This window comes from Serratia sp. CY76391 (assembly GCF_052166695.1).
Lineage (GTDB): Bacteria > Pseudomonadota > Gammaproteobacteria > Enterobacterales > Enterobacteriaceae > Serratia > Serratia nematodiphila.
This window is the reverse complement of sequence record NZ_JBJNOJ010000002.1, coordinates 57,117-139,238: the sequence shown is the minus strand read 5'-3', so window position 1 is coordinate 139,238 and position 82,122 is coordinate 57,117. Positions and strand designations below refer to the sequence as shown.

The 82,122-nt window shown below is 60.0% G+C and carries 75 protein-coding genes and 1 pseudogene (1 of these 76 cut by a window edge); 40 read left to right on the top strand and 36 right to left on the bottom strand.

From position 1 onward, the window contains the following. Nucleotides 1-219 (top strand): annotated as a pseudogene (locus ACJ8PN_RS07870) (pyrroloquinoline quinone biosynthesis protein PqqE); the annotation flags it as partial. A 2-nt stretch (nucleotides 220-221) separates the two neighbouring features. Next, nucleotides 222-2,534: a pyrroloquinoline quinone biosynthesis protein PqqF gene (gene pqqF, locus ACJ8PN_RS07865; RefSeq protein ID WP_442534788.1), complete on the top strand. Its 2,313-nt coding sequence runs from the start codon at nucleotides 222-224 to the stop codon at nucleotides 2,532-2,534. Nucleotides 2,535-2,690: 156 nt separating this feature from the next. On the opposite strand, the gene ACJ8PN_RS07860 is transcribed toward pqqF, so the two are convergent. Then, nucleotides 2,691-3,005: an AprI/Inh family metalloprotease inhibitor gene (locus tag ACJ8PN_RS07860; RefSeq protein WP_099982542.1), complete on the bottom strand. Its 315-nt coding sequence runs from the start codon at nucleotides 3,003-3,005 to the stop codon at nucleotides 2,691-2,693. Between the two features lie 98 nt (nucleotides 3,006-3,103). After that, a complete protein-coding gene (locus ACJ8PN_RS07855) occupies nucleotides 3,104-4,543 on the bottom strand; it encodes a serralysin family metalloprotease (RefSeq protein ID WP_021504590.1) in 1,440 nt (479 codons plus the stop codon). 948 nt (nucleotides 4,544-5,491) lie between these two features. Here ACJ8PN_RS07855 and ACJ8PN_RS07850 point away from each other — a divergent pair. The 7 genes from ACJ8PN_RS07850 to ACJ8PN_RS07820 all read left to right on the top strand — a co-directional run bounded on the left by ACJ8PN_RS07850 (nucleotide 5,492) and on the right by ACJ8PN_RS07820 (nucleotide 14,870). Next, nucleotides 5,492-7,597, top strand: coding sequence for a putative bifunctional diguanylate cyclase/phosphodiesterase (locus ACJ8PN_RS07850; protein WP_442534787.1), 2,106 nt, complete (start codon nucleotides 5,492-5,494; stop codon nucleotides 7,595-7,597). Between the two features lie 304 nt (nucleotides 7,598-7,901). After that, the gene (locus tag ACJ8PN_RS07845; RefSeq protein ID WP_442534786.1) at nucleotides 7,902-9,251 is read left to right on the top strand and encodes a glycosyl transferase family 2; all 1,350 of its coding nucleotides are present in this window, start codon (nucleotides 7,902-7,904) and stop codon (nucleotides 9,249-9,251) included. 76 nt (nucleotides 9,252-9,327) lie between these two features. Next, nucleotides 9,328-10,605 carry a glycosyltransferase family 2 protein gene (locus tag ACJ8PN_RS07840; RefSeq protein ID WP_442534785.1) on the top strand — a complete coding sequence of 426 codons (1,278 nt, stop codon included), beginning with the start codon at nucleotides 9,328-9,330 and terminating at the stop codon, nucleotides 10,603-10,605. Next, nucleotides 10,605-12,053, top strand: a complete 1,449-nt coding sequence (locus ACJ8PN_RS07835; protein ID WP_442534784.1) for a radical SAM protein — start codon at nucleotides 10,605-10,607, stop codon at nucleotides 12,051-12,053. Before ACJ8PN_RS07840 ends, ACJ8PN_RS07835 begins: the two co-directional genes overlap by 1 nt. Before the next feature lie 3 nt (nucleotides 12,054-12,056). Beyond that, complete coding sequence (locus ACJ8PN_RS07830) at nucleotides 12,057-12,866, top strand: hypothetical protein (protein ID WP_154870409.1); 810 nt, start codon at nucleotides 12,057-12,059, stop codon at nucleotides 12,864-12,866. Continuing rightward, the gene (locus ACJ8PN_RS07825; RefSeq protein WP_049188830.1) at nucleotides 12,863-14,035 is read left to right on the top strand and encodes an MFS transporter; all 1,173 of its coding nucleotides are present in this window, start codon (nucleotides 12,863-12,865) and stop codon (nucleotides 14,033-14,035) included. Before ACJ8PN_RS07830 ends, ACJ8PN_RS07825 begins: the two co-directional genes overlap by 4 nt. Before the next feature lie 22 nt (nucleotides 14,036-14,057). After that, nucleotides 14,058-14,870 carry a hypothetical protein gene (locus tag ACJ8PN_RS07820; RefSeq protein WP_171454005.1) on the top strand — a complete coding sequence of 271 codons (813 nt, stop codon included), beginning with the start codon at nucleotides 14,058-14,060 and terminating at the stop codon, nucleotides 14,868-14,870. Between the two features lie 30 nt (nucleotides 14,871-14,900). Here the strand turns inward: ACJ8PN_RS07820 and ACJ8PN_RS07815 are convergent, their stop codons facing one another. Then, nucleotides 14,901-16,094, bottom strand: a complete 1,194-nt coding sequence (locus ACJ8PN_RS07815) for an MFS transporter (RefSeq protein ID WP_411261888.1) — start codon at nucleotides 16,092-16,094, stop codon at nucleotides 14,901-14,903. Between the two features lie 149 nt (nucleotides 16,095-16,243). Here ACJ8PN_RS07815 and ACJ8PN_RS07810 point away from each other — a divergent pair, with 149 nt between their 5' ends. Further along, nucleotides 16,244-17,161, top strand: a complete 918-nt coding sequence (locus ACJ8PN_RS07810; protein WP_089191740.1) for an ABC transporter substrate-binding protein — start codon at nucleotides 16,244-16,246, stop codon at nucleotides 17,159-17,161. Nucleotides 17,162-17,214: 53 nt separating this feature from the next. On the opposite strand, the gene ACJ8PN_RS07805 is transcribed toward ACJ8PN_RS07810, so the two are convergent. Next, on the bottom strand, nucleotides 17,215-18,990 hold the full coding sequence (locus ACJ8PN_RS07805) for a sigma-54-dependent Fis family transcriptional regulator (RefSeq protein WP_442534783.1): 1,776 nt from the start codon (nucleotides 18,988-18,990) through the stop codon (nucleotides 17,215-17,217). Nucleotides 18,991-19,266: 276 nt separating this feature from the next. Between ACJ8PN_RS07805 and exaC the strand changes: the two genes are divergently transcribed. Continuing rightward, the gene (exaC, locus tag ACJ8PN_RS07800; protein ID WP_048323427.1) at nucleotides 19,267-20,787 is read left to right on the top strand and encodes an acetaldehyde dehydrogenase ExaC; all 1,521 of its coding nucleotides are present in this window, start codon (nucleotides 19,267-19,269) and stop codon (nucleotides 20,785-20,787) included. Nucleotides 20,788-20,842: 55 nt separating this feature from the next. Here the strand turns inward: exaC and adhP are convergent, their stop codons facing one another. The 3 genes from adhP to ACJ8PN_RS07785 all read right to left on the bottom strand — a co-directional run bounded on the left by adhP (nucleotide 20,843) and on the right by ACJ8PN_RS07785 (nucleotide 24,274). Further along, nucleotides 20,843-21,859 carry an alcohol dehydrogenase AdhP gene (gene adhP / locus ACJ8PN_RS07795; RefSeq protein WP_004928541.1) on the bottom strand — a complete coding sequence of 339 codons (1,017 nt, stop codon included), beginning with the start codon at nucleotides 21,857-21,859 and terminating at the stop codon, nucleotides 20,843-20,845. A 197-nt stretch (nucleotides 21,860-22,056) separates the two neighbouring features. After that, the gene (gene blh / locus ACJ8PN_RS07790; protein WP_442534782.1) at nucleotides 22,057-23,346 is read right to left on the bottom strand and encodes a bifunctional sulfur transferase/dioxygenase Blh; all 1,290 of its coding nucleotides are present in this window, start codon (nucleotides 23,344-23,346) and stop codon (nucleotides 22,057-22,059) included. Between the two features lie 16 nt (nucleotides 23,347-23,362). After that, nucleotides 23,363-24,274, bottom strand: a complete 912-nt coding sequence (locus tag ACJ8PN_RS07785) for a sulfite exporter TauE/SafE family protein (RefSeq protein WP_442534781.1) — start codon at nucleotides 24,272-24,274, stop codon at nucleotides 23,363-23,365. 65 nt (nucleotides 24,275-24,339) lie between these two features. Here ACJ8PN_RS07785 and ACJ8PN_RS07780 point away from each other — a divergent pair, with 65 nt between their 5' ends. Both ACJ8PN_RS07780 and ACJ8PN_RS07775 read left to right on the top strand, forming a co-directional pair. Beyond that, entirely contained in the window at nucleotides 24,340-25,578 is a 1,239-nt protein-coding gene (locus ACJ8PN_RS07780; RefSeq protein ID WP_171454001.1) for an NAD(P)/FAD-dependent oxidoreductase, read from the top strand. A 127-nt stretch (nucleotides 25,579-25,705) separates the two neighbouring features. Then, nucleotides 25,706-25,999, top strand: a complete 294-nt coding sequence (locus tag ACJ8PN_RS07775) for a SelT/SelW/SelH family protein (RefSeq protein WP_004928553.1) — start codon at nucleotides 25,706-25,708, stop codon at nucleotides 25,997-25,999. A gap of 6 nt (nucleotides 26,000-26,005) precedes the next feature. Here the strand turns inward: ACJ8PN_RS07775 and ACJ8PN_RS07770 are convergent, their stop codons facing one another. Then, a complete protein-coding gene (locus ACJ8PN_RS07770) occupies nucleotides 26,006-26,947 on the bottom strand; it encodes a LysR family transcriptional regulator (protein WP_015377850.1) in 942 nt (313 codons plus the stop codon). A 97-nt stretch (nucleotides 26,948-27,044) separates the two neighbouring features. Between ACJ8PN_RS07770 and ACJ8PN_RS07765 the strand changes: the two genes are divergently transcribed. The 7 genes from ACJ8PN_RS07765 to ACJ8PN_RS07735 all read left to right on the top strand — a co-directional run bounded on the left by ACJ8PN_RS07765 (nucleotide 27,045) and on the right by ACJ8PN_RS07735 (nucleotide 31,659). Then, entirely contained in the window at nucleotides 27,045-28,244 is a 1,200-nt protein-coding gene (locus ACJ8PN_RS07765) for an MFS transporter (protein ID WP_411261884.1), read from the top strand. Between the two features lie 94 nt (nucleotides 28,245-28,338). Continuing rightward, complete coding sequence (locus tag ACJ8PN_RS07760) at nucleotides 28,339-28,833, top strand: TIGR00645 family protein (RefSeq protein ID WP_004928561.1); 495 nt, start codon at nucleotides 28,339-28,341, stop codon at nucleotides 28,831-28,833. 188 nt (nucleotides 28,834-29,021) lie between these two features. Beyond that, nucleotides 29,022-29,477, top strand: a complete 456-nt coding sequence (gene fabZ, locus ACJ8PN_RS07755; protein ID WP_004928563.1) for a 3-hydroxyacyl-ACP dehydratase FabZ — start codon at nucleotides 29,022-29,024, stop codon at nucleotides 29,475-29,477. A gap of 30 nt (nucleotides 29,478-29,507) precedes the next feature. Further along, nucleotides 29,508-30,296, top strand: coding sequence for a spermidine synthase (locus ACJ8PN_RS07750; protein ID WP_004928565.1), 789 nt, complete (start codon nucleotides 29,508-29,510; stop codon nucleotides 30,294-30,296). An 80-nt stretch (nucleotides 30,297-30,376) separates the two neighbouring features. After that, on the top strand, nucleotides 30,377-30,571 hold the full coding sequence (locus tag ACJ8PN_RS07745; protein WP_004928567.1) for a ribbon-helix-helix protein, CopG family: 195 nt from the start codon (nucleotides 30,377-30,379) through the stop codon (nucleotides 30,569-30,571). 147 nt (nucleotides 30,572-30,718) lie between these two features. Continuing rightward, nucleotides 30,719-31,120, top strand: coding sequence for a VOC family protein (locus ACJ8PN_RS07740; protein ID WP_015377846.1), 402 nt, complete (start codon nucleotides 30,719-30,721; stop codon nucleotides 31,118-31,120). After that, on the top strand, nucleotides 31,120-31,659 hold the full coding sequence (locus tag ACJ8PN_RS07735) for a dihydrofolate reductase family protein (RefSeq protein WP_021504579.1): 540 nt from the start codon (nucleotides 31,120-31,122) through the stop codon (nucleotides 31,657-31,659). Before ACJ8PN_RS07740 ends, ACJ8PN_RS07735 begins: the two co-directional genes overlap by 1 nt. Here the strand turns inward: ACJ8PN_RS07735 and ACJ8PN_RS07730 are convergent. From ACJ8PN_RS07730 to ACJ8PN_RS07720, 3 genes are all read right to left on the bottom strand, one after another. Continuing rightward, nucleotides 31,644-33,038: an MFS transporter gene (locus tag ACJ8PN_RS07730; RefSeq protein ID WP_351110039.1), complete on the bottom strand. Its 1,395-nt coding sequence runs from the start codon at nucleotides 33,036-33,038 to the stop codon at nucleotides 31,644-31,646. The two genes, ACJ8PN_RS07735 and ACJ8PN_RS07730, sit on opposite strands and share 16 nt — an antisense overlap. Nucleotides 33,039-33,151: 113 nt before the next feature. Beyond that, on the bottom strand, nucleotides 33,152-34,219 hold the full coding sequence (locus ACJ8PN_RS07725) for an oxidoreductase (protein WP_351110041.1): 1,068 nt from the start codon (nucleotides 34,217-34,219) through the stop codon (nucleotides 33,152-33,154). A gap of 12 nt (nucleotides 34,220-34,231) precedes the next feature. Continuing rightward, nucleotides 34,232-34,981, bottom strand: a complete 750-nt coding sequence (locus ACJ8PN_RS07720) for a DeoR/GlpR family DNA-binding transcription regulator (protein ID WP_033645883.1) — start codon at nucleotides 34,979-34,981, stop codon at nucleotides 34,232-34,234. 150 nt (nucleotides 34,982-35,131) lie between these two features. On the opposite strand from ACJ8PN_RS07720, the gene ACJ8PN_RS07715 reads away from it, so the two are divergent. Beyond that, nucleotides 35,132-36,007: an alpha/beta hydrolase gene (locus ACJ8PN_RS07715; RefSeq protein WP_049188846.1), complete on the top strand. Its 876-nt coding sequence runs from the start codon at nucleotides 35,132-35,134 to the stop codon at nucleotides 36,005-36,007. On the opposite strand, the gene ACJ8PN_RS07710 is transcribed toward ACJ8PN_RS07715, so the two are convergent. Both ACJ8PN_RS07710 and ACJ8PN_RS07705 read right to left on the bottom strand, forming a co-directional pair. Then, a complete protein-coding gene (locus ACJ8PN_RS07710; RefSeq protein WP_351110046.1) occupies nucleotides 35,934-37,151 on the bottom strand; it encodes an MFS transporter in 1,218 nt (405 codons plus the stop codon). The two genes, ACJ8PN_RS07715 and ACJ8PN_RS07710, sit on opposite strands and share 74 nt — an antisense overlap. Beyond that, on the bottom strand, nucleotides 37,142-38,308 hold the full coding sequence (locus ACJ8PN_RS07705; protein WP_442534780.1) for a serine hydrolase domain-containing protein: 1,167 nt from the start codon (nucleotides 38,306-38,308) through the stop codon (nucleotides 37,142-37,144). The genes ACJ8PN_RS07710 and ACJ8PN_RS07705 overlap by 10 nt, the downstream gene beginning before the upstream one ends. Before the next feature lie 121 nt (nucleotides 38,309-38,429). On the opposite strand from ACJ8PN_RS07705, the gene ACJ8PN_RS07700 reads away from it, so the two are divergent. The 6 genes from ACJ8PN_RS07700 to ACJ8PN_RS07675 all read left to right on the top strand — a co-directional run bounded on the left by ACJ8PN_RS07700 (nucleotide 38,430) and on the right by ACJ8PN_RS07675 (nucleotide 44,796). Next, nucleotides 38,430-39,317, top strand: a complete 888-nt coding sequence (locus ACJ8PN_RS07700; RefSeq protein ID WP_021504572.1) for a LysR family transcriptional regulator — start codon at nucleotides 38,430-38,432, stop codon at nucleotides 39,315-39,317. 225 nt (nucleotides 39,318-39,542) lie between these two features. Continuing rightward, nucleotides 39,543-40,847, top strand: coding sequence for an MmgE/PrpD family protein (locus ACJ8PN_RS07695; RefSeq protein ID WP_171453994.1), 1,305 nt, complete (start codon nucleotides 39,543-39,545; stop codon nucleotides 40,845-40,847). Between the two features lie 19 nt (nucleotides 40,848-40,866). After that, nucleotides 40,867-42,204 (top strand): LLM class flavin-dependent oxidoreductase, encoded by a 1,338-nt coding sequence (locus ACJ8PN_RS07690; RefSeq protein ID WP_048795820.1) that lies wholly within the window; start codon nucleotides 40,867-40,869, stop codon nucleotides 42,202-42,204. A gap of 17 nt (nucleotides 42,205-42,221) precedes the next feature. Beyond that, nucleotides 42,222-43,136 carry an ABC transporter substrate-binding protein gene (locus ACJ8PN_RS07685; protein ID WP_033633086.1) on the top strand — a complete coding sequence of 305 codons (915 nt, stop codon included), beginning with the start codon at nucleotides 42,222-42,224 and terminating at the stop codon, nucleotides 43,134-43,136. After that, nucleotides 43,133-44,038: an amino acid ABC transporter permease gene (locus ACJ8PN_RS07680; protein WP_021504568.1), complete on the top strand. Its 906-nt coding sequence runs from the start codon at nucleotides 43,133-43,135 to the stop codon at nucleotides 44,036-44,038. Before ACJ8PN_RS07685 ends, ACJ8PN_RS07680 begins: the two co-directional genes overlap by 4 nt. Continuing rightward, complete coding sequence (locus tag ACJ8PN_RS07675; protein WP_171453993.1) at nucleotides 44,035-44,796, top strand: amino acid ABC transporter ATP-binding protein; 762 nt, start codon at nucleotides 44,035-44,037, stop codon at nucleotides 44,794-44,796. The genes ACJ8PN_RS07680 and ACJ8PN_RS07675 overlap by 4 nt, the downstream gene beginning before the upstream one ends. Before the next feature lie 39 nt (nucleotides 44,797-44,835). Here the strand turns inward: ACJ8PN_RS07675 and ACJ8PN_RS07670 are convergent, their stop codons facing one another. The 3 genes from ACJ8PN_RS07670 to ACJ8PN_RS07660 all read right to left on the bottom strand — a co-directional run bounded on the left by ACJ8PN_RS07670 (nucleotide 44,836) and on the right by ACJ8PN_RS07660 (nucleotide 46,164). Then, nucleotides 44,836-44,973, bottom strand: a complete 138-nt coding sequence (locus ACJ8PN_RS07670; protein ID WP_004940695.1) for an AcrZ family multidrug efflux pump-associated protein — start codon at nucleotides 44,971-44,973, stop codon at nucleotides 44,836-44,838. 193 nt (nucleotides 44,974-45,166) lie between these two features. Further along, nucleotides 45,167-45,637, bottom strand: a complete 471-nt coding sequence (locus tag ACJ8PN_RS07665) for an Rrf2 family transcriptional regulator (RefSeq protein ID WP_004940698.1) — start codon at nucleotides 45,635-45,637, stop codon at nucleotides 45,167-45,169. Between the two features lie 131 nt (nucleotides 45,638-45,768). Next, nucleotides 45,769-46,164, bottom strand: a complete 396-nt coding sequence (locus ACJ8PN_RS07660; RefSeq protein ID WP_442534779.1) for a DUF427 domain-containing protein — start codon at nucleotides 46,162-46,164, stop codon at nucleotides 45,769-45,771. A gap of 230 nt (nucleotides 46,165-46,394) precedes the next feature. Here ACJ8PN_RS07660 and osmB point away from each other — a divergent pair, with 230 nt between their 5' ends. After that, nucleotides 46,395-46,607, top strand: a complete 213-nt coding sequence (gene osmB / locus ACJ8PN_RS07655; protein WP_004940700.1) for an osmotically-inducible lipoprotein OsmB — start codon at nucleotides 46,395-46,397, stop codon at nucleotides 46,605-46,607. Nucleotides 46,608-46,760: 153 nt separating this feature from the next. Here osmB and ACJ8PN_RS07650 read toward each other — a convergent pair whose 3' ends face one another. Further along, a complete protein-coding gene (locus ACJ8PN_RS07650) occupies nucleotides 46,761-48,386 on the bottom strand; it encodes a methyl-accepting chemotaxis protein (protein ID WP_442534778.1) in 1,626 nt (541 codons plus the stop codon). Nucleotides 48,387-48,721: 335 nt separating this feature from the next. Between ACJ8PN_RS07650 and ACJ8PN_RS07645 the strand changes: the two genes are divergently transcribed. Both ACJ8PN_RS07645 and ACJ8PN_RS07640 read left to right on the top strand, forming a co-directional pair. After that, entirely contained in the window at nucleotides 48,722-49,960 is a 1,239-nt protein-coding gene (locus tag ACJ8PN_RS07645; RefSeq protein WP_351110055.1) for a hypothetical protein, read from the top strand. 46 nt (nucleotides 49,961-50,006) lie between these two features. After that, nucleotides 50,007-50,405 carry a hypothetical protein gene (locus ACJ8PN_RS07640; RefSeq protein ID WP_021504564.1) on the top strand — a complete coding sequence of 133 codons (399 nt, stop codon included), beginning with the start codon at nucleotides 50,007-50,009 and terminating at the stop codon, nucleotides 50,403-50,405. A gap of 6 nt (nucleotides 50,406-50,411) precedes the next feature. Here the strand turns inward: ACJ8PN_RS07640 and ACJ8PN_RS07635 are convergent, their stop codons facing one another. After that, nucleotides 50,412-52,130, bottom strand: a complete 1,719-nt coding sequence (locus ACJ8PN_RS07635; RefSeq protein WP_021504563.1) for a penicillin-binding transpeptidase domain-containing protein — start codon at nucleotides 52,128-52,130, stop codon at nucleotides 50,412-50,414. Between the two features lie 107 nt (nucleotides 52,131-52,237). Further along, entirely contained in the window at nucleotides 52,238-54,163 is a 1,926-nt protein-coding gene (mrdA, locus tag ACJ8PN_RS07630; RefSeq protein WP_171453989.1) for a penicillin-binding protein 2, read from the bottom strand. A 294-nt stretch (nucleotides 54,164-54,457) separates the two neighbouring features. On the opposite strand from mrdA, the gene ACJ8PN_RS07625 reads away from it, so the two are divergent. After that, the gene (locus ACJ8PN_RS07625; protein WP_004940713.1) at nucleotides 54,458-54,739 is read left to right on the top strand and encodes a YjcB family protein; all 282 of its coding nucleotides are present in this window, start codon (nucleotides 54,458-54,460) and stop codon (nucleotides 54,737-54,739) included. Nucleotides 54,740-54,776: 37 nt separating this feature from the next. On the opposite strand, the gene ACJ8PN_RS07620 is transcribed toward ACJ8PN_RS07625, so the two are convergent. Then, nucleotides 54,777-55,226 carry a MarR family winged helix-turn-helix transcriptional regulator gene (locus tag ACJ8PN_RS07620; protein WP_004940714.1) on the bottom strand — a complete coding sequence of 150 codons (450 nt, stop codon included), beginning with the start codon at nucleotides 55,224-55,226 and terminating at the stop codon, nucleotides 54,777-54,779. A gap of 250 nt (nucleotides 55,227-55,476) precedes the next feature. Here ACJ8PN_RS07620 and ACJ8PN_RS07615 point away from each other — a divergent pair, with 250 nt between their 5' ends. Beyond that, nucleotides 55,477-56,676 (top strand): multidrug efflux MFS transporter, encoded by a 1,200-nt coding sequence (locus ACJ8PN_RS07615; protein WP_171453987.1) that lies wholly within the window; start codon nucleotides 55,477-55,479, stop codon nucleotides 56,674-56,676. A 171-nt stretch (nucleotides 56,677-56,847) separates the two neighbouring features. Here the strand turns inward: ACJ8PN_RS07615 and ACJ8PN_RS07610 are convergent, their stop codons facing one another. From ACJ8PN_RS07610 to ACJ8PN_RS07595, 4 genes are all read right to left on the bottom strand, one after another. Beyond that, nucleotides 56,848-57,339, bottom strand: coding sequence for a nuclear transport factor 2 family protein (locus tag ACJ8PN_RS07610; protein ID WP_021504558.1), 492 nt, complete (start codon nucleotides 57,337-57,339; stop codon nucleotides 56,848-56,850). 9 nt (nucleotides 57,340-57,348) lie between these two features. Beyond that, nucleotides 57,349-57,801: a MoaF-related domain-containing protein gene (locus ACJ8PN_RS07605; RefSeq protein ID WP_015377823.1), complete on the bottom strand. Its 453-nt coding sequence runs from the start codon at nucleotides 57,799-57,801 to the stop codon at nucleotides 57,349-57,351. Between the two features lie 309 nt (nucleotides 57,802-58,110). After that, nucleotides 58,111-58,545 (bottom strand): glyoxalase/bleomycin resistance/dioxygenase family protein, encoded by a 435-nt coding sequence (locus ACJ8PN_RS07600; RefSeq protein WP_021504557.1) that lies wholly within the window; start codon nucleotides 58,543-58,545, stop codon nucleotides 58,111-58,113. Nucleotides 58,546-58,563: 18 nt separating this feature from the next. Next, nucleotides 58,564-59,433 carry a helix-turn-helix domain-containing protein gene (locus tag ACJ8PN_RS07595; protein ID WP_442534777.1) on the bottom strand — a complete coding sequence of 290 codons (870 nt, stop codon included), beginning with the start codon at nucleotides 59,431-59,433 and terminating at the stop codon, nucleotides 58,564-58,566. Nucleotides 59,434-59,611: 178 nt separating this feature from the next. On the opposite strand from ACJ8PN_RS07595, the gene ACJ8PN_RS07590 reads away from it, so the two are divergent. Further along, complete coding sequence (locus ACJ8PN_RS07590) at nucleotides 59,612-60,529, top strand: DMT family transporter (RefSeq protein ID WP_351110062.1); 918 nt, start codon at nucleotides 59,612-59,614, stop codon at nucleotides 60,527-60,529. A gap of 54 nt (nucleotides 60,530-60,583) precedes the next feature. After that, entirely contained in the window at nucleotides 60,584-61,480 is an 897-nt protein-coding gene (locus ACJ8PN_RS07585; protein ID WP_351110064.1) for a PhzF family phenazine biosynthesis protein, read from the top strand. 149 nt (nucleotides 61,481-61,629) lie between these two features. On the opposite strand, the gene ACJ8PN_RS07580 is transcribed toward ACJ8PN_RS07585, so the two are convergent. From ACJ8PN_RS07580 to ACJ8PN_RS07560, 5 genes are all read right to left on the bottom strand, one after another. Continuing rightward, the gene (locus ACJ8PN_RS07580; protein ID WP_085336926.1) at nucleotides 61,630-61,929 is read right to left on the bottom strand and encodes a hypothetical protein; all 300 of its coding nucleotides are present in this window, start codon (nucleotides 61,927-61,929) and stop codon (nucleotides 61,630-61,632) included. 110 nt (nucleotides 61,930-62,039) lie between these two features. After that, on the bottom strand, nucleotides 62,040-62,438 hold the full coding sequence (locus ACJ8PN_RS07575) for an Imm50 family immunity protein (protein WP_197781495.1): 399 nt from the start codon (nucleotides 62,436-62,438) through the stop codon (nucleotides 62,040-62,042). 67 nt (nucleotides 62,439-62,505) lie between these two features. Beyond that, nucleotides 62,506-63,195: a hypothetical protein gene (locus tag ACJ8PN_RS07570; RefSeq protein ID WP_351110067.1), complete on the bottom strand. Its 690-nt coding sequence runs from the start codon at nucleotides 63,193-63,195 to the stop codon at nucleotides 62,506-62,508. Continuing rightward, nucleotides 63,195-67,418: an RHS repeat-associated core domain-containing protein gene (locus ACJ8PN_RS07565; RefSeq protein WP_442534776.1), complete on the bottom strand. Its 4,224-nt coding sequence runs from the start codon at nucleotides 67,416-67,418 to the stop codon at nucleotides 63,195-63,197. The genes ACJ8PN_RS07570 and ACJ8PN_RS07565 overlap by 1 nt, the downstream gene beginning before the upstream one ends. A gap of 31 nt (nucleotides 67,419-67,449) precedes the next feature. After that, the gene (locus tag ACJ8PN_RS07560; protein WP_351110071.1) at nucleotides 67,450-67,881 is read right to left on the bottom strand and encodes a DUF1795 domain-containing protein; all 432 of its coding nucleotides are present in this window, start codon (nucleotides 67,879-67,881) and stop codon (nucleotides 67,450-67,452) included. Between the two features lie 234 nt (nucleotides 67,882-68,115). On the opposite strand from ACJ8PN_RS07560, the gene ACJ8PN_RS07555 reads away from it, so the two are divergent. Both ACJ8PN_RS07555 and ACJ8PN_RS07550 read left to right on the top strand, forming a co-directional pair. Next, nucleotides 68,116-69,120, top strand: coding sequence for an alpha/beta fold hydrolase (locus ACJ8PN_RS07555; protein ID WP_351110073.1), 1,005 nt, complete (start codon nucleotides 68,116-68,118; stop codon nucleotides 69,118-69,120). Nucleotides 69,121-69,189: 69 nt separating this feature from the next. Then, nucleotides 69,190-69,837 (top strand): dihydrofolate reductase family protein, encoded by a 648-nt coding sequence (locus ACJ8PN_RS07550; protein ID WP_351110075.1) that lies wholly within the window; start codon nucleotides 69,190-69,192, stop codon nucleotides 69,835-69,837. A gap of 42 nt (nucleotides 69,838-69,879) precedes the next feature. Here the strand turns inward: ACJ8PN_RS07550 and ACJ8PN_RS07545 are convergent, their stop codons facing one another. Continuing rightward, nucleotides 69,880-71,496, bottom strand: a complete 1,617-nt coding sequence (locus ACJ8PN_RS07545; protein WP_075685853.1) for a serralysin family metalloprotease — start codon at nucleotides 71,494-71,496, stop codon at nucleotides 69,880-69,882. Between the two features lie 411 nt (nucleotides 71,497-71,907). Between ACJ8PN_RS07545 and ACJ8PN_RS07540 the strand changes: the two genes are divergently transcribed. After that, complete coding sequence (locus ACJ8PN_RS07540) at nucleotides 71,908-72,261, top strand: protease inhibitor Inh/omp19 family protein (RefSeq protein ID WP_351110078.1); 354 nt, start codon at nucleotides 71,908-71,910, stop codon at nucleotides 72,259-72,261. Between the two features lie 4 nt (nucleotides 72,262-72,265). Here ACJ8PN_RS07540 and ACJ8PN_RS07535 read toward each other — a convergent pair whose 3' ends face one another. After that, nucleotides 72,266-72,787 carry a chromate transporter gene (locus ACJ8PN_RS07535; RefSeq protein ID WP_041922337.1) on the bottom strand — a complete coding sequence of 174 codons (522 nt, stop codon included), beginning with the start codon at nucleotides 72,785-72,787 and terminating at the stop codon, nucleotides 72,266-72,268. After that, nucleotides 72,784-73,350, bottom strand: coding sequence for a chromate transporter (locus tag ACJ8PN_RS07530; RefSeq protein ID WP_351110080.1), 567 nt, complete (start codon nucleotides 73,348-73,350; stop codon nucleotides 72,784-72,786). The genes ACJ8PN_RS07535 and ACJ8PN_RS07530 overlap by 4 nt, the downstream gene beginning before the upstream one ends. 103 nt (nucleotides 73,351-73,453) lie before the next feature. Between ACJ8PN_RS07530 and ACJ8PN_RS07525 the strand changes: the two genes are divergently transcribed. Next, complete coding sequence (locus ACJ8PN_RS07525) at nucleotides 73,454-74,365, top strand: LysR family transcriptional regulator (protein ID WP_351110082.1); 912 nt, start codon at nucleotides 73,454-73,456, stop codon at nucleotides 74,363-74,365. Nucleotides 74,366-74,657: 292 nt separating this feature from the next. Continuing rightward, on the top strand, nucleotides 74,658-75,827 hold the full coding sequence (locus ACJ8PN_RS07520) for a cupin domain-containing protein (RefSeq protein ID WP_442534775.1): 1,170 nt from the start codon (nucleotides 74,658-74,660) through the stop codon (nucleotides 75,825-75,827). A 37-nt stretch (nucleotides 75,828-75,864) separates the two neighbouring features. Here ACJ8PN_RS07520 and ACJ8PN_RS07515 read toward each other — a convergent pair whose 3' ends face one another. Genes ACJ8PN_RS07515 through ACJ8PN_RS07505 form a run of 3 tightly spaced genes read right to left on the bottom strand, consistent with a single transcriptional unit; the run spans nucleotide 75,865 to nucleotide 79,861 of the window. Then, the gene (locus tag ACJ8PN_RS07515; RefSeq protein ID WP_015377807.1) at nucleotides 75,865-77,169 is read right to left on the bottom strand and encodes a c-type cytochrome; all 1,305 of its coding nucleotides are present in this window, start codon (nucleotides 77,167-77,169) and stop codon (nucleotides 75,865-75,867) included. Between the two features lie 11 nt (nucleotides 77,170-77,180). Beyond that, nucleotides 77,181-77,639 carry a (2Fe-2S)-binding protein gene (locus tag ACJ8PN_RS07510; protein WP_004940763.1) on the bottom strand — a complete coding sequence of 153 codons (459 nt, stop codon included), beginning with the start codon at nucleotides 77,637-77,639 and terminating at the stop codon, nucleotides 77,181-77,183. Then, nucleotides 77,639-79,861 (bottom strand): xanthine dehydrogenase family protein molybdopterin-binding subunit, encoded by a 2,223-nt coding sequence (locus ACJ8PN_RS07505; RefSeq protein ID WP_351110086.1) that lies wholly within the window; start codon nucleotides 79,859-79,861, stop codon nucleotides 77,639-77,641. Before ACJ8PN_RS07505 ends, ACJ8PN_RS07510 begins: the two co-directional genes overlap by 1 nt. Nucleotides 79,862-80,222: 361 nt before the next feature. On the opposite strand from ACJ8PN_RS07505, the gene ACJ8PN_RS07500 reads away from it, so the two are divergent. Further along, a complete protein-coding gene (locus tag ACJ8PN_RS07500) occupies nucleotides 80,223-81,362 on the top strand; it encodes an acyltransferase family protein (protein ID WP_171453971.1) in 1,140 nt (379 codons plus the stop codon). A gap of 25 nt (nucleotides 81,363-81,387) precedes the next feature. Here the strand turns inward: ACJ8PN_RS07500 and ACJ8PN_RS07495 are convergent, their stop codons facing one another. After that, nucleotides 81,388-82,122, bottom strand: the 3' portion of a protein-coding gene (locus tag ACJ8PN_RS07495; protein WP_154870448.1) for a P1 family peptidase. Its footprint extends 330 nt past the window's final position; 735 of the gene's 1,065 nt are visible here — the last part of the coding sequence; its start codon lies off the right edge, out of view; the stop codon is at nucleotides 81,388-81,390.

The window sequence follows — 82,122 nt, the reverse complement described above, 5'->3', positions numbered from 1 at the left end:
TGCCGGTCCTGTTCGGAGAAAGAGCAAGACTACGGCGGCTGCCGCTGCCAGGCGTTCATGCTGACCGGCAACGCCGACAACGCCGACCCGGTGTGCGGCAAATCGCCGCATCACGGCACCATTCTGGCGGCGCGTGAAGCGGCGAATCACTCGCAGATCGGCATCGATCAGCTGCGCTTTCGCAATCAGACCAACTCCCGACTGATCTTCAAGGGCTGATGATGACACTCGCCGCTTCGTGGCAGCTCGATAACGGTTTGGCCGTCAGGGCGATAAGCACCCCGGCCGCTGAGGGTGCCGCCGCGCTGGTGTGCATCGAAGCGGGCAGCTTTCAGGCGCCTGCCGCCTGGCCCGGCCTGGCGCATCTGCTGGAGCATATGCTGTTTCGCGGCAGCGCGAACTTTAGCGCGCAAGATGGGCTGATGGGCTGGACGCAGGCGGTCGGCGGCCGGTTAAACGCCACCACCCAGGCTACGCAAACCGCGTTTTTCTTTGAGGTGGGCGCCGAACAGCTGGCGGAGGGGTTGGCCAGGCTGATCGATATGCTCGCCGCCCCGCAGCTGGCGGCTGGGGCAATCGCCCAGGAGATCGAGGTCATCGACGCCGAATACCGCCTGCTGCGCGCCGACGGTGAAACCCGCTGCGAAGCGGCGCAGCGGCAGATGTTCAGCGGATTTGACGCGTTGCATCGCTTTCATATCGGCAGCCGCGCCGCTTTCGGCAGCGATATTTCCGCATTGCAGCAGGCGTTGCGGCAGTTTCACCACCATTATTACCGCGCACCGAACATGACGCTGTGGCTGCAAGGCCCGCAATCGCTCGAGCAGCTGCATGCGCTGGCACAGCGCTACGGTGGCGGCTTGCCGTCGGGCAGCGCCACGCCGCCCGAGACATTGCCGCCGCTGGCCGCCGGACAAGATTACACGCTGTCTCTTCCCGGCGCGCCGCAGCTGCGGCTGGTGTTTGCCCTGCCACACTCCCGTTCACGCGGCTGGCTGCGACGGCTTGAGCGTTTATTGCTGGACGATGCCCCTGGCGGGCTGCTGGCACGGCTGCGCGCGCACGCGTGGGGCGACGCCGTTCGTCTGGATTATGCCCGCTGCGGCGAAAACAGCGCCCTGCTGAGTTTTATTTTCACCGTCAATCACGGCTCGGCGTCTGAGGCCGCCCATATCGAAAGCGCCTTGCTGGCATGGCTGCAGGCGCTGAACGCGCTGACACCGGGCCAGCTCGAGCATTTCGGGCAACTGGCGAACCGCGATTTTCACCGTTTGGCGCCGCTCGATCAGCTGCGGGCCAGGGCATTTGGGCTGCCGCCGACGGAACAGCATGACGACTGGACGCGGCAACTCGCTATGCTGATGGCAGCGCCGCGCCGCCGCCTGGCCGTGCTGCCCGAGGGGGGCGGTGAAACGCGCGAAATCCAAGGGCTACCGCTGCCCCTCGGCCCCTTCGTCGGCGCCGCGCTGACGCCTACAGCGGAGCCTTTCCGCTTTTTCTCCGCTTCGGCGGCGCTGCCGATACCGCCCTTGCCGGCCGGCCAGGCGCCGCTGCAGCATCTACGTTCCGGCGAGGCGCAGCCGGTGCTGTTGCTGCGCCCATCGTCGCATGGCGCACTCAGCGAAGAACAGGCCTGTGGTTTGCAGGCGGCATTGCGCCCCGGAGCGGCCGAGTTAGCGCATCGGGAGGGACATTTAAGCGTCGAACGCCACCAGGGTGTGTGGCTGCTGCAGCTGGCGGGCAGCCACGGGCTGATCTGCCACGGTCTGAACGTCGTGAACCGGGCTCTGGCGACGCAGCCGCCGGCCGTCATCAACGAGGCGGCGAGAAACCTGCGCCACGCGCAGTTAAAACAACAAAACGATATCGCCATTCGCCGCCTGTTAGCCCAATTGCCGGCGGCGTTGAACGTCTCTACGGCAACTGCGTCACACTGGCATGCCACCCTGGTCGGCGGCGATGGCGAGTTAAAACGGCGGCTGTCACATTTGCTGTATGACTTCCCCTACGCCATAACGGCTGAGCCGCAAACGCCGCCGCGTTTACCTCCTCCTGTCACGCTGACGGAAAGCGGCGCCGAACACGCCTTGCTGCAGTTTTACCCGCTGCAAAGCGATGAAGCCGAAGGCCGCTGGGCGCTGTGCGTGCTGGCCCGGCTTTACGCGCCGCGCTATTTTCAGCGGCTGCGCGTGGAACGCAACGTGGGCTACGTGGTGCAATGTGCCTTCCACCGCTGCACCCATGCCGAAGGCCTGCTGTTCGCGCTGCAATCCCCGACGTTCACCGCGGAACAGCTGCGGCAGTTAACCGACGAATTCTTGCAGCAGATGCATCATGAGCTGACGCACGTTAGCGTTGGTGAGCTGGAGCAAACGCAACAGGCGCTGCAACAAAACTTGCAACGCCTCAGCGCCGAGCCGTTGCAACGCGCGCGGGAGATTGCGTTGGAAAATCGCGCGGCCATTGCTGCCGCTGCGCCAATCACGCTGACACAACTGTTGCACTGGCAGCAGCGGCTGTTCGTTGCCGGCTGATATTGCGCCGGTGTCCACCCGACGCAATATAAACGCAGCAAGACAACGAATAACCAGGGAACGATATCTCAGAAAATCGTGAGCGGAGCGACGTGAAACGTGATGACCGCGTTCAGAAGCGCCGGCCGAGGCCGAGGGATAAGAAGGCGTTGTTGGCTAGTTATTTCTCTTCAAGATCTTCCCTGTCTCAGCCCAGATTTGACTACGGTAATGATCGTCTTCCTGAGAGAAGAAAAGTACGGTTAGCCCATCCTTGTCCAACAGCGCAATGCCATCGGGGGCGGGACGCCATGCGGCAGGCTCTTGCGGCAATACGTCGGGCGTGCAATCAGACAAGAATTTCAGGCTATAGCCGCCAGCCGATTCCACACTCTCCGTGTTGAGCTGCACAACACAAGATTTTGATTTATCACTGACCGTCCACTGCCCGGATAGCGTTTCGGCGGAAGGTAAAACCAGGCTGCTTGCCATAGAGACTCCTGAAAACAAGAATATTATTCCGACAAGAATAAATTTATACATAGGTGGCCCATGTGAAACGGTGGGCATCATCGCCCACCGTTGCCATTTTAAACGATAAAATCAACAGCGACGTCAGCCTGTCCAACGATGTGCACCAGGAAGTCTGGATTAGCACCGCCCTGGATGTTGAAGGCCAGTTCACTCAGATTGTTCTGGCTATCATAGGACAATAGCGCCTCACCGGCCTGCCCGCTGAAATGATCGACGAACTGAATGAAATCACTGCCTTTATCGCCTTGGTTGAAGAAGGACAGATCGATCTTGTCCTTGCCTGACTCAAAGTCCCAAATTGTATCAGGTGCCTGAACAGGCGAGTCATTAAGATCAGAGAAGACAAAAATATCATTACCGTCTCCTCCCCATAATTGATCCTGACCAGCCCCGCCGTAAATAACATCATTGCCGGCGCCGCCTTTGAGCGTATTGTCTGCGTGATTCCCAACGATGATGTCATTACCTGAGCCCCCTATCGCGTTTTCGATGGTGACACCGGCAGCGATGGAAACATTCCCTTTTAATCCCCCGACGTCGGAGAAAGCGCCTTCGTTCAAGTTGATGCGTTGATTTTGGCTATACCCCGAGAAATCAAGGGTATCATTACCACCTGCATCCCAGACAGACATCACCAGCTTGTCGTGGCTGCCCTTGAGTGTATAGAAGTCTCGGTCTGTATTTGAATTAAACCCGTAAACGGTGTCGCCGGTTCGGGTGGTCATGTTGGCACCGTAAAGATGTTGGATGGCCGCGATATCATCAACCAGCGGTGCAGCGGCATAGTAGTGGCCATGATCCGCATCGGTAATGGATTCATTCCAGTAACTCATTACGCTAAACTGCCGGGTATCTTCGGCGTAAACTGCCTTGGTATAATTTGGGCTTCCTTGCCCCGCATTATACGTTCCCGGATGATCTAACCCGAGAGTATGGCCAACTTCGTGGGTAATGGTTAAACGGCCGTAATTACCCAGCTCAGGATGCAAGTTTTCAGAATGGTTCTTTATATTATACCAACTTTGCCCATCAGAATTGTATCCTCTGTAGTCATTGCCATTATATGAGAATGGTTTCAAGGCATACGCTTGCCCTTTCCCCTCATAATTCCCAAAAGTAATATTGGAAGGTTGATCCGATGCCACTTCGACAAACTTTAGGTTGGCAACATCGGCCCAGGATTGCAAAGATAACTTCGCCTGTTCTTGTTGATGTTGCGTGAACGCACTTAGCCCCGTATCGCGTTCTGAGGAGCGGTGGCCCAGGTTCAGTTCGTTATATTCCCAATCCGGGAATGAATAGGTCACCGTCGCATCTTTGCCCGTGACGTGAACGCCATTCCAGGTTTTATCGCTGCGCGCTATCTGCAACCCCGCATCATTTATGTCATAGGACGGTTTATTATTGATCGTCAAACCATTTCCGCGCTCATGGTAGTGAATAAGATCGTTAACACTGTCCCAACCTGTTTTGTTTCCATTCATGGTATTACCCATAGCGTTCTCCACAAAGAAGCTAGTATTAATATGACATCCGAAATGTCTCTTGGGGTTAATCAAAGTCCTGAGAATAGCGGTAACCCGATACGCCCCATTCTTTTTGCCAATTCCTTTACACCCAGAGAGTAAATTTAATTTTAACTGCCCGAAGCCTCCTTACCCATGATTGAGAACGTATGCAACTCCGTGAGATCGCGATATATCCGCGAAAAATGCGTGGAAATAATAGACCGCCTTGATCCGCCCATGGCTTAATACTGAGATCTGCTGGTTGAGGCTAAGTGAAGATGCCGCCCAAGAGGCCTGATGACAGCGGCCGTTCGATACATTGTCTCGTTGCCAGAGACCACAGCAGACGTGGTCTCGTGTTATGAACGTTGCCTGTCATCCGAACCGCTACCTGGGGATCATTACGTGAATGCATTTGCGACACCATCCAGTTTTGCTAATGATTATCATTCGCGAGGCTATCTCACACGTCAGCAAAGTGTCAACAGATGAAACAAAACATTTCTTGATTTATATCATCACTTTTCTCGTCATCGCCCGGGAGCCGTGCTTTGGCGCCTGTTAAAACGTGCATGAAATGGTGAGCATCACCGCCATAAGCGAGGATTTCTTCAGTATTGGTGCATAGCGCAAGCAAAATGCCGAGCGCAACAACAGCATGGCAGCTAAACATTTCGCCACATTGAAACATCAATATTGATTACTTTTTCAGACAGTAAAACATCGTGGTCGGAGCACTTATTTTTCGATGCAATATAAGAGGGGCTTATAAATAACAGGAGTATTCCTAATGCGTTCTTGCGTAATCTATTTCATGCTACCAGGCTGGTTCTTAGCCGCGCCCGCTGGCTATTCCCATTTTCATTGGCAATGACTATATTGAAAGAGGCTCTGCTATAGAGCAAGAATATGGGTAATTTTCCGAGGAAATACCGCATGACCCTGTTGCCCAAGCAGAGTAATAACAAAAATCCGATTGATCTCTATAGCGAAATCGTAGACGACTTGCCGGGTCTGATTTGCTTCGGCAACCGCCTTGGCGGTTACTTCAATAAGCAGTGGCGCGACTATACCGGCGCTATCGCCGGTGAGCACGCCGCCACAGACTGGCTCGATGCACTGCATCCCGACGATCGCGATCGCCTGGCCGCGCAATGGCGCCAGGCGATCGTTGCCCTCTCCTCGTTCGCCGGCGAAGCCCGTCTGCGCGAGCGCAGCGGCGCCTACCGGTGGTTTATGCTGGCGTTTAACGCCCGCCAGGACGGCATGGCGCAGGAGCCTAGCTGGTACCTCACCGCCACCGACATCCATCCGCAAATGCTGCAACGCCAGCAAAACGTTCAGGCGCTCTCTATCCAGCAAGACATGCTGGACGCCAGCGTCGACTGCATCAAAGTGATCAATCACGACGGCACGCTGCGCCACATGAATCGCTCCGGCAGCCTGGCGCTCGGTCTTGATCCGGCGCAAAAAGAGTTTGGCATGCCCTGGCTGGGGCTGCTGTCCCCCGAGATCCGTCGCCGCGGCAGCAAGGCGCTGCGCAACGTCAGAGCCGGAAAAAATGCGCGCTTCACCGGATTGAGCGTGACGCCGCAGGGTAAAAAACAGCACTGGGACAACATTCTCACACCGGTCAGCGATGAACACGGCGCCGTGGCCGAGATCTTGTGCGTTTCGCGCGACGTGACGTCGCAACGCGTGATGGAACAACGTCTGTTGCTCGCCAGCGAATATGACGAATTGACCGGCCTGCCCAACCGGCGCTTATTCAAGAAAAAGCTGAAGCAAGAGATGAAGCGCGCCCTGCATGGCAACAAGTCGCTTGGGCTGATGCTGCTGGATCTTGACCACTTCAAGCTGGTGAACGACACGCTGGGCCACGCGGCGGGCGACCATCTGCTGCGGATCTTGGGTAAAAGGCTCAGCGCCTGCATGAATGCACATTCGTTCGTCTCCCGCCTCGGCGGCGACGAGTTCGCCGTGGTGATCAGCGATGTCGAAAACGAGCAGGATATTTTCCGCATCGCCAACAAGTTTCTGCTGCAGCTGGAGACGCCGATCACCCACGGCGGCAAGACCTTGCATTGCGGCATGAGCATCGGTGGCGCCATCTATCCCAAAGATGCCCGCGATGCGTCAGAGCTGATGAAATGCGCCGACACCGCGCTGTATGAACTGAAAGAAGGCGGCCGCGGCGGCGTCTACATGTTCGACAGCAAGATGATGGACAAAGCCCGCGCCCGCGCCAGCCAGCTCAACTACGCGCGCCAGATCGTGCGCGACAACTGCATCCGCCCCAGCTACCAACCGAAAGTCTGCCTGATCGACGGCAGCATCGTCGGTTTTGAAGCGCTGCTGCGCTGGCATTGCCCGCAAAACGGCGTACAGCTGCCGGCGACGGTAAGCGAGGCGTTTAACGACTACGAATTGGCAACCAAGATCAGCGAAGCCATGCAGCTGAAAGTCTTCGCCGATATCGCCCGCTGGCGCGCGGCCGGCGTGGCGGTACGGCCTATTTCGCTGAATGTGTCGCCGATCGAGTTTTTACGCGACAACTACGCCGAAACCTTCCTGCAACGTCTGCTGAAGTTCCGCATTCCCCATCACCTGATCGAACTGGAAGTGACCGAACACGCGTTCAACAAGCACGGTTCGAAATACGTACTGCGCGCGCTGCAAATGCTCAAAGAGATGGGTATCCGCATCGCGCTGGACGACTTTGGCACCGGCCACTCCTCATTCAGCCATATCATGGATTACCCGCTGGACTGCATTAAGCTGGACTGCGACTTTATTCAACGCATGAACACCGAACCGGCGATCCTGGCGATCGTGGAAAGCATCGGCATTCTCGGTCAAAAGCTGTCGATCGATATCATCGCCGAAGGCGTGGAAACCGAGCAGCAGCGCCAAACGCTGTGCGAAGCCGGTTTCCATATCGGCCAGGGTTTTCTGTTCAGCCCGGCGGTGGAGTCCCAGCAGGTGCCGACGCTGCTGCAGGCGATACTTCAGCCTGCCGAAGGCGGCATGGCGAATCGTTAAATCGGCATCGCATGCCTCACATTCGGGGGGCTTGATACCCCCTCTTTTCCTCTGCCTGTTTCACGCCTCCCGCACCGGAATATTTGTGAGAGCCCTCACAAAGCATAAACGTATCTTTACATTTTTGAACGGTTAAGCTTCCGTTCTGTCAGATTTGAGTGTATTCCAGAGCGTCAAAACGATTCTTTTTCCACTCAATTGGGAACGTTACCGGAGACTTGTTAAGAAATAGTTAATTTAAATCAATGCACTACAAATAATAGCAGGAGGTACTGCGATGCACGAAAGGCAAGAGAAGAATGCAATGTTCATTTCGTTCGATGCCGTCTCGGTCTCGGGGATCACGGTGGAAGCAATGAAGATTGCCAAACGACTGCAAGCCTGTGGATTTCGCTCTTATCTTGATCTGGGATACGACATCAAGATTGATAAGGGAAACTTTAATAAACCCTATCAGCATGAGCATGACATCTACCGCGATGTCTTTACGCTGGTCCGCCTGGACGACATCACGTCGATTCCAGATTACCACCCCGCCTTTCTCGACTACGCGCACGCGGCGTTGATCGGCCAGAAAACGCCCATTGACGAGCAAGAAAAAGCCGCTTTGTTGCATACCATCGCGTTGACGGCGCGGCAGCTGGCGGAGCGCCTCATAGCCCAATGGGAAGCGCTCGCAGTCAGCCATGTGGTGGTGGAAAACGGCACGCTGCCGGAAAACATCATCTATACCAAAGCGCTGTATCTGGCGATCGAAGATTATGGCCGACGTTATCGACTGACGCGTTTCGTCATCTGGCGCGATCATGACCTGATGTGGAACAGCGAGAAAAGGGTGCTCAAATACGGCCCGCCACCTTATTCTCACGCCATCAAACCTATCCCTTCAAAATACATTACCTATGTCACGCTCAATCACGATCTGAAGCAAAAGCTGGAGGCCTGGTGCAATCATGATGTCCATGTCGAGGTAAAGAAAAATACCTATGACTTCTCGGACAGTCACGAAAGAACGAATGTCAGAAAGCAGATGAATATTCGCGACAATGATCTTCTCATTGCCAGAACCACCCGCATCATCCCTCAGAAAAGATTGGATCGCGATATTATGCTGATCAGCCGGCTTAACGATTTATTTATCCGCGACCACAACACTCGACGCGCCTATTTGGCGATCGCCGGCAATGAATATGAAAATCCGTCATGTTATCTGCAACTCGCCAAATTGGCGCAGGAACTGAATGTTCTCCCCTATGTCAAATTCGTCGGTATGCTTCCCCATGTCGATATGCGCTCGGAAAACGACGCGTTTTGCATAGAGGACCTCTATCACTCTTGCGACCTGGTCTCTTTTCTCACCTCGTATGATTATGATAGCTATGGCAATCCTATCGGTGAAGCGATCAGTTGCCGCCGTTGCTATATCACCACTCGCTATGAATATTATCACGAAGTCTACGGCCGGCATGGATTTGAAGCGCCCGTCATGCCGATCTCCGAGTTACAGGATGGGCCGCCGAACGACGAATTCATCCAGGAAGTCTACCGGTTCATTAATAACAAGGAGAAGATGAAGCGCGTGGCGGAAAAGAATTACGCGCTGGGCAAGCGGATTTTATCCAACAACATCATGGAGTTCTTAAATATCAGCTAATCATCGAATGACGTGACATTTCATTTTCAGACAAGCCATTTCTAACTGTGGACTTTCATTAGCCTTTGGAGGATCTATGCGTGATACTGTTTTTGTGTCTGTCGTACTGCCCGTTTATAATGAAAGCGACCGTATTGAGGCGGTTTTACTTTCGTTGTTCAATCAGCACACCAAGAATGAATTAATCACCCACGACACTTACGAACTGATTGTCGTTGATAACAACTCCACCGATGATTCCGTCGCTAAAATAAACGCGTTTAGTGAAAGGCATCCGGCTATGGCCATTCATGTTATCGCCGAAACGGTGCAGGGAGTCTCCTCGGCCAGAAAACGCGGCATGGACTATGCGTCGCTGCGTTCTAAAGCCCGCGACAGCCGGCTGGGAAATAAACGCAAGCACTATATCGTTTCCGCCGATGCCGATTGCACCGTGGATGCATTTTGGCTTTACGAGCTGGTGAATACCATGATCGAGCAACAAGGCGACCTGGGCACCTGCAACTATTACTACCCTCCCGCAGAGTTTGAGCACCGCCCCAACCTGTTCCGCGAGATCCAAAAAACGCTGCGTCTGCGCGAATTTTCGTTCTCCCTGTTCGGCGGCTTCCCCGACGGCAAAGGGTTCGGGGTGGAGCGCAGCCTGTATGACGCGGTAGGCGGCATCGAAATCTTCTACCAGCTCAACCATGGCCGCTTTGTCGAACACCTGTCCGACGACTGGGACTTCGGCATTAAGGTCATCGCCTACGGCGGCAAGCCGGTTTACGCTCGCCATGCTTACGTTGAGATCAACAGCCGCCGGGTGGACACCATTCTCGATGAGGTGATCAACGGCATCGCCTACGGCAAGGACGGCATCATTATCATGAAGGACGTCCGGCCGGACGTTGAGCGGCAGAAAACCGCGCTGGCGGACGCCACACCGGCGGAGGCGAAACTGGCCTGGGACTACTCGGTCAAGGACTACACGCCAAAGAATATCTTACTGCCGGTGCTGCTCAATCCGTATCTGCTGTTGGAAAACAGCGAAGTGCGCGATTTCTTCTCCGGTTCGCTGGCCGACAGCCTCTACCGCCGCATTCACGAACTGAAACACGAGATGCGCATCATCGATTTCAAACCGATCCATGCCTACAAAACTCCCGCCTATCGGCTCTACCTCGAATTTCGCGATGCGCTGTTTGCCGCCATGCGGCGCGCCGTCGGTGACGATATCGGCTTCCCGCCCGCATTGCCGGCCTGCTTCGATACGGTCAAAGACGAGGATTTCACCCGCTTTGTTTATTACTTCTGTGAAGACCGCGAGTCCGGCGAAGCCCACAACTATTTCGGCAACGGAGGGGTATTCTGATGAACGACGAAGCCTTGCACTCATTGCTGGATATCGATGAAAGCTATCCCACGCCGCGGGTGAACGCGTTCCTGGCGCAACCGGAAAACCGGGCCTTTCTGGAGTATGTCCATAAGGATCCGTTCGGCTGTCACGTGTTCCCCGGCGATCTCGTCGATTACCCGCTGGCCGCGTTTTTTGCCGATATGGAGGCCGACATTCGCCAGGCGGGCAAAATCCACCTCTGGGCCTATATCCCGACCTGCCGCTATCGCTGCCATTTTTGTCAGTACCCCACGGTGATCCTCAATCCCAAGGCGCCCGCCTCTCAGGCGGTATTTCGCGATTTGGTCGATTTCAACATCAAGGAGGCGCAAATGTGGCTGGCGCGCGTGCCCAGCCTGGCCGAAGTGGAGATCGGCGAATTCAACGTCTTTGGCGGCACGCCGTCCTTGCTGCCGGAGCCGGAACTGCGCCGCATGATGGCCTTCTACTTCAGCCACTTTAACTTCGCCAACGCCACCCTGCGCTTCGAAGGGGAGCCCGGCACCCTGAACAAAGCCTATCTGGCGCTGCTGAAAGAGCTCGGCTTCAGCAAAATCAGTTTCGGCACCCAATCCTTCAATGACGACATCATCACCGCCTGCGGGCGCATGCACTCGGCCGAAGAGTGCGTGGAGACCATTCATCACGCGCGCGCGCTCGGCATTGATTGGGTCAGCGTGGATCTCATTTACGGCATGCTGGGCCAAAGCGTGGACGACGTGAAATACGACATGGAAAAAACCCTCGAACTGAATCTGTCGCACGTCGTCTGCACCAAGCTGCACATGGATGAGTTTATTAAAAATCGCACCGGCGTCTCGGGCGAGCGCGAAAGCCTGTGGCAGAAAAAGGGGCTGATCAGCATCAACAACCTGCGCTTCCCTGGGCTGGGCAAACAGTACCAAATGCGCGAGCTGGTCGAGAACTACCTGAATGGCGGCTATACCGAACACCCCACCATGTACTTTCACCGCAATGATCAACAGCCGGAAAAGTGGAAAGCGCTCATCACCGATCTCGACAAGCAGTATCCGGAAGTGGCGATCGGTTTGGGCGGCAGCTCCAAATCGACGCGATCCGAAGCCATCAACATCACCGGCTACAAGAAGTACAAGGAAGCGCTCAACCAAGACCGCCTGCCCATCGAGGAAAGCCGCGGCTTCTCCCCGATCCAGCGTGAAGTGAACGCCTTCAAAATGGCGCTCTCCACCTTGCTGCCGGTGGACGATCGGGTGTTTAAACGGCGCTTTGACGGCAACAGCCTGTTTGCCAACCCGGTCATCCGCCGCACGTTGAAAACCCTGGTGGATAAAGCGCTGGTCACCGTCGATGGCCCGTGCGTTACGCTCACGCCCATCGGCGTCACGCTGGTCGAAGCCATTATCAATACCCAATTTTCCGCCGCATTCGCCAATCAGGAGTGAAAGATGACGACGATAGTCTCCGATCCCAAACCGGTATTCAGCTTCTATTACATCGGCATCGATACCGAAGCCGGCGTCACGCCACAACAGTTTGAAACCTTCGTGCGCGAACAAGGTGTGCATATCCCCTGTTATCCCGGCTGGCGCTGGACGTTGCTGCGCGGCCTGCGCGGCGAACGCGTCGGGCAATACCTGATGCTGTACGAGATTGACAGCGCCGAGCAGCGCGATCGTTACGTCACCGCCTCCGGGCAGCGAACGGCGCACGCGCACGAATTCTGGCGGCGGCATGCCGCCGCGCAGGAAATCCTCGCCGAGTGGCGAAAACTGGGCACCTACAGCCTGCTACCGACGCTGTTCAGCGATTATCGCCTGCTGGCTGAGAACAGAAAAAGCGACGTGCCGCCCGGCCCGCGCTACCGGGAACGGCCGGGCGAACCGCCCGAGGCGCGCATTATCGGCATCCACAATCTGGCGCTGCGCGAAGGCGTGACCCCGGCGCAATTCGAACGCTTTATCGCCGAAAATCACCATCGCATTGAGGATTATCCGGGCTGGAAGTTTCACTTGCTGAAGGGAGAGCGCGGCAATCGGCTCGACCAGTACGCGGTGATGATGGAAATCGTCAGCCTGGCGGCGCTGGACGTGTTCTATCCGGAGCCCGATATCGCCACCGCCGAAGCGGCAACCTTCGCCAAAGCGCATCGCGACACCAAGCAAATGTATGAAGAGTGGAAGCAACTGGCGTCATTTTCCGGTTCACCGCAGATTTATACCGATTATCTGTCCGTCGCACAGAGCCGATCGTCATGATGCTGCCTTGGCTAACCGGCGAGGCCGCAGAGAATCATCGCCGGCAAATCGCCACCCGAGCGATCTTCTTCCTCGCCGGGTTGGGCATGGCCGCCTGGGCGCCGTTGATCCCTTTCGTGAAAGCGCGATTGGGCATCGATGACGGCGCGCTCGGTTTGCTGCTGTTTTGCCTCGCCGCCGGCTCCATGGCGATCATGCCCTTCGCCGGTTATCTGATCGCCAAACTGGGGTGCCGCGCCGTGTTGCTGGGCGCTGGCGCCTTGCTGTGCATCGACTTGCCGCTGTTGGCGTTACTCGATGAGCCGCTGTTGATGGGGGCGGCATTGGGGGTATTTGGCGCCGTCAACGGCATCATGGATGTGGCGATGAACTCACAGGCGATAATCGTCGAGCGGGAGAGCGGCCAGGCGAAAATGTCCGGTTTTCATGGCTTCTACAGCCTTGGCGGCATTGCCGGCGCCGGCGGCGTCAGTCTGTTGCTGCTGGCGGGCCTCGCCCCGGCCCAGGCCATCGGCCTGATCGCCCTCCTCATCGCGATCCTGCTGCTGATCGTCGCCGGCGATTTACTGGCGCACGGCGGCATCGGCGAGCGGCGACGGGGCGGCGCGCGGTGGGCGCTGGCCCACGGCAAGATCCTGTTTATCGCCCTGCTCTGTTTCTTCGTGTTCCTGACCGAGGGGGCGATGCTCGACTGGTCGGCATTATTCCTGCATGCCGAGCGCGGCGTGGCCAAATCGCAGGCGGGGATCGGGTTCACGCTGTACGCCGTCGCCGTGGCCTGCGGGCGGCTGTATGGCGACAGGCTGATCGGCGCCGTCGGGCGCTTCCGCACTCTGCTGCTCGGCAGCCTGTGCGCCGCGGCAGGCGTGCTGTTGACCGTCACCGTCCCTCTGGCATCGGCCGCCTTTGGCGGGTTGATGCTCGCCGGCCTGGGCATCGCCAACATCGTTCCCATTCTGTTCAACGCCGTCGGCAATCAAAAACAGGTGCCGCCCGGCCAGGCGTTTCCGGCCGTGACGCTGGTCGGCTATCTCGGCTTATTAACCGGCCCGGCGCTGATCGGTTTTATCGCCAATTACACCAGCCTGGCCCTGGCGTTCGGCTGCACGTTGCTGTGCCTGTTGCTGGTCAGCATCAGCGCCAAAGCCGTGACGAACACATCTCACTAACTTAACTTGCGAGGATCGTTTAATGCATGCATCAACCACGCCGGTTTTCTCCCTGCACTACGTGGGAATCAACCTGAAACGGGGCGTCGCCTCGGATCGTTTCGAAGCGTTCGTTCGCCATAAAGGCGTCGCCATCCCGGCCTATCCCGGCTGGCGATGGACGCTGCTGCGCGGCCTGCGCGGCGAGCGTGAAAATCAGTACCTGATGGTTTATCAGGCTAAAGACGCCGCCACCTACGCGCGCTATATCGACGGCAACGGCGAGCTGACCGACGAGGCGCACGCCTTTTGGCGGCAGCGTCCGGAGGCCGCCGCGCTGATTGAGGAGTGGAAAACCTTCGCGACCTTCGCCGAACTGCCGACCCTTTACACCTGTTACCGTCTGGTGGCCGAGAATAGCCACAGTTCATTGCCGCCCGGCCCCAATTACCGCAGCGAACCAGGGAAGGAAAGCATTCAGCGTGTCATCGGCATTCATAACCTGGCGCTTAAAGCGGGCGTCTCGCCCGAGCAGTTTGAACGGTTCATTACCGACAACATCCACCGCGTGGAAGACTACCCGGGCTGGAAGTTTCACCTGCTGAAGGGCCAGAGCGGCAACCGGCTGGACCAATACGCGGTGATGCTGATCATTGAAAGTCTGGCGTCGCTCAACGCGTTCCATCCGGAGCTCGATGTTTCAACCGAGCAAGCGATCAGGTTCGTGGCCGAGCATCAGGACACCGAACGCATGTACGACGAGTGGAAAACACTGGCGTCGTTCTCCGGCGCGCCGCAAATCTACACGGATTACCTGGCGATTGGCGGCAACGAGAATGACGCCCATCCGGCGTAAACCGCGCGGCGGCGTTGAACGCCGCCGCTTTCACGGCCGCCGTTCGCCGAACGGTGCCAGCTTCATGCCGACCAGCGTCACCACGCAGATGATCGCCCCGGCGTAAAAGGTGGAGGCGGAACCGAACAGCTCCCACAGGGTTCCGGCCCCGAGACTCGCCAGCAGCAATGCCACGCCACCGATCAGATTGAACATGCCGAACGCGGTGCCGCGCAGGTGCGCCGGCGCAGTGTGCGCCACCATCGCCGCCAACAGTCCCTGCGTCATGCCCATGTGCACGCCCCACAGCGCCACGCCAAACAGCACGCCCGCCCAATGATCGCTCAGCGCCAATACCAGGTCGGCGGCGATCAGCACCAGCAGCCCGGCTTTCAGCAATCCTTCATGGCTCATGCGGTCGGACAATTTACCGAACGGATAGGCCGAGCAGGCGTAGACCAGATTCATGGCGACCATCACCAGCGGGATCAGCGCCAGCGGCGTGCCGCCCTGCTGCGCCTTCAACACCAGGAACGCTTCACTGAAACGCGCCAACGTGAAGATCGCGCCGATGCTCACCACCCACCAATAGCTGCGCCCCAGCAGCCGCAGGTTGGCGCGGGTAATCGGGTTGGTGCGCTTGTGGGTTATCGCGGCGGCCGGCTCTTTCAGGCCGAAAAACAGCAGCGCAATCGCCAGCGCCGCCGGGATCGCCGCCACCCAGAAGATGGCACGAAAATCGTTGTGCCACAGCAGCATCAGGCCGACGGCCAGCAGCGGCCCTAAAAAGGCGCCGACGGTATCCAGTGACTGGCGCAGCCCGAAAGCCGCACCGCGGATCTCCGGCGGCGTCACGTCGGCCACCAGGGCATCGCGCGGCGCCCCACGGATGCCTTTGCCCACGCGATCCAGCAGGCGCGCGCTCATCACCATGCCGGACGACGACGCGATGGCGAAAAACGGTTTGCTGATGGCGCCCAGCCCGTAGCCCAGCAGCGCCAGCCCCTTGCGTTTGCCGAGGTAATCGCTGAGCACGCCGGAGAACACCTTGACGATCAACGCCGTCGCCTCCGCCAGCCCTTCGATCAACCCGATGACGATCACGCTGGCACCGAGCGTCGTCGCCATAAACAGCGGCAACAGGCTATGGATCATCTCCGAGGAAACGTCCATCAGCAGGCTCACGCCACCCAATACCCACACGCCGCGCGGTATGCGGCCCAACGTAGCGAAACGCGACGACATGGTGCATCCTCGATCGATTCAGCGCCGCCAGAGGCGCCTCATGATTTTTCCAAGATTGGTTAGTTGATTTTGTTCGTTCACAGATCTGCCGCCTTTAGAGATAGTGCAACGACCGTGTGACACCCATAATAATGAAGGTAATTAACATAATGATATATAGCAAAAAGATGATAGTGATTGCGGCGCTGCTGAGTTTTTCCGCCGCCGCCGCACCAGGCGTGGATCTCGTCGCCAACGAAACGCCGATCCACACGGTGAAAAGCGCCGAAGCCGTGGCCAAAATCCCCGCCGGCTTCCGGTTCGTGGAACCCGGCACGCTGACGGTCGCCATTTCTCTGCTGGGCAGCGGCCCGCCGTTCGGCCTGTACGCTCGCGACAATAAAACGGTGATTGGCAGCGAGGCGGACATTGCGCGCCTGGTGGCCGACGGTTTGGGGTTGAAACTCAGGCTGGTGCCCACCTCGTGGGAAGACTGGCCGCTGGGGGTAGCCTCCGGCAAATATGACGCCGCGGTTTACAACATCACCGTGACCAACGAACGCAAGACCAAATTCGATTTCGCCACCTATCGGCAGGATACGCTGGGTTTCTACGTCAAATCCGACAGTAAAATCACCCAGATCAAAACCGCGCCGGATATCGCCGGTAAAAAGATCATCGTCGACTCCGGCACCAATCAGGAAGCGGTGCTGCTGGCCTGGGACAAAGAGAACCGCGCCAAGGGGCTCGCGCCGCTGCAGCCGGTGTATGTCACCGACAAGGCCGCCTCCACGCTGGCTATTCAGTCCGGCCGCGCCGACGCCACCTTCGGGCCCAACGTTTCCGGCGCTTATCAGGCGCGGCTGACCGGCAAAACCCGGCTGGTGGGCATCGTGCCCGGCGGCTGGCCGAAGACCGCCAACATCGCCGTCACGCTGAAGAAAGGCAACGGCCTGGTGGACGCGGTGCAGGCTTCGCTCAACAGCGCCATCGCCAACGGCAGCTATCTGCAGGTGCTGGATCGCTGGGCGGAGAGCGACGAGAAGATTGCCCATTCCGAGATTAACCCGCCGGGGCTGGGGGATTGAGAGAGCAACAGGCCCCGCGCAGCGGGGCCTTATCGCCGCTCAATCGCGCCGCCTTATTCCGCCGCCGTTTTCTGCCTCCCCAGCTTGCGGTACAGCGTGCTGCGTGAAACGCCGAGCGCCTTCGCCGCCCGGCTGAGATTGCCGCCCGCCCTGTCGATCGCCGCCTGCAGCGCCCCCAGATCGGTATCGGCGTTCTCTTGCCGCGGCGCCAGCACCGCGATGGACTGAGGAAGATCGTCCAGGGTAAGCACCGCATGATCGTCCGCCAGCGCCAGCAGCACCTTGAGCGTGCTCAACAGTTGCCGCACGTTGCCGGGCCACGGATAGCGCGCCAGCATCGCCAGCGCCTCCGGCAACAGACGAATGTCGCGCCGCTCGCCGCCCAGCTCTCGCCACAGTTGCAAAATGAAGGCCTCCAGCTGCGCCCGCTCTCTGAGCGGCGGAATGCGCAGGCTGTATTCCTGTATGCGGTACAGCAAATCCTCGCGAAACGCCCCCGCTTCCACCTGCCGATGCAGATCGTGGTGCGTGGCGCAGACCAGCGCGAATTCGACCGGATAAGCGCTGCGGCTGCCGAGCGGGGTGACCGTTTTTTCCTGTAACACCCGCAGCAGGCGCGTTTGCACGCCCGCCGGCATGTCGCCGATTTCATCGAGAAACAGCACGCCGCCGTCCGCCTCGCGGATCTTGCCGATGTAGCCTTTCGGATTGGCGCCGGTAAACGCCCCCGGCGCATAGCCAAACAGTTCGGATTCGATCAGCGGCTCAGGCAGCGCCGCGCAGTTGATCGCCACGAAGTTGCCGTTGCGCCAGCGGCTCTCTTGAAACAGGCGGCGGCTGAAATGCTCTTTACCGCAGCCGGTTTCGCCGGTCACGCACAGCGAAAGGCCGGCGTTGAGAATGCGCAGCGCTTTCTGATGCTGCTCGTCGTGCCGTTCCGCCGGCGGCGCAGAACGCAGAGCGCTGACGCGGCGCTGCGGCGCCTCAAGCAACGAATAATAGTGCTGTTGATTGCCGGCCAGCGTCTGGCGCGGTGCCCCGGAAGGCTGTCGCAACAGGTCGGGAAACAGCTGGGTGAACTCAACGGAGCCGAATGAGGCCGACGAGAGCTGGAACTCCATCATCGCCAGTCGATTGGCGGCGATCAGCACTTCGTCGTGAAACACCAGCAGCAGCTCTTGCGCACTGCCCAGGCAGCGGGCATCGGCGTGCAGACGCAGCGTCCAGTGGCGGTCGGCGATCGCGCTTCTGACCCAGCGGTGTTCGATATGCCGCACCGCCTGCATGATCAGGCGCTGTGCATCGCGGTACGGGCGCTGCGCGGGTGCGGAGAGATCCAGTATGCCGGCAATGCGGCCATCCGGCCGATAGATCGGTGCGGCGGTGCAGTTCAATCCGGCATTTTGGTTGAGAAAATGCTGGTCGCCGCGCACTTCGCAGAACGCGCCCAGCGCCAGCGCGGTGCCGATGGCGTTGGTGCCCCGCTCCGCTTCTCCCCACTGGTTGCCCGGCGTCAGCGCAAAGCGCGACGCCTTATGCAGAAAGTCGGTATTGCCACGGGTTTCCAGCACCAGCCCGGCGGCGTCGGCGATCACCACAATGGCGGGCTGGCGCGTAATTTGCGCGCCCAGCTGCTCGATCAGCGGCTGTACCCGCTGCGGCACCCAATCGTTGCGGCTGCGCAGCTCTTCGAGCAATCCGGCTTTGATAAACGGGATATGTTGATCGGTGCGCGTCAAGCCATAACCCTGGCTGCGTTGCCAGGATTCCGCCAACGGCTGGGTCAGCAAGCTGGCGCCCTCTGCGGGCAAGCGGTCGTCAGACAACATGCGTTTCTCCCCCGTTCGCGAGTGTTGCAAATGTGTATCATAAATGTGTATCAGGCGTTGCGATACGGGACACAAAAAATCATCGGCGACGGCGGAGCCACCCGAAGCTCTCAGCCCTCTCAATGCTTAAGGTTTTAATAACTCGTTCTTTTTTTTACGGATGCTACCTCTGTCGCTAATCTGGCACGCGCCGTGCTTCTCTGTGCTGCGGCGACATGCCGCATTCACAGGCGCAGCCCAATAGCGCCGCTTTTCATCTGCAGAGAGGTGCTTAACATGAAATATGTCCACCCCGGTTTGCCTGGCTCGCTGGTTTCGTTCCGCAAACGCTATGGCAACTACATTGGCGGCAAATTCGTCGAACCGGTATCCGGCAACTACTTCACCAACACCTCGCCGGTGACCGGCCAGCCGATCGCCGAATTCCCGCGTTCCGACGCCAAAGACATCGAGCTGGCGCTTGACGCGGCGCATGCGGCGGCGGACGCCTGGGGTAAAACCAGCGTGCAGGAGCGTTCCAACGTGCTGCTGGCGATCGCCGATCGCATCGAATCGCGGCTGGAGATGCTGGCGCTGACCGAAACCTGGGACAACGGCAAACCGATCCGCGAAACCCTGAATGCCGATCTGCCGTTGGCGGTCGACCATTTCCGTTACTTTGCCGGTTGCCTGCGCGCGCAGGAAGGCACCGCGGCGGAGATCGACCAGAACACCGTGGCCTACCATATCTATGAACCGCTGGGCGTGGTCGGCCAGATCATTCCGTGGAACTTCCCGCTGCTGATGGCCGCCTGGAAACTGGCGCCGGCGCTGGCAGGCGGTAACTGCGTGGTGCTGAAACCGGCGGAACAAACGCCGCTCGGCATCAGCGTGCTGATGGAAGAGATCGGCGATCTGCTGCCGCCGGGCGTGCTCAACGTGGTACAAGGTTTCGGCGCCGAGGCCGGCGAAGCGCTGGCGCGCAGCAAACGCATCGAAAAAATCGCCTTCACCGGCTCCACGCCGGTCGGCCGCCACATCCTCGCCTGTGCGGCGGAGAACATCATCCCCAGCACCGTCGAGCTGGGCGGAAAATCGCCGAACATTTATTTTGAAGACATCATGCAGGCGGAACCGGAGTTTATCGACAAAGCGGTTGAGGGGCTGGTGCTGGGCTTCTTCAACCAGGGGGAGGTGTGCACCTGCCCTTCACGCGCGCTGATCCAGGAATCCATCTACCCGCAGTTTATGGAGAAAGTGCTGGCGCGTATCGCTACCATCCGCCAGGGCGATCCCTTCGACACCGAGACCATGATCGGCGCCCAGGCGTCAAAACAGCAGTACGACAAGATCCTGTCCTATATCGAGATCGCTAAAAACGAGGGGGGCAAAATCGTTGTGGGCGGCGAGCCCGCCCAGCGCGGCGACGAAGTGCAAAACGGTTTCTACCTGCAGCCGACGCTGATTACCGGCAACAACAGCATGCGTTTCTTCCGCGAGGAGATCTTCGGGCCGGTGATTGGCGTCACCACCTTCAAGGATGAGGCCGAAGCCCTGGCGCTGGCCAACGACACCGAGTTTGGGCTGGGCGCCGGGCTGTGGACCCGCGACATCAACCGCGCTTACCGCATGGGCCGCGCGATCAAGGCCGGCCGCGTGTGGACCAACTGCTACCACCTGTACCCGGCGCACGCCGCGTTCGGCGGCTACAAGAACTCCGGCATCGGACGCGAAACCCACAAGGCGGCGCTGTCGCACTATCAACAGGTGAAAAACCTGCTGGTCAGCTACGACGCCAAGCCGCTGGGCCTGTTCTGAATCCGGCGTAATGACAAGAAGGCCACCCGCAGGTGGCCTTCTTTTTTCGCGTGGCCTACTTCGCCATGCCGAGATCGATCACCATGCGACCGCGAATGGTGCCCGCCTTCATCTCGTCGAAGATGGCGTTGATATCCCCCAGCGGCCGCTTGGTCACTTTCGGCGTCACCTTGCCTTCGGCGGCGAACTGGAACGCCTCCTTCAGATCTTCGCGCGTGCCCACCAGCGAACCCACCACCTGAATGCCGTCCAGCACCAGGCGCGGAATGCTCAGATCCATGCTCTCCGGAGGCAGCCCCACGGCCACCACTTTACCGCCGGCGCGCACCGCATTCACCGCCGAGTTGAAGGCGGCTTTCGCCACCGCCGTCACCACCGCCGCGTGAGCGCCGCCGGTTTGCTGCTGAATGATCTCCTCCGCGTTTTGCGTTTTGGAGTTGATGGTCAGATCGGCGCCGATCTGTTTGGCGAACTCCAGCTGACCGTCGTTGACGTCGATGGCGATCACTTTGGCGTTAAACACGTTCTTGGCATACTGCAGCGCCAGGTTGCCCAGCCCGCCCAGGCCGTAGATGGCGATCCACTGCCCCGGTTTGATATCGGAAATCTTCACCGCCTTGTAGGTGGTGACGCCGGCGCAGGTGATGCTGCTGGCGGCGAAAGAATCGAGCCCATCCGGCACTTTCACCGCGTAGTCCGCCACCACGATGCACTCTTCCGCCATGCCGCCGTCAACGCTATAGCCGGCGTTTTTCACCGAGCGGCACAGGGTCTCGTTGCCGCTGACGCAGTATTCGCAATGGCCGCACCCCTGGTAAAACCAGGCGACGCTGGCGCGGTCACCCACTTTTAACGAGGTGACACCCTCACCGACGGCGGAGACCACGCCGATGCCCTCATGCCCCAACGTAATGCCCGGCACCTCACCGAAATCGCCATTTTTCACGTGCAAATCGGTGTGGCACACCCCGCAACACTCCATTTTCAACGCCGCTTCGCCGTGCTTCAGCGGGCGCAGCACTTTATCCTGAATGTCTACGGTATGGTTTTTCGTCACTACGGCAGCTTTCATGGTGTTTTCCTTAGCAGAGTGGGAAGTACAGTTGTTAATGTAGTGACTGTATTCGGTGAGGGCAAGTACCACCTGTTTTGTGTAAAAACAAATAATTAAATATGAATCAGTCTGCTTATTTCATAAAAAACCATTAACAGACGGCGCGATCGCCTTGAGGTTGGCAGCCGTGAACGATCGCGCCTCCACGGCTTGATTTATCCCTTGAAGCGATTAACTGGGATTTTGAGGTAGTGCCGCCCATCATCTTCGCAATCTGGCAGAACGCCGCCGCGAATATTGACCTGCAGCGCCATCAGCATCAATTCCGGATGCGGCAACGTGGCGTCTCGCTGCTTTCTTTGCGCGATAAATTGGGCCTTATCCATGTTGGCCACCCAGGGGTTGTTCTCGCGCTGCTCTCGCACGGTGCTTTCCCAGCGGGCCTCACGCCCCGCCGGGCGATAATCATGGCCGGTAAACAGGCGGGTATCCGCTGGCAGACTCAAGATCCGCTGCAACGAATCCCACAGGGCTTCCGCATTTCCGCCGGGGAAATCGGCCCTTGCGGTGCCGCTGTCCGGCATGAAAAACGTATCGTGAATAAACGCCGCATCGGCGATGTGATAAGTGACGGACGCCAGGGTGTGGCCAGGAGACAGCAAGACTTCAGCACGCAGGTTGCCGATAAAAAAGACGTCCCCATCCGCAAACAGCCCATCCCACAGGGTCTCCGCAGGAGGCAATTCTTTCAAATTATAGATGTCTTGCCACAGCCCCTGCACAGCGGTAATTTTTTCGCCTATGCCGGTGAGGGCGCCGGTTTTCTGCGCCAGCCAGGTGGCGGCAGAAAAATGGTCGGCATGCGGGTGCGTATCCAGCACCCAGGCCACTCCCCATCCTTGCTGCTGGATAAAGCTTAAAATGGTGCGGGCCTGCTGATGCGAGACCGTGCCCGATCGGCGATCAAAATCCAGCACCGGGTCGATGATGGCGCAGCGACCCGCTGCGGGATCGGCGACGACATACTGCAGGCTGCCGCTTTCCGGCTCATAAAACGCGTGCACTTGCGCGTGAGGCTGAACGGCCTGATGCCGGCGATACCAGCCCAGCGCCTTATCGGCATCGGCGCCATACTCTGCGCACTGGCTGCGGAATTGCGCTTCGTCTATCTGGCCTTCGCGCAGCGCATACAGCAGGGAAAGGCAGGCAGAACGCGCTCCGCTCCTGCAATGCGCCAGGGTCTTCTCACCCCGCCGCAACAGGTAATGGAAGGTATAAACGGTCTCCCAGGTCAGCGTGTCGAATGTGTAAGGCAGATAGACGTAGCCCATTCCACATTGCTCAGCCAACGCTTTTTCTTGTTGATGGTTAAGGTACTCGCCCGGCTCTTCATCTGGCCGATTATTGACGATAAACCGATAGCCTTGTTGATGCAGGATGGCGAAATCATTCGCTGCGGGCGCCCCCGAAAAGGAGAGCTGATGATGGTAAGTACGGATGTGCATATTTTTTCCTTTTGTCTTATAGGCTTTTAAAAAGCATATAAAGGGCCAGCACCAACAACATGCCGGCATAGAGCACACGGATAATGTCCTCGCGTTTTTTCAGGCGCTCGGTGAGCGCCACCCCCACGACGCCCCCCAGAACGCCGCCGACGATGAGCCAGCAGGTAATGACCAGCGACACCTTGCCGGACATGGCATAGCTTGCGCTTGTCGTTAATCCCATGGCGGAAACCACGACCAGTGAGGTCGCCACCGCTTCAACCAGCGAAAAGCGGAAGAACCAGAGCAGCGCCGGCACCACCAAAAATCCGCCGCCGATGCCCAAAAAACCGGCCACCGCGCCCAGCGCCAGCACGCTGGGCCACACGATGGCGGGGTGAAATGTCGGATGGGAGGACGGTAATCCGTTGCCTGCCCGATGATTTCTTTTCAGCGTCAATCCGGCGACAACCAGCATCAGCAGAGAGAAAGGCAGGGTTAAATGGTGCCCGTCCGTCATTTTTCCCACCTGAGAGCCCGCCAGCGTTCCCACCACCGCCACCAGCGAAACGGTAACGCCGGTCTGCCACCGGACGTTTCCTTTGGCGGCATGAACAAAAAGATTGATCAGCGCGCTAATGGCAACGGACATGGCACTGGTGCCTATAACCAAGTGCGTATCCGGGATTTTCACCATATACAGCAGCAAGGGCACGCAGACGATGGATCCTCCTCCCCCGGTCAGAGCCAGGAGAAATCCGACTATTCCCCCGGTTATCACCAATAGCGTCAGGGTATAAAAAGTAAAATGGAAAAAATCCAATGCATTAATTCCCTTTCGATATTTATGGCATTTATTAACGATCAGTTTGCGTTGATTGTCAAATAACTTATTACATTTAGCTATTACATATATCCAAATCGAATATGCAATTTTCAATATAACCATAAGTTCTATAAATTATCTTTAAATCTGAGCCGCAACCCCCTACTTTCTTATGAAAGGAGACCTGCATGAAACCAGAAAAAATAAACACCCTGAAGAAAGTTGTTGTTATTGGCGGTGGTTCATCTGGCATCGGCGTCATCGCAAGCATAAGGAAGCGAGTTAAAGATGCGGATATAACTGTCGTTGAACCCAATGACTGTCATTATTACCAGCCGGCATGGACCCTGGTGGGCGGCGGGCTCTTTGATATCAATAAAACGCAGCGCGCCATGCGTGATGTTATTCCATCTGGCGTCTCATGGCTCCAGGACAGCGTTGTCAGGGTTGATCCCAATGAAAAATATATCGAGACCCGTCAGGGGAAACGCGTAAGCTATGATTTCCTTATTGTTGCCTGCGGCCTTGTTTTACGTTGGGATAAAATAGAAGGCCTTGAAGAGACGTTAGGATTCAACGGCGTCACCTCTAATTATCGTTTTGATCTTGCAGAATACACCTGGCAACTGGTCCGGGAGATGCAAGGCGGCAAGGCGATATTTTCCCAACCCACGCTTCCCATAAAATGCGCCGGCGCGCCGCAAAAAGCCTTATATCTTTCATGCGACCATTGGCGGCGGCAAGGCGTTCTGAATAATATTAACGTCAATTTCTGCCTTGCGGGCACGGCGGTTTTCGGCATTCCGCAATTTGTCCCCCCGCTGAGTGGCTATTTGGAAAAATACCGTGCACAGGTCAACTTCAATCATAATTTAATCCGTATAGATGGCGAAAATCGGCAAGCGATATTTGCCGTGGAGAAAAATGAAGAAGAAAAACGCGAGTTAACCCTGCCCTTCGATATGCTTCACGTGGTGCCGCCTCAATCAGCCCCGGCGTTTATTTCGCAAAGCGGACTCGCGGATGGCGCCGGCTGGTGCGATGTGGATAAATTGACGCTGCAACATAAGCATTGGCCGGATATCTTTGCGGTAGGCGACTGTTGCTCAACGCCAAACGCCAAAACCCTGGCGGCAGCGCGAAAGCAGGTGGTAGTGGTGGCGGAAAACGTCGCGGCACGTATTCATGCCACGCCTCTCACAGCCCATTATGATGGTTATGGTTCCTGTCCATTGACGGTCGAGAAAGGCAAAGTTGTGCTGGCGGAGTTTGGCTATGACGGTAAATTGCTGCCCACGTTTCCACTGCTCGACGCAACCCAGCCCAGCCGTATGGCCTGGTGGCTGAAAGCCTGGTTTTTACCCCGGTTTTATTGGGCGGGCATGCTGCGCGGGGTTGAATGGTTTGCCGGAAGCAAGCGGCCGTGATGCACACTCGGCTCCCCTTGTCGCTCTGGCCGCAGCAGGCGCTTGACTATTCGGCGATACACAGCCACCATCGCTTGCGAGCCCGCAGGCTGATTGTAAGCCGTCACCACTAACCGGTCGATCAACAATGAAAAACGCACCCGCCGTTACGATTCACTACTGTTCACAATGCAACTGGCTGCTGCGCGCCGGCTGGATGGCGCAAGAGCTGCTGAACACCTTCGGCGACGATCTCGCCTCCGTCACCCTGATGCCGGGCACCGGCGGGGTCTACCAAATCAGCGTCGATGGCGTGATGATTTGGGATCGCAAGATTGACGGCGGCTTCCCCGATGCGGCGCAGTTAAAGCAGCGGCTGCGCGATCACAGCTTCCCCGATCGTTCTCTCGGCCACAGCGACGGTAAAAAAGCCAGACACTGAAGGCCGTCAGCGCCCCGTCGGCGGCTGCGCGCCGAGAATGCGCGGCATCGTTTCTTTCATCATTTCCATGAATTTGCGTAAACGCGCGGGATAATAGCTGGCGTAGGGATACAACAGGTAAATAGGCAGTGGCTCGGCTCGCCACAGGGGTAACAGCGTCTGCAGAGCGCCTTGCGCCAATTCTTCTTTCACCACCCAAGATGACACGATCGCGACGCCCAGCCCTTCCAGCGCCGCCTTGCGCGCCGCATAAAGGCTGTCGGTGCTCAACCTCGGCGCGATGTCGAAACGCCGCTGTTCACCGCTGGTCGCGTGGGTCAAGACAACCTCATTACGATAAAAACTGTTTACCGCCAGCCACGGCAATGAGGCCAAATCGTCGAGATCGACGATCGCCGGTCGTTCAGCCAACAGCGCCGGTGACGCGACCGTGCTGCGCGGCACCTCCGCCAGCAACACCGCCACGACCGACGGATCGGTCACCGCACCGACGTGAATGGCGCAATCCACGCCTTCGGGAATAAAGTCCGGAGAATGATCGTTCAGCGTCCACTCAACGTAAGTTTGCGGGTAGCGCCGCAAATACTCGCCCAACGGACCGATTAGCTGATCCTGGCCGAATGCGTGCGGTGCCCGCACGCGCAACACGCCGACCGGTTCGTCGCGCGCGCCGCCAAGCCCTTCTTCCAGGCTTTGCCATTGTTCGATCAGCCCCCGCGCCTGGCGGTAACAGCGCTCGCCGTCGTCGGTCAGTTTGAGGGCGTGGGTGGTCCGCTGGATCAGTTTGGCGCCCAGCAGCTGTTCCAATGCCTGCAGACGCCGGCTGATCGTCGGCTGCGAAGTGCCCAGTTGCTGCGCCGCCGCCGACAGGCTGCCGCTTTCGACGATGCGCACCAGCGTGTGCAGCAAAGTTATGCGGTCACCGTTAGGTAAGTTAATTTTATTCATACGTTGAGTGTATAACAGTTTTACCTGCGAGGGGGCTACAGCGGCATGAAGCAAGCGGTAAAAATGACCGCACATTCACCTTACAGGAATTTTTGCCATGAGCACCGCCACCACCCACGGCGCACCGTCCGCCAACGTCGTATTTCTGCTGGCCGCCGGCGCCGGCCTCAGCGTCGCGTCAATCTATTACAGCCAGCCCATGCTTGGCATGATGGGCGCCGATTTCCACGCCGGCGTCGCCGATGCCGGCATGGTGCCGACGCTGACCCAGTTAGGCTATGCACTGGGCATTTTACTGTTGGCGCCGCTCGGCGACCGGTACGATCGCCGGCGGATCATTCTGGTAAAAGGCGCGCTGCTGACGCTGACACTGTTACTCTGCGCTTTTGCTGCCTCGTTCCCGCTGTTGTTGCTCAGCAGCCTGGCGATAGGCCTGACCGCCACCGTCGCGCAGGACATTATCCCCGCCGCCGCCACGCTGGCGCCGGAGGCCAGCCGCGGCAAAACCGTCGGCGCAGTGATGACCGGGCTATTGGCCGGCATTTTGCTGTCGCGGGTGTTCAGCGGCGCGATCGCCGAGTACGCCGGCTGGCGCAGCGTCTACGCACTCGCGGCGCTGGGCGTTTTGTCGATCACGCTGGCGATCTGGCGCATGTTGCCGCGTCTTCGCCCTCATAACGCGCTGAGTTACCCCGCGCTGCTGCGCTCGCTGGGACATCTGTGGGCCGAGTATCCCGCTCTACGGCGCGCAACGCTGGCGCAAGGCTTTCTGTCATTGGGCTTCAGCGCTTTCTGGTCAACGCTGGCGTTGATGCTGGCGGAGCGCTACCAGATCGGCAGCGCGGCCGCCGGCGCGTTTGGCCTGGCGGGGGCGGCGGGTGCGCTGGCGGCGCCGTTGGCGGGCAGTCTGGCCGATCGGCACGGCCCTGACGTCGTGACCCGTATCGGCGCGGGACTGGTTCTGGCCTCCTTCGCCTTGATGTTTCTGCTGCCGCTGTTGCCGCTCCCGGCGCAACTGGCGCTGATTGCGCTGAGCGCCGTCGGATTCGACCTGGGCATCCAGGCTACGCTGATCGCGCACCAAACCATCGTTTACGGTCTCGAACCGGCAGCCCGCAGCCGATTGAACGCCCTCTTGTTCACCGGCGTGTTCATCGGTATGGCGACCGGCGCCGCCCTCGGCAGCCGCATTCTGGCAAGCGCGGGCTGGCCGGGCGTCGTGGCGCTGGCGACGGCGGCGGGGGCCGTGGCGCTGTGGATCCGCAGCGGGCGCAAAACGGCGCGCGTAGTGGCCTGATAGCGCCCTCTGCTGGCGCAAGCGGTTGATTTCACCCAGGCCTCTTGCGCTATACTGAGCGCCCTTTTTGCTACGCATTTAAAACAATTTTATGATGGAACGCTTGCTAGAAAACGCGATGTACGCCTCCCGCTGGCTGCTCGCGCCGGTTTATTTCGGCCTTTCGCTCACTCTGGTCGCCCTGTCGATCAAGTTTTTTCAGGAAATTCTCCACGTCCTGCCAAATATTTTTGCCGTTACCGAAGCCGATCTGGTGTTGACCTTGCTGTCGCTGATCGACATGGCGCTGGTCGGCGGCCTGTTGGTGATGGTGATGTTCTCCGGCTATGAAAACTTCGTCTCGCAATTGGATATCACCGAAGGGAAAGAGAAACTGAGCTGGCTGGGCAAAATGGACGCCACCTCGCTGAAAAACAAGGTCGCCGCATCTATCGTCGCCATCTCCTCCATTCACCTGCTGCGGGTGTTTATGGACGCCAAGAACGTGCCCGACAACAAGCTGATGTGGTATGTGATCATCCACCTCACCTTCGTGCTCTCCGCCTTCGTGATGGGTTATTTGGACAAGGTGACCCGCTCCAAGCACTAAACGCGCCACCACGCCCGATCGTCAGGATCGGGTGTCTTCCCCTCCTTCGCTGTTCCCCAACCGTCGCCGCCGTCATGTCTTTCATCTGGCACATCTGATGATAATTTTATTATAATGTCATTACACTCATTATGGACCGAACGCCGGCCACCGCACCGGATTCGCCGCAGACAGGATCACGCACTTCCATGCCATTAAACGGTCACCCCCTGCAATTCAACGATATTCAGGCGATTCTGCCTCATCGTTATCCCTGCCTGTTGGTCGATCGCGTACTGCCCGCCGGCACCTGCATTGCCGAAGGCCGGCTGAGCGCCATCAAGAACATCACCGCCAATGAGCCGACGTTCTGGAACGGCCATGCGCACTTCGCCGGTTTTCCCGGCGTGCTGTTGGTGGAAGCGCTGGCGCAAAGCACCGGGCTGCTGGCGCATTATTATCTCGGGGCGTTGAATGAAGGGGAACATTACTACTTCGCTTCCATTCAGCGGGCGCGGTTTTATCGCGCCGCCCGTCCCGGCGACCAGGTGTTGATGGAGGTCGCCTTTGTACGCCGGCGGGGCGCGATCGCCCGCTTCACCGGCCGCGCCAGCATCGATGGCCGGCGCATTTGCACCGCCGATTTCATGTGCGCCCGTAAATAGGCCGCTTGCCAAAGGAAACCTGCGAATACCATGTCTCTGGTTGACAGCTTACTCAGAACCCTCGATTTCTCCCCGCGCGGCCAGGTGATCGCTCGCGAAACCGACGCCTGGGGCGAAATCATCGTTTCCGATCACAAGGACTACCGCACGCTGCGGTTTGACGGCATCTGCGAGCAAAGCAAGATGAGCCTCAGCAACCCCGCGCAACCGATCCACAACTACATCAAAGCGATGCTGATGGCGGTGGCCTGGCAGCCGCCGACCTCGGCGTTGATCCTGGGATTAGGCGGCGGCAGCTTGCTGCGTGCGCTGCACGCGCTCGATCCGGCCATGCGTCTGGACGTGGTTGAACTGCGCGCCGCGGTGATCGCCGTCGCACGCCGCTATTTTACGCTGCCGGCCACCGACACCATCAGCCTGCGTACCGCCGACGCCATGGACTTTGTGCGCCCGCCCGCCGAGACGCGTTACGATCTGATTTTCTCCGATCTCTATTCGGCGTTCGCCATGGATCCGCAGCAAGGCACCCAGACATTCCTGGAAAACTGCGCCGCGCGGCTGAACGACGGGGGCTGGCTGGTGCTCAATTACCACGATCTGCCCGATGAAAACAGCCTGCTGTACCACAGCCTGCACCGGATATTCGGCACCGTATTATTTTGCGTCGCCCCCAGCGGCAACGTGATCATTTACGCCACGCCGGCGCAGGTGACGTTGCCGCTCAGCACGCTGCGCACGCTGGCCGCCGGCAGCGGCGAGCTGTTCAACTGCGAACTCGGCTACCTGTCACGCAAAATAGAACGGCTGCATTTCCGCTAAGAACGAGCGGCGACGCGGTCTGGCTGGCCGCTTCGTCCACATGGTATTATCATTCAGTCATCATTCTCTGGAGGATCCTGATGGAAAAGAAAACGGCGCGGCTAACGGTGCTGATTGACCCGGACAAGAAGAAAGCTCTGGAAGAGCTGTGCCTGCAGCAGGACGTCACCCCTTCTCAGGTGGTGCGTCAGCTGATCCGCGATTATCTGCACAAGCATCAGGTGGATTATCCCAGCCAGCCGACCCACGCCAATCCGCGCGTCGAGAGCAATTGAGGCGGCCCGCCCCATAAACCGTGAAGCGCGCTTTGCCCCCCTGCGAGCGTCCCTAATCCGAATCCTCCACGGCGGTCTGTCCATCCTGCGATATCGCTGCTACTGTTTTAGGCGTTCATTATTCTCTCTTGGGGAAGGAAACGCGCCATGTTCAGCCATATTACCGTCGGCGTCAGCGATCTGGATGCCGCCGCCGCGTTCTACGACGCCATTCTGTTGCCATTGGGCTTACAACGGCGGGAAGTGACGCCGGACGGCGGCCCCGCCGCCCGCTGCTGGGTGATGCCAGGCCAAACGCTGCCGCGTTTTTACGCCTACCAACCCTTCGACAGACAGCCCGCCAGCGCCGGCAACGGCAGCATGCTGGCCTTCCTCGCCGCCGACGAGCTGGCGGTTAAACGCGCCTACGCCGCCGGTCTGCTGGCGGGCGGCAGCAGTGAAGGCGAGCCCGGCGAGCGCGCGCACTACGGCAAAGGCTATTTCGGCGCTTACCTGCGCGATCCCGACGGCAACAAGGTGCATGTGGTTTATCGGGGAGATCTCGCCTGATGAAATGCTCGGTTTACATCGCCACCAGCGTAGACGGATTCATTGCCGGCCCGGATGGCGACATCGACTGGCTGCTGCGGCCCGAATATGCGGTTTCGCTGCTCAATGGGTTAAGTTTTGAAGCGTTTGTCGCCGACATCGACGCGCTGGTGATGGGCCGCCATACCTATGATAAAGTCCGCGCCTTTCCCGAGTGGCCCTATGGCGCACTGCCGGTGGTGGTGCTGTCGACGCAGCCGCCCGCGCCGCACGCAACAGGCCACGTTCGCTGGATGAATGGCGAACCGGCGGCCATCGTGGCGCAGTTGGCCGAGCAAGGCTGCCGTCACCTGTATATCGACGGCGGCCAGACCGTGCAGCGCTTCCTGCAGGCCGGCTTGATCGACGAACTGACGATTACGCGCGTGCCGCTGCTGCTGGGCGGCGGTATCCCCTTATTCGGCGCCGATGGCCAGGAGCAGCGCCTGCGCCTGCTTGCCGTCACTTCATCGGACAACGGTTTCGTGCAAGAACGCTACGCGGTTCAGCGCGCGCCGTAACGCAGCATCAGGCGGCCGCCGCCGAAGGCGATGAGCAACGCCGCCAATGCCAACAGCGCCGCCACGCCGTAGGTCACCCGCATGCCGTAAGCCGCGGCGGCCGCAGTGCCCGCGACCTGCTGCGAAGCCAGATAAAACAGCGCCCCCATCGCCGACGCGCCGGTGATCGCCCCCAGATTGCGCGACAGGTTCACCATGCCGGCGATCAGCCCGCGCCGTTCAGGAAACAGATCCTTCATCAGCATGGTGTTGTTGGCCACCTGAAACAGCGCATAGCCGGCGGTCAGCAGCGCGATGGGGGCGATATAGCCGAGCACGCCCCAACGGTTAAGCAGCGACAGCAGCGCCGCGCCGGCGGCCACCGCCGTCAGCCCAAGCAGGGCAATGCGCTGCGATCCAAAACGATCCACCAGATAGCCGGCCGGTATGCCGGTCAGGATCGCCACCGCCGGTCCCGCCGACATCACCAGTCCCACCTGCGCGGCGCTTAACTCCAGCGCGCGTGACAGATAGAACGGCCCGACCACCAGCATGGCGGTCATGACCGTCATCACCAGCGCGCTGGCCGCCAGCCCCGCCGTCAGGGCCGGATGGCGGAACATCGAGAGCGCAAACAGCGGCGATGCGGCGCCGCGCTCCACGCGAATAAACAGCGCCCCCGCCAACAGCGCCCCCAGCATCAACGCCAGATTGAGTGCGCCGAAGTCGCCGCGCCCGAGGGTCATCGCCAGCGAATAGCAGAGCAATGCGCCGCCCAGCAGCAACGTGCCGGCACGATCGAACGGTTCCGCGCGCGCTGCCGCGCGCGGCCCATTCGGCAAGTATCGCCAGGCGAGCCACAGCGCCAGCAGGCCCAGCGGCAGGTTGATCAGGAACATCGCCCGCCAGCCGAAACCGGCGATCAGCGCACCGCCCAACGACGGCCCCAGCGCGGTGCCCACGGCCGACATCGTGCCGAGCAGCCCCATCGCGCGGCCGATTTTTTCCGTCCCCAGCGCCTCGCCCGCCAGCGCCATGGCGATCGACATCATGACTGCGCCCCCCAGCCCCTGCGCCAGGCGCGCCGCCAGCAACAGCCACAGTTGCGGAGCCAGCGTGCAAATCAGCGAAGCGGCGGTAAACAGCGCGATGCCCGCCAGCAGCAGGCGGCGGCGATTGAGGCTGTCGCCCAAACGGCCGATGCCGATAATGCAAGTGGTGACGGCCAGCAAATAGCAGAGCAACACCCACTGCACTGCCTGGAACGAGGCATGGAACGCAGTGGCGAGCGCCGGCAGCCCGACGTTGGCAATGCTGATGCCAAGCGATGACAGCAGCATGCTCAGAGAAAGAGCGGCCAGTATGCCGCGGACGCCTTGCGGCGAAGGGTGGGATAACATGATGAACACTCCTGACATAGACTGCGGGTAAGCCTATGTCAGAGGTTAGGATGGCGGAAGACGCATGGCATGCACTGTATCCATGCGCCTGACGCCTTATCTGACGCGAGCCGTTACCAGGCGGCGATTTCCGCCTCGGTGAGCGGCAACGGCTGAGTCACACCGGTTTCCGCCGCCAGGGTGGCCGCTTCCAGCACCGCCATCACCGCCAACGCCTGCGCCGCGGTAACCGGGTTGGCGCCTGCGCCGCGCAACGCATCGCGCACCTGGAAGTAATACTGGCGCTGATCGCCATCCGGCGTCGGCAGCGTGCGCACCGGCTCCGTACCGATAAACAGGCTCATCGTGTCGTCGTCTTTACCCCACTCCGCCGAACCCGGCGTCACGCCGGCCAGCAGTTGGCTTTCCTGCCCGTCTGCGCGCGCTTTGACCACGCTGCCTTTCTCGCCGTGCACGGTAAAGCGTGAGACGCCGCCCGCCACCAGCATGCTGCCGTGCAGGATCACGCGGTGCGTCGGATAGTTCAGCACCACGTGGGCCCAGTCGTTAATCTGCGCGTTGGGGCGCAACGTGGCGATGTTGGCCTGCACGCTGCGCGGCAAACCGAACAGCTGCAGCGCCTGATCGACCATGTGCGGCCCCAGATCGAACCACAGCCCGCTGCCAGGGAGGTTTTGTTCACGCCAGCGCACCCGTACTTCAGGGCGATAGCGGTCGATATGGGACTCAAAGTGCGTCACCTTACCGATCAGCCCCTGCTCGATCACCTGTTTCACCCCCAGGAAATCGCTGTCCCAGCGACGGTTCTGGAACACCGACAGCAGGCGGCCGTGCTTCTCCGCCGCGGCAATCAGCGCGCGCGCCTGCGCCAAATCCAGCGTAAACGGCTTATCCACCACCACGTGCTTGCCCGCCTCCAGCGCGGCCAGCGCCAGCGGCGCATGGGTGTCGTTCGGCGATGCGATCACCACCAAATCCACCTCCGGCCGGCGGATGGCCTCCAGCGGATCGGCGATCACCTGCGCGTGCGGCAGATCGGCATGTACCTTGGCGGCATCGCGCGAAGCCACCACGCTCAGTTCCAACCCCGGCACCGCGTTAATCAGCGGCGCGTGAAACGCCTTGCCGACAAAGCCGTAGCCAATCAGGGCTACCTGCAACGGTCGAGCGGTATCGTTCATCAGTGTTCTCCTCTAGCGGTCGTCGGCGACGACACAAAGTTCAATCAATGATTGTTCGTCCAGGTTGTCCCACGGGCGATCGGTAAACAGGCGTTGGATCTGCGCCAGATCCGCAACGTGATGCGGCTCGCAGCGATCCAGTTTCATATGGTCGGCCACCAGCCAGCGCTCGCCGCTGTTAGCCAGCATGGCGCGTTTGACCTCTGCATCGGCCTCTTCGCCGGCGCTCAGTCCCAGCTGAGGATGCACCGCGCAGGCGCCCAGCAAGGCGATATCCGCACGGTAGCGCGCCAGCAACGCCAGCGTGGCGCTGCCGGCGAACAGCCGCTGGCGCGCATCCCACTGGCCGCCGAGCAAGATCAGATTGATCTCCGGCCTGTCGCTCAGGCACTGCGCGATATCCAGCGAAGCGGTGATCACCGTCGCCGGGCCACGCAACGCCTGCGCCACCGCCAACAGCGTACTGCCCGCATCCAGCATCAGGGTGCTGCCGGGCGGGATCTGCGCGGCCACCGCGCGGCCAAGCCGCTGCTTGACCTGCGGCAACAGCGCAGCGCGCGCCTGGCGCGGCATGCCGGACGGTTCGAGCGCTATCGCCCCGCCGTGATGTTTCTGCGCCAACCCCTGCCGCTCGAGATCGGCCAAGTCGCGGCGCACGGTATCGACCGAAACACCGATGGCGCTGGCCAATTCCGCCACCGCCGCCTGCCCGCGTTCGCTGAGCAAATCCAGTAAATGGCGCTGTCGTGCCGCTTTGTGCATGGGGTCATTTCCGCAGTAAAAAGCATAAAACGGCAATATACAGCAGATAACAGCATCAGAGAAGACGCATTTGCGCGCACAGGAGATCAAACATCTTTTCGCCGCCAGGACAATGATGGAGGCAGAACGCATAACAATCAGGAGAAAGGCATGAACATCGATCTGACGTTTGAAAACCTGAACGCGCGCGCCGTGCAATACAACGCCCGCGCGTCGGTGGAGGATTTTGACGCCTGCATGGCGGAATACGCCGCGCTGGCCCAGCGCGCCAAGGCACAGACGCCCGGCATTTACGATCTGCGTTACGGCATGAGCGCCGCCGAGCGCCTCGATCTGTTCCCGGCCTGCACGCAGCCCGCCCCGCTGCTGATCTTTATTCATGGCGGCTACTGGCATTCGCAGCGCAAAGAGGAAGCCTGTTCGATGGCCGCCGCGTTTGCCCAGCGCGGCGTGGCCGTCGCCACGCTGGAATACACGCTGGCGCCAGAAGCGACGCTGGCGGAGATCGTGCATGAGGTGCGCAGCGCCGTCGCCTGGCTTTATCATCACGGGGCGCCGTTCGGCATCGACCCGGCGCGCATTTTCGTCAGCGGCAGTTCGGCCGGCGGCCACCTGTGCGGCATGCTGATCGCCGACGGCTGGCAGCAACGCTATCGTCTGCCGCCCGATGCGATCAAAGGCGCGCTGGCGCTGAGTGGCCTCTACGATTTGCGCCCGCTGTGCGATATCTACATCAACGACTGGCTGCATCTGACGCCCGAACAGGCGCAAACCCTCAGCCCGCTGTTTCTGCTGCCGGAGAAAGACCATGCGCCGCAGATCCTGCTCGACGTCGGCCAGCGCGAAACGCAAGGGTTCAAAAACCAAACGCAGGCCTATTATGACGCCTGCCTGGCGCGCGGCCTCGACGTTCAGTTGCTGGCCGATCGCCACTGCAATCACTTTACGCTGGTCAACGAACTGGCCGATGCGGAAAGCGCGATGTTCCGGCAGGTGATGGCGATGATTGACGCAACGCAGCGGTAGCCTGCCGCTGCAACCGCAGCCTGGCGGCGATCGTTATCACCGCCAGCGCGGCGAACAAGGCTCCGCACAGCAGGCTGCCCTGTAGCCCCCACGCGGTGATGGACCAGCCGCCCGCCAGCGAGCCCAGCGCCACGCCCAGATTGATAAAGGCGATATACAGCCCGGTGGCGAACGCCGGCGCCTGCGGCGCTTCGGATGTCAACCAGACCTGCGTCACGATCAAACCGCTGGTGTGCGCCGCTCCCCAATACAGACAAAGCGCCGTCATCGAACCGATATTCGCGCTACCGTAGTGATACAGCAGCGCATAAGCCGCAATCAAGGCTAGCGGGTGCAGCAGCACCGTCAGCGCTCGATGGCGGCTCAACCCCTTGCCGGCCAACAGGTTGCCCGCGACACCGCCCACGCCGAACGCCACCAGAAGAAAGCCGATGACGCCGCCGCTGAGGCCGATTTCACGGCTGAGATATTCAGCCGCGTAAGCATAGACGGCGAACATGGCGGCAAAGATCAGCACGCAGGTGATGATATTCAGCCACAGCGTCCCGCTGCGCAGGATCATCAGCTGTTTGCCATAGCTGAGGCGCTGCACGGCCGCATCAGGCAAGCGCCACAGCAATCCCGCCGCCGCGAGGAGATTGACCCACGCACAGAACCGGAACGAGGCTTCATAGCTGAACTGCCCGGCGATCCATTGCGTCAACGGTATCCCCAACACCATGCCCATGCTGGTACCGATGAACGCATAGGCGGTTGCTTTGGTGGCCTGATGCGGGGGATAAAGCGCCGCGGCCGCCACCATGGCCAGCGAAAAATAGATCGGATGAAACAACGCCGGCACAATGCGCAGCAACATGAGCATGGCGAAGCTGTCCGTCTGAGCGGACAGCGCGCTGGCCGCCGCGAACACGGTCAACGCGATCAACAACATGCGTTTGCGATTGAATCGCGACGCCAGCAGCACCAACAGCGGCCCGAGCAGCGCGATGGTCAGGGCGAAGATCCCGACCAGCCAGCCTGCCTGCGCCGTGGAGATGCCATACCGCGCGATGATCTGCGGCAAAATGCCCACCACGCCAAACTCGATGCAGTAGACGCCGAACAACCCCAGCGCGATAAAGAAAATCGGTGGCATCAGACGCATGACATCGCTCCCGTCGCGGCATAGACCGCCTGACAAATCTCGCCGACAAAGGCGCCTGACATGCCTTCCAGCGCCGTGTTGGTAAACGCCACCACGCTGAGCTGCCGGACAGGATCGACGAACCAGGAATGGCCATAGGTGCCGCCCATTCGCCAGCTGCCAACGGACTCCGGCGTTTGCGCGGCGATGGGGTCTTTCAGCACGGTGATGCCGAGGCCGAAACCGCGCCCCGGCCAAAACGGCATCGGCAGATCGCCGATTTGGTTGGTGGTCAGCGCCGTCACCCATTCGGCCGGCAGCACCTGCCCGCCCCCCTGGCGCAACGTTTCCAGCAGGCGCAGGAAATCCTCCGCCGAACCGACCATGCCGGCGCCGCCGGAGGCGTACGCCTGCGGATCCAGCGCACGCGCCGGCGACAGATGAAAACCGGCGCTGCCATCGATAAAGGGTAAACGATCCGGTTGGCGCAAACGGCGCGGCTCGCCGGGATGATCGGCGTAAGCGGCCGCCAAACGTGCGGGATCCACCGCCAGGAAATCGGTATCCGTCATCGCCAGCGGCCCGGTCACCCATTTTTTTACTGCCTGCGCCAGCGGCAGGCCGCTCGCCTGTTCGATCGCCGCGCCCAGGACATCGGTGGCGATGGAATAGCGCCACGCCGCGCCGGGCGGAGCCAGCAAAGGGGCGCAGGCAATACGCCGCACGTTTTCCTGCAGGCTGACAGACGCTTCATCCATGCCGTCGGAGACGCCCAGCTGGGCATAGAATCCCCCTTCCGGCTGGAAAAAGCGGTAGCTTAGTCCGGCGGTGTGGGTCATGAGATGCCGTAGCGTTATCAACGGAGTGGTGCCGTCCGCCAGCCGCGGGCGAAAATTCGGCAGCCAACGGGTGATCGGATCGTCTAACCGCATGGCGCCTTGCGCCATCAATGCCAGCGCCGCCGTGGACACGATCGGTTTGGATACCGAGGCCAGACGAAACAGCGTATTGAGCGCCATCGGCTTGCCCGCTTCGCGATCTGCCATACCCGCCGCGCGGCGATAAACGATCTCACCGCCCTGCGCCACCAAAACGACCGCGCCAACCAATCGTTTTTCACGCAAGGCTTGCTCTATCGCGCCGTCAATCGCGTTGGCAGAGGATCCGTATTCATTCATCTTTATTACCCCAGGTAGTCAGCCCATGCTGTCGCCACCGAGCATAGAGCGTGGCGATTAACGAAAAAACAGGCTAGATTTCTTTTCATAGCGGACACTCAAGTCCGCAATGGGGCAAACAATGGATAATCTGTCTGGGGTGAACGTCTTTGTGCAGGCCGCGGAGACGCTGAGTTTCGTAGAGGCCGGGCGCGTGCTCGGCATTTCCGCTTCCGCGGTGGGGAAAAGCATCGCCCGCCTGGAAAATCGGCTGGGTGCGCGTCTGTTCCACCGCAGCACGCGCAGCATGACGCTGACCGCAGAAGGCCGGCTGTTTCTGCACCGCTGCCAGCGCATTCTCGGGGAATTGGCGGCGGCGGAACGGGAAATCAGCGATACGCACAGCGCGCCGCGCGGCAAGCTGCGTGTCAGTTTGCCGCTGGTGGGCGGCCTGCTGAATCCGGTGCTGGCGGAATTTGTCCGGCGTTACCCGGAGATTGAACTGGAAACCGATTTTTCCGACCGTCGAGTCGCGGTGATCGAAGAAGGGTTCGATGCGGTGATCCGCGTGGGCGATACCGAGGATTCTCGCTTAATGAGCCGCCAACTGGGCACGTTTCACCTACAGCTGGTGGCGGCGCCAGAGTATCTGCGCCGAGCGGGAATACCCCGCCAGCCGGCAGAACTGCGCGATCACGCCTGCCTGTTATACAGATTCCCCACCACCGGCAAAGTCGAGACCTGGCCGGTGGCGGGCGGAGATAAACTGCTCGACGAAGGCCTGGGCAAGCGCACGGTATGCAACACCGTCGACACGCTGATTTACCTGGCGGAACAGGGCCTGGGCATCGCCTGCTTGCCCGATTTCGCGGTGCGAGAGGCGCTGGAGCGACGGCGGCTCCAACCTGTGCTTGGCGACCACTGCCGACACAGTGGCAGCCTCAAAATTCTCTGGCCTTCAAGCAAACATCTTACACCGCGTCTCAGGGCATTTATCGACATCATGAGCGTTCGCCTTTTCTCGGCCTGAGTCCTCTATCGTGCCAGAGCAAATTCAGCTTTGCTTTGCACAAAAATAGCTAAGGCGCAGCCTGCCGCGCCTGCCAGCAGCTCTGACGGCGGCACAGTGCCGTCGTTATATTCCATTCAGAGATATGGAAGCGCCGTTCGTTCTTTCGGGACAACGAAAATCGCCACACAATACCTTTCACCCCGCACTCGTGCATAACCGTATATAAATTCAGGTGTTAACGCCTTGTCATTACCGATAACCGCCCAATTCGCCCATCTGATATTGAACAGCCAGCCGGATGAAACCGCCCTGTCAGCCGCTCGCCGCGGCGTGAAAGATTACTTCGCCTGCGCGCTGCCGATTGCCCGCGGGGCGTTGAGCGATGCCGGTCTGGCAGCGATCGGTAAGACGTTTCCGCCGAACGGCAGCGAGAACCGCGCACTGCGCTATGGCTATGTCAGCCACGCGTTGGACTTCGATGATTACCATCCTGCGCTGCGTGGCCATCCGAGCACCGTAGTGCTCTCAGCCCTGCTGGCGCTGAACGGTGAGAGTGACAATGTCACTGAGCTGTTAACCGCCTATGTCATCGGCGTAGAGGCCGCTGGCCGGCTGGGATTGGCCGCTGGCACGCAACATTACGTGCTGGGTTTTCACAGCACCGCCACCCTGGGCGCGGTCGCCGCCTGCGCCGCCGTGGCGCGTTATCTGCAGCTTGACCAGCGGCAGACGCAGATTGCTCTGGGCCTGGCGGCCACGCAGGCAGCGGGCCTGCGCAGCCAGTTCGGTTCGGCGGCCAAACCGCTGCACGCCGGGTTGGCGGCACGCAACGCGGTCAACGCCGCCCTGCTGGCTCAGGCCGGTTTCAACGGCCAACCGGAGGGCGTGCTGGACAGCCTGCTGACTTCCCACGGCGGCGGCCGGCAAAAACCGGAATGCCTGACCGCCGGCTGGGGCACGCCCTGGCGCATCCTGCAGCCGGGGCTGGAGTTCAAGCGGTACCCGACTTGCGGTGGCACTCACAGCGCGGCCGAGGCGGCGCTCGCCCTGCGCGCGCGGCTGCTGGCACAAGGCGACGCCCTTGCGGAGATCGCACAGGTTGAGGTCAGTTTTCCGCCCGGCGCAGATACTGCGCCCTTTATTCGCCAACCGGCCACCGGTGTGGAAGCGCGCTTTAGCCTCGAATACGTCATCGCCGATGCGCTATACCACGGCGAGATCCCGCTGACGCATTACGGCGAACAGCCTGTCGATGCGGCTATCGCCGCCCTGGCGGCAAAAGTTGAGCGCCATGCCGATCCCGCGGCCCCGCCGGACGCGCTCGATCCGGAGATGCGCTTCCATCGCCTGACCCTGACGCTGCAGGACGGAAGGCAAATAAGTGACATAGTCACAAGAAAGCAAACCGCCGCCCGGCCGACAGACCTCGACGCCAAGCTGCGCGCCATTCTGCAGCTGCTTCCGGGCCTCGAAGGCGAGAGCGTTATCCGCGACTGCGCGCTTATGTCCCCTGGCGCGCTGCCGCGACTGATTGCATTGTTAAATTAATAATAAAACAGGAATAATTATGAGTACTTCACCTTCAACACCATCGCGCCAACTCCGTCTCGGTCTGTTCGTTCAGGCGCTGGGGCACCACATCGGGGGATGGCGCGCAGAAGGCGCCAGCGGTTCACCGACCGATATCGACTGGTTCACCTGGATCGCAAAAAAAGCCGAAGAAGGCACCTTCGATATGTTCTTCGTCGGCGACGCGTTGGCAACCAGCGTGCACCGCCTGCCCTCGACGATGTCACGCCTGGAGCCGCTGACGCTGCTCGCAGCGCTGGCGGTCAACACCCGCCATATCGGGCTGGCAGCGACCGCCTCCACTACGTTCGATCAACCCTTCCACCTGGCACGCGCCATGGCCTCCATCGACCATATCAGCCACGGCCGCGCCGCCTGGAACGTGGTGACCTCTTTCTCCAGCGATGCGGCGCGCAACTTCAGCCGTGAAGATCTGCCGTCGCACGCCGAACGCTATGAAGTGGCGCGGGAATTCCTCGAGGCCAGCTACAAACTGTGGGACGGCTGGGAAAAAGACGCCATCGTGCGCGACAAGCAAAATGGCGTGTACGCCATCGACGAGAAAATCCACGCCGCCAACCATAAGGGCAAGCATTTCTCGGTGCAGGGCCCGCTGAACATTTCCCGCTCGCCGCAGGGACGGCCGGTGATCATTGAGGCCGGCTCTTCTCCGGCCGGTCAGCAGCTGGCGGCGGAAACCGCCGAAGTGGTGTTCACCGCCGCCGCCAGCCTGGAAGAAGGACAAGCTTTCTACCGCAGTCAGAAAAAATACGTGGCCGACGCCGGCCGCAACCCGGACCACCTGCTGATCCTGCCAGGTGTGATGCCGATTGTCGGGCGTACCAAAGAAGAAGCGCAGGAAACCTGGTATCAGCTGAATCAACTGGTGGATATCGATAACGGCATTGAGCAGCTGTCGGCGCGCTTTGGTTTCGATTTGAGCGATTATCCGCTGGACGGCCCGGTGCCGAACGTAGGCGCCACCGAAGGCGGCCAAAGCCGCGTGAAACTGCTGACCGATCTGGCCGCGCGGGAAAACCTGACGCTGCGCGAGCTGGCGGCCGTCGCGGCCGGTTCGCGCGGCCACCGCGTGGTAGTAGGCACCGCCGAAGAGATCGCCGACGACTTCCAGCTGTGGCTGGAACAGCAAGGCGCAGACGGCTTCAACATCATGCCGGCGGTATTGCCCAACCAGCTGGAACTGTTCGTCGAGCTGGTGATCCCGGAGCTGCGTCGCCGTGGCCTGTTCCGTGAAGAGTATCAGCATGCAACCCTGCGTGAAAACCTGGGTCTGCCGGAGCCGGCAATCAACTTCGCTAACGTAAAATCGGCTTAATCCGCAGGGAAATCATGATGAAAACCACATTCAAACGCACCGTACTGTCCCTGCTGTTGGCTTCCTCCACGCTGGCGCCGTTGGCAGCCGGCCATGCCGCTGAAGGCGATGTTCCCTTCAAGGCGGCGGTGAAAGCTGCCGCCGATCCGGCGCTGCACGACAGCCTGCCTGAAGCGATCAAAAAGGCCGGCTATATCGTTGCCGGCACCAACCCGAACACCCCGCCGACCACCTTTTACCAGGCGGACAACAAAACGCTGGCCGGGCGTGAAATCGACGTGATGAGCGCGATTGCCGATCGCCTGGGCGTGGCGATCCACTGGAAGGACACCGGCGGCTTCGACAACATCATCCCCGGCCTGAAGTCCGGCCGTTATGACGTCGCGCTGGCCAACATTGACGCCAACAAAAAGCGCTTCCAGCAGGTAGACTTCGTCGGTTATTACCACGCTTCCAAGCTGGCCTTGATCGCCCGCAAAGACGCTGCGCCAGGCCCTTACACCGAGCTGGCACAGCTGTGCGGCCAGACCGTCGGCGCCGGCGCAGGCACCTCGCAGATCACCCGCCTGCAGCAGGCCAGCGATCAATGCGTCGCCGCCGGCAAGCCGGCCATCACCATGCCGATCTTCCCGGACCGCCCGGCCGGGGTGCAAGCGGTGATCAGCGGCCGCGTACCGATGTTTTTCGGCCCGTATGAAGGGTTGCGCTACCAGGCCACCCACGTTAAACCGCTGACGCTGGCCGGTGATATCAACATTGACGGCACCACGGTGGCCATTGCCCTGCCGAAAGGCTCCGAACTGGTGAAACCGGTGCAGGCGGCGCTGAATTCTCTGATCGCCGACGGCAGTTACCAGAAAATCCTCGACGGCTGGGATATCGGTTTTGGTGCAGTGAAAACCGCCGGCATCAATGAAGAGATCGCCAAATGAGTGGGCAACACCCAGTCGACGACGCGGAACTGAGCATCGTCGGCCATCGGCATTACGGGCGCTGGCTCAGCGCCCTGGTTGTGCTGTTGATCGTCGGCGTTATCATCAATTCCATGCTGCACAACCCGCGCTTTGAATGGGCGGTGGTGGCGGAAAACCTTACCGAGGCTTCCATCCTCAACGGCGTGCTCATGACGCTTAAGCTGACGGTGATTTCGGTGGTTTTCGGCTTCGCCGGTGGCGTGCTGCTGGCGCTGATGCGCCTGTCGGCCAACCCGGTATTGGTTGCGGTAAGCTGGTTCTATACCTGGTTCTTCCGTGCGGTGCCGATGCTGGTGCAGCTGTTCCTGTGGTACAACATCGCCGCGCTTTATCCGCGCATCAGCCTGTGGATCCCGTTTCTTGGCGAAGTCGCCAGCGCGCCGACCAATACCCTTATCAGCACCTTCAGCGCGGCGGTGATCGCGCTGGTGATGCATCAGTCGGCCTATGCGGCGGAGATCGTGCGCGCAGGCATCCAAAGCGTCGGCAGCGGCCAGCTGGAAGCCGCCAAAGCGCTGGGATACCGTCGTGGGCAAATCCTGTGGCGCGTGGTATTGCCGCAGGCGATGCGCACCATCCTGCCGCCGGCGGGCAATGAGGTGATCGGGCAGTTGAAAACCACCGCGGTGGTGTCGGTGATTGCCCTGCAGGACGTGCTGTATTCGGCGCAGATTATTTACCAACGCACCTACGAGGTCATACCGCTGCTGCTGGTCGCCACCCTGTGGTATCTGGCCATGACTTCGATTCTGTCGATTGGCCAATACTACGTGGAGCGCTATTTTGGCCGCGGCACGCAGGCAACGCGCCGCGGCGGGTTCTTCCTCAACCGCAAAGCCCCTCAGGGAGGTGAACAATGAGCGCATCCATCCACATCAACCGGGTGCGGAAATCCTTTTCCGGCACCGAAGTGTTGAAAAACATCAGTCTGACCATCCCGGCAGGCTCGGTGACGGTGATCCTCGGCCCTTCAGGCTCCGGCAAATCCACCCTGTTGCGCTGCATCAACCACCTGGAAAAGCTGGACGGCGGCACCATTCGCGTTGGCGAACAGCTGATCGGCTATCGTCAAAAAGGCCGGCATCTGTACGAGCTGAAAGAAGCCGAGGTGGCCGAACAGCGTAAAAGCATCGGCATGGTATTTCAGCAGTTCAACTTGTTTGCGCACCGCACCGTGTTGCAAAACGTCAGCGACGCGCCGCTGCGGGTGAAAAAGGAAAAAAAAGCCGAGGTGCAGGAACGGGCGAAGCAGCTGCTGGCCCGCGTCGGGCTGGAACATCGCATCAACGCCTGGCCGCGAGAACTGTCCGGCGGCCAGCAACAGCGCGTCGCCATCGCCCGCGCGCTGGCGATGAACCCGCAGGTGTTACTGTTTGATGAACCGACCTCCGCCCTCGATCCTGAATTGGTTGGCGAAGTGCTGCAGGTGATGAAAGACTTGGCGCATTCGGGCATGACCATGGTGGTGGTCACGCACGAAATCGGCTTCGCCCGCGAAGTGGCCGACCAGATTGTCTTTATGGATCAAGGAAAGGTGGTTGAAACGGGCAGCGTGCAGCAGGTTCTGGATGCGCCGGGACATGAGAGGACGCGCAACTTCCTGGCGACGGTATTGTAGTCCTGCGTCAGGGGGCGTTGCGTCCCCTGACGTTCAAATTCAGCCGTTATTTTTGCGGCCGATAGCGGAAAAGACGTTGAACACTTCACCCAAGCCGTAAATCGCGCCGAGCAAGACGGCCACCATTACCGGCACCAGGACCACCACGGTGGCCAAGCTTTCAAGCATTTCTAACATCGTTCTCTCCTGGTTTATAAGCACAGCGAATCTGCGCCGGAAGAAAAGGTTTCCGGCCAATCGATCGATTATCGTGGGGAGGCAGTCTAAAACGTGAGCCACATCACACTTGATGCGAGCTAATGTAACTTACACAATTACATTAACGCAATGCAAAAAATGCTCTGCGGGAAGACGGAATTGGCGTGGGTTTTTATTGCGTATCCGCTTGATATTGCGCTGAACAAGGTACGAAAGGATAGCCGGCTTGCCGCTCGACCTGCCCGGCCATTTCGGCGATGCTGGTTTGCGCCAGGCTGGCCTCCAGCGCGTGACCAACGCGCGCAAACTCTTGCTCCAGCACCGGGGTAATCGCGTGGCCGATATAACACGCATCGTTAGGCCGGGCGCGGTGCAGCATGAAATAGGGTTGATCCTCCACCGCGCGATACACGTCCAGCAGCGAGATCGCTTCTGCCGGCCGCGCCAGCAGCGCCCCGCCGCCTTGCCCCATCTGCGAATAGGTCAGCCCGGCCTCCGCCAGCGCGCCGAGGATCCGCCGCACCACCGTCGGGTTGGTGTTGACGCTGCGCGCGATATCTTCGGAACGCACCGTCTGGCCACGACACAGCGTGATGTTGGTCAGAATATGGATGGCAACGGCAAATCGCGTAGAGGTAGACACCTTGGCACCTGCTCAGAGTTTCGTTTATGTCGGATTAAAACATAAGGAAAGCGTATCAGTTTCCAGTAATACACATAATGAGTAGGGATAAGCGGAATGTCAACCTGCCCCCGCCCGGCGGCGGCGGCAGGTCAGGCTTCAGTACTGATTTCTGTCACTTTGTCGGGATAAAATGCCAGATAATTCTTGATCGCCACCACGGCGTTGTAAGGCATTTCATAGCTCCAGGCCGTATTGGCCCCCTGTGCGCCGTTCAGCGCGAAGGTGAAATAACTGCAGTCACCCTTATACGGGCAGTAGCTGACGTGCTCGTTTTTCTGCAACAGCGCCATCTTCACGTCCTCACGCGGAAAGTAAAACACCGGCGGATAGGTGGCTTCCTGCAGGATGAGCGCATTGCGACTGTCGGCCAGGGTTTTCCCGGCAGCACGCACCACGACCCGCGTCGGATGACGAGTCAAGGTGATCGGGTGATCCGGGCCGGGGATTTTCACCGGTTTGCCGGACGCGGAAACGAGATCGGACATGGCGGCCTCCAGAGTGTGTGCCCCGCCCCCGCGAGGCGTCTTCCCAGTATAGACCAGCGGTTTTGTCGGTGGCCGCACATTCGGCGAGCAATCGCTTTTCACCGCCGCAAAATTAAGAATTTTTACCTGTTCGATTTTCTTTCGGAGGAATACATTCATCCCAACTTCTACCGGTGGGTTAATCGGATTATTTTTAATCCATTAATCAGCCAATTTACCAGGAACTCATTATGAATATTAAACGTGCCGCAGGTGTGTTGGTGGTGGTGATGGCAACGCTTTCCGTTACCGCATGTGGGCATATGTCCAATCGCGATCGCAACACGGCGATCGGCGCGGGCGTCGGCGCGGTCGGCGGCGCAGTGCTGACCGACGGCAGCACGCTGGGCACCCTCGGCGGCGCAGCGCTGGGCGGCATTATCGGCCACCAGACCAGCCGTTAATCCTCCCGTTAAAATAATCTCTGCAGGCCGGCGTTTTTTTAATCCATAAGCGCCGGCCTGTTTTTATTTATCGAAATAACGTCCCTCAGCACAGGGAAATAATGAATAACATTAAGCGCAGCTTTATTATTCATTAACCCGCGTCAGGGTTATTTATTGCACCGGCAGCCTGAAGCGCGCCATCGCTTTATCCAATCGTTCCGACTCCCCCTGCAGCAACTGCGAAGCCTCGGTCACCGCGCTCACCACGGCGCCGGTTTGCTGCGCCACCTGATTCAGCGCGGTGATGCGCGCCGTCACGTCCTGAATGCTCTCCCCTTGATTGAACGACGCCAGCGAGATTTCCCCCATCAGCGCACTACATTTGTTCACCAGATCGATAATTTTGCGCAGGTTGCCCGTCAGCCGTTCGACCGCCTGCGAACCTTGATCGATTTGCTGCAATGAGCGACCGATCAACTGCTGAATATCGCGCGTCGAATGGCTGCTCTTTTGCGCCAGCAAGCCCACTTCTTTAGCCACGATGGCGAAACCGCGGCCGTGAACGCCGGCGTGCGCGGCCTCGATCGCCGCATTCAACGCCAGAATATGGGTCTGAAACGCCACGCTGTCGATCAGCGCGACAATGCCGCGCATCTCGGCCGATTGGTTGACGATCCCGTGCATCGAAACATTGACGGTTTGCATCATCTGCTCACCGGCGCCGGCGCACTGCCGGGCCTGTTCGGTTCGTTGGCTGGCCTGCTGCGCGTATTGGCCGTTTTCTTCCACCCGCGCCGCCAACTGCTGCACGTGCTCGGTCGCCAACTGCAATTCACCGTTCTGCTTCGCCGACTGTGCCGTCAACTGTCGATTGCCGTCCGCCAGCCGCTCGACGCCGTTCAGGATCCCGCTCGCCGCATCGCGCACCTCGCTTACCAGGCGCTGCAGACCGCCCTGCATGTGGCCAATGCTGGTTTGCAGCTGACGCATCTCGCGGTTCAACGCCCGCTCAGGCGGCAGCGGCCGCGAAAGATCGCCGGCGGCCAGCACGTTGAGGTGGACAATTGCCCGCTGCAGCGGTGCTATCACCCAGCGGGCGACGCCGAACCACACCCCCACGGCGATCAGCACCAGCGCGGCCAATGCGCCAAGCGCAAAGGTATTGGCCTGCTCCAGCGCCGCCAATTGCCGCACGTTGACGTCATTGCCATGCTGTTCGTTCAGCGCCTGATAAGCGAGGTACTTTTCGTTGAAATCCGCCTGAAACGCCTGGATCGGCACGGCGAAAAACGCATCGATGCTGGCGCTGCTTTGCAACCCTTGCGCCTGTTCCTTCAGGCCGTCATAGAACAGGCGATAACTGTCTTTCAGGGCGCCCGCCGCTTCGGGCGCAACCGCGCTCAAGCGCTCGAACCGGGCAAAGGCCTGCTTTGAAGCCTCCAACGCCGCCAACGATTCATCCAGCAGGCTATGCCAACTGCCGTCGGAGCCGGTGACTTTGTCCTGCAGATAATAGATGCCCGCACGGTTCAGGGTGTCGCTGGCCGTCAGCAGCGACAGTCTGGCGCGATCCATCGTCGCCTGCTGGCGATGCAACCCGTCTCCCGTCACCAGGTTAACCTTGGCGTCGTGCAGAATAGTGGAAATAAATACGGTGGAAAACAATTGCAGCAGAGAAAATAGCGCAATAACGCAAATTACGCCGCCTAATAAGCCCATGCTCTTGCCGATGCCAAACGCGTGCGGCAGCGCTGCCGCAGGTTTTACCCGGCGGCCAAGTGTCAGTTTTATGTTCATGATTTTTAGTCAGTAATGCCAGAATGCCGCGAGTCTAACGCGCATTTATGACACGACTATTTCAGCCTGCTTTGTGTCGCCCCCGCAAACCAGGGCGACCCAATAATCGGAATTTCTCGTCAACGCTCATTTTTATTTCTTGACTTGTTCAATACCGGATTTATAGTTTTCCCATTAAACAAGAAACAAAGTTTCATATATTAACCGGAAATGAATTTAATATATGAAACGCACAATGAAACGTCTCAAATATAAAACAAACGAGCAACAGCGCCTTATTCACAGGTAACCCCCGCTCGTCTTAATAAAAACAAAACATTCACCAGGGGCCAGGCATGCGCAAGATCATCCTTTGTTTTTTTCTTGTTTCACCAGTGAGTTACGCGACTACCGTCGCATTACCCAGCGACGCTGCTGCCACCGTGGCGCCGGTAAAAAAAAACCGCCCGGCCTTTCCGCATATTCATTGGCAAAGCGAGGATAATAAAAAGAATATTGATATCGGCGGCGCGCTGCGCGCCAATTATCGCTATGAAGACTGGCACAGCAGCAATTATCGGCATCCGCCGCATTTACGCTTTGACGCCTTTCGCATCGATGCCGCCGGTCAGGTCAACGACGCGTTTTTCGATAGTGGCTTCTGGTTTCAGGATCGGCGCAAATACGCCATCGACCGCGCCTATGTCGGCTACCACCTGTCTGAGCGCGCCACCGTGCAGCTGGGCGCGCCGTTCAAACCGTTCGGCCTGATGCCCTATCCGCAGTTCGGCTGGTCGTACGGCATTCCGTTTTACCTCGGCTTTGGCGTCAACACCGGGCTCGGCGCCAAATACCAATACCAACGGGGCGATTGGGCCTTTGACGCCGCCTACTACCCGCGCATGATGCCGACCGGCGTGCGTTACGCCCCCGACGTCGCCAGCTACGACGATCTGAAGAACACCAACTTTGCCTCACAGCATCTGCAGCGCAACGAAAAACGCGATCAGGTAAACCTGCGGCTGACGCGGGCTTTCCACCAGGGCGGCTGGGACAATGAGCTCGGCGGTTCGCTGGCGGCCTCGCGGCTCTACAACCAGGCGACCGGCGATAACGGCAGCTTCTGGGCGGCGGGCCTGCATACGCTGGTGAATCGGGATGCCTGGCATCTGTCCGGCCAGGTGATCCGCTACGGTTACGACGCCAAAGGCCCGGCCGGCGCCAGCAATTCGGTGATCCTGATGGGCGGCAACGGCCTGACGCCGGCCTATCTGATCCCGTCGCAGGCCACCACTGCCGCCATCAACCTGGCGCGCGACGTCGAGGTGCCCTGGGGGCCGGTGAAAAAGCTGCGCTTCTACAACGACTACAGCGTGCTCTGGAAGGACAGGCACGGCGGCTCCGACTCCAAAATGAATACGCTCGGGGTGCAGGTGTTCGCCATGCCGGTGATGCTGTGGGTGGATCTGACCTGGGCGCAGAACGCCAACCCGTGGGGTGGCGTGGAAAACGCCACCGGCTGGACCGGCACCCAGTCCTCCGGCAGCAATAAATGGTATTTTCGCACCAACGTAAACATCGGTTACTACTTCTGAGCGCGGCGGGATCTACACTGAAGTATTGCCGTCAACCGGAGAAATCATGATGCTGAGCGCGCAAACGCTGCATGTCGCCATCAACCGCCCCTGTGACGAGGTGTACGCCTTTCTCAGCCGCCCGGAAAACTTCCCGTTGTGGGCCAAAGGATTAGCCAATAGCTTACGGCGAGAAGGGGAAGATTGGATGGCGGAGACCCCGCAGGGGCGGATCCGCATTCGATTTAGCGCGCCCAATGCCTTCGGCGTGCTGGATCATTGGGTGACGCTGCCGGACGGCGGCGTAGTCTACGTGCCGCTGCGCGCACTCGCCAACCGACAAGGCGCCGAGGTGATCTTCACCCTGTTCCGCCAGCCGGACATGGACGACGCGCTGTTCGCCCGCGACGTCGGGCTGGTGAACGCCGATCTGCAGGCGCTGAAGCGCCTGCTGGAATCGCGCTAATCCCCCTTACCCCTTGACCGACGACACCACGTTAAGCGGCTGGGCATCCGGCAGAATATTCATGTGCTCCAGCACCTGGGCCATGATCTTGCCGAACACCGGCCCGGCCACCGAACCGCCGAAGTGCTTGCCGGCTTTCGGGTTGTTGACCATCACCACCAGCGCCACCTGCGGATCGCTGGCCGGCGCCACGCCGGCGGTGTAGTTGATGTAGCCGCCGTCGTATTTGCCGCTCGGGCCCATTTTCTCGGCGGTACCGGTTTTGATCGCCAGCCGGTAGCCCGGCACTGCGGCGCTCACCCCGCTGCCGCCCGGCAAGGCGTCGCTCTCCATCATATGCACCACGGCCCGAACCGTATCCGCCGGCAGAATACGTTGCCCCATCACCGGCGGCGTCACCTTGGTGATCGACAGCGGCCGATAAATGCCGAAGGAACCGATCGCGGCATACTCGCGCGCCATCTGCAGCGGCGTCACGCGCAGCCCATAGCCGAAGGAGAAGGTAGCACGTTCGATATCGGCCCAGCGTTCGCGATGCTGCGGCAGGTAGCCGCTGCTCTCGTTGCCGATGCCGAGCTCGGTCGGTCGCCCCAGGCCAAAGCTGCGGTAGACCGCCGGCAGCACCGTGGCCGGCAGCGCCAGCGCAATGTGCGATACCGCGATGTCGCTCGATTTTTGCAGCACGCCGGTGATGGTCAGTTTCGACCAATGGCCGACGTCTTTGATCAGGTGACCGTTCACCCGATACGGCGTGGTGTCCAGCACCGTATCCGGCCGGATCAGCTTATGCTCCAGCCCCACCATTACCACCACCGGTTTCACCGTCGAGCCCGGTTCGAAGCTGTCGCTGCTACACACGTTGCGAATATCCTTCGCCGGGGTGCTGCCATAGTTGTTCGGGTTGAACGACGGGTAGCTGGCCATGCCGAGGACCTCGCCGGTGTCGATCTTGACCAGCACCGCACAGCCGGAGTCGGCCTGGTTAGCCACCACGCCGTCGCGGATCTGCGCATAGAGCACGTACTGAATAAATTTATCGATGCTGAGCGTCACGTTCGGCGGCGGCACCGGATCCACGCTTTTAAGCACGCCGATCACCGCGCCGCTGCCGTCCTTCTGATAGACCCGCAGGCCGTTTTTGCCCTGCAGCAGCGGGTTGAAACCCAGCTCAATACCCTCCAGCCCCTGATTGTCCTGGCCGACGATGCCGATCAGCCCGGCGGCGTCCTGGCCCATCGGATAAAAGCGGCTGAAATCCTGCTCGGTGCTGACGCCGGTCAGGTGCAGCTTACTGATGTAGGCGGCGTTATCGTCCTCTACCTTGCGCGCCAGATAAACGAAGCGTTTGCGCGCGTTGCTCTGGATCAGGTGCTGGATGTCCGCCAGCGGGATCTTCAGCACGTTGGCCATGCTCTGCCAGCGTTCGTTGCCGGTATCGGTCTGGGTATCGAGAATATGCTTCGGATCCAGCACGATGTCTTTGGACGACACGCTGACCGCCAGCGCCTCATCGTTACGATCGGTGATCATGGCGCGGTTGGTCGGCACCACCTGGGTGCGGATCGAACGCTGGTCAGCCTGATTGGCCAACTGCTGGTGTTCCAGCAGTTGCAGGTAGCCGACCCTGAACGCCAACAGAAAAAAACAGACCAGCATGCCGGCGCAGATCCAGCCGAAACGAACTGTGGAATAGGTTTTACCGCTCTTTTTGGTCGATGGCGCCACTGTTGTGTTAACCCTACGTTTTTATTCAGTTTATGGTGTTATTTCAGTCTACCTTGCCGGAAATGGTCAGGAGATTGCAGTTTGTAAGAAAGTAAAAACAAACCGCATCACCGTTGCACATCCGCGCTGTCGTTTAACTGCGGTTTACTTTGCGGCGTATCTCCGGGCTGTGGCGCGTTGGCCGGGTCAAAAATGTGGTCGAGGATCGCGCGCGCGGTCGGCCCCGCCACCACGCCGTCGCCACCGCCGTTTTCCAGGATCAGCGCCATCGCCACCCGGGGATTTTTGTAGGGCGCAAACAGCGTATAAAAGATGTGATCGCGCAGCCGCACCGGGATCATTTTGGCGTTGTAAGTCTGGTTTTGCTTCAGGCTGAACACTTGCGAGGTGCCGGATTTGGCGGCGATCTGATACGGCGCGGTGTGGAACAGCTTGTAACCGGTGCCGTTCGGCAAGTTGGCCATGCCGTACATGCCGTTGCGCACGATGCCCCAGTAAGGCGAATTGGGATCGCCGATCTGCGCCGTTTGCGCCGGCGGCTGGTAGCGCGTCACCCGGTTGCCCTGCTGCAGCGAATACAACAGATGCGGCGTTTTCACCCGGCCGTTGTTGAGCAGCGTGCTCAAGGCTTTCACCATCTGGATCGGCGTCGCCACCCAATACCCCTGGCCGATGCCCACCGAGACCGTATCCCCCTGATACCAGCCCTTTTTGTGCACCTTCAGCTTCCAGTCGCGGCTCGGCAGCACGCCGCGGTACTCTTCGTTCAGATCGATGCCGGTCGACTGGCCGTAGCCGAACTGGCTCAGCCAGTGGTGAATGCGATCGATGCCCATCTCATAGGCCACCTGATAAAAGAAGGTATCGGCGGACTCTTCAATCGCTTTGGTGACGTTGAGCATGCCGTGGCCGGTTTTCAGCCAGTCGCGGTAGCGCCGCTCGGTGCCGGGCAGCGTCCAGGTCGGCGCGCCGAAAAAGGTGGTGGTAGGTGTGATCACCCCGGCGAACAGCGCCGAAACGGCCATGTAGGGCTTCACCGTGGAAGCCGGCGGGTACAACCCCTGGGTAACGCGGTTGATGAGCGGCAGATCCGGGTTGCCCAGCAGCGCCTTATAGGCCTGATAGCCGATGCCTTTGACGAAGGGATTGGGATCGTAACTGGGGCTGGAGACCATCGCCAGAATGCCACCGTCGCGCGGATCTTCCACCACCACCGCGGCGCGTTGCCCCTTCAGCACCGATTCGATGTACTGCTGCAGCGGCAGATCCAGCGTCAGGTAAATGTTTTTGCCGGCCTTCGGCGGCTGTTCCTTCAGCAAGCGGATCACCCGCCCATGGTTATCCACCTCCACCTCCTGATAGCCGGTGGTGCCGTGCAGTTCGGATTCGTAATAGGCCTCGATACCCTGTTTGCCGATGTTGCGGTCGGCGGCATAGTTTTCGCTCAGGCCGGCCTTGTCCAGGCGCTTGAGATCGCTGTCGTTGATCTTCGACACATAGCCCAGCACGTGCGCCAGCTGGGCGCCGTAAGGATATTCACGCTGCTGATAGGTATCGATGGTCACCCCGTCGAAACGGTATTGATTGACGGCAAAGCGCGCCACCTCAGTGTCACTCAGCCCGGTTTTTAGCGTCACCGGCTTGTAGCGGCTGTTGTGGTGCATATCGTCGCGAAACGCGCTGATGTCTTCCGGCGTCAGATCGACGATCGGCGTCAGCGCCTGCAGCAGCGCCGCCATGTCGGTGATTTTGCTGGGCGTGATTTCGACACGATACAGTGTCACGTTTCGCACCAGCGGAGTGCCGTTGCGATCGAAGATTAACCCGCGGCTGGGGGCGAGCGGCAGCATCTTGATGTCGTTCTGGTTGGAACGCGTCTGGTAAAAGCCGTGCTGGCGGATTTGCAGCCGGTAGAGGTTAACGATCAGCGCGCCGAAACAGGCCACCACCAGCGCCAGCGCTACGCCTGCCCGGCGGATAAACAGCCTCTCTTCCGCAGAGTGGTCGCGAATTTTTTCTTTTAACAGGGCCATGCGGTGCCGATACCTTTTGCGTCACATTTCCCCGCAAAATCAGGGAACTGAAAAGCCGGCAAGCATAGCGTTATCGGGCGCGCCGCCCCATGAAAAGGTTGCTAATGAAATGGCATAACTGTTTCAGCATATTGGAATGTTACCGGCGGCGATTTTTTCACCGCGCGCCCCATTGAGCCGCCGTTCACCCCAATGCTACAATGTGATCTGAATCACATTATTCCCGTTATTCCCCCGCATTTCCCTGTCGGCGCCCTGCCGGATGCGGCTTTTTGTTACATAGGATCGAGTTCGATGAGTACCATTGCCACCGGTTTAGTCATGATGCGCTGGGAGTTGCTGAGCGCCGTGATGATGTTCTTCGCCAGCCAGTTAAACGTCGTTTGCCGTAAAACCAGCCGCAACGGCATGGCGTTCATGTTCAGCAGCCTGGGCCTGTTTACCGCCTGCTGGTTCGTGATGGGCCTGATGGGCATCCACCTCACCCTGGAAGCCTTCACCCAATTCTGGTCATCGGCCTGGGATCGCTACGTGGACGTCGTCAGCACCATGCCGGCCGATTGGCCGATGCCGTAACCTCGCTGCACGGGCGGCGCATCTGCCGCCCCGCCGATTATTCCGCGTCCGTTGACGGCGCCGCCGCCAGCCGCGCCATCAACGCCCCCGCTTCGATCAGCTGCGCCTGTTCTTGCTCCGTTAAACAGCTTTCCATCGCCGCCAGCAGCCACGCCTCGCGCCGGCTGCGGCTTTGCTGCAACAGGCCCAGACCGGCGGGCGTCAGGCGCACCCGCACCCGGCGTTTGTCTTCGGCATCCGGCGTGCGCACCAGCAGCCCATCGGCCTCCAGCTCGCGCAAGGCGGCCGCCAGGTTAGAGGAACGCATGCGCTCCGACTCCGCCAGCAGCGACGGCGTCGCCTCGCCGCCGTGGCGATCGATAGCTCCCAGCAGCATCAGCTGGGCCCAGGACTTTTCGTCGCTGCGCGACTCGCGCCGCAAACGGCGCACCAGCGACATTAACTGCGTGCGCAGCAGCGTCACGTCTTCAGGATGATCTTTTTTCATTGGCGTCAATCTAGCGTTCAGTTTATCCCTGCTTTCACACCGCCGGATCGCGCAGTGCCCTGCCTGGCTCCAGCGCCGCTCTGGCTTAACCTGGTTACCTATGATAATATAGCTATTAATATATAGCAAAAAGACACTGCATCGGCAGGGTTACCTTTGCTCACGCATTTGCCCCTCGCCGATTAATTTGCAGTGTTATTATTATTTTGCTTAACAAATCCCTCCAAATTCAACGTGGTACGACAAGTCGATGGAAGCATGGAAAGTCAATCTGATCTCGGTCTGGCTCGGGTGTTTCTTCACCGGGCTGGCGATGAGCCAAATCCTCCCTTTTCTGCCGCTGTACGTCGAACAGCTCGGCGTCAGCGATCATCAATCCCTCAGCCTGTGGTCCGGACTGGTGTTCAGCGGCACCTTTTTGGTCTCGGCGGTGGTGTCGCCGCTGTGGGGCAGCCTCGCCGACCGCAAAGGCCGCAAGCTGATGCTGCTGCGCGCCTCGCTGGGTATGGCGATCGTCATCGCCCTGCAGGGGCTGGCCACCAACGTCTGGCAGCTGTTCGCGCTGCGCGCCCTGATGGGGCTGACGTCCGGCTATATTCCCAACGCCATGGCGCTGGTCGCCTCGCAGGCGCCGCGCGATAAAAGCGGCTGGGCGCTGGGCACGCTCTCTACCGGGCAGATCTCCGGCGTGATCGCCGGGCCGCTGCTGGGCGGGCTGATGGCCGACCATCTGGGGCTGCGGGTGGTGTTTTTCGTCACCGCCGGGCTGATGTTCGTCAGCTTCCTGGTGACGCTGTTCCTGATTAAAGAACGGCGCATCACGGTAAAAAAAGCGGATCAGCTGAGCGGCAAGGCGGTATTCCGTTCGCTGCCTTATCCAACGCTGATCGTCACGCTGTTCGTTTGTACCCTGATGATCCAGCTGGCTAACTCCTCCATCAGCCCGATCCTGACGCTGTTCATCCGCGAGCTGTCGGGCGACGTCAGCAATATCGCCTTTGTCAGCGGCATGATCGCCGCCGTGCCCGGCATTGCGGCGCTGATCTCGGCGCCACGCCTCGGGCGGCTCGGCGATCGCATCGGCACCGCGCGCATCCTGATCGCTGCGCTGCTGTTCACCACCGGCCTGTTCGCCGTGATGGCCTGGGTGAATACGCCGCTGCAGCTGGGCATTCTGCGCTTCCTGCTGGGGTTCGCCGACGGCGCGCTGATGCCGGCGGTGCAGGCGCTGCTGCTGAAGTATTCCTCCGATCAGGTGACCGGGCGCATCTTCGGCTATAACCAATCCTTTATGTACCTGGGCAACGTGGTTGGCCCGCTGCTGGGATCGGGCATTTCGGCGATGATGGGGTTCCGCTGGGTGTTCGCCGTCACGGCGATATTGGTGCTTTGCAATGCGCTGCAGCTGCGGCATCAGTTCAAAAAAGTGGAAAATCAACGCGCGGGATAACGAGGAATGTGGGGAAACGCCTCAAGCAGTGGCGGGACAATGACGCCCATCAACCGTGCCACCACTGCCAAAGGCGGCCGTAGCCTACTCGACGCGGCGGTCATTTCCTATTTATGTAAGTAAATAAAGTGTTACGGGCATGTAGAGGGCCGCCGCAGCGGCCCTTGCGGATCAGAACATGGTATTGTCGTTGGCCGATTTTTCCGGCACATCCTGATTGACGTCCCAATGCTCGGTGATTTTACCCTGATCGTTCACCCGATAAATATCCACGCTGGCGGTGCCGCGATCCTGCGGGTTATTTTGGTATTGGACGTGAACGTAGACCAGATCGCCGTTGACCGCGCTGCGGTATATTTTGGCGCTGTACTGCGGATTGTCTTTGAAGGTCTGGCTGAAGAAATCCAGAAACGGCTTGATGCCGTCGCCGACGAACGGGTTATGCTGCTTGTAGTTCTCCACAATCAGCTTTTGCGCCACGCTGATGTCATGACGGTTGAAAAAGCCCGCATACAGATCTTCCACCACCTTCAGCTTCTGCTGGGCATGATGATAACCGCCCTTGCCGGCCGATTTGTAAGACGCCGCCTGATCCGTTGACAGCGCCGGGTAACTCGCCAGCAAACCGCCGACGATCGCACAGGTGATCAATGCCTTTTTCATAACTGCTCCTTAGTTTCCTGAGTGACCTACGATTTTCAGCTGCCCTTTCAGATGGGTGAAGCTGCCGTCCCTGGCGGCGATGTTGGTGTACACCTCGCCGCGCTCAAAGTCCTCGACATGCGTCACGTTGTCGCCGGACTGCGGTTCATGCCAATAAACCATGTAGACCTTCGGCCGAATCTCCACCGCGGTGTACTGCACGGTATCGGTGATGCCCTGCGACGCTTCGCCGATACCGGTGAAGGTCATGGTCTTGTCATCGGTAAAATCCAGCTTGAAGGCGAAATCGCCGAAGGTCACCTGCACCACTTTACCGACCGCAATAAACTGCCCGTGTTTTTCCGTCATCGTCGCCGCCTTACTGTTTGTCAGGGTGGTTTGCGCCGCCAAAGCGGCAGGCAATGCCAGGGGGAAAGTCAGGGCTATCGCCAGCGCGATGCCCGTTCGTTTCACTGTTTTCATCGTTCCTTCTCCTTTCCGTGGTTGAAAACGAGAATCATTATTATTTCTTAACGGTTGGCGGAAATATAAGAATAATCTCTATTCCTATCAGGCACCTGGCGGCGAAAAAAGCGGGCGAAAAATCGCCGTAAAATGGCATAGCAATAGCGCGTTCTGGCCATTGGTTTTTACGCAATGAACGGAATTACTGCTTTCAGGAAGGGAAACCACTCGGGGATTTGATGGGTCTATAGCGCAGATCGCTTTAAGCTAATGCGTATTTATTCTTAAGCCGCCCGCCGCAGGGAAACGGCGGCGAACGGCCTGCGTTTAACGCAGCCAGGGCGTATAGGTGACGCCAACCAGCAACCCTTCCGGGCTGAGCAAACGGGTAACGCTTTGCCCCCACGGCTCTTCACGATTGGCGACCAGCAGCCGATAACCACGATCGACCAGCCCCTGGGTGGCGGCCGCCATGTCGGCCACGTCGAACTCGATCCATGCCTGCGGCACCGCGAGATCCGCCGGCCAGCGATCGTCGCCAAAGCAGGACTGCGCCGCCTGCGCCAGCGGCCACAGGGCGAAGTGCTTCACCCCGTCCAGCGCGCCCTGCTCGGCCAGCAGATAGGTTTCGTTGCCCGGCATCGGCTTGAGCGGCAACCCCAGCGCCTCGACATAAAACGCCTTGCTCTCGTCGCTCTCACGCGTGATCGGCCCGAATCCGGCGACAAACAACACGCCCAGCCCGGCAAATGGTTGATCCATGCTTGCACTCCCTTCCGGTTAGCGCCCCTGCCGCACCTGCAGCGGAGCAAATCCATAGGCCGCCTTGAAGCGGTTGCTGAAATGGCTGGCGGAGCTGAAGCCGCACGCCAGCGCGATCTCGGTGATCGGCTGTTGGCTATGCCGCAACAGCTGTTCCGCCCGCTGCAGCCGCGCGCGCATCACAAACTGGTGCGGCGCCAGGCCGGTCGAATGTTTGAACATGCGGGCAAAATGGTATTCGCTCAACCCGGCCTGCGCCGCCAGATCGGCCAACAACAAAGGCCGATCCAGGTGGCTTGCGATATATTCCCGCACCCGCCTGGCTACCGCGGGAGCCAGGCCGCCGCGCGCCGCCGGCAGCTTCCACTGCAGCTGGCTGTAGCGCTGGATCAGGTGCGACATCAGCAGGTTCGAGGCGCTGCTGAGCGCCAGCAGGTTGGCGCTGTCCCGCCAGTCGCAGTTGAGCAAAAACTGACGATACAGCAGCGTGATCTGCGGATCTTCGCCGAAGCTGCGTTGCTCCACGTTGATCGCCGCCGGGCTGCGATCCCAGGTTTGCTCCGCCAACTGCCGCAGATGGTTATCGGTGCAGTACAGATGCACGAACGACAGATCGCTGCGCACATCCCAGGTGGAAGCGTACTGGCGCGGCATGATGCAGAAGCGATCCGGCCCGCCGCCGTTGCGCCAGCCGCCCGGCACCTGCTGGTAGCACTCATAGCCGTCGGCGACGTACAGGCTCAGGGTATGGTGGTCGGCGCTTTCCTGCGTGACGCGATCGTTGCAGTTGGACCAGGCCGCCAGCTCCACGCCGGTGCCCAGCAGCACGCGGCCGTGCAGCCGCGCCTTGTGCTCACGCAGTGTTTCAAACGCCTGATAGTTGGACATCGCCGGCCCCGTTGTTCGACATGCTGACAGTGTAAAGAGTGGCGCCGCGGCATGCCAGCGGCCGCCCCGCGCTTTTGGCAAAAAAAGCGCAAGAATATGCAACTGGGCGCAAAGCGATGCAAGCGCCGCCGCGCGCCAAAGCGGATACTGCGCCATCGGTTTTTTCGGAGTGAATAGAATGAATGCGCTGTTGTACCTCGCCGTGGTGCTGATTTGGGGCACCACCTGGATAGCGATTACCCTGCAACAGGAAGGCCCGGTGGCCATTCCCGTGTCGATCGCTTACCGTTTCGCCATTTCCGCCGCGGTGATGTTCGCCGCGCTGTTGCTAACGCGCCGCCTGCGCCGCATCGCCCCGCGCGATCATCTGTTCTGCGTGCTGCAGGGCTGCTGCGTGTTCGGTTTCAACTTCTTCTGCTTCTACCATGCGGCGGCTTATATCAGCAGCGGGCTGGAATCGGTGATCTTTTCGATGGCGGTGCTGTTCAATGCCCTCAACAGCCTGCTGTTTTTCCGCCAGCGCCCCAACCCCAACCTGCTGCCGGCGGCGCTGCTGGGGTTGACCGGCATCGTGGCGCTGTTCTGGCAAGATCTGGCCGCCACCCGCATGGCGCCGGAGCTGCTTAAAGGCATCGGCCTGAGCGCGCTCGGCACCTACGGCTTCTCGCTGGGCAATATGATCAGCGCGCGCCATCAGTGCCGCGGGCTGGATATTTTTTCCACCAATACCTATGCTATGACCTACGGCGCGCTGCTGATGGCGCTGATCGCCCTGGCGCAGGGCGCATCGTTCCAGATGGAATACAGCAGCCGCTATATCGGATCCCTGTTGTACCTGGCTGTCTTCGGATCGGTGATCGCCTTCGCCGCCTACTTCAGCCTGCTCGGCCGCATCGGCGCCGGTGCGGCGGCTTACAGCACCCTGCTGTTCCCGCTGGTGGCGCTGACCATCTCAACGATCTACGAAGGCTACCAGTGGCACTTCAACGCCGTGCTGGGGCTGTGCCTGATTCTGCTGGGCAACCTGGTGATGTTCGCCAAGCCGGGGCTGAGGTGGCGACGGGCAGGTATGCCAAAACAAAATTCAACCCTTTGAAGCCATTGGCGAATATCGTTATCATCAGGTTTTGTTGATAATGGATGATGGCCAATGCTCAGAAGCGATGATGTGACACCCCGCGCCTACCAACAGGTGGACGTTTTCACCGCCACGCCGCTGCTCGGCAATCCCGTGGCGGTGGTGTTGGAAGCCGAAGGGCTGAACGACGCGCAGATGCTGGCATTGGCCCGTTGGACCAATCTGTCGGAAACCACTTTCGTGCTTAAACCGACGCACCCGGCGGCGGATTATAAGGTGCGCATTTTCACTACCGAAAAAGAGCTGCCCTTCGCCGGCCACCCAACGCTGGGCACCGCCCACGCCTTGCTGAAAGCCGGGTTGACGCCTAAACGCCCTGGAACGATGATGCAGGAATGCGGCGTCGGCCTGGTGGCGGTCAATATCCTGCCGGAAGGCACATTGGCGTTCGCCGCGCCCGAAGTTGAGTTCCGCCCCATGGCGGCCGAGGAAACCGAACGGCTGACGGCCGCTTTACGGCCTGCAGTGATTGCAGCAGGCACCCCGCCGGTGATTGCCGAGATGGGCATTCGCTGGCTGATGGTGCGCCTGCCGGACGCGCAGTCCTGCCTGGCGGTAACGCCGGATCAGGCCACGATTAAACAGCTGCAAACGGCTTGCGATGTGGATGGCGTGGTGGTTTATGGCGCCAGCTCCGCAACCGAACCGGCCGATTACGAAATGCGCGCGTTTATGGTGGAATGCGGTGTTTTGATTGAAGATCCGGTAACCGGCAGCGCCAATGCCTGCCTGGCGCGCTTATTGAAGGCCAGCCGCTTCCCCGACGGCGGCCAGACCGCACAGGGTTACCAGGTGCGCCAGGGCACCCAACTGAATCGAGATGGCCGCGTGAGCGTGCGCTTTATTGACGGCGAGCCCTGGATCGGCGGGCAGTGCTGCACCCTGATTAACGGCACATTGGGTATTTAGTTTGGGGGATAACGGGTTGGAGGGGGTGGTTTTATCTGCCCCTTCGGCTTGCCCTAATGAGGCTCAGTAATTATCTCTCGCTGAAAGAAGTTCAGCTAGCGCCTGGTTCTGTAGTAGTTAGCACTATCCAGTACCAACACTATCAATAATCAGGTTCGAAGAAGAAAAACATCCGCTACTTTTTTGGGACCTTCGTAAATTTCGAATTTATCATGCTGAACTATACGCTCTTTAGGTGCAGATTCCATAAGAAAATCTACAGTTCCCAACGAAAACGTCTTGCCATTTTCAGACTTGGACTCCTCTAGCTCAAAAACAACGCTCCAGGCATTATTTTGCCACTCCTTGTCCTCAGGAAATCGAGATACTGCATAATACTTTCCTGCTGGAGGGACTGTTTTTCTCCCGCCCATATGTTCAGGAGTCCAATCAACCTTTACGAGACTCATAACACACTCTCCATTAGATACTCAACACTCACGCTTAGCTTTAATTTCTTTGCTCCAAGTAACCTTGGCGTGATTATTCAAATAAACGACTTCAGCATATATCGCTGGTCCTATTCCAACCAGTCCCATCTTTCATCGATATATGGAGTAATACTTTCTATAGTTAAAAATCTTGCCTTGCAATAAAAATAAAACCCATGATGTTTTATAGTTATTTCAGAGAATTCCTTTAAAGAATTTATTATCGGCGAACACAAAAAACCGACCCTTGACCCAGTAACATTAAATTGAATGACATCTCCAAAAGCAACTACTAAACTCATTGCATTAAAGCCCTCTTCGTTCCATTTTATAGGATACTTTTTGGGTATATCCTTACAATAAAACCTAATCTTTAAATCTGAAAAATGCTCCAATGAGAAATTATCAACTTCAATATTTTTAATGTTAAACTCATTATTAAACATGAATTTGATCTTTTCTTTTCCTATAGCATTTTCAAACCACATATCAACACCTCACGAACAGTTATAGTGCCCCCAAGAACCTCCAGATATAAATCCCAGCATAACATCCCTATCTCTGCGAGCGAGTTTCAAACTTTAATATCTGCTTTTCAAATACCATTGGGTAATGATGGGAAGTTTTTTCAATGAGTTTATCAACTTCTTCCCCTGTCAACCTTGAAGCTCCACTCCATAAGTGAGAATTATTATGTTCATTCCCCCCTGTTAGAATGAAATACCTCTCTGATGTCAGAGTTTCTCCAAAGTGTAATTTACAAGAAATATCACACTCATCATTATACGATTTTATCAACCCTAACAGTGAATCACTCTCACAAATTAAATCCTCCTGCAAGAATAAATAAACCCCACCACCACTATATATTGCTTTATAAATTCCCTCCACAGTTAGAAGGCTCACATCATCACTAACCTCAACCATATCAATAAAATAGTTTCTATTATTAACAATAATATCTTCTTTTTCAATTACATTTTTCTTCAGTTCCATTAAACCGTTTTTACCCACAGCTCTTTTTATACTTTTTATTTTGTCACTTACGTTATCCACATAATAGTCATCATCAAGGAATACAATCCTTTTAACCTTAAAGCTATTTATTGTTGCCCATAACTTTTTTATGTATAGCTCATATTCGTCGCTTGAGAACACATTAATTAAAGAAAGATCCGTGTCTTTTACTGAGACACCAATTTTTTTTAAACTAGCTTTTGCATCAGTAATCAGCTTTGTTCTCATTAGAAGCACCTATCACCTTTGTATTTATTTGTATTCCTTGGTCGGCCTTTCTCATAAGAGAAATGCTCGCCTTTAGTACCATGATAATGTGGTTTCTCAAAAGTGTCATTGTCCGTGAAAACATGCCCTTGATGATGCACTTTTACACGACCAACCTCAGAATTATTTCTCATAATCCGTTCCTCATGCAAAATACCTGAGTTAAGTTTTGAGTTTTCAGATTGGGTTATATCCTCGACTACTTGGACTTGGTATGTTTGCGATGTAGGGATACCTTGTGAACGCATAGCCTCCCTTCTTGCTGCTCGAGACGTCTCAAGCGTTTTATCCCCTGGAAGTTGGTCTCTTCTGGTACTCAACCCAAACGGATCCCCCCACATCAGCGGGTTCGGCGCATACTGATACAGGTTCAACCCACCTTCCAACCCTATCGGATCCTGCGTGGTGAAACGCCCCACCTCGGGTTCGTAGTAGCGGAACAGGTTGTAGTGCAGGCCGCTTTCGTCGTCCTGATATTGCCCGGCGTAGCGCAGCGGCTGCTGATACTGCGCGCCCTGCCGCTTCGCCGCGCCGGCCACCGTCTGGCCCTGCAGCTTGCCGAAGGTGTCGTACTGCCCGGACCAGCACAGGTTGCCCGCCGCGTCGGTCACTTCCAGCGGCGCGCTGTTCAGATCGGTGTGATACCAGTAGATATCCGCCGAGCGGCTGTCGCCCGCCTGCTCCAGCGCCGCCAGCGGGCTCCACGGGCTGGCCGGATCGTAGCTCCAGCTGCGGCGGCTGCCGTCGTCGCGCTGCTCCTGCAGCAACCGGTAACCCTGCCACAGGAAACGGGTCGTCTGTTCGGTTTTGCCCCTGTAGCGCACCGTTTTGCGGCTGCGGCGGCCCAGCGCGTCGTAATGGTACTGCGCGTCGAACTCGCCCTGCGGGCCGCGGCCGTGCGCCTGCACCAGCCGATTGTCGGCGTCGTAGCGGTAGTGCTGTTCGTACAGGCCGTTGCGCCGGCTGATCAGGTTGCCCCAGGCGTCGTAACGGTAAAACAGTTTTTGCCAGTGCGTCAGGCGGTTGTCGGCGATCGGCGCCAGCGGCAGGTGCGCGTCGATGTCGTTCTGCGGGCTGCGTTCGCCCAGCAGGTTATCCGCCAGATCGTACACCAGCCGCGCGCCCGGTTTGCCCTGATTGGGTTCGCGGTGTTGCAGCAGGCGGCCTTCGGCGTCGTAACCGTAGTGCACTTCGCCGCGCAGCGCGTCGCTCACCCCGGCCAGCTCGCCGCGGCCGGTGTAGCGATAGGCGCGCCACAGCACGCCGTCTTCCGGCCGGGTCAATTTATCGTGGCCGAAGGCGCTGCTCTGCCAGCTGCGGCGGCCCATGGCGTCGTAACGCCGCTGCTGCTGCAGCGCGCCCTGGCTGCGGCTGGTTTCCCGGTGCAGGCGATCGCGGGTGAATTCGCTCACCACCTGCTGGTTGAATTTGATGGCGCTGGCGTGGCCGGAGCCGTAATACAGCCACTGCAGGCGATCGCCCTGCGGCAGCGTCAGCGCCTGCAGGTTGGCCAGCGCATCCCACTGGTATTGCAGCTCGCCGTTCACGCCCTGCTCACCGAGCAGCCGCCCGGCGGCGTCATAGCGCATCTGCACGCTGTCCGGCTCGATGCCCAGCGCCGCGCCGCTCGCCGTCGGCAGGCGGTTCAGCTCGCGCAGCCGCCCCATGGCGTCGAAACGGTAATGCCATTCCGCGCTGGCGTTGCCGCGCCAGACCAGTTGCCCGGCCTCGTCGAAGCGGAAGCGCTGTTCGCGCTGCGTCAGCTCGCCCGCGCTGCCCGGCAAGCCGACCTCGCGGTGCTCCTCCAGCAGTCCGGCCGCGCCGTAGCGATAATAATGGCGGGTGTCGTCCGGGCGCTCTTCGGTCAGCACGCGGCCCACCGCATCGTAGCTGAAGCGGTAGTCGCCGCCGTTGCCGTTCTCCAGGCGCGTCAGCCAGCCCTGCGGGCTGTAGTGATAGCGCCGGGTGCGGTTGATGCGATCGGTGATGCTGACCGGCAGCCCCAGGGCGTTGTACTGCCAGCGGGTCAGGCTGCCCAGTGCGTCCTGATGTTCGGCCAGCTGGCCGTGCGCGTTCCAGTTAAAGCGCTCTTCGCCGCCGTCCGGGTGGATCAGGGTATGCAGGCGGCCGCCGTTATCCCACAGGTAGCGCGTCTGGTGGCCTTCGGCATCGGTCTGTGCCGTCAGTTGCCCCAGCCCATCGTAGGTATAAGCCGTGACGCTGCCGGAACAGTCGGTGTAGCGCGTCAGCTGGCCGCGGGCGTCCCACTCCAGCTTCACTTCCCCGCCCAGCGCATCGATCACACTAGCGGGCAGGCTCTCTTCGTCATCCGGATAGCGGTACAGCGTGGCATTGCCCAGCGCATCGACATAGCGCGTCGGGCGCCCCAGCGTGTCCCAGTGCTGCGCTTCGCTGCTGCCGTCCGGGTACGCGACGGCGAACAGCCGGCCGCTGTTGCGCGAATATTGATAGCGCGTCACGCGGCCGAGCGGATCGGTCTCCGACAGCAGGCGGCCGTAAGGATCCCATTCGCTCTGGCGCTGCGCGCCGCCGGGCAGCAGCACGCTGCACAGCTCGCCGCGTTGGTAGATGAAACCGTAGCGGCGCTGATCGAAATCGGTGTACTGCGCCACGTTGTCATCGTCATCCAGCCGCCACTCCGCCCGTTTGCCGTCGCCGCGCACCGCGCTGCGGCGCCCGCCGGCGAAGTCGTAACCGAACTCAAGGGATTCCCCGGCGCTGTTGCGGTAGGCCGTCACGCGCGGCACGCCGTCGATCTCTTGCCATTGGTATTCGTTCAGCAGCCCGGCGGCGTCCTGGTGGCTGATCATCAGGCCGTCGCGCCAGCCAAAGCGCCGCGTCAGCTCACCGGCGCGGTTGCTCACCGTCGTCAACTGGCCCTGCTCATCGTAGCCGTAGCGCGCCAGCGTCCGTTCGCCTTCGGCGGTTTGCAGCGCCACTTCGCGCAGGCGGCCCTGCGCATAGCGGCACATCAGGCGCTGCCCGGCGCTGTCCACCAGTTCGCTCAGCAGCCCCTCGTCGTCGTAGAACAGCGAGGTGGCGTTGCCGATGGCGTCGGTGATCATGCTCAGCCGGCTCGGCTGGTCACCCGCCAGCGGCGGGTAGTGGAAAATCTGTTCGCCGACGTCAAACAGCTGCCAGCTGCCGTCGTCGTTGTGCATCAGCCAGCATTTTTCGGCTTCGCAGTAGGTTTTGTGGCCGCGCGGCACCATAGGGAAAGCGACGAAGTCGCCGGAAGGCGCACGCCACACCAGGCCGTCCTGATACGGCTGCAGGCTGCTCTCCCAAAACAGGTTCCAGCCGCGGCCCAGTACGCCGTCGCCGGGGTTGCCGCTGCGCCAATAGCGCTGCCAGGCGACCGGCAGGCGCGAAGGCAGCACGAAATCGAGATCGTCTTCGCCGTCGAGGAATTTCTGGCCGCTGACGATATCCACCGGCCGGGCGATAATGCCGACCGCGGCGGTGGCGGTCATCAGCGTGCCGGCGCGGCAGGCGATGCGCGCCAGTTTGTTGATGCCGGGCAGCTTGCCCAGCAGTTTGCCGAGCGCCCCCAGCTTGCCGGCAGCGCCGCCCACGCCGCCCACCAGGCCGGCGAACAGCAGAGTCAGGTCAGAGACCTTGTACAGCCAATCCGGCACTTCGGGCTTGATCGGCAAGGTGGTGACGGTGCCGCCGCCGATAAATACGTTGGGCGAGCCTTCCATCACCTGCGCGTCGCAGTTGGTTTTGTCCCCCACGCGCGAGGCGGGCTGGCCGTTGATGCTGACCTTGTCGGAGCCCTGCGCCATCTGCATGCTCGGGCCGTCGTCGCTGCAGGCCACCTGGCTGTTGGTGGCGAGCGCGGCGGGTTTGCCGTTGATGAAGACGTTGGGGGAGCCGGTGACGATATTGCCTTTGGGGGTCAGGCTACCGGCACCGGCGTCGGCAATGCCGTCGCGCGCCGCGGTGGCCGCCTCCCCGGTGAGATACCCCACCGCCAGGCTGGCGCCGATAAGCAGCACGCCGACGCCGATACAGGAAGCCGCCAGGCCGGCGACGAACAGCGCGCCCGCCGCCAATGCGCCTGCGGCGGCGATCAGGCCGCCGACAAGGGTGCCGGCAATCATGCCGGCCAGGGCATGGGAATGCCCGATGATATCGCCGACGCGAGCCGCTTCGGTCATCGTAAGGTCCTTTTACGCAAAGAGTTCATCGTTAGGCCGCCCGGTAACTGCTCAGCACCTGCTGCAGCAGCGCGTCGTCTTGCGGCGTCAGCTTGCGCGCCATCGCCAGAGTGAATACCAGCACCCGCCCCTCCGCCAGCGCGAACACCGCCTGGTTCTGCCAGATGCGTTTGCCGTCGCGCAGGTAGCTGGCGCGCACCCACTCACCGGCGGCCAGCCCATCGCCCAACGTTGCCGTCTCGCGGCTTTTGAACGCCCAGCCTTTCAGCCCCTGCGCCAGCGCATCGAGCTGGCGGGTGACGTAGCCTTCCAGGCTCTCCGCCGGCTGCAGCGCATCGCGGGAAATATTGACTGAGGGGGAAACATCATCGCCGGCCAACAGGACGTTGACCGTGCGATCGGCATAGCCTTCCGGCAAAGCGACGCTGCCTTCGCTGAAAGCGCAGCGGGATAAAGCGGACATGCGAGGATCCTTTTGCATAAATAATGCTTAAGCATCGCATAACTTAGCCTTGAAATAAAACCATCAGATACGGCGAATGTTGCGCGGCGTGACCGCGTTCACTGTGCAAAAGAGCGGTGCCGGAATCTGGCCGGGAATCAAACCGTCATATTACAGAATTATCTGAATCCACCGGCGCGCCGCCGCGCCGATTATGGCTATACTCGGCTTTCGTCCGTTTTTCAGGAGATCAGGATGCTGAGATTCACCCGTAGCGCGCTGCTGTGCGCCACGCTGGCCGCGTTCGCCGCCGGCGCCGCCGAAACGCCGACGTTCGGCCCGGAGCTGCAGGGCTTTCACTACCCCTACCCGTTGCAGCAGTTCAGCTTCACCTCACAGGGGCAGCCGTTAAAGATGGGCTATATGGACGTGCCGCCGGAAGGCACCGCCAACGGCCGCACCGCGCTGTTGCTGCACGGTAAAAACTTCTGCGCCGCCACCTGGCAGGACACCATCAAGGCGCTGAGCAAGGCCGGTTATCGCGTGATCGCGCCGGATCAGATCGGCTTTTGTTCCTCCACCAAGCCGGCGCATTACCAGTACAGCTTCCAGCAGCTGGCGCAAAATACCCACGGCCTGCTGCAGAACCTGAACATCAGCAAGGCCATCGTCATCGGCCACTCCACCGGCGGCATGCTGGCCACGCGCTACAGTCTGATGTACCCGCAGGCGGTGGAACGGCTGGTGATGGTCAACCCGATCGGCCTTGAGGACTGGAAGGCGAAAGGCGTGCCGTGGCGCAGCATCGATCAATGGTTCGCGCGCGAGCTGAACACCTCCGCTGAGAGCATCCGCAACTATGAGCAGCGCACCTACTACGGCGGCCGCTGGAAGCCGGAGTACGATCGCTGGGTGGATATGCTGGCCGGGCTGAACAACGGGCCGGGCCATCGCCTGGTGGCGTGGAACTCGGCGCTGATCTACGACATGATCTTCACCCAGCCGGTGTATTACGAGTTCAAGGATCTGCAAACGCCCACCACGCTGATGATCGGCACCGCCGACACCACCGCCATCGGCAGCGATATCGCCCCGCCGGCAGTCAAGGCCAAAATCGGGCATTATGATGTGTTAGGCAAACAGGCGGCGAAACTGATCCCGCACGCCACGCTGATCGAGTTCGCCGGGCTCGGCCATGCCCCGCAAATGGAGGAGCCGGCGCGCTTCCATCAGGCGCTGCTCAAGGCGCTGCAACCCTGAGCGGCCGGTTGGCGCGGCCGCCGCACGGCGGCTAAACTTTCAGCTGGCACTCAATTGCAGGAGACAGCCATGCGACAGATTATTGCCAGCGCCTTCATCAGCCTCGACGGCGTGATGCAGGCGCCCGGCGGGCAGGACGAAGACCGCAGCGGCGGCTTTCGCTTCGGCGGCTGGACCGCCCCCTACTGGGATGACGCCGTCGCGGAAACGATGAGCGATCTTTTCTCAGCGCCTTTCGATCTGCTGCTTGGGCGGCGCACCTACGATATCTTCGCCGGTTACTGGCCGCAGATCACCGACGAGGCCGACCCGTTTTCGGCCGATATCGCCCGCACGTTCAATCAGGCCACCAAGTACGTCGCCACTCATCACGGCGAGACGCTGGCGTGGGAGAACAGCCAGTGGCTAGGGCGGGACATCATCGCCCGGCTGCGCGAGCTGAAGCGCGGTCAGGGGCCGGTGCTGCTGGTGCAGGGCAGCAGCACCCTGATGCAACAGCTGCTGGCCAACGATCTGGTGGACGAACTGCGCCTGCTCACCTACCCGGTGCTGCTCGGCAGCGGCAAGCGGCTGTTCGATGACAACGCCGCGCCGGCGGCCTTTACGCTGGCCCAATCGGTGGTCTCGCCCGGCGGCGTGATCGTGGCCCACTACCGCCGCGCCGGCGAGGTGGCCATCGGCGACTTCACGGTGGAAAGCGCAGCGGCCCAGTCGTAAAAAAAGGGCCGTTCGGCCCTTTTCTCTTTTCCATCCTCGCCCTCAGGCAAACAGAATATCGCTCTGCTCCACCTGCCCGACCACGTGGATCTTGAAGTCGGCGGCGTAGCTGTTGCTCTGGGTGTTCATCAACAGATCGGTGGTGCCGTTGAAGGCGTCGAAGTTGAGCTGGATCTCGCCTTTCTGGCCGCTGAAGGCGCTGCCGCTGTCGATAAAGCGCAGCTCGCTCAGGCTGTTGTTGAAGCGCAGGCCGGAGAGATCGATTTTGTCGATGCCGTGCTCGAAGTCTTCAATCACGTCGAACGCCGCCACCGTGGACTCTTTGGCGTTGAGATAGACGAAATAGTCGGTGAAGTTATTGGCGTCTTTGCCGCCCCACAGATGATCCGCCCCCAGACCGCCGTACAGGATATCGGAGCCGGCGTTGCCCGCCAGCAGGTTGTCCTGATCGTTGCCGATGATCACATCGCGCCCGCTGCCGCCGATGGCGTTCTCGATGATCGCCCCGCGCGCGATGGCGACGTTCTGCGTGCCGCCGCCGACGCTGGAGAACGCGCCGTCGTTCAGGTTGATCATCTGCTGCTGGCTGTAGCCGGAGAAGTCCAGCGTGTCGTTGCCGCCGGCGTCCCACACCGCGAAGTTGACCGGTTTGCCGTTGTCCGCCGTGGCGGTCAGGAAATCGCGCCCGGTGTTGGAGTTGAAGCCGTACACCGTGTCGCCGGTGCGGGTGCTCATGTTGGCGCCGTACAGTTTTTGGATCGCGGCGATGTCATCCACCATCGGGCCATAGCCGTACACCCCTTTGGTGTCGGCGCCGGTGTAACCGGCGTTGAAATAGCTCATGATCGAGTATTGCAACGAATCCTGATAATAGGCGGCATCGTTCTGGTAGCTCGGGTTGCCCAGCGAGGCGTCATAAGATCCCGGGTGCGCCAGCCCCAGGGCATGGCCCAGCTCGTGGGTAAAGGTCTGGCTGCTGAAGTCGCCGCTAACCGGCGCCTTATGGGTGGCGAAGTTTTTGTTAAACCATACCGTGCCGGCGAAGGCGTTATCGCTGCCCGCTTTGGAACTCGGCGGGTAATAGGCGTACGCGTTGATGGCATTCGGGCCGCTGCCGGCGGCGGTGCTGCCGTCGGCGCGCTGGGTGAAGTACGCGAAGGTGATGTCCGCACGGTGGTTGATATCGGTGGACGCCGCCTCGGTAAAGGTCACGTTCGCCACGTCGGCCCAGGCCTGCATCGATTTCAGCGCCTGAGCCTGCGCCGCCTGAGTCAGCGGCTGCAGCCCCTTGTCGCCGTCGCCGGTCTGGCCGATGCGGTTCAGCGCGCTCTGCGTCAGGAAGGAATAGGTCAGCGCCACCGGCTGGTGATACACCTGATCGCCGTTGTGCGTCAGGCCCGGCCGCGTCAACTGATCGGCGGCGCGATCGAAGCTGAAGTTATCGCGGATTTTACCCAGGTTGTTGATGGCTGCCCCGCCGCGCTGGTTGCTGTACAGGTTAGCGTTGTCCAGCGTGAACAGCGCGCCGTAGCCCAATCCGTCATAGGGGCTGCCGGGCTGGTGATAGTAAAACTGATAGTTGTGATCGTTGGGGGATGTGGCGGCCAGGCTGGTGAACTCATCGTCATCTTGCAAAATGTCGTTGTGGCGACTGCTCATTGCATTCTCCTTTTACACAGTAGGAATCCACTCGCTTTGTAAGACTATTCATCAGTCGTTCTAATCTAAGCCAAGGCTTAGGATTGACCAGTATAGTAATTAACCCCGACGGCGCGAGCCCACGCCGCCGCGCATCACCGCGCCGGGCGTTAAGGCGGAAATAATCATAACGATTTGTATTAGCGCAGTATTAATGAGAAAGATAAGCGTATCGGCAGGCTAATGACTCGTCTTTTTGGGCATGTTATCGCCGGTTAGATCAGAAATATCGAGGATTAAAAAACCTAATCCTTGCCTCATCATCCCGCCGGGAACGTGCTAAGGTGTGAACGGACAGCCGAAAGGAGTGACCCGATGCCAACCCATTTCCTTATGCGCGCCTTGCGCCGCGCCAGCCTGACAGGAGTCGTTATGAGCGTATTGTGCAGCAGTGCCCTGGGCAGTTCACTGCCGTTGCTGGAACCCGCCGCGCTGAAGGGCGACTGGCAGCTCGCCGCCATCGGCGGCGGTAAAACCGTCTGCGAGGTGCAGCTGAGCGACGAAGCGGTAGCCAATACCAACGCCTTCCGCTTCAGCGCCTCAGCCGAATGCCTGCAGCCGCTGGCGCTGCACGCGCTGCCGGTCGCCTGGCGGCCGACGCCGGACGGCATGACGCTGACCGACGCCGAAGGGAGCATGGTGGCGTTTCTGGCCCTGACCGCGCCGAAGCGCTATGAGCTGATCGACCGCAGCGGCCCTTCGCGCTTTGTGCTGATCCCGCGCTAATCCTTCAGGCGAACAGCAAGCCGAGCAGCGCGCCCCCCGCCAGCACCCACAGCGGATGGAGGCGCTTGCTCATGCTCAATCCCGTCGCCAGCGCCACGATCGCCGCCAGCCGCCAATTGGGCGCGGAAGCCTCGGCGATCAAAAGGCCGCTGGCCACCACCAGCCCCACGGTGAGCGGCACCAACCCGGCCTGCACGATGCGGCGCCACGGGCGATCCTTAAAGCGCCGCCAGGCGCCCATCACCAGCAGCGTGACGATGGAAGACGGCCCGAACTTGGCGACCGAAGACACCAGCAGCCCCGCCCAGCCGGCCACATGCCAACCGACCAGCGGCACGATCATCATGTTCGGCCCCGGCGCGGCCTGCGCCATGGCGAACAGCGCGCTGAACTCCTGGGCGCTCATCCACTGATGCACCTCCACCACCTGCCGCTGCATCTCCGGCAGAATGGTCATGCCGCCGCCGAACGCCAGCAGAGACAGCTCGGTGAAGATCAGCGCCAACGCCATCAACACCCCGCTCATGACGGCCACCGCCACATCAGCAGAATGCTCAGCGGCGCCAGCACCAGCATGGTCGGCAGCAGCGGCAAGCGCAGCCAGGCAATGGCGATCAGCGCCAGCGCCACAATCGCCAGCGCCGCCCACTTGCCGCGCAGCGGCAGCAGCATCTTAATCCCGGTCGAGAGCAGCAACCCGGCGGCGGCGGCGGCCAGACCGGCGAACACATGCTGCACATGAGGATCGTTTTGGAAGCGGGCGTACACCATGCCCAGCCCCACTACGATCGCCGTCGGCGCGCTGATGAGGCCCAGCAAGGCGCACAGCGCGCCGCGCAGCCCGCGAAACTCCATGCCCACCGCCACCGACAGGTTGATCACGTTGCCGCCGGGCAGGAACTGACACAGCCCGAGCAGCTCGGTGAATTGTTCGCCGCTCAGCCAGCGCCGCCGCTCCACCAACATGCTGCGCGCCATCGGCAGTACGCCGCCGAAGCCGATCAACCCCAGCCACAGAAAGCCCAAAAACAGCGCCGCGTTGCCCGGCGCTGCCGCCGGGTGCGGTTTTATCGTATTGATATCTGACATGACATTGCCGTTCCACATCGCTTGTTTTGATGTCTGGTATCATGCGCGCCGCCGTGCCATGATGTCTAATGCATTCCTGAACAAAGAAAGATACCTTTGAGGCATGGTTATGATCGAACTGCGTCGCCTGCGGGCGTTCGTCACCGTGGTGGAAGAAGGCAACATCACCCGCGCCGCCGAGCGGCTGTTTATCCAGCAGCCGCCGCTGACCCGCCTGTTGCAGGGGTTGGAAGATGAATTGGGCGTGAAATTGTTGCAGCGATTGCCGCGCGGCGTGCGCGTCACCGAAGCGGGCGACGTACTGTTCGAAGAAGCCCGCGCCCTGCTGGCGCGCGCCGAACGCCTGCGGGAAGCGGTGCAGCGCGCCGCCCGCGGCGAGCAGGGCCACATCGCTATCGGTTTCACCAGTTCCGCCGCGCTGCACCCGTTCGTGCCCAACCTGCTGCGCCGCTACCGCGACATCCTGCCGGGCATCACTACTCAGTTGGAAGAGGCCGGCAGCGGCGAACTGATGGAGGCGTTGCTGGAACAGCGCCTCGACGCCGCCTTCGTGCGCTCGCCGGCCAACGGCATTCCCGGCCTGAGCGTCGAGCCGGTGCTCAGCGAGCCGATGATCGTCGCCCTGCCGCTGGGCCATCGGCTGGCGCAAGAAACGCAGCAACCGCTGCCGTTGACCGAACTGGCTCACGAGGTGTTTATTCTCTATCGCCGCCCGGCCGGCCAGGGGCTGTACGACGCCATTCTGGCCGCCTGCCACCGTGCCGGCTTCAGCCCGCGCATTGTGCAGGAAGCGCCGCGCCTGCCGGCCACCCTCAGCCTGGTCGGCGCCGGATTGGGGGTGTCAATCGTGCCCGGTTCGATGCGGCGGCTGGGCGGCGACGGCATCGTCTACCGCACTCTCGCCGCAGAGGCGCAGCTCAGCGCCCCGCTTTACCTGGCGCTGCGCCGCAGCCCGGCATCGCCGATCGTCGAGCGCTTTCGTCAGCTGGTGCTGGAGACCGTGGGGCAGTCATAAAAATAGCCCGAACGGCCAATAAAAAATGACGTTCGTTTATTATTTATTTAAGCCTGTGCGCGGTGAAAATTAATTCCAATCCATGACTATTCAACTTCCGGTTAATTAATTAAACCCGCTCTCACTTAGTAACAAACGCAAACAAATAAGCGCCTACGCAATACCTTCCAGCCGCTAGGATTTAAGGGTCACAGCCTATTCCCGCCGATGACAAAAAATCATTTCAATGGCGATCGCGCCTTCCCTGTCGCCTGCCGCTGCAGGCGCACGGTTTTATATTGGAGAAAACGCTATGCTATCACGTCGTGATATATTGAAAGTCTCCGCCGTCAGCGCGGCCGCCGCCGGCATGATCGGCGGCATCGCCAAAAATGCCGCTGCCGATGACCATCGCAATATCGTGCCCCCCAGCAGCTATCAGCCGCCTGCCGATGCGCAGCATCTCTATAAATACAAATTCACCGACAGCAAAAAGCGCAGCCTGCCCAGCGGCTGGGCGCGCGAAGCTACCGTCGAGCAATTCCCGATCTCCGAGGGCGTGGCCGGCGTCGACATGACGCTGGAGCCGGGCGGCGTGCGCGAACTGCACTGGCATGCCATCGCCGCCGAATGGGCGTTTATGCTCGAAGGCCATGCGCGCATCACCATTCTCGATCCCGAAGGCAAATGCGAAGTGGCGGATTTCGGCCCCGGCGACGTCTGGTATTTCCCGAAAGGCTATGGCCATTCCATTCAGGCGCTGGCGGACGGCGCGCATTTTATTCTGGCGTTCGATAACGGCCATTTCTCCGAATTCGGCACCTTCAGCATTACCGATTGGGTGGCGCATATGCCGAAAGAGGCATTGGAAAAAAGCGTCAACATGCCGGCGGCGGTATTTTCCAAGGCCAAACAAGGCGAAGCTTATATTGTCGGCGGCGCCGTTCCGCCCGCATTGCCATTGCCGAAAAACGACGGCGGATTAAATAACGCCCCGCTGACCCACCGTTATGAATTAATGAAGCAAAAGCCGTTCTTTGAAAATGACGCCGGCAGCGTCCATTTGGTGTCGTCGAAAGAATTCCCCATCTCCACCACCATGACCGGCATCATCGAGATCGTGAAACCCGGCGCGATCCGGGAATTGCACTGGCACCCCAATGCCAACGAATGGCAATACTATATTGCCGGCAAAGGCCGAATGACGGTGTTCAGCTCGCACGGCCACGCGCAGACGGAAGAGTACGCCCCTTCGGACGTCGGTTACGTGCCGCAGGGCTTCGGCCATTACATCGAGAACATCGGCGATGAGGATTTGAAGGTATTGATCGTGATGGACAACGGCATTTATCAGGACATTTCGTTGTCCGACTGGCTGGCGAAAACCCCGGCCTACCTGCTGGCGGACAACTTCAATAACCAGGTTGAAGACTGGCGGGATCGGCCAAAAGACAAACGGGTGATGTCGCGGCGCAGCCGCTGACGCCGCGGCGAGGGAGGCGCTCCCTCGCCGCTTTTCTTTACTGCTTGCGCTGCTCCGCCACCTGTTTGGCGGTGACTTTGCCCTGCTTGTCGCCGAAATGGCCGACCACAAAGTTGGCGACCGCCGCCACTTCCTCGTCGGAATAGGCGCTGCCGAACGCCGGCATCATCTCATGCCGCTCGCCGACGCTGATGCTCGTCCCCTTCAGGATGGCCTGCACCACGCTGCGCCCCTGCGGATCGTTCACCGCCGTGCTGCCGACCAGCGATGCGTACTCGCTTTGGCGGCCCGGCCCGTTCCACTGGTGGCAACCGCTGCAGTCGTTGGCGAACACCCGGCGCCCAAGCGAACTGTCTTGCCCGCCCGGCAGGATCGGCGTGGAAGCCCCCGCGCCCTTCGGCTGCAGGTTCACCGCCGCCGCGCCGTCGCCGGCGATCGGCTCGATGTCGCGCAGGTATTTCACCAGCGCCAGATTATCTTCCGGCGTCAGGAACTGCAGGCTGTTTTCCACCGCCTCCGCCATCGGGCCGGCGGCGCTGCTGCGCCCCGGCGCATGGCCGGTAGCCAGATATTGCGACAGCTGCTGGTCGCTCCAGCCGCCGATGCCGGTCTGTTTGTCCGGCGTGATGTTGGCGGCGAACCAGCCCTGCACCACTTCACCGCTCAGGTGCTTGCTCTGGTTAAGACCGAACCCCAGATTGCGCGGCGTATGGCACTCGCCGCAGTGGCCCAGCGCCGTCGCCAGATAGGCGCCGCGATTCCACTGTTCATCCTTGTTGAGATCCGGCGCGAAGCGCTGCTCATGGAAGAACGCCAGGTTCCAAAATTTCATGCCCCAGCGCTGGTTGAACGGGAACGACAGCTCGTTTTGCGGGTTGGCCTGTTTCACCGGCGGCAGGCTGAACAGATAATCCTTGATCGCCAGCACATCGTCGCGGCTAAGCCCGGTGTAAGAGGTATAAGGCATCGCCGGGTACAGGTTGCCCTGCGGGCCGATGCCCTCACGCACCGCGCGCACGAACTGATCGTCGCTCCAGTTGCCGATGCCGGTCTCCTTGTCGGCGGTAATATTGGTGCCGTAAATGGTGCCGAACGGCAATTTGAAGGCGAAGCCGCCCGCATAAGGCGCGCCGCCCGGCGCGGTGTGGCACGCCACGCAGTCGGCGGCGCGCGCCAGGTACTCGCCGCGCGCCAGTTTGTCGGTCATGCCGGCCGGCGCCCCGGCGATCGGCGCCGCCGGCTCAGCGCCGGTTGGCCGCAGCAGGGTATACAGCGCGTATCCTCCCGCCAACACCACCACGGCGATAATCAGCCATAACAGCCCTTTCAAGGCATTGCTCATCGCATCTCTCCCTAACCCAACGCCTTGGCGGCCTGGTGGATGGCGGCGCGAATGCGCACATAGGTGGCACAGCGGCAGACGTTGCCGCCCATCGCCGCGTCGATGTCCGCATCGCTCGGATCCTTGCTTTGCGCCAGCAGCGCGCTGGCGCTCATGATCTGGCCGGACTGGCAGTAACCGCACTGCACCACGTCCAGATCAAGCCAGGCTTCCTGCACCGCCTTGCCTTCCGGCGTGGCGCCCACGGCTTCGATGGTGGTGATTTTCTTGCCGACGGCGGCGGAGACCGGCGTCATGCACGAACGCACCGGCACGCCGTCCAGATGCACGGTACAGGCGCCGCACATGGCGATGCCGCAGCCGAACTTGGTGCCGGTCAGGCCGGCTTCGTCACGCAAAAACCACAGCAGCGGCATGTGCGGATCGCCCTCAAAGGTCAGCGGCTGATCGTTTACGGTTAAATGAATCATCAGGTTCTCTCCTTGTCAGACGCCGGATTCGCAGTGGGATTATGCAGCGGCAGGCTCAGCGAGGTGCGCGGCCGCCCGAGCAGCGCCAGCGCATTGCCGACCGCCGGGGCGATGGTCGGCACCCCCAGTTCGCCCACGCCGGTCGGTTTCTCGGTCGAGGGCACGATGATCACCTCGATCTCCGGCATCTCATCGATGCGCAGCGGGCGGAAGTTATTGAAATTGGACTGTTCAACCACGCCGTCTTTCAGCGTGATATTGCCGTATAGCGCCATGCTGAGGCCGTAACCGATGCCGCCCTCGATCTGCGCGCGGATCACGTCGGGGTTCACCGCCACGCCGCAGTCCACCGCACACCACACCTTGTGCACTTTCGGGATGCCGCCTTCGCCGATCGACACCTCGGCCACCTGCGCCACATAGGTATCGAACGCCTTGGCGACGCCCACGCCGCGCGCGCGCCCGTCCACCACCTTGGCGCCCTGCCAACCGGCGGCTTTGGCCACCGCCCGCAGCACGCCCGCCGCGCGCGGCGCATCACCCATCAGCGCCAGCCGTCCTTCCACCGGATCCTGCCCGGTTTCCTGCAACAGCTGATCGATAAAGCTCTCCACCGCATGGCCGGTGTGGGTGCTGGCGACCGACCGCAGCGAGGTGGTCGGCACCTTGCCGGGCACGATGTGCGCATCGCAGCGAAAGGCTTCGAAGGTGTATGACACCTCGCTGGCGCCCTCGACCATCATTTGATCGAGCCCGTTGACCACCAGCGCATCCATCGCGCTGTGGCGCGTCCAGGAGTGGCCGACCACGGTATCGGTCCAGCCCACCACCTTGCCGCCGCGAATGGCGCCGCGCAGGCGGTGCAGGATCATCGGGCGATACCAGCCGTTGCGGATGTCGTCCTCGCGCGTCCATACCACCTTCACGCCGTGGCCGGGGCCGATGCCCTTGGCCGCCGCCGCCATGTCGGCCGCCAGATCCGGCCCCAGCGTCGGGTTGCCTAAATCGATGCGCCGGCCGAAGCTGCCGCCCGCCAGAATGGTTTCAATCTGCACCTTGTCCGGCGGCAACTCGAACAGATCGCACAGCTGCTTGTGGTCAAGCGTCTGGATTTGGCAACCGTAGCGCGCCTTGACGCTTTCGCCGTCCCAGAACAGATAGCCGTCCAGCGGCTCCATCGGCGCGTGGGCGACGTACGGGAAGGTGTATTCAGCCTCGATCACCTTGTCGGCCTTATCAAACACCTCGTCCGGCTTGCCGTGGCTCTTCGCCACCACGCCGGTTTTCTGTGCCACCTGGCGGAATTCGGCGTAGATCTCCTCGGTGTTGCGCCGTTCGGCCTGCGCATCGTCCCAGGTGACCCTCAGCCGTTCCCGCCCCTGGATCGCCGCCCAGGTGTTTTTGGCGTAAACCGCCACGCCGGTGGCAACCTGTTTCACCGCCACCACGCCCGGCACCGCCAGCGCCCGCTCGGCGTCGAAGGTCGCCACTTTGCCGCCGAAACGCGGCGGTTTCTTGATGGTGACGGTCAGCATGTCCGGCTCGTGGATATCCTGCGAGAACTGCGCGCTGCCGTTGGTTTTCGCCAGCGAATCGACGCGGTGCAAACCGCGCGTTTTGCCGATCAGGGTGAAATTGGCCGGATCCTTCAGCGTCAGGCTGGCGGGATCGGGCGGCGGCAGCGAGGCGGCCAGCGCGGCGAATTCGCCGAAGCCCGCTTCGCGCCCGCTGGCGGCATGGCGGATCTTGCCCGCCTGCACGGTGATTTCCTGCGCCGAGGTTTTCCAGCTCTGCGCGGCGGCCTGCACCAGCAGCGCGCGCGCCATGGCGCCCATGCGCCGCATTTGCTCATAGGCATTGGCCACCGAGCTGGAACCGCCGGTGCCCTGGAATCCGAAGGCCAGGTTTTTGTAGATAGTGGTGTCCACCGGCGCGGCCACGACCCGCACCTGCGCCCAGTCGGCATCGAGCTCTTCGGCAACCAGCGTCGCCATGCCGGTATAGACCCCCTGGCCCACTTCGGTGTGTTTACTGATGACGGTGACGACGCCGTCGGCGCCGATCTGGACGAAGGCGTTGGCGTCTAACGCCGCAGTGCCGGAGGCGGCCGGGGCGTTCGAGCGCGCCAGCGCGCCGGTGGACGGCAGATAGGCACCGATCACCAACGCCCCGGCGCCGACGATAAACCGCCGCCGCGAAAGCGGAACTTGGGATATGCTCATTGCTCATGACTCCAAAAAAGCCGAAGGCGTCACTGCCTTCGGCGAAACAAATCTTGTTATGGGAATGGCTTGCCGCGCCCGTCAGGTGACATAGCGCAACAGAGCAATAATTAGCGTAGCCTATTATTCAGCAGGCCTAATCTTGATAAGGGATTTTCTGTTGGAGAATCGTGCGGTTCAACGGTGTGCTGTTATCGAATCGCCGTCTGGCCAAAAATCTGAGCGACGCCGTGCATGGCTTCTGTGCTCGTCGAACAACAATTCGTTGCATTGCCTTCAGGTTTACGCTCCCGGCATTGGAATAGGATATACTCCCGACCAAAATACATCGTCACCATTTGGTTCATTTTGGATGTTTTTCATGCAGCAATCCTCCATATCAAAAAAAAATCATGATATCGAAGTATTAAGAACCGTCGCGATCGTTTTCGTCATTCTGGCGCATGTCGCGGGGATACTCAGCCCGGATTCGCTCTACTGGCGAATTTTGGACTATGCACGCTTCGGCAGCGGCGTCGATCTCTTCTTCTGCGTATCGGGCTTTATTATCACCTCGTCAATTTTGTCAACGGTGCCAAAAGACAAAAGCCTCAGTGCTTTTGCCAACTTTACCGTGCCATTCTGGAAAAAACGGTTTTGGCGACTCATGCCTTCGGCTATTTTTTGGATCTTTATCGTTCTGTTGCTGGCTTTTATTTGGGGCGGGAAAGGCCAGATTATTCCCTTTGAGAACATGTTCACTTCGGCGTTGCATGCCCTTACTCAAACGCAGAACTTTTACTTTATCGAGTGTCGGCCCGCAGGCACCTGCGGCGAACTAGGCATTTACTGGAGCCTGTCTTTAGAAAATCAGTTTTATCTGCTCTTACCCCTTCTCGCCTTCTTCTTGACTGACAGGAAGCTTGCGCTCTTTTTCTTCGTCGTTTTTATCATCCAAGTTTTCTTGCCGAGAACATTGAACGCGGCAACGCCAGTCATGTGGCCGTTAAGAACGGATGCGGTCGCACTGGGGGGCATTATTGCAATCTTTGCACATAACGCCCCCTCGTCACGTCCCTATCCCAGACTGCTTGAGAGCAAAGCCTTCTGCGCCGGGGCTTTCATGATCGCGTTGCTCTTGCTGGCTTTGCTTTCCAGCCCTCAACCGTTCCTCAGTTTTTCGGTCGGTCTCACCGCCGTGGTTTCCGGCTTCTTAGTGTTACTCGCCAGCTATAACCGCGGTTGCTTTTCAAGTCATCCCACCGTGCGCGTGTTTTGCGATTACATCGGTTCCCGCTCGTACTCTATCTACTTAACTCATGTGGTCGCACTGTCCCTTACCAAAATCCTCTTCTTTTCCGCCGCTACCCGCTACGACGGCCTGCACACCGCCCTGTACCTGGCGTTTTTCTTGGCCGCAACGCTGCTGATGTCGGAATTCAATTACAGAATCATTGAAATGCCGTTAAGAGCGCTTGGCAGGAAGAATAAGCTGAAAAAACCGGTGGCGTCCTTCATTTAGCGCACACCAAGCGTCAGCCCTGCCGTCAGGTTATGCCGCCCGCCGCCAGCCGATCGAGCAGCGGGCCCAACGCCATACGATCGTGCTGCTGGAAACCGCTGACGCCTTCGGCGCTGAGCAACGCATCCAACACCGCGTATTCGGTGGCGTCCGCCGCCGCCGCAAACAGCGGCTCCAGTCGTTCGTCCGGCAACGTCGCCCCCAGCAACCGGGTGGAAAACGCCAACGCGATATCGCCGGAGCCGTGCCCCCAATGGCTGCCCACCCGCCCCAAACCGGCGCCCGCGCGGCGAGCGATGCGGTTCAGCTGGCGGCTGTCCAGCGCCCGATCGCAGGCGATGATGATAATGACCGAACCGGCGTCCACCTGCGGCGGCGGATCCGCCAACAGCTTGCCCAGCGCCTGGCCGACGCGCACGCCGCTCAGCGTCAGCGAGTCTAGGGTGCCGAAGTTGGCCAACACCAGCACGCCGAGCGTGGTGCCGAGCCCAGGGCAATAGCGCGAGGCGGTGCCGATGCCCCCTTTCAAGCCGAAGCTGCTCATGCCGCGCCCGGCGCCGACGCTGCCGCGCGCAAAGCGGGTGGAATGGTTATCCAGCGCGCTGAAGACGTGCTCCTCACGCACCGCCATCGCCTGAATATCGTTGAGGTAGCCGTCGTTGCACTCCAGCACCAGGGGGTTAATGGTGGCGCTGCCGCGGCCGATCTGCGGGTAACGCAGACAGCTGCGCCGCACCATGGCGTTGAACAGCGTGCCGAC

What these genes read in the sequence shown, in the direction of transcription:
- ACJ8PN_RS07850 (WP_442534787.1), top strand. Translation starts at nt 5,492, where the DNA reads ATGACCCTGTTGCCCAAGCAGAGTAATAACAAAAATCCGATTGATCTC.
- ACJ8PN_RS07535 (WP_041922337.1), bottom strand. Translation starts at nt 72,787, where the DNA reads ATGAGCGGGGTGTTGATGGCGTTGGCGCTGATCTTCACCGAGCTGTCT.
- ACJ8PN_RS07705 (WP_442534780.1), bottom strand. Translation starts at nt 38,308, where the DNA reads ATGAATGAATACGGATCCTCTGCCAACGCGATTGACGGCGCGATAGAG.
- ACJ8PN_RS07855 (WP_021504590.1), bottom strand. Translation starts at nt 4,543, where the DNA reads ATGGGTAATACCATGAATGGAAACAAAACAGGTTGGGACAGTGTTAAC.
- ACJ8PN_RS07835 (WP_442534784.1), top strand. Translation starts at nt 10,605, where the DNA reads ATGAACGACGAAGCCTTGCACTCATTGCTGGATATCGATGAAAGCTAT.
- ACJ8PN_RS07730 (WP_351110039.1), bottom strand. Translation starts at nt 33,038, where the DNA reads ATGTTATCCCACCCTTCGCCGCAAGGCGTCCGCGGCATACTGGCCGCT.
- ACJ8PN_RS07700 (WP_021504572.1), top strand. Translation starts at nt 38,430, where the DNA reads ATGGATAATCTGTCTGGGGTGAACGTCTTTGTGCAGGCCGCGGAGACG.
- ACJ8PN_RS07735 (WP_021504579.1), top strand. Translation starts at nt 31,120, where the DNA reads ATGAAATGCTCGGTTTACATCGCCACCAGCGTAGACGGATTCATTGCC.
- ACJ8PN_RS07525 (WP_351110082.1), top strand. Translation starts at nt 73,454, where the DNA reads ATGGTTATGATCGAACTGCGTCGCCTGCGGGCGTTCGTCACCGTGGTG.
- ACJ8PN_RS07765 (WP_411261884.1), top strand. Translation starts at nt 27,045, where the DNA reads ATGAGCACCGCCACCACCCACGGCGCACCGTCCGCCAACGTCGTATTT.
- ACJ8PN_RS07590 (WP_351110062.1), top strand. Translation starts at nt 59,612, where the DNA reads ATGAATGCGCTGTTGTACCTCGCCGTGGTGCTGATTTGGGGCACCACC.
- ACJ8PN_RS07600 (WP_021504557.1), bottom strand. Translation starts at nt 58,545, where the DNA reads ATGGATCAACCATTTGCCGGGCTGGGCGTGTTGTTTGTCGCCGGATTC.
- ACJ8PN_RS07645 (WP_351110055.1), top strand. Translation starts at nt 48,722, where the DNA reads ATGCGCAAGATCATCCTTTGTTTTTTTCTTGTTTCACCAGTGAGTTAC.
- ACJ8PN_RS07775 (WP_004928553.1), top strand. Translation starts at nt 25,706, where the DNA reads ATGAAAAACGCACCCGCCGTTACGATTCACTACTGTTCACAATGCAAC.
- ACJ8PN_RS07515 (WP_015377807.1), bottom strand. Translation starts at nt 77,169, where the DNA reads ATGAGCAATGCCTTGAAAGGGCTGTTATGGCTGATTATCGCCGTGGTG.
- ACJ8PN_RS07715 (WP_049188846.1), top strand. Translation starts at nt 35,132, where the DNA reads ATGAACATCGATCTGACGTTTGAAAACCTGAACGCGCGCGCCGTGCAA.
- ACJ8PN_RS07785 (WP_442534781.1), bottom strand. Translation starts at nt 24,274, where the DNA reads ATGGTTATATTGAAAATTGCATATTCGATTTGGATATATGTAATAGCT.
- ACJ8PN_RS07815 (WP_411261888.1), bottom strand. Translation starts at nt 16,094, where the DNA reads ATGTCGTCGCGTTTCGCTACGTTGGGCCGCATACCGCGCGGCGTGTGG.
- ACJ8PN_RS07745 (WP_004928567.1), top strand. Translation starts at nt 30,377, where the DNA reads ATGGAAAAGAAAACGGCGCGGCTAACGGTGCTGATTGACCCGGACAAG.
- ACJ8PN_RS07520 (WP_442534775.1), top strand. Translation starts at nt 74,658, where the DNA reads ATGCTATCACGTCGTGATATATTGAAAGTCTCCGCCGTCAGCGCGGCC.
- ACJ8PN_RS07675 (WP_171453993.1), top strand. Translation starts at nt 44,035, where the DNA reads ATGAGCGCATCCATCCACATCAACCGGGTGCGGAAATCCTTTTCCGGC.
- ACJ8PN_RS07505 (WP_351110086.1), bottom strand. Translation starts at nt 79,861, where the DNA reads ATGAGCATATCCCAAGTTCCGCTTTCGCGGCGGCGGTTTATCGTCGGC.
- ACJ8PN_RS07575 (WP_197781495.1), bottom strand. Translation starts at nt 62,438, where the DNA reads ATGTGGTTTGAAAATGCTATAGGAAAAGAAAAGATCAAATTCATGTTT.
- pqqF (WP_442534788.1), top strand. Translation starts at nt 222, where the DNA reads ATGACACTCGCCGCTTCGTGGCAGCTCGATAACGGTTTGGCCGTCAGG.
- ACJ8PN_RS07860 (WP_099982542.1), bottom strand. Translation starts at nt 3,005, where the DNA reads ATGGCAAGCAGCCTGGTTTTACCTTCCGCCGAAACGCTATCCGGGCAG.
- ACJ8PN_RS07780 (WP_171454001.1), top strand. Translation starts at nt 24,340, where the DNA reads ATGAAACCAGAAAAAATAAACACCCTGAAGAAAGTTGTTGTTATTGGC.
- ACJ8PN_RS07570 (WP_351110067.1), bottom strand. Translation starts at nt 63,195, where the DNA reads ATGAGAACAAAGCTGATTACTGATGCAAAAGCTAGTTTAAAAAAAATT.
- ACJ8PN_RS07810 (WP_089191740.1), top strand. Translation starts at nt 16,244, where the DNA reads ATGATATATAGCAAAAAGATGATAGTGATTGCGGCGCTGCTGAGTTTT.
- ACJ8PN_RS07660 (WP_442534779.1), bottom strand. Translation starts at nt 46,164, where the DNA reads ATGTCCGATCTCGTTTCCGCGTCCGGCAAACCGGTGAAAATCCCCGGC.
- ACJ8PN_RS07510 (WP_004940763.1), bottom strand. Translation starts at nt 77,639, where the DNA reads ATGATTCATTTAACCGTAAACGATCAGCCGCTGACCTTTGAGGGCGAT.
- ACJ8PN_RS07680 (WP_021504568.1), top strand. Translation starts at nt 43,133, where the DNA reads ATGAGTGGGCAACACCCAGTCGACGACGCGGAACTGAGCATCGTCGGC.
- ACJ8PN_RS07565 (WP_442534776.1), bottom strand. Translation starts at nt 67,418, where the DNA reads ATGACCGAAGCGGCTCGCGTCGGCGATATCATCGGGCATTCCCATGCC.
- ACJ8PN_RS07545 (WP_075685853.1), bottom strand. Translation starts at nt 71,496, where the DNA reads ATGAGCAGTCGCCACAACGACATTTTGCAAGATGACGATGAGTTCACC.
- ACJ8PN_RS07720 (WP_033645883.1), bottom strand. Translation starts at nt 34,981, where the DNA reads ATGCACAAAGCGGCACGACAGCGCCATTTACTGGATTTGCTCAGCGAA.
- ACJ8PN_RS07500 (WP_171453971.1), top strand. Translation starts at nt 80,223, where the DNA reads ATGCAGCAATCCTCCATATCAAAAAAAAATCATGATATCGAAGTATTA.
- ACJ8PN_RS07620 (WP_004940714.1), bottom strand. Translation starts at nt 55,226, where the DNA reads ATGAAAAAAGATCATCCTGAAGACGTGACGCTGCTGCGCACGCAGTTA.
- ACJ8PN_RS07830 (WP_154870409.1), top strand. Translation starts at nt 12,057, where the DNA reads ATGACGACGATAGTCTCCGATCCCAAACCGGTATTCAGCTTCTATTAC.
- ACJ8PN_RS07820 (WP_171454005.1), top strand. Translation starts at nt 14,058, where the DNA reads ATGCATGCATCAACCACGCCGGTTTTCTCCCTGCACTACGTGGGAATC.
- ACJ8PN_RS07625 (WP_004940713.1), top strand. Translation starts at nt 54,458, where the DNA reads ATGAGTACCATTGCCACCGGTTTAGTCATGATGCGCTGGGAGTTGCTG.
- ACJ8PN_RS07605 (WP_015377823.1), bottom strand. Translation starts at nt 57,801, where the DNA reads ATGAAAACAGTGAAACGAACGGGCATCGCGCTGGCGATAGCCCTGACT.
- ACJ8PN_RS07805 (WP_442534783.1), bottom strand. Translation starts at nt 18,990, where the DNA reads ATGTTGTCTGACGACCGCTTGCCCGCAGAGGGCGCCAGCTTGCTGACC.
- ACJ8PN_RS07530 (WP_351110080.1), bottom strand. Translation starts at nt 73,350, where the DNA reads ATGTCAGATATCAATACGATAAAACCGCACCCGGCGGCAGCGCCGGGC.
- ACJ8PN_RS07710 (WP_351110046.1), bottom strand. Translation starts at nt 37,151, where the DNA reads ATGCGTCTGATGCCACCGATTTTCTTTATCGCGCTGGGGTTGTTCGGC.
- ACJ8PN_RS07740 (WP_015377846.1), top strand. Translation starts at nt 30,719, where the DNA reads ATGTTCAGCCATATTACCGTCGGCGTCAGCGATCTGGATGCCGCCGCC.
- ACJ8PN_RS07750 (WP_004928565.1), top strand. Translation starts at nt 29,508, where the DNA reads ATGTCTCTGGTTGACAGCTTACTCAGAACCCTCGATTTCTCCCCGCGC.
- ACJ8PN_RS07640 (WP_021504564.1), top strand. Translation starts at nt 50,007, where the DNA reads ATGATGCTGAGCGCGCAAACGCTGCATGTCGCCATCAACCGCCCCTGT.
- ACJ8PN_RS07725 (WP_351110041.1), bottom strand. Translation starts at nt 34,219, where the DNA reads ATGAACGATACCGCTCGACCGTTGCAGGTAGCCCTGATTGGCTACGGC.
- ACJ8PN_RS07560 (WP_351110071.1), bottom strand. Translation starts at nt 67,881, where the DNA reads ATGTCCGCTTTATCCCGCTGCGCTTTCAGCGAAGGCAGCGTCGCTTTG.
- ACJ8PN_RS07550 (WP_351110075.1), top strand. Translation starts at nt 69,190, where the DNA reads ATGCGACAGATTATTGCCAGCGCCTTCATCAGCCTCGACGGCGTGATG.
- fabZ (WP_004928563.1), top strand. Translation starts at nt 29,022, where the DNA reads ATGCCATTAAACGGTCACCCCCTGCAATTCAACGATATTCAGGCGATT.
- osmB (WP_004940700.1), top strand. Translation starts at nt 46,395, where the DNA reads ATGAATATTAAACGTGCCGCAGGTGTGTTGGTGGTGGTGATGGCAACG.
- ACJ8PN_RS07555 (WP_351110073.1), top strand. Translation starts at nt 68,116, where the DNA reads ATGCTGAGATTCACCCGTAGCGCGCTGCTGTGCGCCACGCTGGCCGCG.
- blh (WP_442534782.1), bottom strand. Translation starts at nt 23,346, where the DNA reads ATGCACATCCGTACTTACCATCATCAGCTCTCCTTTTCGGGGGCGCCC.
- adhP (WP_004928541.1), bottom strand. Translation starts at nt 21,859, where the DNA reads ATGAAAGCTGCCGTAGTGACGAAAAACCATACCGTAGACATTCAGGAT.
- ACJ8PN_RS07540 (WP_351110078.1), top strand. Translation starts at nt 71,908, where the DNA reads ATGAGCGTATTGTGCAGCAGTGCCCTGGGCAGTTCACTGCCGTTGCTG.
- ACJ8PN_RS07770 (WP_015377850.1), bottom strand. Translation starts at nt 26,947, where the DNA reads ATGAATAAAATTAACTTACCTAACGGTGACCGCATAACTTTGCTGCAC.
- ACJ8PN_RS07825 (WP_049188830.1), top strand. Translation starts at nt 12,863, where the DNA reads ATGATGCTGCCTTGGCTAACCGGCGAGGCCGCAGAGAATCATCGCCGG.
- mrdA (WP_171453989.1), bottom strand. Translation starts at nt 54,163, where the DNA reads ATGGCCCTGTTAAAAGAAAAAATTCGCGACCACTCTGCGGAAGAGAGG.
- ACJ8PN_RS07840 (WP_442534785.1), top strand. Translation starts at nt 9,328, where the DNA reads ATGCGTGATACTGTTTTTGTGTCTGTCGTACTGCCCGTTTATAATGAA.
- ACJ8PN_RS07760 (WP_004928561.1), top strand. Translation starts at nt 28,339, where the DNA reads ATGGAACGCTTGCTAGAAAACGCGATGTACGCCTCCCGCTGGCTGCTC.
- ACJ8PN_RS07615 (WP_171453987.1), top strand. Translation starts at nt 55,477, where the DNA reads ATGGAAGCATGGAAAGTCAATCTGATCTCGGTCTGGCTCGGGTGTTTC.
- ACJ8PN_RS07845 (WP_442534786.1), top strand. Translation starts at nt 7,902, where the DNA reads ATGTTCATTTCGTTCGATGCCGTCTCGGTCTCGGGGATCACGGTGGAA.
- exaC (WP_048323427.1), top strand. Translation starts at nt 19,267, where the DNA reads ATGAAATATGTCCACCCCGGTTTGCCTGGCTCGCTGGTTTCGTTCCGC.
- ACJ8PN_RS07585 (WP_351110064.1), top strand. Translation starts at nt 60,584, where the DNA reads ATGCTCAGAAGCGATGATGTGACACCCCGCGCCTACCAACAGGTGGAC.
- ACJ8PN_RS07580 (WP_085336926.1), bottom strand. Translation starts at nt 61,929, where the DNA reads ATGAGTCTCGTAAAGGTTGATTGGACTCCTGAACATATGGGCGGGAGA.
- ACJ8PN_RS07670 (WP_004940695.1), bottom strand. Translation starts at nt 44,973, where the DNA reads ATGTTAGAAATGCTTGAAAGCTTGGCCACCGTGGTGGTCCTGGTGCCG.
- ACJ8PN_RS07610 (WP_021504558.1), bottom strand. Translation starts at nt 57,339, where the DNA reads ATGAAAAAGGCATTGATCACCTGTGCGATCGTCGGCGGTTTGCTGGCG.
- ACJ8PN_RS07690 (WP_048795820.1), top strand. Translation starts at nt 40,867, where the DNA reads ATGAGTACTTCACCTTCAACACCATCGCGCCAACTCCGTCTCGGTCTG.
- ACJ8PN_RS07650 (WP_442534778.1), bottom strand. Translation starts at nt 48,386, where the DNA reads ATGAACATAAAACTGACACTTGGCCGCCGGGTAAAACCTGCGGCAGCG.
- ACJ8PN_RS07685 (WP_033633086.1), top strand. Translation starts at nt 42,222, where the DNA reads ATGAAAACCACATTCAAACGCACCGTACTGTCCCTGCTGTTGGCTTCC.
- ACJ8PN_RS07595 (WP_442534777.1), bottom strand. Translation starts at nt 59,433, where the DNA reads ATGTCCAACTATCAGGCGTTTGAAACACTGCGTGAGCACAAGGCGCGG.